Genomic DNA, 114,636 nt, shown 5'->3' with positions numbered 1-114,636 from the left:
CGTGTCGAGGAACAGTGAGGGGTGCGGGTGCGGTCTCGACCACGGGCTCTGCGGTGGCCCCACCATGGCGGTCACTGGAGGCCCCACCCGGTGATCACGTTGCCGGGCAGGGCGGCCCTGATCTGGCCCCACTGGTCGGACCAGCTCGCGATCACTGCGGGTTGGTTCGTTTCTTGCGGGTGTGAGCGAGGCGGCAAGAGTCGCTGCCGGTCTCTGCGGATCGGTGAACGTCTCCGAGTGCTGCGAGTCAGGGCTGGTCGCCCACAAGAGCGATTGCGCGCGTCTCGGGGACTCCCAGCATCAGCAAGCTGGTGATCGTCGCTGCTCGGGCGCCGAGTGTCTCGCTCGACAGGTCGCTGTCCGCGATGGCGAACACGACGCCGTAGGCAACCTGGCTCAGAATGCCGGCCGGCAGGTGCTGTGCGAACACGTCGCTGTCCTGGCCCCGTTTCACGAGGTCGGCGAGGAGGTCATCGACTGGCCCGAGCAGGCCGTGGATCGCCTCGCCGTACTCGCCACGGCGCAGCGCCAACAGCACTCGGTACCGGTGAGCCACCGGCCAGACGCGGGCGATGAACTCGACCCACGTCGCGTCCGCTTCTGCGTCAGAGGCGTTGACCTCGGTGAGCACGGCTGTCACCTCGGTGACGGCTCGTTCCGTGAGTGTCCGAACCAGGTCGAGGCGCGTCGGGAAATGGCCATAGACCGTGCGACGGACGACGCCGGCAGCGGAGGCGATGTCACCCATTCCGGCGTCAGGTTTCTCTCCCAGCACATCGAGGGCGACGTCGAGGATGCGATCGCGTGTCTCGTTCATCGAGCGCACACGGGAGGACTCGGTGGGCACGACACCATGGTTGCACACTGGTGTGCAACGAAGTAGACTGCACACCGGTGTGCAACGGTGGGTTGCACTGTGCTTCGACGCCCCGGAGAAGAGAAGACGCGATGACCGCACCGACGCCGCCGACCTCGACCCTCGTCCGCCCGTTCACCGTCTCGATCTCGGATTCGGAGATCGGCGACGTGAAGCAGCGACTGGCCAGAACTCGATGGCCGGATCCGGAAACGGTGGGCGACTGGTCGCAAGGGGTTCGCGTAGAGAACGCCAGATCCCTGGTCGACTACTGGGAGCACGACTACGACTGGCGGCGCTTCGAGTCCGAGCTCAATCGCTTCCCCCAATTCCTGACCGAGATCGATGGGCTGGACATCCACTTCATCCACGTCAGGTCCAAGAATCCCAACGCGATGCCACTGATACTCACGCACGGATGGCCGGGTTCGATCGTCGAGTTCCTGAAGCTGATCGGCCCGCTGACCGATCCGGTATCGTTCGGAGGAGATGCCGCCGACTCATTCGACGTCGTCGTCCCGTCACTCCCCGGATTTGGGTTCTCCCAGAAACCCACGGAAACCGGGTGGACTGTATCGCGCATCGCAAGCGCGTGGGTGGAACTGATGAAGCGTCTCGGCTACACGAGATGGGCCGCGCAAGGCGGCGATTGGGGTGCCGTCGTCACCACCGCCCTCGGGGCCATGCAACCTGATGGGCTTCTCGGAATTCACCTGAACACCCAGTACGCCTTTCCCGCACAGATACCCGACACCTTGTCGCCCGAACAGCGCTACGCCGTGGAGACCCTCGCCCTCTACACCGGCGATCTCGGTGGGTCGAACCACCTTCAGGGCACGAAGCCGGAGACTGTCGGATTCGCCCTGGCGGACTCTCCCGCTGGTCAGGCAGTCTGGATCTACGAGAAGTTCCAGTCCAAGACCGACAACCACGGGCTCGCCGAGGACACCCTCAGCATGGACGACATGCTCGACGCGATATCCCTCTACTGGTTCACCAACAGCGCAGCATCGTCCGGCCGCATCTACTGGGAGAACAAATCGGGCACTCTCGCCGGCCCGAAGCTGACGCTTCCGGTCGCGGTGACCGTCTTCCCGAGGGACATCCCACGCCTGCCACGAAGCTGGATCGAAGACACTTACAGCAATCTGATCCACTACGGCGAGGCCGACAAGGGCGGGCACTTCGCGGCCTTGGAACAGCCCGAGATCCTGGTCAGCGAAATCCGCACCGGCCTGCGCACCCTTCGTTCCTGACGCCAACGCGCGATCGTCGTGCAGCAGTTCAGCCTCGCGGAGCGCACTGCCGCGACGTGCTCGGCGCTTGACACGGAAAGTGGCGGTCAGCGGTAACCAACTCGGAGTGTCGAACGGGTTCGTCCGGCGGCCGGCAACCCAGGGCGATGATCAGGCCGCGGCAGACGTCATAGCGCAGCCTTGACGACCACCCGTGCGTTTCCGCGAGGCTATCGGCGACCCGTGTCGCGTGGACGATGTGTGGTTCGGTCGATCGCAGACCGCTGAAGACAGAGGCACATCTGGTGGGTCTTGGTGCCCGTCTCGACGCCGACACCCCGTGCAGGGTGTCGGCGCGAAGGATCTCGATCGTCTCGCCGTCGAGATCGACATGCCGCCACCGGAGAGCGCACACCCCGCCGCGCCGGATGCCTGTCGTCATGACGACCCACACCAGCGTTCCCCAGTCGTCGTCCATCTCGAACGCGGCATCGAGAAGGCGGGCGGTGTCGGGCGCCGACGGCGGGTCGGGCACCGGCGCCTTCAGCCTCGGGCGCCGATGACCGTGCGGGAGCCACAGCCGGCGCTAGGAACGACTCTCCCCGGGTTCTGCGCGGTGGCCGATTTCCTGGATCCGGCCCGGCAGGCTCAGCCGTCTTTGGGCCGCAGGGATCGGAGCTGCTCTAGAACCTGATCGAGCACAAACCGGTGCTCGCCGCCCGGCAGTGTGTGGTCCGGCCGGATCTTCCCGTCGCGGACGTAGCGGTACACGGTTTTCCTGGACAGCCGTAGGCGCCGCGCGACCTCAGCGGTCGTCAGGAACTCTTCGGACACCTCCGGCACGTTAGAGGGCTTCCCAGCACGAGAGCTACGTGACGACGCTGACGATCTACGCGGACTACATCGACGAGGAGGACGGCAAGGCCGTCCCGCTCGCCCGGCCGACCGCCCCCGCCCCCCGAGAGGGGGGAGAGGTCATCAACCTCGCAGAGCGGCGCCGTAGCGCTAAGTAACAAGCGCGCCGAGCCGTGCGACTGCTCAGACGAACCACCGACCCGGCGGTACCGGGCTCCGCGCCAACCGGCGCCTACCAGAGAGCGAGAGAGAACGTCATGGCTACGTTCAACCCCCGCACGAAACACCCGAGCGCGACCTTCCTCGCGAAGGCCTGGCTGTGGGATGACGGCCGGATCCACATCGTTGGCGCCGACCCGGACCTGCCGAACAACGGCATCCACATCAACGTCCGTTCGGGAACGTCTACCGACGCCAACCTGCGCCAGATGCTCCGCGATCTCGACCCATCGACGCGCCAGTTGCAGGAGAAGATCGAGACGCTCACTCCTGAGCAGAAGGCGAAGCTGCTGTCCCAGCTCGAAGAGCAGGACGACGAGTAGCGCAGCCTGATCTGCTCCGTACGCCCACGAAAGCCCCGGCCCGTCTCCTCGGACGGTCACCGGGGCTCTCGCACGTCTACGGGCGAACCTCGCGTGCCAGGTCCGGAAGCATCGCGGCGTTCCCGGTCAGCACCAGAACGAGCGCGAGCAGGAAGGTCAAGACGACGGCGACAACGCGCCAGTCGGACAGGTTCATGTGCGGTCACTCCCATGGCAAAGAAGACGGACGGGTCCCGCACGCCGTCCGAGAGCGCGCGCACTTCCGTGCCATGCCTTGGGGTGCCTAGCGAAGGGTGGAACGGCGAGGATCGGGCCAGGCGGCTCGGACCCGACTGGTGGGTGCGATCTCGACGTCTCGCTAGCCAGCAGCTAGGAACTTGCGCTGCGATGCCCACCGTACGGACCGTTGCCCGCAGGCGCGGGAACCGACACGCCGCGCCCGGCGGCTAGCTCCGCTCCGCCCGCGCATGCCGCGCCGAGTCGGCGAGCGTCCACAACGAGCACGGCCACGCCGCTCTCGGCGTCCCCCGCCCCGGCGTCGTGCACTTGACGCACAACCCGGCGGCGTTCGGGCGGTGGTCCGCCATGAGCCGCTCGATCACGTCCCGCCGCGTCGCCAGCTCCAACACGAACTCCGCCCAGCTCCCCTGTGCCACGGGCCGGACGGTACTCCGAAACGGACAACTGCTCTAATACGTCCAAGCGGTCCAGATGTACCGAACGTGCTGCCAGGGCCGTTCGTGCTGGTTGGCGCACATACCGTCAGGGAGTGGACCGCCCGGAGAAGCTGCTCACCACCGCGCAGGCGGCGGAGCACCTCGGCATCTCCCGCGGCACGCTCGCGCGCTACGCCCGGGACGGGCTCCTGCGGCCGACGCTGACGCTGCCGACGGGACACCTGCGCTGGAGCCTGGAAGACCTCCGGCGCCAGATGCGGGAGTTGCGCGAGCGCGACGAGTAATCCCGCCGCTGGAGGGGATCTGAGAGGGAAACGATCTTCCTTGATCCACTGGCGGACCGGAAAAGCGGTCCTGACCAGCGGGAATGTGTGGGGCGAGAGGGGTTCGAACCCTCGACCTGACGGATTATGAGTCCGCTGCTCTGACCAGCTGAGCTACCGCCCCCGGGGACAGGCGAGACTACCGCGCCCGACCGCCGTCGGGACCGACGCAGGAGATCGACGTCACGCTCGTCCGGGCGACTGACCAGGGACCGTGGCTCTCCCGCCGCCGGCCGTGGCGGTTGACGGTGCGTGGGCGCGATGGGCCGTTCGGGGCCGGCCGCGGCCACCGGTGACCCGATCTCGTGGCACAGCCGTCCGGCCGCCGCTCGGCCTACGCACAAGTGCGTACCTCCGAGAATTTCGGTCACCGGTATTCTCCCGCGTCGCTGTCGAATACGCACACGTCATCCCGGAGCGCCATTAAGCGCTTTCCGGTGTCGGACGGTGACAATCGGAGCCGCAGCGCCCAGCGTCGGCGCGCTCTGTTGCGCTCAACGTGAGTCGCCCGGGTGGCGGGCAGACGGCGAGACCGTTCCTGCGCGACTCTGTCCGTCGCCTCGATCGGGCGGTACCGGTTCGCGGACTCGCTGTGACCCCGGAACCGCATATCTGACTCCGCCGGCACATATCGGTGCCGGGTGTCGCACGTGCATTTCGGCGGGCCGTCGCGCCTTCGATCGGTGTCGGCCTGTCATCCGGGTTGTGGAGAGACTGGAGGACGGCATGGCGCGAGGTATTTCCATTCAGGTCGGGATCAACAACGTGGATCCGGGGGTCTACGGATCGCCGCTCACGTTGCGCGGCTGCGAGAACGATGCGCGGTCGATGCGCGGGCTGGCTGAGGCGGCCGGGTTCGACATGTCCGCCTCGACCATGCTGCTCTCCCCCGCGGCGACGGCGGGCGCGGTGGCGGGGGCGATCCGGGCGGCGGCTGCCCGCCTGCAGGGCGAGGACCTGCTCTTCCTCACCTACTCCGGGCACGGCGGGCAGGTGCCGGATCCGAGCGGGGTGGAGGTCGACGCCAAGAACGAGACGTGGGTGCTCTACGACCGGCAGTTGCTCGACGACGAGCTGAACCTGCTCTGGTCGGAGTTCGCGGCGGGCGTGCGGATCTTCGTCCTCTCCGACAGCTGCCACAGCGGCACGGTGATCAAGGACTTCGACGGCTCCCTCTACGACAGCACGCGCCGGGCCACGCTGAACGCGCTGCCCGTGCTCGCGCGCGACCTCGGCGGCCTGGACGTCCCCCAGCCGGTGACGAAGGAACTGCCGTTCCTGACGCAGGCGCAGGTCTACCTGGACAACCAGGCGTTCTACGACGGCATCCCGCGCGCCAAGGACGTCACGGCGAAGGCGTCCGTGATCCTGATCAGCGGGTGTCAGGACAACCAGGTGTCGCTGGACGGTTCGGTCAACGGGCTGTTCACCGAGAAGCTGCTGCAGGTGTGGCAAGACGGCTTCACCGGCGACCACCCGGCGTTCCGGGACGCGATCGCAGCGCTGCTGCCCCCCACCCAGTCACCGAACTTCTTCGTGGCCGGAACCGCCTCGCTGCCGTTCCAGAGGCAGCGTCCCCTCACCGTCGCGGCACCGGTCGCCGGCGCGGCGCCGCTGCCGCAGCAGGCACCGGCCCAGCCTTCCGGGAGCACCTGGATGGACCGGCTCGGACTCTCGTTCGACAACATCTGGAAGGAGAAGGGAATGCCGCAGAGCACCAACGGTGCCCAGGAGAAGTGGTTGGAGTTCATCCCCATCGTCGTCGACCTCGGACTGCAGGTCGTGGACGCACTGTCGAAGGAGGGCTACCAGATCGAGAACGCGTCCGGGCAGAAGCTCGTGGCCACCCGGGACGCGACCGGCAACGAGAAGTGGTTGCAGTTCATCCCACTCGCGATCAGCCTCGGCGCCCAGGTGTACGACGCGCTCAGCAAGGAGGGCGCGCTGCCGCCGAGCAAGCAGGTGGCGCTACCCAAGGACATCTCGGCGGAATCCACGAAGGGCTGGCTGGACCTCATCCCGATCGTCCTCAACCTCGGGAGCCAGGTGCTGAACGCGGCCACCAAGGAGGGTTTCGTCGAATCCGACAACGGGACCCGGATGCCCAGCCTCGACGACCCGGACGCCAAGGGCTGGATGGACCTCATCCCGGTGGCCCTCGAGATCGGGACGCAGATCTACAGCACGCTGACGAAGGCGCCGGCCATGGCCGCCGCCATGCCGGTGCGGTCCCTCGGTGACGCCGTTGCGGGTGGACCGCTGGCCCGGGAGGTCGTCGCGTCGTTCAGCAAGCAGGTGCTGGAAGCCGCCCGGATGTGACCGAGCGATCCGAACGGCTCCGCCGCGCTCGTCGCGGCGGAGCCGCCGCGCGGCCGTCGTGAGGAGGGGAGGTCGACGCGATGGCGCTCACCCCGGTCTACCGCCTCGGTGACTACATCCTCGTCACCCTGCTCGCCCGCGACGGCTCCGCGAGCCAGCCCGAGGTCGTGGACGGCATCCGGCAGGACACCCGGCTGGACCTCACCGTGGAGGACCTCGAGGAGACAGAGCTCGAGGAGGAGGCTGGCGCACGCCCCGAAATCTGGGTCCGCCGCCTCTACGTGGCACTGCGCCGACTGATCGCCGCGCAATGGGTCCGGGTCGACAGCCGGCGCTGGGAGCTCACCGCGGCCGGGCGGTCCGTGGCCCAGGAGGCGCAGGAGCGGATCGCCGCGCCGGGCGAGCGGGCCACCGTCACGAAGCAGCCCGAGGACCGGACGCTGGTGCGGCCCAGCGTCATGGCCGAACCGCTCCTCGACCCCGACGAACGGGCCCGCATGGGCCTGCCCGTCGACGACGCCGCGGTCATCCCGGTGCTGGTGGAGCTGAACGTGCGGTACCCGGGCGGGGTGGTGGAGGCGCTGGGCAGGCTGCGCGAGGTCGTCGGCGCTGGCCCGGGACGGGTGGACCCGCTCACCGAGGACCTGGTGGCGATGCGCCTGTCGATGAACGACGTGCGCGCGCTGCTGCAGCGGGACGCGGCGGGGGCACCGACGCTGCGCGAGCGCGCGATCCACCGGGTGTGGCCGGACTTCCCGGTGCAACCGCTGATCGACTCGTCCTGCCGCGCGGTCAAGGCGGACGCCGCCCGCCGGGCGTTCAGCGCGCTCGGGGACGGCGTGGTGTGGGCGGTGGTCGACTCCGGAATCGACCGCACCCACCCGCACTTCCAGCACGGCCTCACGGTCGACCACGAGGACGTCCGCGACATGCACCGCGACTTCACGGTCTCGCTCGAGCCCGGCCCCGAGACCGCAGGCTCGGCGCTCGTCGACGAGCGGGGGCACGGCACACACGTCGCCGGCATCATCGCCGGCACCGCGCCGCCGGTCGACAGCGCTGTGCGGGTCGAGGTGCTGCGCGACCAGTTCGCCGACGCCGAGCAGGGCGCCCCTGGCACGGTGGCGCAGCGGACGTTCGACCGCGAGCTCCTCGCCGGCATCGCGCCGCGGGCGCGCCTGGTGAGCCTCAAGGCGCTACCGCCCGAGGAGGACGCGGAGTCCAGCCGCGTGATCGCCGCGCTGCGGTACGTGCGCCGGGTCAACGCGGCGAGCGACCGCCTCATGCGCATCCACGGCGTCAACATCAGCATCGGCTACGAGTTCGACCCGAAGTGGTTCGCCTGCGGCCAGAGCCCGCTGTGCCGGGAGGTCGACCGCCTGGTGCGCACGGGCGTCGTCGTGGTCGTCGCCGCGGGCAACACCGGGTACGGGCGCCTCAGCGCGTTCGTCCGGCAGACGAACACCGGGATCGGGATGACGATCAACGACCCCGGCAACGCCGAGCGGGCGATCACGGTGGGGGCGACGCACCGGGACCGGCCGCACACGTACGGGGTGTCGTACTTCTCGTCCAAGGGACCCACCGGCGACGGCAGGGCGAAACCCGACCTGGTCGCCCCCGGCGAGCGGATCGCCTCGTGCGCCGCGGGTGCGACGGCCGCGGCGCGGATGGCCGGCGGGCGGCCCCCGCACGTGGCGCTCTACGTCGAGGAGAGCGGCACCAGCATGGCGGCCCCGCACGTGTCGGGGGCCGTCGCGGCATTCCTCTCCGTCCGCCCCGAGTTCGTCGGCCAACCGGAGCGGGTGAAGACCATCTTCTGCCGCACGGCCACCGCGCTGGGGCGGGAGCGCTACTTCGAGGGCGCGGGCCTGGTCGACCTGATGCGCGCCCTGCAGTCGGTCTAGAGAGGGGAACGAGGACATGGATCGCATCGCCGGCCTGCCGTTCCGGGAGGTCCCGTTCGACGCCCACGGCGACGTCGACCGCACCGCCGCCCACGCCGCCGTCGCCGGCCTCCTGGCCGAGGGCGTCACCGACGTCGTGGTGCTCGCGCACGGCTGGAACAACGACACCGCCACGGCCCGGCGGCTGTACGAGCGCTTCTTCGGCCTGTTCCCGCCGCTCCTCGCGGGACGCACCCGGCCGGGTCGCACGCTCGGGCTGCTCGGCGTGCGGTGGCCGTCGACGCGGTGGGAGGACGAGCCGGAGCCGGACTTCGACGCCGGCCTCCTGCCCGACCTCGACCGCGGTGGCGCGGCGGGCATCGGGAGCCCACCGCCGGCGTTCGCCCCGCCGCCCCGGCCGAGTGCCGCGACAGCTGCTGTGATCCGCGGGGCCTTCCCCGACGCCGAGCCGGCCGCCGCCGACGAGCTCGTCGAGCTGCTGCGGATCCGCCCGCTCGGCGAGGCGGGGCTGCAGCGCGCCCACGACCTCGTCTCCGGGCTGCTGCGGGGCGCGCCCGAGGCGCCGTCGGCCGACGACGGCGACGGGGCGGGCGCCGTCCCCGCCGTCGCAGGCCCCGACCGGAAGGCCCGCGAGGTCGCGCGGAGCTACCTGCAGGAGCTGGAGCAGCTCGGTGTGACCACCTCCGGTCACGGCGGGCCCGCCGGGCTCGCCGAGGACATCGGGCGGCTCTGGCACGGCACCCAGGAGCTGGCGCGCCAGGCCACCTACTGGCAGATGCGCAACCGGGCAGGCGTGGTCGGCGAGCGGGGGCTGGGCCCGTTCGTCGCCGAACTGCTCGAGGTGGGCCTGCAGGTCGACCTCGTGGGCCACAGCTTCGGGGCCAGGCTGGTGTCCTACGCGCTGCGCGGGCTCCGGCCACCGCAACAGGTGCGGTCCGTCGTCCTGCTGCAAGGGGCGTTCTCGCAGTTCGCGTTCGCCGACGCGCTGCCCCACGACCCCGGCCGGTCCGGTGCGCTGCGGGGCGCGCAGGCCCGCGTGGCAGGGCCGGTGATCGCCTGCCACTCACGCTTCGACGGCGCGCTCGGCACCTTCTACCCGCTGGCGTCGCTGCCCGCGGGGCAGGACGCGACGATGGTCGAGTCGCTGCGGGAGCGGTGGGGCGCCATCGGGTTCGACGGGCACAAGCCGCACCCGAACCGCACCGCGATGCTCGCTCCGGCGGCGCCGTACACCTTCGCCGCGGGCGCTCTCACCAGCATCGACGCCGCCCGGGTCGTGCGGCACGGCCGGCCACCGTCGGGCGCGCACTCCGACATCGTCCATCCCGAGCTCGCGTGGATCGTGCTCTGCGCCGCGGGTCTCGTCGCCGACCAGTGAGCCGTGGCCCGGCGGGCCGGCGGCCTTGATCGCCGTTCGCGTGCACTCACTGCTGTGCCACCAGCAGTAGGTGCACTCAATGGGCGATCATGGGCAGCAGCCCGTCGTCGGCGTCTGGGCGCGTCACTCGGCCGCGTCGAGCACCCCGGTCGATCCGCGGGCGAACGCCTCCCACTCGCGGCGTCGTGTCGCGAGGACGCGCTCCCCGAGCGGGGTCAGGGAGTACCGACGCTGCGCGCCGCGGTCCCCCGTGACCTGCACCAGCCGGTTGGTCGTGAGCCGGTGCAACTGGTGGGTGACGACGGGGAGCGGCAGCGTGAAGAGGCCGCCGCTCCGCTCGCGGACGCGGTCGACCAACTCGCGTCCGTTCGCCGGGCCCGTCGCCGCCGTCGCGAGCAGGAGCAGGTCGACGTGCCGGCGGTCGCGGACCTCCACCGGGCGCCGCGGCGTCCGAACGGGGCTGATCGGGGTCCGCGCCGCCGAGCGGGCCGGGGCACTTCGGCTGTGTGGCACGTGCACGTCGTCCTCCGAGATCTGCGACTTCCCATCAACGGACCCGGCGGCCCGATCGTCGGCGTCGGAAGTCGGTTCCGGGAGCCCCCGGGCATTCCTCCTGCCGCGCCGACGCGAACCGCGGTGCAGCGACGTCGCTGCTGCGGCACCGAAGACGGACGAGAGGTCAACGGTGGTGGTCCGCCGGCCGTCGCCCGAACGCCTCGAGATCATGCCGGCGCGCCGCCGGGCGCGTCGGCGCGCTCGGATTCCTCGGCCGTCTGCAACGCGGTGAGCACCTCCACGCCCAGGGCGCGGTAGTCGCCCGCGACGCTCGCGGCCGTGGCCGAGACCCGGGGCGTCCGGATGTCCAGTCGCAGCGCCTCCCACCACGCCGGTTGCGCCGCCGCCTCGACCTCGAGCTCGTGGGCGAGCTTGCCGAGACGGCGGGCGTCCTGGGCGGTGCGCTCCGCGTGCCGGATCGTCGTGTGGAAGCGCGGCGAGTCGCCCCCGAACGCCCCGTCGATCGCCGCCCGCGCCTCGCCGTGGATCGCGCGGGAGCGCGAGCCGGTCGCGAAGAGGACCACCCCGAGCAGGCCCAGCCGCGGGTTGATCTCCTGCGCCAGGGCGAACCGCTCCGCGACGAGGCCCATGCCCACCAGACCACCGACGTCCGACTTCGTGGGCATCAGCACCCAGCGGGCCGCGGCCAGCGCCAGGTCGGACAGGATCGTCGACTCCGGCGGACAGTCGATGAACACGACCTCGTAGTCGGTGGCGATCGGCGCGAGCACATCCCCGAGCACCCGGAACGCCCTGCGCCCGCGGTGCTGCAGGCGCGAGACCATCACGGGCGTCAGATCCTCGAGCCGCGCTCCCCCGCACACCACGTCCAGCTGCGGACGCACCTCCCGGGCCGGGGTGAGCGGCGTGCCGGCGAGCACGCTGCCCAGCAGCCCCGCGCCCTGGTCGTCGTCGTCCGAGCCGCGGTAGCCGAGATCGTCGGCCAGGTTCGCCTGCCGGTTGAGGTCGATCAGGAGGCACCGGTAACCGGCGCCCGCGAACTGGCCACCGAGGTTCGCGGCGATCGAGGTCTTCCCGACGCCTCCCTTGTCGTTGACGATCGCGATGACCCGACCCAACGCGAAATCGCGCTCCTGGTCCTCCGAGCGCTCGACCATCGGCACCTCCGCACCGTTGCGCGTCCGCACTCCCGCTCACGGGGGTGCAGGCGGAACTACCCGCGGGAACCGACCGCCACGCAAGGACAGCGACGGCTGCGCCGGTTCGGGGAACCGCTCCACGAATCTGCCGGTAAGCACTGCTCCGAATGCCGAATCGTTGACGGCGATCCTTTCGCAGCAGTCGCAGAACTGGAGGCGCAGTCGGGCGCCGAAATCGTGCCGTAAGCCTCGGCCCCCACAAGCACGCGCTGTATGGGCGCGGGCATGCTCGACGAACTCCACCTGCGGGGATCACACCCTCGCTGGTGGTTCCCGCCGGAAGTTCGCCGGGGGTATCGGCGGATCCAGCTCCTCGCCGGGCGTGCCGGCGGGCAGCCCTCGTACCGGGCCGCCGGTGCGTCCAGCGTGGAGCCTGGCCGCCGAGACCCTGGGCGATCTTCCGGCGGGGACCACAAGCCACGCGCGCTTCTCAGCCGCCCGAGAGACCCGCTGCAAGGATCACCACGGACGCCCCGGGCGAGAGAACGAACGTCGCCCACCTCTAGCGGCGCGGCCTCCCCTCCCCTCCCCGGCCGCTGCGCGGTAGGGGGCGGTCGCCGCTGTCCCCCCTGGCCGGTCGCCCGGCTCGCGCCTGCTCCGCGCGCGGATGCGAGGAGTCGGCCGGCCGCGCCTGGTCGTCGCGCTCCGCCGAACCGGGGGTCTGCCGGCGAGGCCGCGACCGCGGGCCGTCGACGTCCCGGCGCGGGCAGGGTCCGCCCTTCCGGTCCCCGCTCTCCGCACGCGCGGCCTCCGGGAGCCGTCGGGGCCGCGGGCGGAGCAGGTGCCGGAGATCGGCTCGTGCGATCTCCCGGTCGTCCTCGTCCTCGTCCCCATCGCCGGCGTCCTCGTCGCCTTCCCTGTCGTCGCCTTCCCCGTCGCCGCCTTCCCGCACATCCGCGTCGTCATCGACCGCGTCCCCGGCGTCGTCCCAGTCGTCCTCGTCGTCTGTCTCGTCGTCTGTCTCGTCGTCTGTCTCGTCGTCTGTCTCGTCGTCTGTCTCGTCGTCTGTCTCGTCGTCTGTCTCGTCGTCGGCCTCGTCGTCGGCCTCGTCGTCGGCCTCGTCATCGGCCTCGTCATCGGGCCCGGCGACGTCTTCGTCTTCGTCTTCGTCGCGCTCGCCGTCGGTCTCGTCACCATCCTCGTCGAGCCCGTCGTTCTCGCCGTCCTCGTCGTCGAGATCCTCCTCGTCGTCGAACTCGTCCTCGCCGATCTGGTCGTCGGCCTCACCGTCGGTGTGGTCCCGATCGCCGGGTTCGGCGTCGACGTCCTCTTGGGTGACGTCCTCGAGGGTGACGTGGATGTTCAGCTTCTTCGTGCCCAGGATGATGTAGCCGGTGATGTCGACGGCATTGATCGGTGCTGGATCGCTCACGACACGTGACTCCTTCTCAGTCGCTCCCGGGTGGTGCCTCGCGGACGACGAGGCCGCACCACGCGACCTGTGATGCCGCGGCGAGCGCGCCGCGTGATCTCGGTGGGGGATTCGTTTCCCGGGCGCCTGCCGGGCGAGGCTCGGCTACCCGATCCACGAGGGCCGACTCGGGATTCCGCTCGCATTGCTCCGTACGGCGAGGCAGCGTTGCGGCATACGAACGAGTCGAGCGCGCAGCGCGGCGGTGCACCGGCATGATCGCCATTCGAGTGCACTCATCGCTGTGCCACTGGCAATAGGTGCACTCAACCGGCGATCTTGCGCTGGAAGCAGCCGAGCGCACGGCGCGCGATGAGTTCTGCCGTCGCCGCCGGTCAACCCACCGGGAGGGGCGGTGTCCGCTGCCCCGCGACCGTAGGGAGATCCATGCCGAGCACCGTGCAGCCGATGATCATCACGGCCGACCTGCCACGCCTGCTGCGCTTCTACGCCGAGCTGCTCGACGCGAAGGAGACCGAGCGGTTCCCGCAGGACGGGCCGGCGTTCTTCGTCGGTCTCCGGATCGGCGACTCCGACCTCGCGCTCGTGAACGACACCGGGGTCGAGCCGGGCGCGGGGCAGCGGATGCTGATCAGCGTGGACGTCGCGGACGTGGACGGCCTGCTCGGGCGGGTCGAGGCGCTCGCGGGGCGGGTGGAGGGGCCGCCGACGGACATGCCGTGGGGGCAGCGGGTCGTGCACCTGAAGGACCCGGACGGCAACGCGGTCAACCTCACCCAGCAACTCTGACACCCCGGCCCGGCACCGCAGTTGCGGTGCCGGGCCGGGTGTCGTGGGGTCAGTGGCTCAGCGCGTGGGCGCGCTTGCGCGCGTCTTTGGCCAGGCCCTCGGCCTGGTGCGCCACCTCGTGGCTGACGGCGGCGGCACGGGCGGCGACGTCGTGGCCGAGCTTGCCGGCCTGGTCGCGCAGCGGCGCCGCCTTCTCCAGGCGCTTCGCGGTGTGCTTCTGCAGCTCCGCGCTGCGCTTCGCAGCCCGCGCCTGCATCTCGGCACCACGCTTCTCGGTGGCCTGCTGCAGCTTGGCCGCGCGCTTCTCGGCCTTGTGCTGGGCCTTGGCGGCGCGGCGGGACCAGTCGGCGGAGATCTCGCCCGCGCGTGACGAGAGGTCCGCGCGGCGGCGCGACGCCCGCGAGGAGGCGGCGGCGGGAGCGATCCCGGCGAGGCCCGCGGCGAGGCCGGCGGCGGCGCCCCCCGCGTCGTGCGCCGAGCCGGTGACCTTGCCCCCGACGTCGTGCACCGCGCCGGAGACCCGGCCGGTCACGTCCGAGGCCGTGCCGGAGATCGCGCCGGCCTGGGCTGCCGTGGCCGCCGCGGCCAGCTTGGCCGCCTTGCGTCCGCGCCAGCCGAGCGAGGGCTTGCCCTCGGTGTCGGCCGCGGCGATCAGCAGGCCGCCGAGCAGGCCGACGTTCTTCATGAAGTGGATCTGCTGCTCCTGCTTGCGCTGCGGGTCGGTCTCCTCCCAGAACCGGTGCCCTGCGAGCGTGGTCGGAACGAGCGTGGCGGCCAGCGCGGTGGCGGCGAGGCGGGGGTACTTCCCGAACGCCAGCAGGGTGCCGGCCGCGATCTTGACGCCCGCGTCGATCTTGATCAGCATCTCGTCGTCGGGACGCTGCCCTATCGGGGCCATCTCCACCGCGCGGTCGACGGCAGGTGCCATCGCGTCGAACACCGGCTTCGCCGCGGCAGCGTGGCCCTCGGGCGCTTTCATGGCGTTGATGCCGCCCTGGATGAACAGGGCCGCGAGCATCGGTCGGGCGACTCGTCGAAGGAGCATGTCGTGCGCATTCCCACCTCGCGGCCGACCAAACGCTGTATCGATCAATCGGGGGTGCCATCATGCCTGTGTGACGACCACCAGGCTGGCCATCGGGCTCGACATCGGCGGCACCAAGATCGCGGGCGCCGTGGTCGACGAGCGCGGCACCGTGGTGGCCGAGCTCGTCGAGCCGACACCGGAGGATTCCGACGCGGAACCGGTCACCGCGGTGCTGGTGTCCATGATCGAGCGGCTGCGTGCCGAGCACGACGTCGTCACGATCGGGGTGGGCGCCGCAGGCATCGTCGAGTGGCCGGGCGGCAAGATGCTGTGGGCGCCGAACAACTCCTACCGGGACTGGCCGGTGCGCGAGCAGCTGGAGAAGGTCACCGAGCTGCCCGTCACGGTTGACAACGACGCCAACGTGGCCGCCCTGGCCGAAGCCCGCCTCGGCGAGCCCTACCCGAACATGGTGCTGATCACCGTGGGCACCGGGATCGGCGGCGGGCTCGTGATGGACGGCAACATCTACCGCGGCCCCACCGGGCTCGCCTCCGAGCTGGGCCACATCATCCTCAACCCGGACGGCCCGCGCTGCGGCTGCGGCAACCACGGCTGCTTCGAGGCCTACGCGTCGGGCACCGCGCTGACGCGCATGGGTCGCGAAGCGGCCGACGACGACCCGGACGGGCTGATCGCCCGGCTCGGCGCCCAGGACGGTGAGGTCAGCGGGCACACGGTCGTCACGGCGGTGCAGCAGGGCGACGAGACGGCGAAGGCCGTCTTCGCGCGGCTCGGGCGCTGGCTCGGGGTCGGCATCGCCTCGCTGGCCAACATCTTCGAGGTCGACGCCGTGGTCGTCGGCGGAGGGCTCGTGGAGACCGGCGAGCTGCTGCTCGCGCCCGCCCGCGTCGCCGCCCGGGAGTACGCCTACGCACCGACCGCGCGCGGCATCCCGCCGGTGGTCCCGGCGACGTTCGGCGGCGACGCCGGCAAGATCGGCGCGGCCCTCCTCGCCCTCGACCACGCCTGACACCGGCGCCTCGGCGAGCGACACGTCCCCCGGGACCCCGACTCGCGCAGGTGCGGGGCGAGCTCCCGATTTGCTCGCGAGTCGGGCGGTCGGCGCACGTGTGTCGCGATCGCCCCTCCCCGATCCGCCGGGGCCACTCGCGCGGCGCCATCACTCACTAGGGTGGTGAGGTGTCCCTCGCTCTCGGCCCGGTCCTGCGCCACGTCGGCGAGACGACCGCCTCGGTCTGGGTCCAGACCGCGCACGCGGCCACCGTCTCGGTGCTCGGGTGCAGCGCGCGCACGTTCGAGGTGGCCGGGCACCACTACGCGCTCGTCCCGGTCACCGGTCTGGAGCCGGGCAGCCGGGTGCCCTACGAGGTGGAGATCGACGGCGAGCGGGTCTGGCCGCCGCCCTCGTACCCGTTCCCGCCCAGCGTCATCTCCACGCGCCGGCGGGCCCCCGAAGAGCGGCAGCGGATCATCTTCGGCTCCTGCCGCTACTCGAAGGTGGCCGACCCGAAGCTGACGGCGCAGCTCGGGATCGACGCGCTCGACGCGTACGCGGCGCGCATGGCCACCCTGCCGCACGACGAGTGGCCCGACGCCCTGCTGCTGCTCGGCGACCAAGTGTACGCCGACGAGCTCACGCCGCGGAACCGCCGCCGGATCGCCGGTCGGGGCGACCGGCACCCGGACTGGCCGGACGACGAGATCGTCGGCTTCGACGAGTACGTCGGGCTGTACTGCGATTCCTGGAGCGATCCGGAGATCCGCTGGCTGATGTCCACGGTGCCCACCGCGATGATCTTCGACGACCACGACGTGCGCGACGACTGGAACACCTCCGCCGCGTGGCGGCACGAGATGCAGAGCACGCCGTGGTGGCGCGAGCGGATCCGCTCGGCGCTCGCCTCGTACTGGGTGTACCAGCACATCGGGAACCTGGCGCCCGAGCACCTGGCCTCCGACGCCGACTACCGCAAGATCCTCGACCACGACGGGGACACCTGGCCGCTGCTCGTCGAGCTCGCCGACCGCGCCGACGCCGAGACCGACGGCGCGAAGGGCGTGCGGTTCAGCTACCGCTGGGACCTCGGCACCAGCCGCCTCATCATGATCGACTCGCGGAACGGGCGCATCCTCGAGGACGGCCGGCACCTCATGCTGGGCGATTCGGAGTTCTCCTGGATCGAGGAGCAGGCCACCGCGCCCGGCCCCGTCGACCACCTCCTGATCGGCACCTCGATCCCGTGGCTGCTGCCGCACGCCATCGGAGACCTCGAGACGGTCAACGAGATCGCCGCGGCGCGGCCCGGCTGGCGCGGCCGGCTCGGGGAGAGCCTCCGGCAGGCCGCTGACCTGGAGCACTGGGCGGCGTTCCGCGCGTCGTTCGACCGCCTCACCGCGATGATCGGGCGGGCCGCCGAGAGCGGGGTCGCCACCGTCAGCGTGCTCTCCGGCGACGTGCACCACAGCTACGTGGCCCGGGCCGACCTGCCCGGCGACCCACCGGCCAAGGTGCACCAGCTCACCTGCTCCCCCGTGCACAACCGGATCCACTGGTTCGTCCAGCCCGGCTTCCGGCTGGGCTGGTCGCGCATCGCCCGCCGGCTCGCCGAACGGTGGTCGCTGCGCGTGGGGGCCCCGCCCAAGCCGCTGTCCTGGGAGCGGCTGAAGGGCCCGGTGTTCGGCAACACCATCGCCACCCTCGACGTCACGGGCCGGCGTGCCGAGGTGGTGTTCGAGCAGCCGCGCTCGTCGGCGGCGCTCGTGGAGCGGGCCCGACTCGATCTCACCGGATAACACTCGGGATGACACGAGGGATGACGGCCATGACTGCCACCACCATCGAGCCACCGTTCGCGATCGCGGGCCAGACCGTCGTGCTGCGGCCCACCACATCGGCCCACGTGCCGGAGTTCCTCGAGGTCCTGCGCCACCCCCAGATCGCGCCCTGGTGGGGCGGCTACGACCTCGAACGCGTGCGCCGCGAGCTGCTCGGCCCGCACGGCTACGCCATCGAGCTGGCCGGCGAGGTCGTCGGGCTGATCATCTACCGCGAGGAGACCGACCCCGACCACCGCCACGCCGCGCTCGACCTCGCGCTGCACCCCGACGCCCAGGGGCAGGGCCTGGGCTGCGACGCGCTGCGGGCGATGGCCCGGTACCTGTTCACCGCCCGCGGCCACCACCGCGTCACCATCGACCCGGCGGCGCACAACGAGCGGGCGATCCGCAGCTGCACCCGCGCCGGGTTCGAGCCGGTCGGCATCCTGCGCCGCTACGAACGGTCGACCGACGGCGCGTGGCACGACTGCCTGCTGATGGACCTGGTGAGCGACGACCTCCGGTAGCGCGTCGACCACCTGCGCCCACCGGCTCTGATCACGGTGCAGGGTGCGAGTCGCACGTCAGAGCCCTCGCGGCCGCGCTCACGCACGTCTCGCGGACGGGCCGGCCGCGGATCACCGCCGTCGGGCACACCGCGGGATCAGAAGGGCGTGCGTTCCAGCCACGTGCGCCACACACCGTCGTCGCCGAGCACCTCGATGCGCGGGTCGTCGGCCGGGATGCGCCGCAGCACCGCCTGCAGGAGCGCCGCAGCACTCCCCCGCACCGCCGCAGCCCCCTTCCCGTGCCCGTGCTCCCAGACGACGCGGCCGGCCTCGCCGCGCACCAGCCACTCACCGGCCGCGCCGAGCCCGTCGTCGGTGGTGTGCAGGTGCACCGTGGCGCCGTCGGGGAGCGCGGCGCCGCCGTCCGGCGTCGAGCGGGCGGCCAGCAGGTCCAGCCACTCCGACAGGCCGTCAGCGGCAAGCGCGGCGTCGACCTCGTAGGGCTCGTCCAGCGCGATCGCGGCGTCGGCCCGGTGCACCACCGCCTCGTGCAGCCGCCGCCGCACCCACCAGGACGCGGGCTTCGGACCGGTGAACGTCCAGACGGGGACGTCGGGCCCGGTGGTGGCGACCGTCTCGAGCAGCAGCGCCGCGCCATCGGTGAGCCACGTCACAGCAGCGTCGATCTCCGCAGGCGGCTTCCCGTCGGGAACCGACCGCACGTCGACCCGGGCGTCCGCCCGCTCCCGGACGATCATCGCCGCCCACCGGTCCTCGCGCCCCACGTGGGTGAGGAGCTTCCGCAGGGTCCATCCGGGGCAGGTCGGGACGGGGGTCGCGGGATCCGCCGCCCGCAGGACCTCACCCAGCTGGTGGTTCTGCTCGACGAGCGCGTCGAAGACGTCCATAGCGTGACGCTAGCCCCTTCGGGTGATCGGGGGTGGCCGCATGGCCGTAGATCGGACCGGGTAGAAAACGCATATGGCGCCTGACAAACGGGAATGGTCCGTCCCGGCCCCGGTCCGCGCCCTCCTGTGGTGGCCCGGGGTGGCATTCGTGCTGGTCATGGTCGCTCCGGACGCCGCGGCAGTGGGCATCGCGGCCTCCGGCGTGATGCTCGTGACACTCGGATTCGTCCTCCCCGTGGTGACGCGCAGGCTGCGCCGCCCCCGTCCCGGTCCTCCCAGGGCGTTCGACGACCACCCGACGGTGGAGATGCCCACGGTGGAGATGCCCCCGGTCGGACGCGCCGCCTGAACCTCCTCGGGTCCGGCCGGACGGCCGACGTCTACGCGCTCGACGGACGCCGGGTGCTGCGGCGCTACCGCGACGGCGGGGACGTCACCCGGGAAGCGGCGACGATGGCGTACGTCCACGCCCTCGGCTTCCCCGCACCCGCGGTCCACAGCGCGACCGGCCCCGACCTCGTGATGGAGCGGCTGGACGGGCCGATCCTGCGCGAGGCCGTGTCCGCGCACGGGCACGACGCCGCCGAGGCGGGCCGCGTGCTCGCCGACCTGCACACCCGCCTGCACGCGCTCCCCGCGCGCTCGGGGCACCCGGACGAGCGGGTGCTGCACCTCGACCTGCACCCCGAGAACGTCGTGCTCACCGACCGCGGGCCGGTGCTGATCGACTGGACCAACGCGGCCGACGGGCCGGCCGACCTCGATGTGGCGCTCTCCGCGGTGATCCTCGCCCAGGTCGCCGTCAATCCTGCGCACGCGTTCGCCACCGTGGCGGAGGCGATGCTCGCGGCGTTCCTCCCGGCCGCGGGCGGGCGGCCGCTGCGGATGCTGGAGCGGGCCGTCGCCCGGCGCGGGGCCGACCCCACGATGACCCCCGCGGAGCTGGGGCTGCTCGACGCCGCCGCGGCCCGCGTCACCGCGCTCCCGTCCTGATCACGCTCCGTGTGCAGTCGCACGCGTCACGCGCCGTTGTACTTGCACGTCCGATACTCGGAAGCCAAACTAAATTGGGTACCCGGGCGAGAGGACGACGTCATGGCAGAGCTGCACGTACCGGAGCACCCGGTGCGCTTCGTGACCGCCGCCAGCCTGTTCGACGGCCACGACGCGGCCATCAACATCATGCGGCGCATCCTGCAGCGCCAGGGGGCCGAGGTCGTACACCTGGGCCACAACCGCTCGGTGGACGAGGTGGTGGCCGCCGCGATCCAGGAGGACGCGCAGGGCGTCGCGATCAGCTCCTACCAGGGCGGGCACGTCGAGTACTTCTCCTACCTCGTGGAGCTGCTGCGCGAGCGCGGCGCCGGGCACATCAAGGTCTACGGCGGGGGCGGCGGTGTGATCGTGCCGCGGGAGATCGAGCTGCTGCACTCCCGCGGCGTCTCCCGGATCTTCTCCCCGCACGACGGGCAGCAGCTCGGCCTGCCCGGGATGATCAACACGATGATCCGCGAGTGCGACGTCGACCTCGCCGCGACGCCGCCCTCCTCGTTCGACGCCCTGCTCACCGGCGAACCGGCCACCCTGGCCCGCACGCTCACCCTCGCCGAGGCGGGCCGGTTGCCGGCGGGCCTCGACCTCACGCCGGAGCGGACGGTCCCGGTGCTGGGCATCACGGGCACCGGCGGGTCCGGCAAGTCGAGCCTCACCGACGAACTCGTCCGACGCTTCCGCCTCGACCAGGAGGACAAGCTCCGCATCGCCGTGCTGGCCGTCGACCCGACCCGCCGCCGCGGTGGCGGGGCGCTGCTCGGCGACCGGATCCGGATGAACTCGCTGTCGGGCGACCAGGTCTTCTTCCGCTCGATGGCCACGCGCGACGCCGACACCGGGCTGCCGCAGCACCTGGGCGACGTCATCGGCGTGCTCAAGGCCGCCGGGTTCGACCTCGTGATCGTCGAGACGCCGGGCATCGGGCAGGGCGACGCCGGGATCGTGCCGTTCGCCGACCGCTCGCTCTACGTCATGACGCCCGAGTTCGGCGCCGCGTCGCAGCTCGAGAAGATCGACATGCTCGACTTCGCCGACGCCGTGGCGATCAACAAGTTCGAGCGCCGCGGCGCCGAGGACGCCCGCCGCGACGTCGGTCGGCAGCTGGTGCGCAACCGCGAGGAGTTCGGCGCGTCCTGGGAGGACATGCCGGTCTTCGGCACCAGCGCGGCCACCTTCAACGACGACGGCGTCACGGCGCTCTACCACCACGTGCGCGACCTGCTGGCCGACAACGGGCTGGCGGTCGGCGAGGGCCGGCTGCGCCGCCCGGAGCGCAAGACCTCCACCGAGCACGCGGCGGTCATCCCGCCGCAGCGGGTGCGCTACCTGTCCGAGATCGCCGAGACGCTGCGCGGCTACCACGCCGACACCGCCGTCCACGTCGACGCGGCGCGGCGGCGCCAGCACCTGCGCACGGCGCGCGAGCTCGTCGGCGACGCCGTGGACGAGGCCATGTCGCGCGCGGAGCGGGAGCTGCCGGCGGGCTCCGCGGCCCTGCTGGACGAGTGGCCCGAGGTGGTCGAGGCGTACTCGGGTGACGAGATGGTGGTGAAGGTCCGCGACAAGGAGCTGCGCACGCAGCTCACCCGCGAGACGCTGTCGGGCAACAAGGTGCCGCGCGTGGCGCTGCCGCGGTTCACCGAGGACGCCGAGCTGCTGCGGTTCCTGCGCGCCGAGAACCTGCCCGGCAAGTTCCCGTTCACGGCAGGCGTGTTCGCGTTCAAGCGCGAGGGCGAGGACCCGGGCCGGATGTTCGCCGGCGAGGGCGACGCGTTCCGCACGAACCGCCGCTTCAAGCTCCTGTCCGAGCACGCGCCGGCCAAGCGGCTGTCGACGGCGTTCGACTCCGTGACGCTCTACGGGCACGACCCCGACACCCGCCCCGACGTCTACGGCAAGGTCGGCACGTCGGGCGTCTCCATCGCGACGCTGGACGACATGGAGGTGCTCTACTCCGGGTTCGACCTGACCTCGCCCACCACGTCGGTGTCGATGACGATCAACGGGCCCGCACCGACGATCCTGGCGTTCTACCTGAACACGGCGATCGACCAGCAGGTCGCGAGGTTCCGCTCCGACGAGGGCCGCGAGCCCGACGCGGCCGAACTCGAGGAGCTCACGGCGTTCGCCCTGCACAACGTGCGCGGCACGGTGCAGGCCGACATCCTCAAGGAGGACCAGGGCCAGAACACCTGCATCTTCTCCACCGAGTTCTCCTTGCGGATGATGGCCGACATCCAGGAGTGGTTCATCGAGAAGCAGGTGCGCAACTTCTACTCGGTCTCGATCTCCGGCTACCACATCGCCGAGGCCGGGGCGAACCCGATCAGCCAGCTCGCGTTCACCCTCGCCAACGGGTTCACCTTCGTGGAGAGCTACCTGGCGCGCGGGATGGACATCGACGACTTCGCGCCCAACCTGTCGTTCTTCTTCTCCAACGGCATGGACGCCGAGTACTCCGTGATCGGGCGGGTCGCGCGGCGGATCTGGGCGGTCGCGATGCGCGAGAAGTACGGCGCGAACGAGCGCTCGCAGAAGCTGAAGTACCACGTGCAGACCTCGGGCCGCTCGCTGCACGCGCAGGAGATGGACTTCAACGACATCAGGACGACGCTGCAGGCGCTGTGCGCGCTCTACGACAACGCGAACTCCCTGCACACCAACGCGTTCGACGAGGCCGTCACGACACCCACCGAGGCGTCCGTGCGCCGGGCCATGGCGATCCAGCTGATCATCGGCAAGGAGTGGGGCCTGTCGATGAACGAGAACCCGCTGCAGGGCTCGTTCGTCGTCGAGGAGCTCACCGACCTCGTCGAGGAGGCGGTGCTCGCCGAGTTCGACCGGATCTCCGAGCGCGGCGGCGTGCTGGGCGCGATGGAGACCGGCTACCAGCGCGGGCGGATCCAGGACGAGTCGATGCTCTACGAGCACCGCAAGCACGACGGGTCGCTGCCGATCGTCGGCGTCAACACGTTCGTCCGCGACACGTCCACGGCCGCGCCCGAGGAGATCGAGCTCGCCCGCGCCACCGAGGAGGAGAAGCAGAGCCAGCTCGACCGGCTCGCCGACTTCCAGCGCCGCCACACCGGTGACGCGCAGGCGGCGATCCGGCGGCTGCAGGACGTCGCGACGGGCGAGGGCAACGTCTTCGACGAGCTGATGCGCGCGGCGCGGGTCTGCTCGTTGGGCCAACTGACGGAGGCGTTCTTCGAGGTGGGCGGGGCGTACCGCCGCAACATGTGAGACGAGAAGGCCCGCGCCGGGCCCAGGAGGTTCAGGAAAGCCACATTCATGAACCTGCAGGACATGAATGTGGCTTTCCTGAACCTACGGAGCGGGCGCCGGGACTCGGCGGAGCAGCAGCGCGAGGGCCAGGGCGAACGCCAGTAGCGTCGTCACGTAGGCCACCACCGCGGGCCAGCCCGCCGCGTCGTAGGCGATCCCGCCGGCGGCGCCGCCCACGCTGCTGCCCAGGTAGTAGGCGAACAGGTAGATCGAGGCCGCGATGCCCGGTGACCCGTCGGGCAGCATCGAGGCCCGGCGGCCCACCCAGCTGCTGGCGAGCGAGTGCGCCGCGAAGAACCCGATGGTGACGACCAGCAGCCCGCCGAGGACGGCGAGCAGGGCGTCGGGCACCGTGATCCAGGCCCCGACGACGGTGAGCAGGACAGCGGCCCAGAGCACGTGGCGCCGGCCCCAGCGGTCGCCGAGCCGGCCCGCCCCGGTGGAGGCCCACGTGCCCGCGAGGTAGCCGAGGAACACCAGCCCGACCACGGCGGTGGGCAGGCCGAACGGCGGCGCGAGGAGCCGGAAGCCCAGGTAGTTGTAGATCGTGACGAACGCGCCCATCAGCAGGAACGAGATGCCGAACAGGCAGCGCAGGCCGGGGTCGCGCAGCTGGGCGCGCAGCGGGCGCCCGAGCTCGCGCAGCCGCACCCGGGCCGCGGGCGGGGCGAGCGCGGGCGGCAGCAGAAGCCGGAATGCCACGGTGCACAGCAGCGACAACCCGCCGATGACGGCGAGCGCGACCCGCCAGCCCGCCATGTCGGCCACGGCACCGGCCACGAGACGACCGGACAGGCCACCGATCGTGTTGCCCGCGATGAGCAGCCCGACGGCGCCGCCGAGCCAGCGCGGCGCGACCTCCCGCGTGACGTGCGCCATCGCGAGCGCGGGCAGCGCCGCCAGCGCGACGCCCTGCAGCGCCCGGATGCCGATGAGCGTGCCGAACGTGGGCGCGAGCGGCGCCAGCACGCCCAGCACCGCGGACGCCCCCAGCGCGATCGTCATCACGCGGGTGCGACCCCACGACTCGGCCACCGCCGACATCGGGATGATCGCCAGCGCCAGCGTGCCGGTCGTGGCCGAGAGCGCCAGGCTCGCCGCGGACGACGAGACGTCGAACTCGGCCGCCAGCGTGGGCAGCAGCGCTTGCACGCAGTAGACCAGCACGAACGTCGCCAGGCCTGCGCACCACATCGCCGCGCCGAGCCGCCGGTAGGCCGGGGTGCCGCGCTCGTGACCGGTCGGGGCCGGGGCGGTCGCTGTCATCGGTCACCACGGTAGGAGGGGCGGTCCGATGCGTCCAATGCATCTTGTTTGCATCTAGAATGCAGAAGTGGATGAGTCGGATCTCCTCATGACGCTCGCGCCGCGGCTCCGGCAGTTCACCGCCGTCGCCCGCACCGAGCACATGACGCACGCGGCCGACGCGATCGGCGTGCCGCAGTCCACGTTGAGCCGCGGCATCGCCCGCCTCGAACACGATCTCGGCGTGCCCCTGTTCCTGCGGGCGGGCCGGAGCGTGCGGCTCACCCGTGCCGGCCGCACGCTGCTGCGCCACGCCGAGCGGGCGGTGGCCGAGCTGGACGCGGCGGCTCGCGAGATCGTCACCGACGCCGACGCCGTACGCGGCCGGGTGGCGCTGGGCTTTCTCCACACGTTCGGCGCGGAGGCGGTGCCGCGGCTGCTGCGCGAGTTCCGCCGGACCCACCCCGACGTCCGGTTCGACCTGGCACAGGGCGGCAACGACGCGATCCTCGAGCGGCTGCGGGCCGGCGAGGTCGACCTCTGCGTGACCTCGCCGCTCCCGCCCGACCCCGGGCTCGTCACCGCGCCGATGTACGAGCAGGAGCTGCGCCTCGTCGTCCCGGCCGAGCACCCGCTGGCCGCGCACCGCGACGGGCTGCCGCTCGCCGCCGCGGCGGGCGCCCAGTTCGTCGGCTACCGCCCCGGGTTCGGGCTGCGCAGCCTCACCGAGGCCTGGTGCCGGGAGGCGGGCTTCGTGCCGCGGATGGCGTTCGAGGGCGAGGACGGCGAGACGCTGCGCGGGCTGATCGGGGCCGGGCTCGGCGTCGCGCTGCTCGCCCCCAGCGCGCACCCCGCCGCGGGTGTCGTCGAGCTGCGCGTCACCGCGCCCCGCACCGCCCGGACGGTCGGCCTGGTCTGGGTGGCCGACCGCCCTGTCGGCCCGGCCGTGCACGTGTTCCGCGACTTCCTGCGCCGGTCCGGGCCGGCGCTGCTCGCCGCGGGGCGGCGCTGACAACCGTCATGCCCGCGCCCTGCACACCGCCACCGCGGGCGGTGACGGCGGGCACTTCCGGGGCCCACCACGTCGGTGTGACCGTGGTCGCATGGCTGACACCACCGGCACGTCCATCCACCGTCGCCTCCGCAAGCCGGCCGCGGCAGCGGTCCTCGCACTGACCGCGGTGGCGATCCCGGTCGCCACCGCCGCGCCTGCCGCCGCCGACGAGCTGCACTGCGTCGACTACCTGCGACGCGAGCACGTCCTCATCGGCCCGAAGGTCGTGGACGCCTGCAACAAGGGCGCCAGCGACTCGTTCGTGGTGCAGCAGGTGTGCTTCCCGCTGCTGGTGAACGCCGGGCTGAGCGCGCCGAAGGCCGACCGCGCCTGCTACTTCGCGCGCGAGTACTGAACGCCTCCGCGGGGCCGCAGTACGGTTGAGCGGTGCGCGTTCCCGCCCGCGACGACCTCGGTCGCGACGTCCCCCTCCCCCCGCGGGTGAGCCGGGTCGTCTCGATCGTCCCGTCGCTCACGGAGGCCGTGGCCGCCACGGCGCCGGGACTGCTCGTCGGGGCCACCGACTGGTGCACGCACCCGGCGGACCTGGACGTCACGCGGGTGCGCGGCACGAAGAACCCGGACGTCGAGGCCATCGTGGCGCTGGCGCCCGACCTCGTCGTGGCCAACCAGGAGGAGAACCGCGCCGTCGATCTCGACGCGCTGCGCGCCGCCGGGCTCGCCGTCTGGGTCACCGACATCCGCACCGTCGAGGGCGCGTTCGGCTCGCTGGCCCGGATGCTCGCGGCGTGCGGCCACGAGCGCCCACCGTGGCTGGCCGAGGCCGAGGCGGCGTGGCAGGCCCTCCCGGAGCCGTCCGCGCGACGCCGGGCGGTCGTGCCCATCTGGCGCAGGCCGTGGATGGCGGTGGGGCGCGACACGTTCACCGGAGCCGTGCTGCACCGGCTCGGGGTCGACAACGTCCTCGCCGACGCCGACGAGCGCTACCCCCGCATCGACCCGGCGGAACTGCCGCCGCACGACCTCGTGGTGCTACCCGACGAGCCCTACCTCTTCACCGCCGAGGACGGCCCGGAGGCGTTCCCGGACGCGCCCGCGTCACTGGTCAGCGGCCGCCTGCTGACCTGGTACGGCCCGAGCCTCACGGAGGCAGCCCGCACCCTCCCCGCCGCGCTGACCCCGTAGGCGCCAGCCACACACCGACTCCTGCACCCACACACCGACTGCAGTCGGTGCGCCGGCACCGCGATCGGTGTGTGACCGGCGAGGGCCGCCGCGACGGCCCTTGCACACCGATTGCCGCCTCCCACACCGACTCCAGCACCTACACACCGACTTCTGCGCTCGTACACCGACTGCAGTCGGTGTGGCAGCACAGGAGTCGGTGTGTGAGTGCGGCGGGTCGGCGGACGTACGGTCAATCGCGCGCTACGTTCGATCAACACCTGGGCGGCACACCCGGCGATGCTCGTACGGTGACGATCGAACAAGACACCCGGTCCGGGACGGCCTCCCGGGAATGGACCCCCGTCATCGCGCTCACGACCGGGATCGCCCTGCTCGTGGCGAGCGAGTTCCTCCCCGCGAGCGTCCTGCCCGCGATGGCGGCCGATCTCGGCGTCAGCGAGGGCACGGCCGGCCTCGCCGTCGCGGCGACGGCCATCGCCGGCGCGCTCACGGCGCCGAGCATCGCGGTCCTGCTGCCCCGGGCCGACCGGCGCCTGGTGCTCGTCGCCCTGCTCGCGGCCGGGACCGTCGCGAACCTCGCGGTGGCGATCGCACCGCACTTCGCGCTGTTGCTCGCGGGCCGGCTCGTGCTCGGGGTCGCGATCGCCGGCTACTGGTCGTTCGCGTTCGGCGTGGGCACCCACGCGGTGCCCGGCCGCAACCGGCTCGTCTCGACGGCCCTCGCCTTCGGCGTCAGCGTCGCGACGGTCGTCGCGCTCCCGATCGCCTCGCTGGTCAGCGACGCGCTCGGCTGGCGAGCCGCGTTCGTGGGTGCCGCCGCCCTCGGCGCGCTCAGTGCCGTCGCCGTCGCCGCGACCGTGCCCCCGGTTCCCGCCCACCCGGCTGCCGGCCTCGCGATGCTGCGTCGGGCGGTCCGCAACCGGCGCCTCGTGGCGGGCGTCGCCTGCATCGTCCTCGTCGCGTTCGGCAACTTCGCCGCGTACCCCTACATCCGGCTCGCGATCGAGCGCGTCGACCCGGGGAGCACGGCCTGGCTGCTGCTGGCGTGGGGCATCGGCGGCATGGCGGGCACCATCGCCGCCGGCGCGCTCGCGCGCTGGCTCCGGCCGGCGGCGGCGCTCGCCCCCGTGTTGATCGCCGTGGGCCTGTTCCTCACCGCGACGGCGACGACGCTCCCGGCGCTGGCGGTGGGCGTCGTGCTGTGGGGGTTCGGGTTCAACATGGTGCCGGTGGCCACGCAGCTGTGGGTGACCCGCGTGGAGCCCGAGCGTGCGGAGTCGGCGATGTCGCTGCAGGTCACAGCGTTCCAGGTGGCGATCACCCTCGGCGCGAGCATGGGTGGCGTGATCGTCGACGCGCGCGGTGTCGGTCCGGCGCTGATCGTCGGAGCGAGCGTCGCGGCCGTCGCGGCGCTCGGGTTCGGGCTACTGCGGGTCCCGCGCGAGTGACGACGTCCGCCACTCCTGCGGGGCGACACCCTGGTGCGCCGAGAACGCCCGGCTGAAGGCGGCGGTCGAGCCGTAGCCCACGGCGAACGCGATCTGGGTGACGGTGCGGCCGCGGTCGCGCAGCAACTTGCGGGCCACCTGCATCCGCACGTCGCGCAGCACCTCGCTCGGGCTGCGGCCCAGCGCGCGCCGGAAGCGCTCGGTGAGCGCCGACCGCGACAGGTGCGCCAGCCCGGCCATCTCCTCGATCGTCCAGGCCTCGCCGGGACGGCGCATCACCTCCGCCATGACCTCGGCGACGACGGGGTCCGCCCCGGCGGGCGGCCCGTCGGGCCGCCCGGTGTCCTCCAGCCAGGAGGCGACCACCGCCGCGCCGACGAGTCCGCCGTAGCTCGCAGCGAACGTCGACGGCGTGCACGCGTCCCGCAGCGGACACATGTCGATCAATGCGGCCACGCCGGGGTGCCGGGCGCTGAAGCCCGGGACGACGAGCGGGCTGGGCAGCAGCCGCGTCGGGAGGGAGAGGCGGAGGTCGGCAACGGCGATCTCGGACTCGTCGATCGCGGTCAATCGGCGGGCGGTGGCCCCGTCGACGACGACGGCGTCACCGCCCCGCAGTGCACGGGTGCCGTCCAGCGTCTCGAGCGCGACCGCGCCGCGGAGCACCAGGAGCCAGAGCGAGGCGGGAACGCCCGCGACGTCGTCGCCCACCGCGAGCGTGACGTGCCACAGCCTCGACATCTCCCACTGCGGCTGTGGTGCCTCGATCGCAGGCGCGTCCGGCAGGACCGTCGTCATGAGTCGTGCAGCGCCGGTGCGCAGTGCGGCATTCCCCGAGCGCCCCGCCCGACGGGTGAGCGCCCTCCCGCCGCACCTGCTCGCCCTGTCCTGACCCCGGCCCGTACCGGTCGGCACGGAGTGAACAGGCCGCGACACGCGCACTGCGAGACCTCGACTCGCGGCGGCGGGGCCCGCGTCACGACGGCAGCCGCAGCCGCTCCGTCGGCTGCCCCGTGACCCCGGCGATCAGTTCGAAATCCTTGTCGACGTGCAGGACGATCAACCCGGCGAGCTCGGCCGACGCGGCGATCACCAGATCGGGGACCGACGGCGCGCGATGCATACCGCGGTCGGCCAGCATCAGCTGGACCTCGACCGCCCGGTCCTCAACCGCGGGCGTCAGGTACTCGACGGGCATCACAGCCAGCGGCGCCCGCTCCTGTGCCTGCCGCAGGTCCGGTCCTGATCGCGCGGAGAACCCGACCTCGAGCCGGGTGACGGTCGCGATCCGCACGAGCCCACGATCGATCCGCTCACGCCAGGACGGTGAATCCGGACTGTCGCGCATCCGGACCAGCGCCGACTTGTCGACCAACCACGCACTCACTCCCAGGCCTTGCCCATGAGACCGGGATCATCGAGGTCGGCGAACGTGTCGCCGAACCACTCCAGGTCCTCCTGTGCCACCGGCTCCGCAGAGCGCGCCGCCTGGGCGAGCTGACGCTTGAGGTACTCGGCGCGGGAGAGGCCCAGGCGTCGCGCGATCGCGTCGAGCGCGGCGACGACGTCGGGCGACACGTCCCGGATCAGGATGTCGGTCATCCGGCATCACCTCCCGACGTGAGGATAGCTCCTGATATCGCCGCCCACCAGGAGAAGCGGTCACGTAGTCTTCAGGGCTCCGGGTTCTCCTTCACCCGGGCGACCAGCTGCGTCGGGTTGACGTAGCGCAGGGCGATCACGAGCAGCACGAGCATCGTGGACGTGTAGATCACGGCCATCGCGTCGACCGACTGCTGGGCGCGGATCCCGGCCGCCGACATCGAGTAGTACAGCGCCACCACGAGCGTCTGCGAGTCCGGGCCTGCGGTGAGGAACGTCAGCTCGAACATGCCGACCGTGCGCACCAGCACCAGGATCGACGCGGCGAGGATGCCGGGCACCAGAAGCGGGCCGAGCACCCGCAGGAACAGCGACCGCATCCCGGCCCCGCACATCCGCGCCGCCGACTCGATGCTCGGGTTGATCTGCTCGATGAACGGGGTCATGGTCAGGATGACGAACGGCACCGACGGCACCAGGTTCGCCAGCACGACGCCGGACATGTTGCCCGCGAAGCCGTACTTGTAGAGCACGGTGGCCAGCGGGATGCCGTAGGTGATCGGCGGCATCAGGATCGGCAGCAGGAACATGAAGTAGACGAGGTTCTTACCGGGGAACGTGCGCCGCGCGAGCACGTAGGAGGCCGGCACCCCGATCAGCACCGAGATGACGACGACCAGCAGCGAGATCTGCAGCGTGACGCTGACGACGTCGAACAGCTGGAAGTCCTGCCACGCCGTGGCGTACCAGCTCGTGGTGAAACCCTCGGGCAGCCAGGTGCCGAACCACTGCGTGCCGAAGGAACTGACCAGCACCGACCCGACCACGCCGGCCAGGTTGACCAGGAAGAACGCGACCGCGCCCCAGATGATCCACGCGCTGGGGCTGGCGACGATCCGGCGCTTGCCCGGTTGCAGGACGGCCATCAGCCCTTACCCCCCGTGGATCCGGTGTAGAGCCGCGAGCGCCACAGCAGCACCACGGCGATGACGAGCAGCTCCACCACGCCCATCACCATCGCGATCGCCGAGGCGAGCGAGTAGTCGTACTGCTCGTAGGCGGCCTGGTACGCCGCGAGCGCGAGCACGCGCGTGTCCCCCGCCGGGTTGCCGACGAGCACCGCGGACGGGAACACGCTGAACGCCAGCACGAAGGCCAGGCAGAACGTGGTGGCCAGGCCCGGTGCGAGCAGCGGCAGCGTGATGTGGCGGAACCGCTGCTTCCAGTCGGCACCGAGCGTGGCCGCGGCCCGCTCGAGCGTGGGGTCGATGCCGGAGAGGTAGGACAGGATCAGCAGGAACGCGAACGGGAACCCGGTGATCACCAGCGAGAAGAACACGCCCCAGTAGTTGCCGGTGAGCTGCACCGGCTCGGCCACCCCGAAGCTCATCAGGATCTTGTTGAACCAGCCGGCCGGGCCGAGGAAGTTCAGCAGGCCCTGCGCGGTGAGCACGGTGCCGAGGGTGATCGGTACGACGAGCACGATCGTCAGCAGCCGCTTGCCGCGGAAGTTGCCGCGCATCCGGTAGGCGATCGGCACCGACGCCAGCACGTTGAGCAGGGCCGCCGGCAGCGAGAGCCCGAGGGTGATCCAGATCGTGTTCCGCTGGTACGGGTCGCTGAAGAACGCCGCGTAGCTGGCCAGCGGCCCGCCCTCCTCGGGCGCGAACGACAGCTGCAGCCCGTAGAAGAAGGGGTAGAGGAACAGCAGCGCCACGAACAGCAGCCCCGGGGCGAGCAGCAGCAGCTGCCGGTCCATCCCGCGCTCGGCCAGCCGGTGGCGCAGCGCGGGCGCCTGGCGGGCCGGACGCTCCAGGGTGGTGGTCACGACGCCACCGCCTCGGCCGCGGCCAGCGGCCCGGGCACCTGCTCGCCAGGGGCGAGCGGGTAGACCAGCAGGCGGTGCGGCTCGACGGTCAGGGTCACCGCGTCGCCGGGGGCCAGCCGCCGGTCGGTGCGCAGGTGCAGCGCGCGTCCGGTGTCCGTGCGGACCTCGACCGCGAGCTCGCGACCCTGGTACTCGACCACCTCGACGGTGGCCGCGATGAGGTTCGCGCCCTCGCCCGCCGCCACGCGCACGTCCTCCGGGCGGACGGCCGCGACCGCTTCCGCACCCGCGGACAGCGGGCTGACCGCGGTACCGGTGAGCCGCAGACCCTCACCCTCCACGACGACGTCGTCGCCGGAGGCCTGCACGGCCGTCATCGGGAGCATGTTGCGGAAGCCCATGAAGTCGGCCACGTGCCAGTTGGCCGGCCGGGCGTGCAGGTCCTCGGGGGTGCCGATCTGCTGCACCCGCCCGTCGCGCAGCACGACGAGCCGGTCGGCCAGCGAGAGCGCCTCCTCCTGGTCGTGCGTGACGTAGACGGTGGTGAGCCCGAGCGACTGGTGCAGCCTGCGGATCTCGGTGCGCATCTCCAGGCGCAGCTTCGCGTCGAGGTTGGACAGCGGCTCGTCCATCAGCACGAGCGAGGGCTCCAGCACCACGGCGCGGGCGATCGCCACGCGCTGCTGCTGCCCGCCCGAGAGCTGGCCGGGCAGCTTGTCCGCGTGCGCCTCGAGCTGGACGAGACGGATCGCCTCGGCCGTGCGCCGGGCGACGTCGGCCTTGGGCAGGCGCTGCATCTGCAGCCCGAAGGAGATGTTGCGGCGCACCGACATGTGCGGGAAGAGCGCGTAGCTCTGGAACACCATCCCGAACCCGCGCTTCTCCGGGGGCAGGACGTCGACCCGCGTCTCGTCCTGCCAGATGGAACCGGAGGTCAGCGGAAGGAGGCCGGCCAGGCAGTTCAGCGCCGTCGACTTCCCGCACCCCGACGGCCCGAGCAGGGCGATGAACTCGCCCGCCCGGATCGTCAGGTCCAGGTCGGCCAAGGCGTCCTTGCCGGAGAACCGGCGCCCGACGCCGTCGAGGCGCAGCTCGGAGAAGCCGCTCATCAGGAGTTGCCCCCACCGATCTCGCGGTCCCAGCGGTCGAACGCCGCGACCATGTCCTTCGTCTCCAGCGGGGTGGCCTTCGGGTTGTCGGCGATGAGCGACTCGTACTCGGGCCGGCCGAACTGCTGGATCACCTGCTGCGACTCCGCCGGGGCCATGTCGACCGTGACACCCTCGACGGCGGGGCCGGGGTAGAAGTAGCCCGAGTCGTAGGCCTTGGCCTGCTGCTCCGGGGTGAGCATGAACTGGATCAGCGCGAGCAGGGCCGCCTGCTTGTCGGCGGAGACGCCCTTGGGGACCGCCGCGTAGTGGGCGTCGGTGACCCAGGTGAAGCCCTCGAGCGTGCCGACCTGGAACTCGGCGGGCACGGTGCCCAGCGCCCGCGGGTTGATGTCCCAGCCGGTGGTCGTGACGACGATGTCGTAGGTGCCGTTGGCCAGGTTCTTCATCGTGTCCGTGGTGCCCGACGGGTAGGACGTGACGGTCTTGTCCAACTCGGCGAGGTAGGCCCAGGTCTTCTCCCAGCCGTTCACCGGGTCCTTCGGGTCGCTGTCACCGAGGATGTAGGGCAGGCCCATCAGGAAGGTGCGCCCCGGCCCGGAGTTGGACGGGCGCGCGTACCCGACCTTGCCCGGGTTGGCCTGCGCGTAGGCGAGCAGCTCCTGCGCGGTCTTCGGCGGGTTCGGCACCCGGTCGGGCGCGTACTCGATGAGCGGGCCCGACGGGTAGTAGGTGACGACCACACCCTGGTCGGCGGCCAGCTCCTGCATCGCCGCGGCCGGCTCCTGGTAGTTCTCCATGTTCGACAGGCGCTCGCCGAACTGCGGCAGCAGCGGCGTGAACAGGCCCTGCTCGGTGCCGGCGGACAGCCCGTCGGTGCCGGTGAGCACCATGTCGATGCCGAGGCGCCCGGCGTCCTGCTGCGCCTTGATCTTGCCGGCCATCTCGGGCGCGGCCGCCTTCTCGGTGGTCACCCGCGAGACGATGTCGGGGTTCTGCGCCACGAACTCGTCGATCATCCCCTGGGTCAGCTGCAGGTTGCCCGCGACGTCCAGGATGTTGAGCGAGACGGCCTCCGCGGGCCGGTCGGGCACCTCACCCGCCGGCACCTCGGCGCTGCCCGGTCCCTCCGGGGCGCCGCAGGCGGTCAGCAGCAGGAGCGCGCTGATCCCGCCTGCCGTCACAGCGGTGCGCCATTGCATCCTCATCGGGAAGGTCCCTTCGTCGGGGCGGGTGCGACGGCAGTGCTGCCGCGCACGATGAGCTGGGTGGGCAGTTCACGGTGGACCGGTCCGAGCTCGCCGTCGGAGCCGAGCATCGAGAGCAGCAGGCCGACGGTGGCGCGGCCCGCGGAGCGCTTGGGCACCGACACCGTGGTCAGCGCGGGTTGGCTCATGCCGGACATGTCGATGTCGTCGCAGCCGACCACGCTGAGCCCGTGCGGCACGGTCACGCCGCGCGCGCCGAGCCGGTTGAGCAGCCCGAGGGCGACCACGTCGTTGTAGGCGATCACCGCGGTGGCCCCCGAGGCCAGCACGAGGTCCGCCGCGGCGACCCCGCCCTCGAACTGCGGCGGGAAGTGCCCGACGTGCGCCAGCTCCGTGCCGCCCGCCTCGGCCGCCTGCCGCAGGCCGCGCTCGCGCTGGTCGTTCGACCACGACGTGCGCGGACCGGCCGCGTAGGCCACGCGCCGGTGCCCGAGGGCGGCGAGGTGGTCGACGGCCTGCCGCATGCCGTCGGCGTTGTCGACGATGACGCTGGGGCGCTCCCCCACGCGGCGGTTCATCAGCACGACCGTGGAGTCCGCGCCCACGGCGGCGAGCTCGGCGTCGGGTGCGCGGGGGGAACACAGGATCAGCCCGTCGACCTGCTTGGCCAGCGCGCGCATCAGGTCGACCTCGGCGTCGGCCACCTCGTCGGTGTCGGCGATGAACACCGAGTAGTCCGCGGCGCGGGCCGCGGCCTGCACGCCCTTCACCACGGAGGCGAAGAAGGGGTTGGACAGGTCCGGGACGATCAGCCCGAGGTTGCCGGTGCGCCCGGTGATCAGGCCGCGGGCCGCCCGGTTGGGGCGGTAGCCCAGGCGCCGTGCCGCCGACTCCACCCGCGCGCGCGTGGCGGGGCGGACCAGTTCCGGCATCGAGAGCGCCCGCGACACGGTGGCCTGCGAGACGCCAGCCGCGCTGGCGACGTCACGGATGGTGGCTGCCACGCGCTCTCCCGTCGTCTGCCCCGTTGCGTTGCCCGCAGATTCTGAAACCGTTTACGGAGTACGTCAACCTTTTCTTGCAGGGAACTTCCGCGCGCCCGCAGCCAGCTGATGTACCGCTTGCAATCCTTTGCAGGCAGGAGCGCTTACCGGCCCGGTCGGCCCGGGCTACAGCCAGCCGGCGTCCCGGGCGATCCGGATGGCGTCGATCCGGTTGCGGCCACCGACCTTGCCGATCGCGTTGGACAGGTAGTTGCGCACCGTGGCGGGCGAGAGGGCCAGCCGGGCGCCGATCTCCTCGGTGGTCCCACCGCTGCCGGCTTCGCGCAGGACGTCGGTCTCGCGCGGCGTCAGCGGGCTCACGCCCGTGGCCAGCGCCGCGGCGATCAGGTCGGGATCGATCACCCGCGCCCCCGACGCCACCTTCCGCACCCCGTCGGCGAGGGCGTCGGCCGGGGCGTCCTTGACGATGAAGCCGCGCACGTGCACCTTGAGCGCCCGCAGCAGGTACCCGGGCTGGGACAGCCCGGTGAGCACCAGCGTGCGGCAGTCGGGCAGGTGCTGGGCCAGCAGCTCGGCGGCGCCGAGCCCGTCCAGGCCCGGCAGGTCGATGTCGAGCACGGCCACGTCGGGTCGGGTGCGCAGGGCGGCGTCCAGGATCTGGTCACCGCGCTCGAGCTGCGCCACCACCTCCATGTCCTCCTCGAGGGTCAGCAGCGCCACCAGCGCGCCCCGGATCAGGTGCATGTCCTCGGCGATCAGTACCCGGATCACTCGCGCTCCTCGCCGCCGTGCGGGACCTCGACCACCAGCCGGAAGCGGCCGCCCGGCAGCCGCCCCGCGGTTGCCGAGCCCCCCACCGCCGTCGCCCGCTCGGCGATTCCGGCCAGGCCGCTCCCGCGCCCGTCGCCGCGGCCGGCGCCGTCGTTGACCAGCTCCAGCCGCATCCTGCCGTGCGCGGGGGTCACGGAGAGCGTGGCGCTGCGGGCGTCGCTGTGCCGGATCAGGTTGGTGACACCTTCGCGCACTCCCCAGGCCAGTACCTGCTGCGCGGCGGGCGGCCGGTCGGGCAGCCGCACGTCGGAACGGACCGCCACACCGGCCGCGCCGAGCAGGACGACCGCACCGTCGAGCTCGGTGGCCAGCGAGACCGGGCAGTCGTCACGGGTGATCGCCGACATCCCGTGCAGGGCGTCACGGGCGAGCGTGGTGATCCCCTCGATCTCGACGCGCGCGGCGGGCGGGTCGCGGGTCAGCAGGCGCAGCGCCAGATCGCCCTTGAGCGACACCGCCGACAGGCTCTGCCCCAGCAGGTCGTGCACGTCCCGGGCGACCCGCAGCCGTTCGCGCCCGACCGCTGCCTCCGCCAGCTCGACGCGGGTGGCGCGCAGCTCGTCGAGCATCCGGGTCAGCACGACCGCGCCGTACAGCACGGCCGGCGGCACGACGCCTGCCAGCGAGTACAGGGCCCACAGGGCGATCACCCCCGGTGGGAGGCCGTCACCGGTGGCGAGCACGATCGTGGCGCCGGTGATGAAGGCGCCGCTCGCGGCGAGGCAGCCGATCCCCGCCCCGCGGGGGAGCACCATGAGCGCGACCGCCGCGAACGCCCACACCCCGGAGGCGTACCAGTTCTCCCAGCCCCACAGCGGGCCGGGGACCGCTCCGAGCACCGCCAGCGCGGCGAGCGTCCAGGCCCAGCCCGCGGGCCGGCGCCCGGCCGCCGCGGCGAGGCAGTGGCGCACCAGCAGCGTCCCCACCAGCAGCCCGAGCCCGACCGGCAGCGCCCAGTCCTGTTCGTACGGCTCCCCCGCCACCGGGTAGGCGGTGTAGACCACCGGGACCGCGACCTCGACCACGGCCAGGGTGAGCAGCGACCAGTGCGTGCGGAGCGTCGACAGGGTCACGTCGGTGTCACCTCCCGGATCACCGGGCCGGCGCCGTCCGCCTCGATGCGCAGCCCCGTCCGGCCTCCCCTCGAGGTCACCGTGAAGACGCAGCGCCGCAGCGTCGGGTCGCGCAGCAGCCGGGCGACCTCGGCGCGCAGTGCAGCCAGGAGCGCCTCCCCCGCCTCGGGCACCGTCCCGGGTCGGGCGGGCGCCAGTGCGGCGTCGACTCCCGCCGCCCGCAGCAACGACACCGCCGTCGCCAGCTCCCCCGCCAGCGAGGGCTCCCGGTAGTGGCGCACGGTCCGGCGCGCCGCGGCGAGGGCGTCGCGCGACGTCCGGACGAGCGTGCGCAACCCGTCACCGGCAGCGTCCGGGGAGACCGCGGCGCGCTCGCCCGCCCGCTCGCCGAGGGCGACGATCTCCTCCAGCGAGCGTCCCACCGCGTCGCGCAGCTCGCCGTCGATGCGCAGCCGCTCCCGCAGGACCGCCTCCTCGGCGAGCCGGGCACGCGCGGTCTGCACGGCGCGAGCGGTCCCGATCAACCACGCCGGCACCGCGAGCACGGCCGCGTACAGCAGGGTGGCCAGCGCGAAGTAGACCCCCCAGTCCGGCCCGCCGGTGATCGCGGCGGTCCCGGCCAGTGCCGCCACGGTCAGGTACGACCACGGCCCGCGCAGCACGCACAGCGCCGAGGCCGCGAGCGGGTGCAGGGCACCGAGCCACGGCACGCCCAGCACGGGCAGCACGCCCAGGACCACGGCGGCCATCGCCGCCAGGCTCCAGCGGTCGCCCGCGGGCACCCGCCCCGCCATCGCGTGCGTGAGGTGCCGAAGGTGCAGCGGCAGGTACGCCACCGTCGCCAGCGCCGCCAGGGGCAGGGCGGCCGGAGCGGACCAGGTGAGCCTGCTCAGCCCGGAGCCCACGATCAGGACCGTGCCGACGAGGATCCCGGTGGCGGCGAGCCGCAGCCGGCGGTCGCCCGTCCCGCTGCCCGGCACGGACTCCTCGGGGAACGCCCACCGGACGGCCGTCGGCCGGCGCCACCGCGGCGCGGCGTCGACGGCTGCGGTCACGGGCCCGATCGTGTCGCAGCGGTCGGGGCGGTCGCCAGATGGCGATGTCATGCCGCACCGATGATGTTCATCATCGTTTTCCCCCCACCGCCCGACCTCGCCGCGGCGCTGATGTTCGTCATCGGGCGCCGGTGACATCGGCTTCTACCGCACACCGTCTCGCGACAGCAGCCTTTTGGCCATGACGACGACATTCGACATCCGCCCGTTCCGCGTCGCGATCCCCCAGGCCGACCTGGACGACCTGCAGCAACGACTCGCCCGCACCCGGTTCGCCGACGAGCTGCCGCTCGCGGTGCGCAGCAGCGGGAAGCCCGGACCCGTGCCGCCGGGCTGGGAGTACGGCGTACCGGTCGACCACCTCCGCGAGCTCGTCGAGTACTGGCGCGACGGCTACGACTGGCGCGCCTGGGAAGCGACGCTGAACGCCCACCCGCAGTTCACCACCGAGATCGACGGGCAGAACGTCCACTTCCTGCACGTGCGGTCACCCCGGCCGGATGCGACCCCGCTGATACTCACCCACGGCTGGCCGGGATCCGTGGTCGAGTACCTGGACCTGATCGGCCCGCTCACCGACCCGGGCGCCCACGGCGGCGACCCGGCCGACGCGTTCCACGTGGTGATCCCCTCGGTTCCCGGCTTCGGCTTCTCCGGACCCACCCACGACACGGGCTGGAGCCGGTACCGCGTGGCCGCCGCCTGGGCCGAGCTGATGCGCAGGCTGGGCTACGACCGCTACGGCGTGCACGGCAACGACGGCGGCTCGCTGATCTCACCCGAGGTGGGGCGGATCGACCCCGACCACGTGACGGGCGTGCACGTCACGCAGGTCTTCTCCTTCGCGAGCGGCGACCCGGACGAGATCGCGGCGCTCTCGCAGGAGGACGCGGCGAAGTACGCGTTCGGGCAGTGGTTCGTGCAGAACCGGGGCGCCTACGACAAGCTCCAGTCCACCGAGCCGCAGAACATCGCGCACGCGCTCGCCGACTCCCCCGCGGGCCAGCTGGGCTGGAGCCTCCAGCTGTTCGGCGCCGGCCTGCCGCGCGACTTCGTCCTCACCAACGTGATGATCTACTGGCTGACCGGCACCGCCGCGTCGTCGGCGCGCTTCTACTTCGAGGACGCCGAGGCCGCGCCCCCGCACCAGAAGTCGAACGGCCGCGGCACCGCGGGCCCGAGCGAGCCCACCACCGTGCCGCTGGGGCTGGCCAACTTCGCGTTCGACTACCCGTCGGTGCGCGCGTTCGCCGACCGCGACCACAAGAACATCGTGTCCTGGAACGTCTACGACCGGGGCGGCCACTTCGCCACGCAGGACGCACCCGACCTGCTGGTCGACGACCTGCGCCGGTTCTTCCGCGCGCTGGGCTGAGACGCGGCGTCAGCGCACCCGGATCGCCGGGGCCTCGGTCCGGCCGTACTCCTCGCGCAGCGCGGGCAACAGCTCGCGCTCGGCGAACCGGAGGTACGCGTGCTGCGTGTCCCCACCCACCTGGACCAGCGCGACGTGGGTGAACCCGGCATCGACGAACGGGCGCACCGCCTCGACGTGGGCCGCCACGTCCGGCCCGCAGGGAAAGGCGGCCGCGACGTCGTCCGGGGTGACGAACCGGGTGGCGGCGGCGAAGGCGGCCGTGCCGGGCAGCTCGGCGTTCACCTTCCAGCCGCCGGCGAACCAGCGGAACTGCGCGTGCGCCCGGTCGATCGCGGCGTCGCGGTCCGGGTCCCAGCTGATCGGCAGCTGGCCGATCTTGGGCAGCGACGTGCCCGCGGTGGCGTCGAAGCCCCGCACCAGGTCGGCCCGCGGCTCCACGGCGACCATGGCGTCGGCCACCGGCGCGAAGGCCCGCACGGACTGCGCCCCCGACACGGCCACCGCGATCGGCACGCCGGCCTCGGGGTGGTCCCAGAGCTTCGCCGAGTCGACGCGGTAGTGCGTGCCGCGGCGGTTGACGTACCCACCGGCGAACAGCTCGCCGATGATCTCGACGGCCTCGCCGAGCATCTCGTGCCGCACGTTCACCGGCGGCCAGCCCGCCCCGACCACGTGCTCGTTGAGGTTCTCCCCGGAGCCGAGGCCGAGGCAGAAGCGCCCGTCCCCGGCGAGCAGCGCCACCGTCGCCGCCTTCTGCGCCACGACCACCGGGTGGTAGCGCATGGTCGGGCACGTCACGTAGGTCATCAGCGGCATGCGCTCGGTGGCCGCGGCCACCGCCCCGAGCACCGGCCAGGCGTTCGGCGAATGGCCCTGGCCGTCCAGCCACGGGGAGTAGTGATCGCTGATCACCGCGAAGTCGAAGCCCGCGTCCTCGGCCCCGACCGCGTCGGACACCAGCTCGCGCGGTCCGCGCTGCTCGCAGAGCAGGGAGTAGCCCAAGGCCACCATCAGCCCGTCCTCTCGGTCGCCGCCTCGCAGGTGGCGGTACCCCCTGGCCCACGGAGCTACGCCGCCGTGCGTCAGGGGCCACCGGGACGGGTAGGCCCCACGCATGGCCGATGTCGACGACGAGCTGTGGAACGAGTTCCACCGCGTGGTGAACATGACCTCGCGCGAGCTGGGCGACTGGCTGCGCACCCGCGACGCGGGCGAGGACTCCGAGGCGCTGCCCGACCAGGCCGGCACCCCGACGGGCCAGGAGGTGCTCGGCATCCTCGGCAAGCGCCGCGGTGACCTGACCGACGTGGACGCGCACGTGATGCGCCGCGTCGTCGAGCGGGTACACGCCCAGCGCCGCGACGACCTGGAGCCGGCAGCCGGGCAGGCCGGCTGGCGGCACCGGCTGATGTCGCTGGGACACGACCCGCTGAAACCGGTCGGCTGATCACGAGTATCGGTTGTCCATTGCTGTGATCACAGCAATGGACAACCGATACCGCGGATCTTCGAGCTACGCCCGCCCCGTGACGACCTCGTACAGGCTCGTCCAGTTGTCGCCGCCGTGGCCCGCCGCGATCGCCCGGTCGTAGAGGGACTTGACCGCCTCCGGCAGGATCGTGTCGAGCCCGGCGTCCCGGCTCGCCGTGACGATGTGGTCGGCCGTCGCGCCCATCATCGTGGCGGTGCTGAGGTCCCCGGGGTACGTGCGCTCGTCGACGTGCTTCGCCGTCTCGCCCACGAACGCCGCGGCCAGCTCGAGCGTGTCCTTCACGTAGGGCATCAGCTCCTCGGCCCGCACCCCCGCCGCCGTCACCAGCGCGGCCGCCTGCAGCTCCGCCGCGAGCGCGGTGAGGAAGACGGTCAGGACCGCCTGGTAGAACAGCTGCGCCAGCGCCGGGTCCGCACCCCGGTAGTCGGGACGGCCGATCACGCCCAGCGTGGCCTCGTGCGCCTCGAACACCGACCGCGGGCCGCTGTAGAAGACGTAGGACCCCTCGGTGCCCACGATCGGAGCCGGCACCATCACCCCGCCGGCGAGCAGCTCCGCCCCGCGCTCGGCGAGCCAGGCGGCCGCCTCGCGCGTCCGCTCGGGGGTGTCCGAGCTGAGGTTGACGACCACCCGTCCGCGCAGCTCCTCCCCGACGTCGCCGAGGACGTCGTACATCGCCGCGTAGTCGGTGAGGCTCAGGATCACCAGCGGGCTCGCCGCCACGGCGTCGGCCGGCGTCCCCGCGCGAGCCGCGCCCGCCGTGACCACGGCGTCGGCCCGGGACGCGGTGCGGTTCCACACCGTCACCGGGTGACCCGCGGCCAGCAGCGCGCGGACCATCGCCTGGCCCATCGGACCCAGGCCCATGATCGTGACCGGAGCGTTCATGCCGTCGTCCTCCTCGTGTTCAGCAGCTCGACCAGGCCGGTGAGGTCCTCCGCCCCACCGCCCTCGACCAGCCGTCGCTGCATCAGCGGGTACAGCGGCGCGATCAGCTCGGGGCTCACGCCCTGCTCGTGCGCCGCGTCGTAGAAGTTGTGGAAGGCGGCGGCCTGCATCGCGAGGTTCGAGACGACACCGGTGGTGTAGTCGCGCGCCTCCATCTGCGCGGCCATCCGCTCCTGGAACCCGCTCATCGCGTCCGTCCAGCGGCGCAGCAGCGGCGCGAACGCCGTGGTGGAGAGGCCGGCCGAACGGACCATCGCGAACGCGTGCAGCTCGCCCATCGTCACGCCGTACATGGCGCTCAACAGCGCCAGGTCGTGCAGCGCGGCCAGGCCGGGGTCGGCGCCGACCCACATGGTCTCGCCGAGGGCGTCCAACGCGTCCCGGTGGGCGTCGAACACCTCCTGCGCGCCGCTGTAGAGCACGAACGCGCCGGGCCCGCCGATCATCGGGGGCACCGCCATGATGCCGCCGTCGAGGAACGCCGCGCCGTGCCGCCGCGCCCACCCGGCCAGCTCGCGCCCCTGGCCCGGAGTGCCGTTGGTCAGGTTCACCACCGTGCGCCCGGCCAGCGCGCCGGCGACCGGATCCAGCGCCTGTTGCACGGACCGGTGGTCCCAGAGGCAGACCACCACGAGCCGGCTCGCCCGCGCGGCCTCGTCGATCGTCGCGGCTTCCACCGCCCCGCCGGCCACCAGCGCGCCCGCCTTGCCCGGCGTGCGGTTCCACACCGTCGTCGGCCGGCCGGCGGCGAGGAACGCCCCGGCCAGCGCGGTGCCCATGGCGCCCAGGCCGAGCACCGTCACCGCCTTCTCGTCTTCTGTCATGCGACCAGCCTGAGCGGGCGCCCGCACGATCCACTGACGATCCGCGCACGACCGCCGAGCCGCACCCCACCCGCGAATCGCGCCCCACCACCCGCAAGTCGCGCCCCACCGGGGAGCCGCGGCCCCCTCACCCGCGACTCGCACCCACCACCCGCGAGCCGCGCCCCACCACCCGCGAATCGGGCCCAACCTCCCGGCCCCGGGTCTCGGGGTGTGCTCGGCGGGTTCCTGGTCGCCGTCGGGTGCAATGAGGGCCGCACGGTGCCGGTGCTGCGCCGAACCGGCGATCACAGCTGCCGGCCAGGCCGCCATAGGCCATGATCACCGAACGGGTGCAGGGACGGCGACACGCTGCCGCCAGTGCACCGAATCGGCGATCATGGGTGGGTGTGGCCGGACCGGGGCTTCGCACTCACCGGCTCGCACCGAGCGGGCGATCCCGGGTCCGCGCGTGCCCGACCGAGCCGTTGATCGTTCCCAGATCCAGCTCATCGCCCCGAGAAGGGCGATCGCCTCGACCTCGGACCGATCAACGACCGATGATCGTTCCCAGATCGAGCTGTTCGCCCTCGTCGGGGCGATGAGCTCGACCTCGGAACGATCACGGGCGTTGGCGCGGAGCGAAACCGTGCGCGAGTAGGCGGCCCGGCGGGGGCGGAGGAGCGCCCCGCGAGTCGCGGCTCCGTTGCGGGCGAGTCGCGTCCGCCTGAACGCGAGTCGCTGCCCCAGTGACGCGAGTCGCTGCCCCAGTGACGTGGGTCGCGGCCACGACGACGCGCCGCGTCACGACCGTGCACGAGTTCCCCGACCGAGCGCGCGAGTCGCTCCCGAGTGCGCGCGAGACGCGGTCCGGGTGCGCGCTGCTCGCCGCCAGGGCGCGCCGCTCACCGCCTGGGCGCTGCTCGCGACCTGGAAGCGCGATTCGAGGCGCGCCCTGCACGCGAGTCGGGCGGATGGTGCCGGGGAGGTCGGTGGCGGGTGTGCACGCGCCGCGGTCCTGTCGGTGCCGCTCGTTACCGTGGTGACGTGCGCTTCGGAGTGCTCGGCCCGGTGGCCGTCTGGACGGCCGACGGCCGCCCGGTGCGGGTGCCCGAGCGGAAGGTGCGTGTTCTGCTGGCCGATCTCCTGGTCAACGAGGGGCGTCCGGTTGCCGTCGAGCGGCTCGTCGAACACCTGTGGGGTGCGCAGGAGCCCGGCAACCCGCTCAACACGCTGCAGACCAAGGTCTCGCAGCTGCGCCGGACCCTGGAGCGGGCCGAGCCCGGCGGTCGCCGGCTCGTGGTCCGCCAGCCGCCCGGCTACCTGCTGCGCCTCGAGGAGGGTGCGCTCGACGTCCACCGCCTCCGCACGCTCACGGCGCAGGCCCGCGCCGCCGCTGATCCCGCGGTCCGCGCGGCCCTGCTCGCCGATGCGCTGGCGCTGTGGCGCGGGCCCGCCCTCGCCGACGTGGACGCCGAGCCGTTCGCCGTGGTCGCCGCCCGCCGGCTTGAGGAGGAGCGGCTGGCCGCGGAGGAGGATCGCGCCGAGGCCCGGCTCCGGCTCGGTCGCGCGGAGCTCGGCCCGCTCGTCGCCGAGCTCGGCGACCTCGTCGCACGCCATCCCCTGCGCGAAAGGCTGCGCGCCACGCAGATGCGCGCCCTCTACCGCGCAGGACGGCAGGGCGAGGCCCTCGCGGCGTTCGCGGAGCTGCGGGGCGGGCTCGTCGCCGAGCTCGGGCTCGAACCCGGTCCGGAGATCACCGCGCTGCAACGGGCGGTCCTCGCGCAGGATCCGGCGCTGTCGGAGCCGCCGCAGCAGGGCCCGGGACGGGCGGGTCCGGCGCCGGCAGCGCAGGCCCGGGCTGCCCACGTCGGGGCACCGCACGTTCCGGGGCCGCAGGCGGCGGCACGGACAGGTCCGGCAACGCCCGATACGAGGCCACCTGGCTCGACTCCACCTGGCGCGACACCACCCGACTCGACACCACCGGATCCGGCGCCCGGCCAGGGCACTGCCGCGCTCCGTGGCGTCCCGGTTCCGCTCACCGAGTTGGTGGGCCGCGACACCGCGGTCCGGCAGGTGCAGGAACGGCTGGCCGCCGCGCGGCTGGTCACGCTGACCGGGCCGGGCGGGGTCGGGAAGACCCGGCTCGCGGCCGCGGTCGCGCGCGCGTCTCCGGAGGCCGACGACGTGTGCCTCGTGGAGCTCGCGGGGCTCGACCGGCAGGTCTGCCCGGAGGCCCACTGCCCGGCGGGCGACCGGGTCGTCGAGGTGGTGGCCGCCGCGCTCGGCGTGCGCGCGGCCGCGGCGGCGGGTCCGGCCGATCTCGTCGCCCGGATCGGTGAGGCCGTGGCCGGGAGCGGGTTGTTGCTGCTGCTCGACAACTGCGAGCAGGTCGTCGAGCCGGTCGCCGCGCTGGCCGAGCGCCTGCTGCAGGCCGCTCCCGACCTGCGCATCCTCGCCACCAGCCGGGAGCCGCTCGGCGTACCGGGCGAGGTGCTGTGGGAGGTCCCGCCCCTGGCGCTGCCGGCGGCCACGGACCTCGCGGCCGCGCGGGCGTCGAGCGCGGTGCAGCTGTTCGCCGAGCGGGCCGCGGCGTCCGCGCCCGGGTTCGTCCTCGACGACGCCACCGCTCCGGCCGTCGCCACGATCTGCCGGCGTCTCGACGGGCTCCCGCTCGCGCTGGAGCTGGCCGCGAGCCGGGTGCGCGCGCTCGGCGTGCACGAGGTGCTGGTCCGCCTCGACAACCGGTTCGCCCTGCTCACGAACGGCCCGCGAGGCGCGCCCGACCGTCAGCGCACGCTGCGCGCGGTGATCGACTGGAGTTGGGAGCTGCTCACCGACGCCGAGCGGATCGTGCTGCGCCGCCTCGCCGTCCACCCCGAGGGGTGCGATCTGGCGGGCGCCGAGGCGGTGTGCGCCGGCGGCGGAGTCGGCGCCGACGAGGTCCTCGACCTGCTGGCCCGCCTCGTCGACCGCTCGCTCGTGGTCGCCCAGTCCGGCGCCCAGCCCGGTTCCGGCGCCGGGCCGCGGTTCCGGCTGCTGGAGACGGTCGCCGCCTACGGCCTCGAGCGCATGGCCGAAGCGGGGGAGCTCGAGCTCGTCCGACAGCGCCACAGCCACCACCACCTCGCCCTCGTCGAGCATGCGGAGCCGGAGCTGCGGGGCCCCGACCAGCAGCGGTGGCTGGAGCAGCTCGACGCGGAGGCGGCGAACCTGCGCACCGCGGTCGACCACCTGGCCCAACAGGCCGACGGCGCCGCGCCTGCGTTGCGACTGGTGCAGGCGCTGTGCTGGTACTGGTTCCTGCGCGGGCGCACCGCCGAGGCCACCCGGTCCCTGCGCGCCGCGTTGGCCGTTCCCGGTGCCGCGCCCGCCGCCGCGCGCACCCAGGCCGCGGCATGGCTCGCCGCGCTCCGCGTCCTCGACGGCGAGCCACCCGACGAGGCGGCGCTCGACCTGTCCGAGCTCACCGACCCGCCGGCCCGCGCCCGCACGCAGTGGTTCCTGGGCCACGCGCTCACCACCGTGGCCGACCCGCGGGCGGTGCCACTCACCTCCGCCGCGCTCGCCACCGCCGAGGCCGTCGGCGACCGGTGGGGCATCGCGGCGGCGCTCGCCGACCGGGTCAGCCAGGTCACCGCGCAGGGCCACCTCCCCGACGCCCGGGCGCAGGCCGAGCGGGCGGCCGCCCTGTTCCGCGAGGTGGGCGACCGCTGGGGGCAGGTGCAGGCCACGTTCGCGCTCGGCGCGCTCGCCGAGTACGTCGGCGAGTACGCGCGTACCGCCGCGCAGCACCAGGCCGGCCTGCGCATGGCCGAGGAGCTCGGGCTGTGGGCGGAGGTCTCCTACCAGCTGTCGTGGCTGGGCCGTGCGGCCCTGCTCCAACGGCGGTTCGCCGAGGCGGAGACGCTGCACCGGCGGGCCGTCGCGATGGCGGTCGCGCACGGGTTCGCGCCCGGCCGCATCTACGCGCTCACCGGCCTCGCCCTCGGCGCCCGCCGCACCGGCGACCTCGACACCGCCGAGGAGCACCTGCGCACGGTCCTCGCGTGGCACCGCGGCACCGCTGCCGAGCCCGGCACCACCCTGATCCGGGCGGAGCTGGGGTTCGTCGCCGAGTTGCGCGGCGACGCCCACACGGCCGTCCGGCTGCAGCTCGAGGGCCATGCGGTCGCGCGCCGCACCGGTGATCCGCGGGCACTGGCGCTCGCCCTGGAGGGTCTCGCCGGTGCGGTCGCGCTCGCCGGAGCGCCACGCCACGCCGCGCGGCTGCTCGGGGCAGCGGCGGCGGCCCGCCAGGGTGTCGGCGCGCCCCTCCCACCCGCGGAGCGCGGCGACGTCGACCGCATCACCACCGCGGCCACACGCGCACTGGGCGAGCCGGAGTTCACCGACGAGTTCGCGAAAGGCGCGGAAGAAGCGCCGGACGAGCTGGTGAACGCGGCGGCGACCGCCGTACGCGCACCTCCCCACGCAACGAGCGGCACTCTCGTCGGCTAGGTGTCGACGAGAGTGCCGTTCGTTGCTCAGGGGGCCGCGCGCAGCAGGTCGCTCGCCTTCTCCCCGATCATCATGCAGGTGATGTTCGGGTTGATCGCGGGCAGGAACGGCAGGATCGACGCGTCAGCCACCCGCAGGCCCTCGACGCCGCGTACGCGCAGCTGCGGGTCCACGACGGCGGCCGGATCCGTGGCCGGGCCCATCTTCGCCGTGCCGGCCGGGTGGTAGACGGTGTTGTGGGTCTTCGCGACGTAGTCGGCGAGCTCGTCGTCGGTGACCGCCTCCGGGCCGGGTGTGAGCTCCCGCGCCACCCATCCCTTCAGCTGCTCCTGCTCGGCGATGCGGCGGGCCAGCCGCACCCCGGTGAGCATGACGCGCATGTCGTGCCCGTCCGGGTCGGTGAAGTAGCGCGGGTCGACGCGGGGGCGGTCACGGAAGTCGCGGGTGCGCAGCCGCACCGTGCCCCGGGACCGTCCGCGGGTGACGTTCGGGGTGAGGCAGAACCCGTTGTCGGTGGTCGGGTAGCCCCAACGCACCGTGTTCAGGTCGAACGGCACCGATCCGTAGTGCATCATCAGGTCCGGGCGGTCCAGGTCCTCGCGGGTGCGGGTGAACAGCCCGATCTCCCACCACTGCGTGGAGCGGGTGACCATGGGCTGCGCGGCCTCCCACATCACGAGGCCCTCGACGTGGTCGTCCAGGTTCGCGCCGACGCCCGGTGCGTCCACCCGCACGTCGATCCCGAACTCGCGCAGGTGCTCGGCGGGCCCGATGCCCGAGAGCATGAGCAGCTTCGGGGTGTCGATCGCGCCTGTGCTGAGCACGACCTCCCTGCGGGCCGTCACCGTGCGCCGGCCCGGGCCGATGTCCTGCTGGTACTCCACGCCCGTGGCGCGGGCCCCGTCGAAGAGCACCCGCGACGCCCACGCCCCCGTCCGCACCTCCAGGTTCGGACGCGTGCCCAGGATCGGGTGCAGGTAGGAGCGGGAGGACGACGCGCGCGTGCCGTCGGGCTCGCGGTTGATCTGGAAGAACCCCGCGCCTTCGCAGACGGTGGCGCCCTCGTTGAACCGGACGGTGGGCAGCCCGACGGCTGCGGCCGCCTCCAGCAGCGCCACCCCACACGGGTCGTCCGGCGCGACCTGCATGATCGTGACGGGGCCGTTGCGGCCATGCCCGTCCCAGGGGCCGTCGTTGTTCTCCAGCCGCGCGATGAGCGGCCAGCACTCGTCGGCGCTCCAGCCCTCGCAACCGGCCGCGGCCCACTCGTCGAGGTCCTCGCGGGGCGTCCAGAACGCGATGCAGGAGTTGTGCGACGAGCAGCCGCCGAGCACCTTCGCACGTGCGTGGCGCAGGAAGCTGTTGCCGCGTTCCTGCGGCTCGACCAGGTAGTCCCAGTCGTAGCCGGAGTCGAGCAGCGCCATCCAGTCGGTGAGCTTGAGGATCACCGGGTTGTCCACGTCGGACGGGCCGGCCTCCAGCAGGCACACGGTGGTGTCCGGGTCCTCGGACAGGCGGGCGGCGAGCGCGCACCCCGACGACCCACCCCCGACGACGACGTAGTCGAACGCGTCGGTCATCACACGCCCCCTGTGAACCAGCCCGCCGGACCTGGCTGGGTGTTGTGCCAGATGTGCTTGTGCTCCTGGTACTCGGCCAGGCCGGTGGGGCCGAGCTCGCGCCCGTTGCCGGACCGCTTGAAGCCGCCCCACTCCGCACCCGGGAAGTACGGCCCGAAGTCGTTGATCCACACCGTGCCGTGCCGCAGGGCGCGGGCGACGCGTTCGGCGCGGCCCGCGTCGCCGGTCCAGACGGCGCCGGACAGCCCGTACTCGGTGTCGTTGCCCAGCGCGATCGCCTCCTCCTCGCTCGTGAACCGCTCGACGGTGAGGATCGGGCCGAAGGTCTCCTCGCGGATCACCCGCATGTCGCGGCGCACGTCGGCGATGACCGTGGGCCGGTAGAAGAACCCGTTGCGCAACCCGGGCTCCTCCGGCCGGTGCCCGCCCGCCACCACCCGGGCGCCCTCGGCCCGCGCCGACGCCACGAAGTCCTCGATCTTCGCCAGCTGCGCGGCCGAGACCAGCGGGCCCGACTCCGTGTCCTTGTCCAACCCGTTGCCCAGCCGGATGCGGTCGGCGCGCCGCGCGAGCTCCGCGACGAGGTCGTCGTGCAGCGCGTCCTCGACGATCAGCCGGGTGCCGGCCGAGCACACCTGGCCCGCGTGCAGGAAGACCGCGGTGAGGGCGTTGTCGACGACGGTCTCGAAATCGGTGTCCGCGAAGACGATGTTCGGGTTCTTGCCGCCGAGCTCCACCGCGACCCGTTTCACGGTCGTCGCGGCGGCCCGCATGATCGCCTGCCCGGTGGCGAGGCCGCCGGTGAAGCTGACCATGTCCACGTCCGGGTGCTCGGACAGCGGGGCACCAACGGTCCGGCCCTCGCCGAGCAGGATGTTGACCACACCGCGCGGCGCGCCCGCCTCCTCCAGCAGCCGCACGAGCAGCACCGACGTCAGCGGGGTGACCTCGCTCGGCTTGATGACCACGGTGTTGCCGGCCGCGAGCGCGGGCGCGACCTTCCACGACAGCTGCAGCAGCGGGTAGTTCCACGGTGTGATCAGCACGCAGACCCCGACCGGTTCGTGCACCACCCGGCTCACGACGGCCGGGTTGCCGGTGTCGACGAGGCGTCCGGTGTCCTTGCCCGCGAGGCCGGCGTAGTAGCGGAACACGGCGGTGACGTCGTCCACGTCGATGCGGCTCTCGACCAGGGTCTTGCCTGTGTCGAGGGTCTCGACCCGCGCGATCTCCTCCTTGTCGCGCTGGAGCAGGTCGGCCACCCGGTGCAGCAACGCGCCGCGTTCGCCGACCGGGGTGCCGGGCCACGGGCCGGTGTCGAACGCCGCCCGCGCCGCGGCCACCGCGCGCTCGACGTCGTCGGGTCCGGCCTGGTCGACCGTCTCGAACACGGAGGCGTCGAACGGGTTGACGACCTCGGCGCTGCCGCCGGAGCCGGACGTCCACTGACCGTCGATGAAGAGGCTGGGCACCCGCTGATCGTCCTCGAGAACTCGCGGACGTCAAGCGGGAGCGCCGGGGATCGCGGGCCGGGCGCGTCAGTCCACGGGGCGAGCCGGGGCAAGCGGCCGGGTCGCCCCGGCCGCCAGCAGGCCCAGCAGCAGCGCGCCGAGCACGACGAACAGCGCTCGCAGGATGCCGGTGCTCTCGGCGAGCAGGCCGATCAGCGGCGGGCCCGCGATGAAGGCCGTGTAGCCGATCGAGCTGACCACCGAGACGCGCGCCGCGGCACGGGCCGGGTCGTCCGCGGCGGCGCTCATGCCCACCGGGAAGCCCAGCGAGGCCCCGACCCCCCAGAGCAGGGCGCCGGCGAGCGCGACGGGCGTCGAGCCGCCGAGCAGCACCAGCAGCAGGCCGGCCAGCGCGATCACGGCGGTGGCCCGCAGCACCGGGACGCGGCCGTAGCGCTCCAGCGCCGTGCCGCCGAACATGCGCCCGACGGTCATCGCCGCGACGAAGAACCCGAACGTGATGGCCCCGAGGGTCTCGCTCTCCCCGTAGCCGTCGACCATCGCGATGGCGGCCCAGTCGTTCGCCGAGCCCTCGGTGAACGCGAACGCGAGTACGAGCAGCCCGACGGCAAGGGTGCGCGGCTCGCGCCAGGCGGCGAGCACGCCCGAGCCCGACGAGGTCTCTCCGGGCTCGGCTTCGGGCGCCGGCAGGAAGCGGCGCACCGCCAGCGTGACGACGATGGGGAGCGCCACCACGACACCGACCAGCTGCACCGGCAGCGAGACGCCGAGGGCGGCGCACACCGCGGCGATGGCGGCGCCGGCCACCGTGCCGAGGCTGAAGCCCGCGTGCAGCCGGGGCATGAGGGAGCGGCCGAGCCTGCGCTCCACGTCGGCGCCCTCGACGTTCATGGCGACGTCCCAGACCCCGGTGCCGAGGCCGGTGAAGACCAGGCCGAGCGCCGCGATCAGGACCTGCCCCATCGACATGCCCACGGCGAGCAGCGCGAGCCCGGACGTCAGCGACAGCGCGCCGGCGAGCACCGTGCGGGCCGGCCCGAGCCGGTGCACGAGCGGCCCGGACAGCGGCAGCCCGGCCACCGACCCACCCGAGGCGCACAGCAGCAGCAGGCCGAGCTGCGCGGTGGACAGCCCGAGCGCGTCGCGCAGCGCGGGCGTGCGCGCGATGAACGACGAGAACGCCAGGCCCGCCGCGATGAAGGCGACGGCCACGGCCGTGCGCGCCCTCAACGCCTCGGCGGAGGGCAGCGCCTTGGTGGTCACATCGGCTCCCGTCGAATGTGTCGAATCGATTCGATCGTTCACGGTACGCGGCGCGTGCGGCGGGCTCAACGCAGATGTGGCCCATCCCGCTACCGTTCCCGGATGTCCTCCCGTCCGACGCTCGCCGCCGTCGCGGCGCACGCGGGCGTGTCCCCGTCCACGGCGTCCCTCGCCTTCGCCGACAGCCCGCGCGTCGCCCCGGCCACCCGCGACCGGGTGCTCGCCGCCGCCGCCGAGCTCGGCTACGCGGGCCCGGACCCCCTCGCTGCGTCGCTGCGACGCGGCCGCAGCGGCGTCATCGGTGCGTTCATCGGCGAGCGGCTGCTCTACGCGTTCCGCGACCCGGTGGCCCTGCAGCTGCTCGACGGGATCAGCGAGGTGCTCGGCTCGCACGACGTGGGGCTCCTGCTGCTCGCGGGGGACTCCGGGCGCCCGTCCACCACCCAGATCGCGCGCATCCCGCTGGACGCGGCCATCTTCGCCACCTGCGGGCTCGAGGACGACCCGGCGCTCGACCAGCTGCGCGCCCGCGGCGTGCCCGTCGTCGCCGTCGAGGGTCCGGTCGTCGACGGGGTCGTGCTCGTCGACATCGACGACCGTCGCGGCACCCGCGACGTCGCCCGCCACCTCTACGACCTCGGGCACCGGCGGGTGCATCTCGTCGCGATGCCACTGCGCCTGGACGGCACCCGCGGCCCGGTCTCGGCGGAGCGGCGCGCACGGGCGCACTACCGCGACGTGCGGCACCGCATCGAGGGCGTGGAGGACGTGTTCGGTCCGGTTCCGGTGTACGAGACGCCGAGCAACGCCGTGGACGAGGGCTGCGCCGCCGGGCGGATCCTGCTCGACGTCGCCGCGGACCGGCGCCCCACCGCGATCGTGGCCCAGAGCGACATCCTGGCGGCCGGGGTGCTGCAGGCCGCCGGCGAGCTCGGTCTGCAGGTGCCGCACGACCTGTCCGTGGTCGGGTTCGACGGCGCGGACCTGCCGTGGCTGGCGCCCGACCGGCTCACCACCGTGGTGCAGCCGAGTGCCGAGAAGGGGCGCGCCGCGGCGCAGGCGGCGATGGATCTGGTGGCCGGCGCCGCACCGGAGGACCTGATGCTCCCGGTGACGCTGCGCGTCGGCACCACGAGCGGGCCCGTGCCGTCGTCCGATCGGTCGGTCCGGCGGTAGACCTCGCGCAGCGGGGAACCCCCTGGAACATGGTGGTCCGTGTCGTGGTCGTCGATCGGCAGCCCCTGTTCCGGCGGCAGCTCGAGCAGTCGCTGCCCGCGGCAACCGAGGGGGGCGTGCGGGTGGTCGCCGGCACGGACCTCGCCGCGAACGCCGGGCTCCTGGTGCGGCGCCACCTGCCCGACGTGGCGCTCCTGGACCTCGAGCTGGCCGCACCCGGCGTCCTGGCCGCCCTCGCCGCGATGCGCCGCGTCCAGCCGCGGTTGCCCGTGCTGGTGCTCACCGGCTGCCGCGGCGAGCACCGGCGCCTCGTCGACGTGCTCGCGGCGGGCGCCAGCGGGGTGCTGCTCAAGACCCGGACGCCGGCCGATCTGGTCCCGTCCCTGCTGGCGGCGACCGGAACCCTCACACCGCCGGACCGGCCGGCCGGTCCGAGGTTGACGGAGGCCGAACAGCGCCTGTGGATGCTCATCGGGGGCGGGGGGAGCACCTCGGAGATCGCGCGGGCCATGCACGTCTCCGAGCGCACGGTCAAGCGGCTCACCGCGCGCCTGCTGCGCACCCTCGGGGTCGCCAACCGCACCGAGGCCGCGGCGCTCGCCGGACGCGCGGGCCTGCTCGACGGCAGCCCGCACCCCGAGGCGGCGATCCCGATGCCGCGCCCGGCCGCCGAGCCGTCGTTCCCGCATCCACCGACGGGAAAGGGTCACCGCTGAAAGGGGTCAGCGCTGACCGGGAGCGGCTACCCTGCGCCATGCCCACCTCGGCGCCGCGCGACCGCCGCGAGGAGCGCACCGCCACCAGCCGCGCCCGGATCCTCGACGCCGCGGTGGCCTGCCTCGTCGAGAGCGGCTACGCCGGCGCCACGACGTTGCGCATCCAGGCGCGGGCCGGGGTGTCGCGCGGCCGGTTGCTGCACCACTTCCCCTCCCGCGACCAGCTGCTCGTGGCCGCCTCCCGGCACCTGGCCGTCGAGCGGCTGCGACGCACCGCCGCCCGCGCCGACGAGCTGGAGCGCCTCTGCGGGACCGAGCGGCTCGACCGGGCGATCGAGCTGATGTGGGAGACCTTCTCCGAGCCGCACTTCTGGGCGGCCGTCGAGCTCTGGACCGCCGCCCGCACCCGTGACGAGCTGCGCGGCGCGCTGCTGCCCGAGGAGCGCGAGATCGGCACGGCCATCCGCGCCGGCATGGACCGCTTCTACGGCCCGGACCTCGTGGCGCACCCGGGGTATCCGCAGGTGCGGGACCTGCTGTTCACGAGCATGCGCGGCGTCGGCCTCGCCTACGCCCTTGAGCACCGCGACCCGCGCAGCGACCCCCACCTCCCCCTCTGGAAGCAGCTGGCCCGCACCCTCCTCGACGCCCCCTGACCGCGAAACCCCCACCTCGCGAGTCGCGGTCTCCAGGTGCCTGTGTCGCGCCGTCAGCTCGCCCGATGTCCCGACGACGGGACTGATCGCGTGATGGTGCGTCGAGGGTCACAGTGGTCTTAACTCGGCGGAAACCTTGCTGCCTGCGGCCACTTTGTATACATCTGATGCCTCGCCCCCGTTCCGAAGGACCGCCACGTGCCCCTCACCCTCCCGCACGCCGTGCGCCGCCGGGGCGCGATCGCGGCCGCCGGCGGAGTGCTCGCGATCGTCCTCGCCGGCTGCATCCCGGTGCAGCCCGTCGAACCCGCACCACCACGCGCGGACGTCCCGAGCGTCGAGTTCGACGGCCGCCCGGTCCGGGAGGGCGGTGACCTCGTCATGGCGCTGTCGTCCGAGCCCGACCGGCTCGACCCCACGACGTCGTCGTCGCTCTACACCCGCTACGTGATGAACACGATGTGCGAGAAGCTCTACGACATCGACGCCGCGGGCGAGCTCGTCCCGCAGCTGGCCACGGCCCTGCCGACGGTCTCCGCGGACGGCCTGACCGTGACGATCCCGGTCCGCACGGGCATCTCCTTCGCCGACGGCACGCCGTTCGACGCGGCCGCGGTGGCCACCACCCTCGAGCGCAACCTCACGATGGAGGGCTCCAAGCGCAAGGGGGAGCTGGGGCCGGTCAGCGGCATCGAGGTGGCGGACCCGACCACCGTGGTGGTGCGCTACGAGCAGCCGTTCGCCCCGCTGACAGCATCGCTGGCCGATCGCGCCGGCATGATCATGTCGCCTGCGGCCCTCGCCGAGCTGGGGGACGACTTCAGCAGCGCGCCGGTCTGCGTCGGGCCGTTCCGGTTCGCCGAGCGCGTGCCGCAGACGTCGATCAGCGTGGTGCGCGACCCGAACTACTACGACGCCGACCAGGTCCACCTCGACTCGATCACCTACCGGATCATGACGGACGCGAATATCCGGGCCGCCAACCTGCGCTCCGGCGACGTCCAGGTGGCCGACACGATCTCCCCGCAGGACGTCGACTCGCTACAGCTGGAGCGCGGGATCGGCGTCCTGCAGATCGGCTCGTTGGGCTACCAGGCCATCACGTTCAACCTCGGCAACGTCGCAGGCGTCGGCGAGCCGCCGCAGCCGATCGACACGCCGCTCGCGTCCGACCCCCGCGTGCGGCAGGCGTTCGCGCTCTCGGTGGACCGCACCACGCTGGTCAACGCGGTGTTCAACAACTGGCACGAGCCCGCGTGCTCGCCGATCTCGCCGGCCAGCCCGTTCTCGACCCCCGCGAGCGAGGCCTGCCCGCCCTACGACCCGGCGCGGGCGCGCGCGCTGCTCGCCGAGGCGGGGGTGCCGACGCCCTACCCGGTCACGATGCTGGTGAGCAACCAGCAGGATCAACTCCGGCTGGTCCAGGCGCTGCAGGCCAGCGTGCGGGCCGGCGGCTTCGAGATCACGATCCAGCCGATGGAGTACTCCACGCTGCTCGACACGCAGGACCGCGGCGACTTCGAGGTGCTGCAACTGGGCTGGTCGGGGCGCATCGACCCGCACGGCAACATGGCGAACTTCCTGTCCACCGGCTCGGCCGACAACGTCGCCGGTTACAGCAACCCCGACGTGGACCGGCTGCTGCGCGAGGCGACGCAGATCAACGACCAGCCCGCCCGCGCCGCGATCTACGGCCAGGTGGTGGAGGTCATCCAGCGCGAGCTGCCGATCCTCTACCTCTACCGGCAGCGCAACCTCACCGCGTACACCACAGACGTCGCGGGCATCGCGACCTACGCCGACGGCGTCGTGCGGCTCGGCAAGGCCGGCTTCCTCGCCGAGGAGACCGAGTGACCCGCTACCTGCTGACCCGCCTCGGCCAGGGCCTGATCACCCTCGTGCTGGCCTCGATCGTCGTGTTCCTCGGCGTGCGCGCCCTGCCCGGCGACCCGGCCCGCGCGCTCGCAGGCGAGGACGCCAGCCCGGAGGCGGTGGCCGCCCTGCGCGCGCAGCTGGGTCTCGACGAGCCGGTCGTCGTGCAGTACGCCCGGTTCCTGGGCAACGCGCTGTCCGGCGACCTGGGCGAGTCGGTGCGCACCGGCACCCCGGTCACCGAGCTGATCGCCACGACGCTGCCGGTCACGGCGTGGCTGTCGCTCTACGCGATCGTCATCGCCGTCGTCGCCGGGATGGCCGCCGGCGCGCTGGCCGCCGTCAACCAGGTCCGCTGGCCGGACCTCGCCGTGGGCGGGGTGTCGCTGCTGTCGCTGTCGGTGCCCAACTTCTGGCTCGGGCTGCTCGCGATCCTCTACCTCGCCGTCGGGTTCGGCTGGTTCCCCGCGTCGGGCTACGTGGCCGTCACCGAGGAGCCGCTGCGCGCGCTGTGGCACCTCACGCTGCCGGCGCTGATCCTCGGGACGGGCCTGGCCGCGATCGTGATGCGGCAGACGCGGGCATCCATGATCGACGCGCTGTCCGCCGACTACGTCCGCACGGCGCGCGCGAAGGGCTCCTCGCGCGGCACCGTGGTGATCCGCTACGCCATGCGCAACAGCCTGATCGTCGTGGTGACGATCGTCGGGCTGCAGCTGGGCGGGCTGATCTCCGGCGCCGTCGTCACGGAGCGGATCTTCGGCCTGCCCGGCTTCGGGAAGCTCACCCTCGACAGCGTCTTCAGCCGCGACTACCCGGTGATCCAGGGTGTCGTGCTGGTGGTGACGCTGGCCTACATCCTGATCAACCTCGCCGTCGACGTCCTGTACTCGGTGATCGATCCGCGGATCCGGGTCGGAGGGGGGAACACCTGATGGGTCTCTCGACGCCGGAAGTGGGCATCGACGACGAGCTGGGCAGCCGTCGCGGCCGGGTGCTGTCCGGCCTGCTGCACCACCGGCTCGGCGTGGTCGGCGGCGCGCTGCTGCTGATCGTGGTGCTCGCCGCGCTGCTCGCGCCGTGGATCGCGCCCTACCCGGCCGACGAGGTGCACTTCGAGACGCCGTTCCAGCTGCCGCGCACCGTCGGGTTCGCCCTGGGCACCGACGACCTCGGCCGCGACATCCTCTCCCGCATCCTCTACGGCACGCGGGCGTCGCTGCAGGTGGGCGTGCTGGCCGTGGCGCTGGCGATCGTGGTGGGCGCACCGCTGGGGCTGCTCGCGGGCTACTGGCGGTGGCTGGACGCGCTGGTCTCGCGGCTGACCGACCTGCTGCTCGCGTTCCCGTTCCTGATCGTCGCGGTCGGGCTCGCCGCCATCAACGGCGCCAGCCTGGCCAACGCCGCGATCGCGCTCGGCCTCGCGCAGGTGCCCACGATGATCCGCGTCGTGCGGGCGGAGACCCTGCGGCTCAAGGGCCACGAGTTCGTCCTCGCCGCGCGCACCATGGACGCGAGCGGCGTGCGCATCCTCGCCACGCACGTGCTGCCCAACGCGATGTCGTCGATCATCGTGCAGGCCACCGTGATCATGCCGGTCGCGGTGATCGGCGAGGCCCTGCTGTCGTTCCTCGGGCTCGGCATCCAGCCGCCGAGCCCCAGCCTGGGCATCATGCTGTCCGATGCCCAGCAGTACATCGTCCGCGCGCCGTACGCGGCGTTCTTCCCCGGCCTCGCGATCGTGATCATCTGCCTGGCCTTCAACCTGTTCGGCGACGCCCTGCGGGACGTGCTGAGCCCCGGCTCCCGCCGCAAGTGAAAGGACCCACGTGACCTTCGTCCCGCCCGCCGAGTTCACCACGCGCCCCACTCTGCAAGGCACGTTCGGCATGTCGGCCACCACGCACTGGCTGGCCACCGCCACCGCCCAGGCCGTGCTGGAGCGCGGCGGCAACGCCTTCGACGCCGCCACCGCGGCCGGGTTCGTCCTGCACGTCGTGGAGCCGCACCTCAACGGTCCGGGCGGGGACCTGACGGGGGTCTTCGCCACGTCGAGCGACCCGACCCCGCAGGTGCTCATGGGCCAGGGCCCGGCGCCCGCGGCCGCCACCATCGCGCACTACCGGGGCGAGGGCCTCGACCGCGTGCCGGGCGCAGGCGGGCTGGCCGCCGCGATCCCCGGCTCGTTCGACGCCTGGCTGCTCCTGCTCGACGAGCACGGGACGTGGGAGCTCGCCGACGTCCTCGACTTCGCCATCGGCTACGCCCGCGACGGGCACCCGCTCGTCGGCCGCGTCGGGACGACGATCGAGACGGTCGCGCAGCTGTTCACCGAGCACTGGCCGACGTCGGCCGCGCTGTGGATGCCGCAGGGCCGGGCGCCGCGCGAGGGCGAGGTCGTCCGCAACGCCGCGTACGCGCGCACGCTCGAGCGGCTGCTCGCGGCCGGTGCCGAGGCGAGCGACCGGAGCGGGCGGATCGCAGCGGCGCGGCGCGAGTGGAAGGAGGGCTTCGTCGCGCGGGAGGCCGCGGCCTTCCTGCGCACCCCGCACCGGCACTCCTCGGGCACCGACCACGCCGCCGTCATCACCGAGGCCGACTTCGCGGGCTTCTCCGCCTCGTTCGAGCCCGCCGTCACGCTCGAGTTCCGCGGCACGACGGTTGCCAAGACCGGCGCGTGGGGCCAGGGCCCGATGCTGCTGCAGACCCTCGCGATCCTCGACGGGCTGCCCGACGAGGCCATGGACCCGTCCACCGCCGAGGGCGCGCACCACGTCATCGAGGCGCTCAAGCTCGCCCTCGCCGACCGGGACGCCCACTACGGCGAGGACATCGCCGACGGAGTGCTGGACGAGCTGCTCTCCGCCGGGTACGCGGCGCAGCGCCGCGCGCTGATCGGCACCGAGGCCTCGCACGAGTTCCGGCCCGGGCGCGCGGGTGGGCGCGAGCCGTTCGTGCCGCCGCTCGACACCGACCCGGATGAGGCGACCGCGGCCGGGGTCGGCGAGCCGACCGTCGTGCTGTCCGGGGAGACCCGCGGCGACACCTGCCACGTCGACGTCGTGGACCGGTGGGGCAACGTCGTCGCCATCACGCCCTCGGGCGGCTGGCTGCAGTCCTCCCCGGCCATCCCGGAGCTCGGGTTCTGCCTCGGCTCGCGGCTGCAGATGACCTGGCTGACCGAGGGCACGCCCTCGTCGCTGAGGCCCGGTGTCCGGCCGCGCACGACGCTCACGCCGACGCTGCTGCTGCGCGACGGCCAGCCCGTCGCCGCGCTCGGCTCCCCGGGTGGCGACCAGCAGGACCAGTGGCAGCTGCTCTACCTGCTGCGCACGCTCGTGGGCGGCTACTCGCCCCAGCAGGCCATCGACGCCCCGGCCCTGCACACCACGTCGATGCCCGGCTCGTTCTGGCCACGCACCTGGACGCCCGGCGGCGCCGTGGTCGAGGACCGGCTGGGCGAGGACGTCATCGCCGAGCTGGAGCGGCGAGGGCACCGGATCACCCGCGGCGGGGACTGGAGCCTCGGACGCCTGTCCAGCGTCGGGCGCGACCCGGCCACCGGCGTGCTGAGCGCCGCGGCGAACCCGCGCGGCGCCCAGGGCTACGCGGCCGGCCGCTGAGACCTTCCTCGAGGAGATCCCGATGAGCACCACTCCATTGCTGCGGATCCGCGATCTGGAGGTCGCCTACGCCGGCAGCGGCGGGCTGCGGCCCGTCGTCCACGGCGTGGACCTCACCGTCCGGCGCGGGCACCGGGTCGCGGTCGTGGGCGAGTCGGGGTCCGGGAAGTCGACGAGCGCCGCCGCCGCGATCGGCCTGCTGCCCGGCACCGGGCGCGTCACCGGCGGGTCGATCGAGTTCGACGGCGAGGACGTCACGCACGCGGGCGAGCGGCGGTTGCGCCGGCTGCGCGGGCGCGAGATCGGGCTCGTCCCGCAGGACCCGATGTCCAACCTCAACCCGGTGGCCCGCGTCGGGCGCCAGATCGCCGAGACGCTCGTGACGCACCGGCTGGCGCGCGGGCGGGCGGCGCGGGAGCGGGCCGTCGAGCTCATGACCGAGGCCGGGATCCCGGACGCCGCGCGCCGCGCCCGCCAGTACCCGCACGAGTTCTCCGGCGGGATGCGCCAGCGCGTGCTCATCGCGATCGCGCTGGCCTGCGAGCCGCAGCTGCTCATCGCCGACGAGCCGACCTCGGCGCTGGACGTCACCGTGCAGCGGCAGATCCTCGACCACCTGGAGCGGCTCACCACCGCCCGCGGCACGTCGTTGCTGCTGATCACGCACGACCTCGGGCTCGCCGCCGAGCGCGCCGACGACGTGGTCGTGATGTGGCAGGGGCGGGTGGTCGAGACCGGCCCGGCCGCGCAGATCCTGCGCGACCCGCAGCACGAGTACACGAAGCGGCTCGTCGCGGCCGCCCCCTCGGTGGCCACCGGCCGCAGCCGGGCCGTCCCGGTGGCGCCGGTGGCCGACGCAGCACCCGCGCTCGAGGTCATCGACCTGGTCAAGACCTACAAGATCCGGGGGCAGCGGGAGCCGCTGCGGGCCGTCGGCGGCGTCTCGTTCACCGTGGCGGAGGGGACCACCACCGCGATCGTCGGCGAGTCCGGCTCCGGCAAGACCACCACGGCGCGGATGGTGCTGGGGCTGGAGCAGCCGACCGGGGGCAGCATCGCGATCGGCGGGCGGACCTTCGCCCGGGCCGACCGGAGCGGGCGCCGCGCCATCCGCCGCGACATGCAGCCCGTGTTCCAGGACCCCTACGGCTCGCTCGACCCGGTGCTGCCGGTCGAGCGGCTGATCGACGAGCCGCTGCGCGTGTTCGGGATCGGCGACGGCGGCTCCCGGCGCAAGCGGGTGGCCGAGCTGCTCGACCACGTCGCGCTCCCCCGCGCCGCCGCCCAGCGCCACCCCGTGGAGCTCTCCGGCGGGCAGCGCCAGCGCGTGGCGATCGCCCGGGCACTGGCGCTCGCACCGAAGCTGGTGATCTGCGACGAGGCGGTGTCCGCGCTCGACGTGCTGGTCCAGGACCAGATCCTGGAGCTGCTCACCCGGCTGCAGCGCGACCTCGGGCTGTCCTACCTGTTCATCGCGCACGACCTCGCGGTGGTGCGCCTGATCGCGCACGACGTGCTGGTGATGCAGGGCGGCCGGATCGTGGAGCACGGCGCCACGTCCGACGTCTTCGACCACCCGCAGGACGAGTACACCCGCGCGCTGCTCGACGCGATCCCCGGCGCCGCGATGACGGCGTGAGCGGGGCCGCGGGGCGGGTGCTGCGCGAGCTGCGCGGGGACATCCTGCGCGGCGCGCTGGCGCAGGGCACCCGGCTCACCGAGTCGAGCCTGTGCGGGCGCTACGACGTGTCCCGGGTACCGGTGCGGGAGGCCCTGCGCACGCTCGCCGCCGAGGGGTTCGTCGACATGCGGCCGGGTTCCGGGGCCACCGTCGCCACGATCTCCACCGACGACGCCGCCGACCTGTACGCGGTCCGCCGCACCATCGAGGAGATCACCGCGCGCCGCTGCGCCGCCCGGGTGCGCGCCGGCGAGGCGGACGACCTGGTCGCGCGCCTGGACGAGATCGTCACGGCCGGCCTCGCCGCCGTGCGCGCCGGCGAGCCCGCGGACCTGCCCGCCCTGAACACCCGCTTCCACCTGACGATGGCCCGCGAGAGCGGCAGCGCCAGCCTGCTCTCGCTGTTCCGGCAGGTCGCCGACCGCATCCAGTGGATCTATGCGGCGAACGTGGACGTGCAGGGCGAGCGGTCGTGGGCCGAACACCAGGGCATCCTGGAGGCCATCAGGTCGGGCGACGAGCCGACGGCGGCGGCACGCGCAGCGGCCCACATAGCGAACTCCCGCAGCGGGTTCCTCGAAACCCGACCCACCTGACGCACTCCGCACATCCAGCCTCCACCTCACACAAGGCGGGCGGTGTGCCAAGTGGCTGCTGGGTGTGCGAAGTGACGCTGGTCCATCATGGGCACCATGAGCGACCCGACCGATTCCGCGGCCGTCCCCAGCGGCACCGGCTGCCTCGAGTGCGACGCGGCCGGTGGCTGGTGGGTGCACCTGCGGCGGTGCGTCCGGTGCGGCCACGTCGGCTGCTGCGACAGCTCGCCCGCGCAGCACGCCACCGCCCACTTCCGCTCCACCGGCCACCCGGTCGTGCGCAGCTTCGAGCCCGGGGAGGGTTGGTTCTGGGACTACGGCACGGAGACCGCAGCCGAGGGTGTCGACCTCCCCGACCCCCAACACCGCCCGCTGGACCAACCGGTCCCCGGCCCGGCCGGCAGAGTCCCGAAGGACTGGCAAGCCCACATCCACTGAGCCAACCGCACATTGGAGGTGCACCGGAGGCGGGGGAAGATCTCCTCGTGGAACCTCTTCGCATTGGTGTTCTCGGTGCTGCCCGCATCTCCGTCGCCGCCATCGTCGGCGCCGCCCAGCTGACCGGCGCCCGGCTCGTCGCAGTCGCCGCCCGCGATCAGGCCCGCGCAGCGGCCTTCGCCGCCGAGCACGGTGTCGAGCGGGTGCACGCCTCCTACGCCGACGTCCTCGCCGACCCCGAGGTGGAGGCCGTCTACAACCCGCTCGCCAACGGGCTGCACGGCCCGTGGAACCTCGCGGCGCTGGCGGCCGGTAAGCACGTGCTCAGCGAGAAGCCGTCCGCGAGCAACGCCGGCGAGGCCCGCGAGGTGCGCGACGCCGCCGCGCGGTCGGGCCTGGTGTTCATGGAGGCCTTCCACTACCTCTACCACCCGGTCGCGCAGCGGATCCTGGACGTGGTCGGCTCGGGTGAGATCGGGGAGCTGCGCCACGTCGAGGTGCACATGGAGATCCCGCCGCCGCCGGACAGCGACCTGCGCTGGTCGTTCCCGCTCGCCGGCGGCGGGCTGATGGACGTGGGCTGCTACGGGCTGCACCTGCACCGGGCGTTGGGCCGCGTCGCCGGCGGCGAGCCGCGCGTCACCGGGGCCGCCGGACGCGAGAACCCGCGTCACCCCGGCGTGGACGAGTGGGTGCGGGCCGAGCTCGCGTTCCCCGGCGGCGCCACCGGCGTGGTGCACAGCTCGATGGCCGCGGACGAGGTCCGGATGACGGCGCGCCTCGTCGGCAGCCTCGGCGAGGTGAGCGCGGCGAACTTCGCCGTGCCGGGCCGTGACGACCGCATCCGGATCACGGTGGGCGGCTCCGAGCGCGAGGAGCGCCCGGGCCTGCGCCCGTCCTACGCCTACCAGCTCGAGGCGTTCACGGCCGCCATCCGCGACGGCGCCCCCGTCCCCACCGACGCCGACGACGCCGTGGCCACCGCGGAGCTGATCGACGGGTGCTACCGGGCCGCCGGCTTCGACCCGCGCCCACGATCCGCCCCGATCAGCTGAGGATGATCGCCGCGAGCCGCACACCAGAGCTGCCCACGCAGCAGTGGTGTGGGGCTCGCTCGACATGATCGCGCCGAGCCGCACACCACCGCGGCCAGCACGACGCTGACGTACTCCTCACACCGATCACCCGCGCTGATCACTCCCACCCGCACACCATCGCGCCCACGTCGACGATGGTGTGCGGCTCGGGCCGCCTGGCAGCCCCCTCGACCGGGTCTGCGACGGCGGGAGGAGGATCGGGTCGTGGTTTCCCGCACCGACCCGCTCGCCCAGCCCATCGCCGACGCCGTCACCGCCGCCGCCACCCGGCTCGACGGGATCGCCCTGCCCACACCGCTGCAGCGCAGCGAGCGGCTCTCGACCGCCGCCGGCGCTCAGGTGTGGCTGAAGCGCGAGGACCTGCAGGTCGGTCGCTCCTACAAGCTGCGCGGCGCCTACAACCTGCTCGCCCAGCTCGACGACGTCGAGCGGGCCGCGGGTGCGGTGTGCGCCAGCGCCGGCAACCACGGCCAGGGTGTGGCCTACGCCTGCCAACGGCTGGGCATCCGGGGCCGCGTGCACGTGCCGAGCACCACGCCGCGCCAGAAGCGGGAGCGGATCACCGCGCTCGGTGGTGACGCCGTGGAGCTGGTGGTGGGCGGCGACACCTACGACGAGGCCGCCGCCGCGGCAGCCGAGCACGCCGACCGGACCGGCGCCACCGTGGTCCCCGCGTTCGACGACGTGCGCACGATCGCGGGCCAGGGCACGGTCGCCGCGGAGATCGTGGCGCAGCTGGGCCGGGTGCCCGACGTCGTGGTGGTGCCGGTCGGCGGCGGTGGCCTGCTCGCCGGTGTGGGCGGTTACCTCGCCGCACGGCACCCGCAGGTCCGGCTCGTGGGCGTGGAACCGGCCGGCGCGGCGAGCATGACGGCGGCACTGTCCGCGGGCGGGCCGGTGGCCCTGCCCGAGCTCGACACGTTCGTCGACGGCGCCGCCGTCCGCCGCGTCGGCGATGTGAGCTTCCCGCTGGTGCGCGCCAGCGGCGCCGAGCTGACCACGGTGGCCGAGGGTCGCGTCTGCACCGAGATGCTGGACCTCTACCAGATCGACGGGATCATCGCCGAACCCGCGGGCGCGCTGGCCGCGGCGGCGCTCGACGAGCTGGATCTCGACCCGGGCGCCACGGTCGTCTGCCTGCTCTCGGGCGGCAACAACGACGTGAGCCGCTACGCCGAGGTGGTCGAGCGCTCGCTCGTGCACCGCGGGCTCAAGCACTACTTCCTCGTGGAGTTCCCGCAGGAGCCGGGCGCCCTGCGCCGCTTCCTCGACGAGGTCCTCGGCCCGGACGACGACATCGTGCTGTTCGAGTACATCAAGCGCGACAACCGCGAGACCGGCGCCGCGCTCGTCGGCCTCGAGCTGTCCGAGCGCGACGGCTACGAGTCGCTGTGGAAGCGGATGGAGGCGAGCCCGCTGAAGATCCAGCACGTCGCCCCCGGGACAACGGCCTACCGCTTCCTGGTGTGACGCGGCTCTACCCGGGCGAGCCCGCCGCGGGTCCGTGGCGCGCGGTTCCGGTCGAGGACGTGCTCGACCTGCTCGGCCGACCGCGCGTGCTCGCCGTCGACGGCCGCTCCGGCGGCGGCAAGACCACCGTTTCGCACCGCGTGGCGGCCGCGGTGCCCGGCGCGACCGTCCTGCACACCGACGACGTCGCCTGGTACGAGTCCTTCATCCACTGGGCCGAGTGGCAGGCGGCCGAGGACCCGTTCCAGACCGCGCAGCTCCCCCGGGAACGTGCCGGACTCGTCGTCTCCGGCGCGCCGCAGCTCCCGCACGACCCGCACCGCGAGCTGGTGGTCGCGCGGCCCTCGGCATGATGGAGGCGTGGCCCTCCCCTCGCGATCGCGTCGCCGCGCCCTGTTCGCCGTCCTCGTCGTCGCACTGATCGCGCTCGCGTGGGTGGTCAAGGAGGTCGTCGAGGGGCTGCTCGCCGACGGCGGCGCCGTCGACCTCGGGCTGCTGCAGCTGCGGCTCACCTACAACTCCGGCGTGGCGTTCAGCCTCGGCGCGGGGCTGCCGACCGGGGTGGTCGTCGCGGTCACGGGGGCGATCACCCTCGCGATCGCGGGCTACGCGTGGTTCACCGTCCCGACGGTGGCGACCGTCGGCGTGCTCGGACTCGCCGCGGTGGTGGCGGGTGCGGTGACGAACCTGGTCAACCGCGCGGTCGACGGGGCGGTCACGGACTACTTCCACACCGGCTGGTTCCCCACGTTCAACCTCCCGGACGCATTGCTCACGGTCGGAGTGGTGCTCGTACTGGCCGCCACGCTGCTGCCCGACGCCCGCACGGCGGATGCGCCGTCCACGCGGTGATCGCCCGGCGGGGCGGTGAGCCCGTGCAGGAGCAGTTCGGCGAGGCGCTCGTAGGCCACCGCGTCGTCCAGACCCGTTGACGCCGCGACCTGCCTCTGCTGGATGCGCACCATCGTCGCCGTGACGACGTCCGCGACGAAGCCGGTGTGCACGTCCCGGAACGCGCCCGCCGCGACCCCGTCGGCCACCAGCTGCTGGACGCGGGCCGCCGCGGCGCGGGTGTTGCGCTCGTAGACCTCAGCGGCCGGCGGGAAGCCCGCGACGTCGTCGAAGAACCGTGCGGACGCGGGGGCGAGCTCGGTGGCGACGGCCCGCAGGTAGGCGCCGACCCGTGCCGCGGGGTCGGTGCACGCGACGACCGCGGCCTCGACGCGTTCGGTCGCCCCGCGGAAGAAGTGCACCACGGCCGCGCGCACCAACTGCTCCTTGCTGCCCGCGAGCGCGTACAGCGTGCGCTTCGAGCAGTGCAGGCGGGCGGTGACGTCGTCGAGGGTGAGGTGGGCGAAGCCTTCGGCGAGCAGCAGCCGCACGAGTGCGTCGGAGAGCTGCTCTCTGCGGACCGCGCCACGCCGGACGGGGGTGGACACGCCAGCTACTCTAAACGGTACTGACGTTTCCGTACCAGTACCGATAGGACGTGCCATGCCCGTCGACCGGCTGCTGCCCACCACCGAGGCCGAGGATCTGCTCGCGCTCACCCGCGAGCTCGCCGACAAGGAACTCGCCCCGCGCGTGGAGGAGCACGAGCGGGCCGAGACCTACCCGGAAGGTCTGTTCGCCACGCTCGGCGCGGCCGGCCTGCTCGGCCTGCCCTACCCGGAGGAGCACGGCGGCGGCGCGCAGCCCTACGAGGTCTACCTGCAGGTCCTCGAGGAGCTGGCCGCGCGGTGGGCCGCCGTGGCCGTCGCGGTGAGCGTGCACGGGCTGTCCTGCTTCCCGGTCGCCACGTACGGCACGCCCGCGCAGCAGCAGCGCTGGCTGCCTCGCATGCTCGCGGGCGAGCTGGTGGGGGGCTACAGCCTGTCCGAGCCACAGGCGGGATCGGACGCGAGCGCGCTCACCTGCAAGGCCGAGCGCGTGGCGCAGGGCTACCGCATCACGGGCACCAAGGCCTGGATCACCCACGGCGGGCGCGCCGGCTTCTACGCCCTGTTCGCCCGGACGGCGCCGGGCGCCGGTGGCGTCTCCTGCTTCCTCGCGCCCGGCCATGCCGAGGGCCTGTCGTTCGGCAGGCCGGAGGAGAAGATGGGGCTGCACGCCGTCCCCACCACCACCGCGCACTGGGACGGCGCCGTGCTGGAGCCCGACCGGCTGATCGGCGCGGAGGGCCAGGGCCTGGCGATCGCGTTCTCCGCGCTCGACTCCGGGCGCCTCGGTATCGCGGCCGTCGCCACCGGCATCGCCCAGGCCGCCCTCGACACCGCCACGGCCTACGCGAACGAGCGCACCGCGTTCGGCCGCAGGATCATCGACCACCAGGGCCTGGGCTTCCTGCTCGCGGACATGGCCGCCGCGGTCGGCTCCGCCCGGGCCACCTACCTCGACGCCGCCCGCCGCCGCGACGCCGGTCGCGACTACGGGCGGGCGGCGAGCGTGGCGAAGCTGGTGGCCACGGACGCGGCGATGCAGGTGACCACCGACGCGGTGCAGGTGCTCGGCGGCTACGGCTACACGCGCGACTTCCCGGTGGAGCGCTACATGCGCGAAGCCAAGATCACGCAGATCTTCGAGGGCACCAACCAGATCCAGCGCCTGGTGATCGCCCGCTCACTGGTGTCCCGCTGACGCGGCCGCCGGTACCGCGACCGCCCGCAGCGCCGCGGCCACGTCCTGACCCGACGGCGCCTGCTCGGCGTCGACGAGCCACTGCAGCACGAGGCCGTTGACCAGAGCGAGGCCGAGCGAACCGACCGTGCGGGCCGACTCCTCGTCGACCTCGTCCTCCTCCACCTGCAGCAGCATGGCCGCGAACTCCCGCCTGCCGCGGGCATAGGTCTCGGCGAGCTGCCCGCGGACCAGGTCGGAGAACTCGATCTGGGCGACCCACTGCAGGCTCGCCGCCGCCAGGGGCCGACCCGAGCGCACGTTCTCGATGACGACGTCGAGGAACGCCGCCAGCCGGTCGACCGGCGAGCCGTCGCGGTGCTCGCCCAGCGCGTCCTCGATGTCGCCGTCCCAGTCGTCGAACGAGTCGAGGATCGCCGCGTCGAGCAGCGCGTTCTTCGAGCCGAAGTGGTAGCCGATGGACGCCAGGTTGGTGCCGGAGGCCGCCACGATGTCGCGCGCGGTCGTGTGCGCGTAGCCCTTCTCGAGGATGCAGCGCTTGGCCCCGGCGAGGAGCGCCTCACGATTGCCCATCGCCGCACCTTAGCGTACGGATGTCTTAAACATTGTCCTAGACGATCGTCCTTGACGCTCGTACCATTCCCGCTCGTGACCCGCACTGATTCCCGAGCCGGCCGCCGCGAGTGGACCGGCCTGGCCGTGCTCGCGCTCCCGGCCCTGCTGGCCTCCATGGACCTCTCCGTGCTGTTCATGGCTGCCCCCTGGCTCGCCGCCGACCTCGCGCCGACCGGCCCGCAACTGCTGTGGATCATGGATGCGTACGGCTTCCTGATGGCCGGCCTGCTGCTGACGATGGGCGCGCTCGGCGACCGCATCGGGCGGCGCAGGCTGCTCCTCATCGGGGCCGCGGCCTTCGGCGCCGCGTCCGTGCTCGCCGCCTACGCCCCCAGCGCCGAGATGCTCGTGCTCGCCCGGGCGCTGCTGGGGATCGGCGGTGCCACGCTGGCCCCGTCCACGCTGGCCCTGCTGCGCGGCATGTTCGCCGACGACGCGCAGCGCCGTGCCGCGATCGGCATCTGGACGGCGGCCTTCACCAGCGGCTTCGCCCTCGGTCCGATCGTCGGCGGGCTGCTGCTGGAGCGCTTCTGGTGGGGAGCACTCTTCCTGATCAACGTGCCGGTGATGGTGCTGCTGCTGGTGCTGGGCCCGCTCCTGCTGCCCGAGTCCCGCAACCCGCAGCCGGCCCGCTTCGATCCGGTCAGCGCGCTGCTGTCGATGGCCGCCGTGCTGCCGGTGGTCTACGGGGTGAAGGAGCTGGTGCACGCCGGCGCGGTGTCGTGGTCCGGGCTGCTCGCCCTCGTGTCCGGGCTGGCGTTCGGCGCGGTGTTCGTGCTCCGGCAGGCCCGGATGGCCGACCCGCTCATCGACGTCACCCTGTTCCGGAACAGCGCGTTCGGCGCGGCGTTCGGCGGCTACGTCGTCATGGTCGTGGGTAGCTCGGGGATGGGCTTCCTCGCGGTGCAGTACCTGCAGGTCGTACTCGGTATCCGCCCGTTCACGGCGGCGCTGTGGCAGCTACCCGCGATCGCCGGGACCGTGCTCGGGATCGGGCTGGTCACCGCGCTCGCCCGCTCCGTGCGGCCCGCCCTGCTCGCCGGCGCGGGCCTGCTCGCCGCCGCGATCGGCTTCCTGCTGGTGAGCCAGGTCGGCGTGGACAGCGCGCCGGCCGCGGTGATGGCCGGATACACGGTGGTCACGCTCGGCACCGGGATGGTCGCGCCGCTGGCGATCGACCTGATCGTGGGCACGGCGCCGCCGCACCGGGCGGGCTCGGTGGCCGGGCTGGGCGAGGCGGGCGCGGAGTTCGGCGGCGCGCTCGGGATCACCGTCCTGGGCAGCATCGCCGCGGCCGTCTACACCGGCCAGACCCGTGCCGCGCTCCCGGTGGGCCTCCCGCCCGCCGCCGCGGACGCCGCGGCCGAGACCCTCGGAGGCGCCGTCGCGGTGGCGGAGCAGCTGCCGGACACGCCGGCCGCCGCCCTCCTCGCCGTGGCCGAACGCGCCTTCACGGCCGGCTTCACCACCGCCGCCGCGGCCGGGGCGGCGCTGCTGGCGGTGGCCGCGGCGGTCGTGACCGCGCGGCTCTGGGACGTGCGCCCCGTCCCCGCTGCTCCCGCCCCGTGAGTGCGCGTCAGCGCAGGGGGCCCGTCACCGCCTCGGCGGCGGCGAGCAGCTCGCCCGAGGCCACCAGCTGCACGGCCTGTTCGATCTCGGGAGCGAGGTAGCGGTCCGGGCCGGGCCCGGCGACCGCGGCGCGCAGCCGGTCGCGGGCCGCGCCGGTGGCCGGGGCGGGGGCGAGCGGGGCGCGCAGGTCGATGGCGCGGGCGGCGGTGAGCAGCTCGATCGCCACCACGCGTGCCAGCCCGTCGACGGCGCGGCGCAGCTTGCGGGCCGCCGTCCACCCCATCGCGACGTGGTCCTCCTGCATCGCGCTGGACGGGATGGAGTCGACCGACGCGGGCACGGCGAGGCGCTTGAGCTCCGACACGATCCCCGCCTGCGTGTACTGGGCGATCATGTGACCGGAGTCGACGCCGGGATCGTCGGCCAGGAACGGCGGGAGGCCGTGGTTGCGGGCCACGTCGAGGAACCGGTCGGTGCGCCGTTCGCTGATCGAGGCCAGGTCCGCCACGGCGATCGCGAGGAAGTCCAGCACGTAGCCGATGGGGGCGCCGTGGAAGCTGCCGTTGCTCTCCACCCGCCCGTCGACGGTCACCACCGGGTTGTCGACGGCCGCGGCCAGCTCCCGGCCCGCCACCGTCTCGGCGTGGGCGAGGGTGTCACGGGCGGCCCCGTGCACCTGCGGTGCGCACCGCAGCGAGTACGCGTCCTGCACCCGTGTGCAGGCAGGCGTGCGGTGGCTGGCCATGATCCCCGAGTCGACGAGCAGCGCGCGCAGGTTGGCGGCGCTGTCGGCGAGCCCGGGGTGCGGGCGCAGCGCCTGCAGGTCCGGGGCGAACACCGCGTCCGTGCCCAGCAAGGCCTCCACGCTCATCGCGGCGGCGAGGTCGGCCGTGCGCAGCAACCGGCGCAGGTCCGCACACGCCAGCAGGAGCATGCCGAGCATCCCGCAGGTGCCGTTGATCAGCGCCAGCCCTTCCTTCTCCGCCAGCACGACCGGCGCGATACCCGCGGCCGCGAGCGCCTCCGCGGCCGGGCGCAGCACGCCGTCCGCATCGCGCACCTCGCCCTCCCCCATCGCCGCGAGCGCGCAGTGGGCCAGCGGTGCGAGGTCGCCCGAGCAACCCAGCGATCCGTACTCGCGCACGACCGGCGTGATGCCCGTCGACAGCATCTCGGCGTAGACGACGGCCGTCTCGGCCCGCACGCCCGTGCGGCCGGTGGCCAGCGTCGCCAGGCGCAGGACCATCAGGGCCCGGACGACCTCCCGCTCGACCTCGGGGCCGGAACCCGCCGCGTGCGAACGCACCAGGCTGCGTTGCAGCTGCGCGCGCCGCTCGAGCGGGATGTGGCGGGTGGCCAGTGCGCCGAAGCCGGTGGATACGCCGTAGTGCGGCTCGACGTCGTCGGCCAGCGCCTCCACGATCTTGCGACTCGCGGCGATCTCCGCCAGCGCCTCCGCCGACAAGGCGACGGGCGCGCCCTCCCGGGCGACGGCGACCACCTCCTGCGCGGAGAGCGGGCGGGTACCGACGACGACGGGAGCGAGTCCAGGCATCCGGCAATCTGACACCCTCAGTCCGGCCCGTCGCCAGCGTCCACCCGTGCAGAAGCCGCGGTCACGCTCCGCCACTTCGGACGAACGGCGCTCGACGGACGGTCCGGTACCTCCTCCGAGAGGCCGATGCGCGCGTGCAGACGCCGCAGGGGCGCAGGGGCCCACCAGTTGGCACGCCCCGCGAGCGCCATCACCGCCGGGACGAGCACGCCGCGGATCACCGTGGCGTCGACGAGCACGGCGAGCGCCATGCCGACGCCGAGCATCTGCAGGATCGTGACGCCGCTGGTCGCGTACACGGCGAACGACGCGGCGAGGATCAGGGCCGCGGCGCTGACCAGCGGTGCCGACCGCGCGATCCCCCGGGGCACGGAGCCGATGACGTCGCCCGTGCGGTCGTAGTCGGCCTTGATGCGGGCGAGCAGGAAGACCTCGTAGTCCATCGAGAGCCCGTAGCCGATGCAGAACATGAGGATCGGGATGCTCGGCTCGGTCAGGCCGGTGGGGGTGAAGCCGAGCAGCCCGGCCAGGCCGCCCTCCTGGAAGCCCCACACCAGCACGCCGAACATCACCGTGAGCGAGAGCAGGTTGAGCACCGATGCCTTCAGCGGCGCCACCACCGAACCCGTCATCAGGAACAGGACGACGAACGTGACCACCACGATCAGCCCGCCGACCAGCGGCAGTCGCTCCACGACGCCGTCGCGGTAGTCGGCGACGTCGGCCGGGTAGCCGCCGACGAGCACCGGCACCGGCGCAGGCAGGGCCCGCACCTGCGCGACCAGCCCCGGCGCGTCGGTGGCCAACCGCTCGCCGGTCGGCACCACCGACAGCCACGTCCCGCCGTCGGGGGCGAGGAACCGGCTCGACCCGGTGACACCGGTCCGGACGCCGTCGGTGAACGCACCGGCCGCGGAGTCGACCCGCAGCACACCGTCGATCCTCGACAGCGCGGACGCGTACTCCCCCACGTCCGCGGCGTGCGAAGCGACCACCTGGATCGCGTCGGCCTCCTCGGTGGCGAACTCCGCCCGGATCGTGTCGTACATCCCGCGCACCGGCTGCGAGGAGGGCAGCAGCCGGTCGTCGGGCGAGCCGAAGTCCACCGCGAGCGCCGGCGCGCCGAGCAGCAGCAGGACGAGCAGCCCCGCACCGCCGGCCGCCACCGGACGGCGCATCACACCCCGCGCGAGGCGGAACCAGAAGCCCTGCTCCCCCGGCGCAGGTTCGCGCCTGCGCAGCACACGGTGCCCGAGCAGGCGCAGCGCGGCGGGCAGGAGCACGAGCGCGGCGAACACCGCCGTGGCCACGACCGCCACGCCCGCATAGGCGAACGAGGCCAGGAACGGGAACGGGAACGCCAGCAACACGGCGAGCGACGCGGCCACGGTGACGCCGCTGAACACCACCGTGCGCCCCGCGTGCCGCACCGTGGCGCGCACGGCCGCGTCGACGGCGCGGCCCGCGACCAGCTCCTCCCGGAACCGGTAGATCACGAACAGGCCGTAGTCGACGCCGAGCCCGATGCCCATCACGAGCGCGACGTTCGCCGCGAACGTCGAGACCTCGGTGAACAGCGCGACGACGCGCAGGATCCCGAGCGCGGCCACCGCGGCGAACAGGCCCGCCACGAGCGTGACGAGCGCCGGCGCGATCCGGCGGTAGACGAGCCACAGCAGCAGCCCCACCAGCGGGATCACCACGATCTCCGCCCGGACGAAATCGGCGCGCGACTGCTGCGCGACCACCCGGAACACCTCGTCGGCGCCGCCGAGCTGCAGCGCCACCGCGTCCGTCGCCAGCGGGTCGATCACGTCGGCGGCGATCGCCGGTAGCAGTTCGGCGCGCACCCGGTCTGCGTCGCCGGGCACCCACGCGAGCACCAGCGCGTGGGTTCGGTCCTCGGAGGCCAGCGTGGCGGGCGCGTCCGGGCTCCAGTACGACCATGCGTCGCCCACGCCCGGGGAGGCGCCGAGCTGCCGGGTGAGGGCGGCGCCGACCGCGGCGACCTGCGGATCGTCGACGGTGCCGGCCCGCGGCGTGACCAGCACCACGACGTTGGCGCTGCCGGTGCCGAACCGCTCGGCGAGCTCGGCCCGGGCGGCGACGGACTCCGACCCGCTCGCCTCGTAGCGGTTGAGCGACAGCGCCTCGATCGCCCCGGCGGCGAGCACCGCGAACACGACGAAGGCGAGCCCGGACGCGGCGAGGACCCGCCGGGGAGCGCTGGTGACCAGACGGCCGAGCATGAACAGCCCTTCGCGACGAACACGAGCTAGCTCTCGTGTTCGTCCGAGATTACGAGCGCTTGCTCGTGTTGTCGAGCGTGTGCGTCAGCGGGTTCCGGGTACTGACAGGCATGGCACGGGCGATCTGGACGGGTGCGATCAGCTTCGGGCTGGTCTCCATCCCGGTCGGGCTGTTCAGCGCGACCGAGGACCACACCATCCACTTCCACCAGTTCGAGCGCGGCACCTCCGACCGCATCCGCTACCAGCGGGTGAACGAGCGCACAGGCAAGGAGGTGGAGTACTCCGACATCGTGAAGGGGAAGGACGTCGGCGGCGGCGAGCACGTGATCGTCGAACCCGACGAGCTCGCCGACATCGCACCCGGCCGCTCGCGCACCATCGACATCACCACGTTCGTCGACCTCGACGAGATCGACCCGATCTTCTACCAGAAGACCTACTGGCTCGCGCCCACCGACGAGCAGTACGCCCGCCCCTACGGCCTGCTGCGCGAGGCGATGACCCGCACCAACCGGGCCGGCGTCGCCACCTTCGTGATGCGCGGCAAGGAGTACCTCACCGTGCTGCGGGCCGACGGCGAGGCCCTCGCGCTGGAGACGCTGTTCTTCGCCGACGAGATCCGCGACCGCTCCGCGCTCGACCTCCCCGGGGAGAAGAAGCCCCGGGGGAAGGAGATGGACATGGCGACGGGGCTGATCGAGGCGATGAGCGGGCCGTGGAAACCCGGCGACTTCCGCGACACCTACACCGAGCGCGTCGAGAAGCTGGTCGAGGACAAGCGCCGCGGCCGCGAGATCGTCACCGAGGCCGCCCCGCCCGAACCGACCGCCATGACGGACCTGATCTCGGCGCTGGAGCGCAGCGTCGCCGACGCCCGCGGCGGCGGCGGGAAGAAGAAGCAGAAGTCCGACGGCAAGGCCGACCTGTCCGGGCTCAGCAAGGCCGACCTGACGTCGATGGCACGCGAGCTCGACGTCAAGGGCCGCTCCTCGATGAACCGGGACCAGCTGCAGGAGGCCGTGGCCGCCGCCTCCGGGTCGACGCGGGAACGGAAGAAGGCCTCGTGAGCTGCTCCGACTGCACCCGCGACGTCGAGCACTGCCACGGGACGCTCGTCGTGCTCGCCGGGTCCGCCGTGGAGTGCACCGACCCCGGCTGCCGGGACATCGCGCGCGAACGGCACGACCTGGTGGTCGTCGCCGTGCCGGACCGCTGAGGGCGGCGGACCGCCCCTACCGCGGCGGACCGTGCGGGTGCTCGCGGCTGTCGTCGAGGTGCGCGGGGTCGAACGGGACGCGACCGACGAACAGGAAGTTGACCAGCCACAGCACCGCGCCGACCGCCAGCAGGATCCCGGCGATCACGAACTGCTCGACCGGGCGCCCGGACAGCGGCGTCGCGAGGAAACCGCACAGGACGATTCCGAGCACCGGCGCCCAGGTCGGTGCCCGGAAGTGCGTGTGCTCGGCCTTGTCCTTGCGCAGCACCAGCACGGCGATGTTCACGATCGTGAAGACCGCGAGCAGCAGCAGGGCGGTGGTGCCGCCCAGCACGCTCAGGTCGACGCTGACCACCAGCACGTAGGCGATGACGCTGCTGAACAGGATCGACACCCAGGGCGTCCGCCGGTTCGGGTGCACCGTCGCGAACACCCGCGGCAGCACGCGCTCGTTCGCCATCCCGTACAGCAGCCTGCTGGCCATGAGCATGTTGATCAGCGCTGAGTTGACGACCGCGAGCAGCCCGATCGCGGCGAACAGCTGCAGCGGGAAGCCGGGGGCGCCGACCTCGAGGACGGCGAGCAGGGCACCGCTGCCTGCCGCGGCGAGCTCGTCGGAGGGCAGGAGCATCGAGGAGATGACGGCGACGACGACGTAGATCGCGCCCGCCACCGCCATGCCGATCAGCATCGCCCGCGGGAAGATCCGCACCGGGTCCTGCGTCTCCTCGGCCATGTTGACGGAGTCCTCGAAGCCGACCATCGCGAAGAACGCCAGCGAGACCGCACCGGTGACCGCGAGCAGCGGCCCGCTGTCGTCCGTGTTGATCTCGACCAGCCGGCTCGCATCCCCCTGCCCGCCACCGATCGCCCACACCCCGACGATGATGATGATCATCAGACCGCTGACCTCGATGCACGTGAGCAGGACGTTCGCCTTGACCGACTCCCCCACCCCGCGGTAGTTGATGACCGCGAGCCCCGCGACGAACGCCAGCGCCACGATCCACAGCGGCAGGACGGCGAACTCCTTCAGGTACGTGTCACCGAACGCCTTCGCCGCCGACGCCGCGGAGGTCACACCCGAGCTCATCACCGTGAAGGTGACCATGAACGTCAGGAACTGCACCCCGAACGCCCGGTGTGTGTAGAGCGCGGCACCGCCGGCCCCCGGGTACTTCCCGACGAGTTCCAGGTAGCTGAACGCGGTGAGGAACGCGACCACGAACGCACCCAGGAACGGCAGCCAGAGCGCGCCGCCGATCACGCCGGCCACCGAACCCGTGAGGGCGTAGATGCCCGTGCCGAGGATGTCGCCGACCACGAAGAAGAGGAGGAGCTTCGGCCCGATCGCCCGCTTCAGCTCGGGCTGTGCCTGGGGTGGCGCGGAGTCCGTCATATCGAGGAAGTGTGACGTGGCGCACCCGCCACGTCGACCCTGTTGATCCTGATTCGAGGAGCGCGCTACGGCGCACGCCGGCAGCCGTTCGACCGCACGACGAGCGCGTCGGCCCGGTGCGCCTGCAGTCGCCCGCACGGGCAGCGACTCCAGACGAGCACGCCCTCGGACGTCGCATGGCGGGAGAGGACCTGGTAGGGCTCGGTGACGAGCCAGCCGCAGCCGGGGCAGTTCCGGGGAGTCGCGTCCACACGGCGAGCCTGACGCAGCGGACCCGTCAGGTCCATTTCACGTTCTTGCAAAAGAATGTACGATTCTGCTTCATGATCGACCTGCGGCGCCTGCACGTCCTGCGCGTGGTGCACCAGCTCGGCACGGTCACCGCGGCCGCGCAGGCGCTGCACCTGACCCCCTCGGCGGTGTCGCAGCAGCTGCGCCAACTCGCCCGCGAGCTCGAGGTGCCACTGCTCGAGCCCGACGGCCGCCGGGTGCGGCTCACGGCCGCCGCCCACACCCTGCTCGGCCACGCCGACGACCTCGCCGCCCGCTGGGAGCAGGCCCGCGGGGAGCTGCACGCCGGCGCCGGTGGCACCGCGGCCAACCTGCGCTTGGCCGGCTTCACCTCCAGCCTGCGCACCCTGGTCGTGCCCGCCGTCGAGCACCTGCGCACGCACGGCCCGGACATCACCGTCCGGGTGATGGAGATCGAGACCGCGCAGGCGTACGGGCGCGTCCTCACCGGCGACATCGACATCGCCGTCACGCTGCCCCACCCGGACGGACCCCCGCTCGACGATCCGCGCTTCGAGCAACAGCCCCTCCTCGACGAGCCGCAGGACCTCCTCCTCCCCCGCCACCACCGGCTCGCGGAGCGGGCCTCCGTCGCCCTCGAGGAGGCCGCGCAGGAGCCGTGGGTGCTGCCCGCGCCCGGCACCTGCGACCACCACGACATCAGCACCGCCGCGTGCGCGGCCGCCGGGTTCACCCCGAAGGCGGCGCACGAGGCCATGGACTGGTCGGCCGTGGCCGCGCTCGTCGCCGCCGGGCTCGGCGTCTGCCTCAAGCCGCGGTTCGTGCGGGTCCCCGACGAGCTCGCGGTGGTGGCGGTTCCGCTCGCGGGCGTCGCCGCACCGCACCGCCGCATCCTCACGTGCACCCGCCGCGGCAGCAGGAACCAGCCGCACATCGTCCGCGGGCTCGACGCGCTCCGGTCCGCGGCCGCCCACGCCACGGAACCGGTCGAACGCCTCCGACCGGTCGGCTGACACCGCTGCGCCCGCGCTCGGGCAGCGAGGGCGAGGCGGTCACACACGTCCACCGCGTCAGACCCACGACCACACCGCCCACGCCCGCACGCCATCCGTCGACGGGGTGTGCGGCGCGAATCCGGCGGCGCAACCGCCAACACCCCTCGACCCGGCGCACCGCGGCCTGCGCGCCGTTCCGCCCCCCGAGGACCCTGCCTCGTAGCCCGGGTTGCAGCGGGCGCGCCGTTCCCGGCTCGACGCCTCCTGCCCCACCCGCACCTGGGCACTCACGCGCAGTGGGCCCGGTGCCGCGCACGCCCTCCGCGCCGAAGGTGGCTGGGTCGGGCACAAGCCACGAATATCGTGGTCGGCCGGCCGGCCGACTGCGCGGAAGGCCGGGGAGGGTGTGGGGCAGTGGTCGCGAGCCGGGAACGGCGCGCCCACGGGAGGTTTCCATGGTCACATAGACCTGAGGGCTGTCGGAGCTCGCGGTGACAGCCCTGACGTCGATCAGATCATGAAACGGCGGGTTCCGGAATGCGGGGCGGCCATGATCAGCGAAAGTGGTGTCAGAGCGACAGATCTGGCGCCCTCACACCACTCCTGGCGATCATGGCAGCGAGTCGGAGTGCGAGACGTACGTCAGCGCGGTCGCGAGGGCCCTGGTGTGCGGCTCACACCCCGCGGGGTCACGTGATCAGAGCTGGCGACCGCGCGTGGTCAAGCCACTAGCGCCGGCTCCCGCCGCCGTCACCGCCGTCCGAACCACCGTTGTCGGAACCGCCACCGTCCGAACCGCCACCGTCCGAACCGCCGTCGCCCGAACCGCCGTCATCCGGCGGACTGGAGGGGTCGTCGCCGTCGTCGTCACCGGGCGGGTCGGTCGGCTCAGGAGTCGGCTCCGGCTCAGGCGTGGGGTCCGGCTCGGGAGTCGGATCGGGCTCCGGCGTGGGGTCCGGTTCAGGGGTCGGGTCGGGCTCAGGCGTGGGGTCCGGTTCGGGTGTGGGATCGGGCGACGGGCTCGGCTGAGGGTCGTCGCTGTGGTCATCGCCGTGGTCGTCGCCGTGGTCGTCGTTGTGACCGTCGCCGTGGTCGTGGTCCGGGCGGTCCGGGCGCGACGAGGGCGCGTCCGACCGGTCGTCCGAGGTCTGCTGCGCGGTGTGGCTGCGGGTGGGATCGTCCGGAGCCGTCGAGGTCACGGGCGGCGCGGGCACTGTGGTCGGGAGGGCTGTGACCGGCCCGGGCGGGGTCGCGGGAGCGGCGGGCGCCGCCGCGGACGGGAGCCACTGCGGGAGCGCGACCGAGGCCAGCACCGTCGGGGCGGCGAGGCGAGCGAGCGCAGCGACCCGGGCCGGGTCCACGAGCTGCGGCCCGCCATCGGTTCCCGTGGGCGACGACTCGGCCGTGAACAGGCGGCCGGAGGCGTCCACGCTGCTGTGCCCGGCGGCCCGGACGTCGCCGCTGACGAGGCCGGTGGCACCCGGCGCGTCGGACAGCACGACGACCGAGGACACGCTCGCGGCGGCGACGCCTGCGACGGCCGTGGCGGCGAACAGCGGGGCCGGCGCCACACCGCGGCGCGGGGCCCGGCGGTGCGCACCACCTTCGCGGCCACGCGCCGTGGCGGCTTCCCGGTGGACGAGTGCGTCGACGCTGACCCCCGCTCGATGCGCGCGAGGCGACCCGCCGACGCGAGACGTCGCCGAGTTGTTACGGTCCGTATTCACCGTGCGCACTCCCGGGGAGCGAAGACGCCTGATCGGACGACGATCAGGGCCCGAACGGGCTATTCGTGCGCGCAGAATCTAACTCATCGTGTCAAGGAGGCACGCGGGGCGTCCGGGATCACCCACGTGGCGGCGTCAGGTCTGCGGGGCACCGGGTGCCGGCCACGGCGGCCGGGCGGCCCGCGAGCCGGTGACCGGCGGCCGTTGCGGCGCAGGGTCGTCCGTCTCCTGCTGGACGCCGCGGGCACGCTGCAACGCGGCCTCGGCGTCGTGCAGCTCCTGCGTCGCCCGCACCAGATCGGCCACCGACGGGCGGTGCCGCCGGGCCTTCGGGGCCGGTGGGTGCCGCCGTCGAAGGACGATGAACCCGGCGACCATGCCGGCGATGGTGGGCAGGACGAGCATGGCGACGGGCCCGACGTAGGCGGCCGCGAGCAGCCAGATGACGAGCAGCCCGCTGAGCAGGCCGCCGCCGATGATCAGCAGCAGCAGCTGCTGCCAGGTGGGCATCGGCCCGCGCGGGGCGCCGCCGTCGGCGACCGTGGGCGAGGCAGCGCCTGCACCGGCCGCGGCTCGCAGCTCCCGGTAGTGGGCTGCGGCCGCCTGCGCCGAACGCTCGGCGGCATGCAACATCCGCGCCGAACGCTCCTCGGCGCGGGCCCGACGCGCACGCTTCCACATCATGCCGACGGACTCGCCGCGGCTCGACAGTTCCCGGCTCGACCGGCGCCGACTCGACAGGTCCATGGGCACCCTCGCTCACCTCCGCCCCTCGCTCCTCTGGAATACCCGATCTTCGGAGCGGGGTCGCCGCTCGATCCGGTGACGTGCCTGCTCATCGCTCGGGCGCTGCGCCCATGGCGCGCTCGCCGACGCTCGCTCGTCCGCTGTAGATCCCGATGCCGTTGGGCACCAGTCGGGGTGAAGAGCCCGACGGGTCGTTGACGACCGTGACCTCGCCGGCGCCGGACGAGCGGAACGCGAGCGTCGACGAACCACCCCCGTCGAGGTTCACGGCGTCGTCCACGTCCATCTCGCGCAGCAGCGTGGCGAGCTCGCGCAGCGTGGCGCCGACGCTGTCGGACTGCCGCCCGTCGAGCGTGAGCAGCCACAGGTGGCGGCCGTCGGCGCTCGTACCCGCAGCGCTGCGGGGCGCGCGTTCCCGGTCGTCGAGATCGGCGACGGGCGTGCCGTCGTACATGATCGGACTACCTCCGACGGCGAACTCGGGGGCTTCGCCGCTCTCCGGTACCAGTTCGTAGGAGACCTCGACGTGATCGCCGACCTCCAGCGTGCGCACGGTCGCGGCGCCCTCGTCGCGACCCGTCAGGACGAGCTCGCCGTCCGGGATCCGTCCGGCGCCGGGGGCTCCGGCGCGCACGACGGTCGAGTCGCGCACCTGCACCTCCGCCTGCTCGGCCGCGCAGGGAGCGTTCCGGTCGGCGTCGGTGCCGCACAGCGTGCGGCCGCGCTCGACCTCGCCCCATTCGGGCGTGAAGATCCCGATCCCGTCGACGGGCACCGCGTACTGGTTCAGCGCCACCACCGGGAACGTCCCGGCCGGCGCCTCCACCTGTGCCTCCAGCCGCAACCGGTCGATCCGGGCGACGCGGTCGGTCCCGACCGTGAACACGTGCTCGGTCACGGCGCCGGGGACGGCGGGGCCCATCCGGCGGCCCTGCGGCACCGCGGCCTTCAGCGCGCGGCCGTCCATCACCGCAGGCCCGGTGGGAGCGCTGGTGGCGCCGATGTCGAAGAAGTCGCCGTTGACCGCTGCCATCGCGTCCGTGGCGTTCGCCATCTCCGCGATCGGCCCGGTCGCGGCGACGGCCCCGGGGGTGAGCAGGTCCGCGTGCACCGACGGGTCGGTGAGATCGACCTCGACGACGTCGCCGAGCACCTGGCCCGCGGCCGCGGTCGTGCGGAGCTCGCGGTGCGTGACGCCGGGCGCGAGGGCGCGGGCGGGGTGCAGCTCGGCGAGGGCGCGCTCGTCCTCGGGGGTGGGCGACGGCGGCGGATCGCCGGCCGGAACGGCGAGCGCGAGCGCTGCCGCCAGGACCACCGCGAGCACTGCCACCCCCGACCCCTGTGATCATCTCCGATGAGGCGGATGGGATCACGCGCGAGCGGGCAGGATGGGCGTCTGCGCGCGTCGTTCACCCTCAGGAGCCCCAACGGCGCCCGATCCGGTGATCCGGACCGCCCGCGCCCCGGCCCTCGCGCGTTTCGAGGAGCAGGACTGCGGGGTAGAAGTGATCATGAATCCGTTGCGGACGGTGGCCGTGTGCGGCGCCGCCGTGCTCCTCACGGGATGTGCCGGGATGCAGCGTCCGGACGTGGAACGCGTCGCGGCCGACTTTGCCACCGGCGACCCCGCTGCCCGCTGTGCCCTGCTCGCCCCGGCCGCACTCGCGTCCCTGGAACACGACGACTCGCAGACCTGCGCCGAGGCGGTCGCCGACGTGGCGCCCTCGGGCGGGCAGGTGCAGCAGACGCAGATCTGGGGCGACGAGGCGCAGGTCCACCTCGCCGACGACACGCTCTTCCTCACCCGTACCGGCTCCGGGTGGAAGGTCATCGCCGCCGGCTGCACCGCGAACGGCGACGCCCCCTACAACTGCCGGGTGGAGGGGCCATGAGAGCGGTGCGCGCGCTGTTCGTCGTCTACCTGGCCGTCATCGCGGTCGGGCTCGTGTACTTCACGCTGCTCGGGCTGCTGGGGAGGTAGCGCCGTGGGGAAGACCCTGCGCAACAACGGTCTCGGACTCGCGTTCGGCGGCCTGTTCCTGCTCATGCTGGTCGGGCAGGCCGTCTCCGGACAGGCGCAGTACAACGACCAGCAGATCTCCGAGGGCGCCGAGGCGGTCTCGCTCCTGCAGTACGTCACGTCCTCGACGTTCGCGGTGGACGTCGTGGAGAACTGGCAGTCGGAGTACCTGCAGTTCTTCCTCTACATCTTCGCCACGGTGTACCTGGTGCAGAAGGGCTCGCCCGAGTCGAAGGACGTGGAGAAGGCCGGCCCCGAGTCGGACGAGGAGCAGCTCGTCCGGTCGCACGCCCGGCACGACTCGCCGCGCGGGGCTCGGCTCGACGACTGGCGCGGCACGCTGTTCTCCCGCTCCCTCGGCATCGTGATGGGCGGCATCTTCCTGCTGTCCTGGCTCGCCCAGTCGATCGCGGGCCGGGCGGCGTTCAACTCCGAGCAGCTCGGCAACCGGCAGGACCCCGTCACCTGGCTCGGCTACCTCGCCGAGCCCGACTTCTGGAACCGGACCCTGCAGAACTGGCAGTCCGAGATGCTGGCCGTCGGTTCCATGGCCGTGCTCGGGGTCTACCTGCGCCAGCGCGGCTCGCCGGAGTCGAAGCCGGTGGGCACCGCGCACGCCGACACCGGCGAGTCGGGCTGATCCCCGGGCCGGTCAGCCCACCGGCGCCGGCTGCCGGTCGAGGCGCAACGCCTCGACGAGGCCGCGGTAGAGCTCGTCGGTGGCCAGCAGCTCCTCGTGCCGACCGCGGGCCCGCACGCGCCCGCCCTCCATCACCACGATGGTGTCGGCGTCGATCACGGTGGAGAGCCGGTGGGCCACCGTGACGACCGCGCCCTGGCGGGCCTGCTCGCGGATCGCGTCGTGCACGGCGGCCTCGGTGAGCCCGTCGACCTGGGCCGTCGCCTCGTCCAGGAGCAGCACGTCGGGCGTGCGCACCAGCGCGCGAGCCAGGGCGATCCGCTGGCGCTGACCGCCGGACAGCGACGAGGACGACAACGGCGCGTCGAGCCCGCCGTCGAGCGCCGAGACGACGTCGCGCAACCGCACCCGCTCCAGCGCCGCCCACAGCTCGTCCTCGCCCGCGTCGGGGTGGGTGAAGCGCAGGTTGTCGCGGACCGTGCCGGGCACCACGGGCGTCTCCTGCTCGACGTAGGCGAGCCGGGCCCGCACCTCGCCCGGCGTCTGCTCGCCGTAGGGCCGCCCACCGAGCAGGATCTCGCCGCGCTGCGGCTCGAGGAAGCGCAGCAACAGGGCGAGCACCGTACTCTTGCCCGCACCCGACGGCCCGACGATCGCGGTGTGCCCGCGCGCCGGCACCGCCAGGTCGATGCCGTCGACGGCCGGTTCGCGGTCCGGACCGTAGGCAGCCACGACGTCCCGCAGCTCCAGGACCGGCCCCGCGGCGTCCTGCGAGGCCGAGGCGGCGGGCTGCGCGGAACCGGTCTCCTCCTGCTCGAGCTGCTCGACCTGGGCGATGCGGCGGGCCGCGGCGATTCCGGCCTGCAGCGCGGTGAGGTTCTGGCTCAGCTCCATGATCGGTTCCATCAGGCCGAACGCGTAGAGCAGGAACGCGATCAGGGTCGAGATCTCCAGCAGCCCGGCGCCGACCCGCCAGGCCCCGAGGCCCAGGATCAGGATGATCGCGGCCTGGATCCCGGCCCAGGAGATCGTCCACGCCACCGCCTCCCGCCGCACGGCCCGGACGCTGTGGTGCATCGACTCGTCGGCGTGGACGAGGATCCGCGCAGCCTGACGCTCCTCCGCGCGGCTCGCCTTCACCGTGCGGATGGCGCGCAGCGCGGTCTCCAGCACGCCCCCGAGCCGGCCCAGGTGCTCCTGGGCCCGCTCCTGTGCCGTGGCGATGGCGGGCATCAGCACGGCGAACAGGACGATGACCACGATCACCGCGGCGACGGTGGTGGCCAGCAGCACCAGGTCGAGCACCGCCATCAGCACGAGCGTGCCGACGAGCATCACCACGCCGTTGGCGAGGCCGACCAGGCTGGACGCCACGGCCTCGCGCAGCAGGACCGTGTCGGACGTGACACGGGCGACGAGCTCGCCCGGCGGTCGACGGGTGATTCCCGGGACGGTGGCGCGCAGGAACCGGCGGACCATCGACTCGCGGGCCGACCGCACGACCCGCTCCCCCAGCGTCCCGAGCAGGATCCACTCGCAGATCCAGATGACGGCACCGACCACGAGCAGGACGGCCAGCGCGCCGATCGGCCCGGCGAGCGACGCCGACGCGCCGAGCGAGTCGAGGATCCACTTCGTGACCAGCGGTGTGGCCAGACTTGTGGCGGAACCGGCGAGCGCGAGCACCAGCCCGAGCAGCAGCGTGCGCAGGTGCGGGCGGGCGATCGCCCGGATGAGGTGGAGCCCGGACACCTGCGCGGGGGTGCTCATGCTCAGCAGTGGAACACGAATGTTCCGTTCTCGTCAAACCTGTTCTATTACAGTGCACTGAGGTACCGTCTCGAGCGTGGTCAACGAGCTCGGTGCCGCGGAGAGCAGCACGCGTGCGCGCACGCGCCGCGCCATCCTCGACGCGGGAGTGACCGTCCTGTCCCAGCACTCCGGCGCATCCCTCGCCGAGGTGGCGAACGCGGCCGGGGTGGGGCGCACGACGATGCACCGCTACTTCCCGGAACGCGCCGATCTCATCACCGGCATCACCGCCGACCTGACCGAGCAGATCGCGGCGGCCACCGAGCGCGCGCGGCCGCAGGACGGTCCGCCCCTCCCCGCCCTGGAGCGGGTCTGCCAGGCCTACTTCGCACTCGGCGACGGCCCGATGTTGATGCTGAACGAGCCGCAGCTGTTCGGTCCGGCCTGGGACCACATGAACGAGGCCGACCGGGCCGTACTCGAGCTCGTCGAACGCGGGCACGCCGAGGGCGCGATGGACGTCGCCCTCACCCCCGAATGGGTCCTGTCCGTGCTCTGGTCGCTGCTCTACTCCACCTGGCTGCACACGCGGGAGGACGACGTACCCGAGCACGACGCGCTCGCCCTGTGCCTGCGGACCCTGCGCAAAGCCGTCGCCGCGTAGGAGCCCTTCACCCCAGCGCCGCCGACGACGTACACGACCGACCGCACCACGTCCTCGGGACGCGCACCGGCGGCCTCGAGCGCCCGCTGCGTGTGCTCGATCGTCACGTCGACCTGGCGTTCGAGGTCGCCCACACCTACGACCCGCTCCCCCGTCGCGTCCATCGGCATCTGGCCGGCCAGGAACGCGAGCCGGCCGGGGCTCGCGATGGTGACGTGGTGGTAGCCGGAGGTGGGATGCAGGTGGTCGGTGCGAAGTCTTTCGATCACGGACCCACCCTGCCGGCGGCCGCCGCGCCGGGCACCCGGGTTCAGCGGGGCAGCGCCGCCTTGCGCAGCCTGCCGTGCTGGACCACGCCGTAGCTCAGGGCCCGGGCGTGCGCGAGCGCGAGCGCGCCGTGCGTGGCCAGCAGCAGCGCGACGTCCCGGTCCGCGGCGACGGGGCCGTGGGGTCGGCGGAAGTACAGGTTCAACGCGCCGAGCGCCATCGCAGGCCCGGGATCGGGCGCGAGGGCTGCGCACAGCACCGACCCGTAGCCGCGCCGCGCCGCGGCTCGGGCGAACACCGGCCAATCCCCGGCCTCGTCGACGTCGACGCTCACGAGGCCCGGCCCCGTCATCCGGGCGGCGGCCAGGCAGGGCCCGGCATCGGCGTCGTACTGGACCTGGTCGAGCTCCGCCGCCGCCGGGTGCAGGCTGACCGGCGTGCGGAAACCGCCACCGGAGTGCACCGTGACGCTGACGCCGTCGACGACGGCCAGCAGCCGGTGCGCGGCGAGCGCCACGTGGGTGAGCACCTCGGTCACGGTGCCGGCCGCGAGCAGCTGCGCGGCGAGGAGGGCGAACTGCCGGGCCGGCACACCGGAACCGACCGCGCCGGGCTCCCGTGCCGAAGGACCGGCGCTCGCCGGCATCGCGCCCATATCAGTTGCCGACGGCCCGAACGGGCGCGGCACCGCCGCGACCCCGCGACACCCTCATGACGCCCCCGTTCTGCTGGGCGCCGACACTGCACCCGTGACGGGTCGGCGTCAACCGCCGTGAGGGGCCCGCGCGCACGGTCACTCCGCGCTGAGTACGTCAGGGGTCGGCGCGGAGCTGGGCTGGTCGATCCCGTCGTCGACCACGACCTCGACCGACGAGGTGAGCGGCGGCATCTCCCCGGCGGCCCCCGCCGCCTGGATCACGCCGACACCGGCCGTGAAGGCGACGACGACGAGGAACCACAGAAGGCCCCACGCAACGGTGTGCGGGCGCACGATCCCGAGGATCACGGCAGCGGCAGGCCCCCCAGCCTGCCCTTGCGCGCGCGACACTGTGGACACCGGTGGAACCGCAGCAGCATGACTTCCCCCATCCTGCGCCCGCCGCGATCGTTGCGGCCGGCCCCGAGAAGCGGTTCACGAGCCCCACTCGCGAACCGCCTACTAGAGGCATCGCCCGGACGGGTAGCGCCATTACGAACCGCAGCGAAGCGGCGCCCGTGTTCACCCGCTCGGCGGCGCCTCCGCCACCCGTCCGAGCGGCACCCCCCGAGGATCAGCGCGGAGCGCGGCTCATCCCGGAACGCGGTCCAGGAAGCCGTGGACCGCCGTGATCCGGCCGTCGGAGGCCACCGTCGCGACGTCGAAGCCGATCACCAGGGGCTCGGCACCCTCCGGGCCCAGACCCCACCGGAACCGGCAGACGTCGTGGTGCGCGTCGACCTCGCCGACGCCGGAGAACCGCATCCCCGGGAACTGCGCCTGGACCCCGGCCACGAGGGCGTCCAGCGCGTCGGTGCCGCTCACGTCCGCGAGCGGGTCGACGTACCGGACGTCCGCGGCGAACACGCGCTCGATCAGCGCGCGCCGCGCCTGCGGCTCGGTGGCGTTCCAGGCCTGCAGGTAGTCCGCCACGAGGGCGGCGGTCGGCGTCTCGGTCCGGTCGGTGTCGGGCGTGGTGGTCATCGGGGTTCCTCCCGGTCGTCGTGTACTGACAGGACCGAGCTTCGGCGTTCGGCGGACGCCGGTCGATCACCTCGGAGGTAATCGCGCGGCGGAATACTCCGCGGGACGGGGACGCCTGAAACGAAGCAACGTCATCCCGAGCTTTCTGGAGGCCAGCTGTGCACGCCGTCGACACGATGTTCCTGTTCCTGAACCCCGAGGTCGACGCCGCCGGCCGGCGCGTCGAGCGCTCCACGTCAGCGGGGCCGACCGCGTTCGTCTGGGTGCCGGACGCGGACGCGGCGGCGCGGATCGCCGGCTCGCAGGCCGCGGCCGGGGTGCGTCTCGTGGAGCTCTACGGCGGCTTCGCCCTCGAGCAGGCCGGCCAGGTCGTGGAGGCGATCGCCGGTCGCGCCCCCGTCGGACTCGCCGTCGGTCCTGCGAACCGGATTCCCGGCGACTCGGTCATGATCTTCGGTGACGACTCGGGCGCAGGCGCCCTGGTCGTCGAGCACGGGGTCACGCGCACGACGGTGGTCGGCGTGCCCGACGAGGACGCCGCCGTCCGTGCAGCCGTCGACGCCGTCGAGGCGGGAACCGACACCGTGGAGATCTGCGGCGGCACACCACTGACCACTGCCGCCCGCGTGGCGTCCACCGTCGGCGACCGGGCGTCGGTCACCCTGGTGAGCTGGCCGTTCGAGTCGCTCGAGGGTGCCGCCGCCTACAAGGCGGCGTTCGAGGCGACGCACTGAGAGAACGACGCCGGACCGGATCGTCATCATCAGATCCGCGATCACGATCCTGCGCTGCCGCTTACAGTGACGAACATGAGCCGGTGGTTGCGGGACCTGCGCGGCGACGACCCGAACGGCCGCGCGCCTCTGGTCTTCGCGGACGCGATCGCCGCGCTGGGCCGGGACGGCGACATGATCGTTTATCCGGACGACGTGCGCACCGACCGGATCGTCGGCACCGTGGCCCGCGCCGGGGACTTCGATGCGCGGTTCCGGTTGGTGAACCGGGCGCTGCGGGAGCGTCACCGGTCGGTTGCGGATGCCGTGGCCGCCGGGATCGTGCTGCCTCGGGTGGAGCTGATCCAGCTCGGCGAGATGTACTTCGTGGTCGACGGGCACCACCGGGTGTCGGTGGCCCGGGCGCGAGAGCAGCACAGCGTGCCGGCGATCGTCCGTCGCATCTGCACCACCGCCTACGCGATGTGCTGCCTGCGGCTCTCGCACCTGGCCAGCAAGGCGGCCGAGCGGGAGTTCCTGCTGCGGGTGCCGCTGCCCCACGACACCCGACCCGAGCTGTGGCTGGACCGTCCCGCCGACTGGGCGCGGCTGGCCGACGCCGCCGAGGCCTGGGGCTTTCGCCGGGGCCTGGTCGGGATCGGCCCGCGCGAGCTGGCGCAGCGCTGGTGGACCGACGAGGTGGTGCCGCTGGTCGGCCGGCTCCGGGCGAGCGGGCGGGGCGTCGGCCTGCGAGACATCGAACTGTACGCGGCCGACCTCGCCGACCGGGACAGCCGCGCCGGCCTCATGCCGAGCTGACCCGATCGCCGAAACCTCGGATCGGGGGCGAACTACGGGTTCCGGCGGGGTTTCTGTTCCGGGTCGATCCATTTCGGCGGGATGAACTCCGGTAACCCGTCACGGATCCGCACCACCCACCCGGAATCGTGGATCAAGCGGTGGTGGACTTTGCACAGACTCACCAGGTTGTTCAGTTCGGTGGGGCCGCCGTGCTCCCACTCCCAGATATGGTGGATTTCGCACCACGACGGCGTCCGGTCGCAGCCCGGGTGCGCGCATCCACGGTCGCGGGCGGTGACCGCCCGGCGTAGTCCGTCGGGGATCACCCGGGTGGAACGGCCGACGTCCAGGGGTTGCCCGGCGCCGTTCATGACGATGGGTACGACGGCGGCGTCGCAGGCCAGCATCCGTAGCGAGGTGGGGCTCATGCGGCCACCGAAGTCGAGCATCGCCGAACGGGCGCGGGTTTCGAGGTCCTCGAGCCGGATCAACACGTTCAGGTGCGGCCGCCGCCCACCGGTGTCGGGGAGGGTGGCGTGATCGGCATGGGCGAGGACGAACCCACACGCATCCGCGAGGGCCTCGGCCTGACGCTGCCCCGTCGATCGTTGATCATCCCGGCCGAGGGGCTTCGCCTTGGCGTCGATCACAGTGGCGATCGCATCGAACATCGCCGCATCGTCGAACTGCCCGCTGATCGTGCCGCCCGACCCGTCGCGACGCTTACGGACCTGCAGCCGGTTGACCGGCTCCGGCGGATTGTCATCAGGCTCGGGACCGTCCCCGTCCAGCACCTCCAGTAACTGGGTGCCCAGCTTGCGCAGCTGCCCGGGCGAGTACTCGCCGGCCATACCGGCCAACTGCTCTTCCAACCCCGCCCGCTGCCAGTCGGTGATCCGCCCGGCCTCGGGGGTGCCCAGCAGGGCGGCGATGACCTCGACATGACGCAGCCCGGCCTGCCCGGCCGCGAACGCCTTCCCCGTCGCCGGGAGCCGGGCGGGCAGCACGGTGCCGTCGAACCCGACCTGCTCACACGCCTGCTCCGCGGCGACCACGCGGCGGCGGGCTTCGTAGGAGTCGCAGCCCAGAAGGTCGGTCAGTGCGCCTTCGGGTTTGCGGTAGCCGCGTTCGGCGAACGTGCCGCGCCGTTGCAGGGCGGCGGTGGTGGAGACGGTGAGGTGGTCGTGCTGTCGGGACATGCCTTCACCGATGGTGAGCACCGACAGCAGTTCCGCGTCTGAGGTCAGGGGGTTTTCCGCGGCCTGCCGGAATGCGTCGAACGCCTCTTGGAGGTGTTCGTATGCGGCGGCGACTGCGGACATGCTCCAAGTTTAGTCGAACAGGTGTTCGATGGCATGGGTCTGTTCGGGTGATCCCACCGTGTGCAATAGTGAACGATGCCTGCCGAGATGATCGGCTTGACAGAACAACGAGTGAGGGCCGCCCCTTGCCGCGAACGTCGTCTGTCGGTGTGTCAGCGGCGATCCTGCTCTGCCTCGTAGTCCGGGTTGCAGTGGGCGCGCCGTTCCCGACTCGAGACTTCCTGCGCCACCCCATTTCCAGGTCTCACGCGCAGTCGGTTCGGCGCCGAGGTCGACCTCCGCGCCGAAGGTGGCCGAGTGGGGCACAAGCAACGAATACCGTGGTCGACCGGGTAGTCGTCCCCGACGCGGGCCCAGGCCTGTTCTGGACGAGCCCGTGGCGGCCGGGTGGGTGCCCACCTGGCTGTGGTGCCGTTCTCGAACCCCTTCTAGACGGCCTTGACCAGCGAGACAGGGACCTGAGCCGCACCACTTCGTTGCACGTCCTGCTCCCGCCGGTCACCGGAGGCGGGCACGCCGTCGACCTGACCGATGATCATCGATAAGGGGTGTGGAACGGGACCACCGCAAAGTGGGCAAGCACCCGACAGGGACGGGCTCGTCGCGAACGGGCCTGGGCCCGCGCCGGGAACGGCCGCCCACCCAGCCCGGATATTCGGTAGTTCCACCAACCCGACCACCCCGCCAACGGAAAGGAGCAGCGGAACGCAGCCGACCACGCCGAAGACCAGGGGCGAGCGTGAGGCAGTGGTGGCGAGCCGGGGACGGCGCGCCCACAGGTGTTTTCATGACCATATAGACGTGAGAGGTGTTGAATCTTCCCCGAATCCCTCTCAGGTCTATCTGATCATGAAAACTGCGTTCCGCGGAACGTGGAGGGCGCCTTGATCAGCGAAAGTGGCACCAGAACAGCAGATCTGCGGCCCTGGAACCACTCCTGGCGATCATGACGGCGAGTCCACCGTGTGCAATAGTGAACGTGCTTGCGAACACTCCCGGGTCGAGATCAGGCGAGCACGTCCGGGAAGCCGAACATCTCGACCAGCGCCGGATCATCGTGGAACGCGATCACATGGGAGACACCGGTGGCGGTCGGGGCCAACACCACGATGCCGTTCGCCCGGAACGCGCCATCCGCGTCCCGGTGGTATGCGACGGCGGCGGGCTGGCCGTTGGCTGCAGTAGCCATCATCTTCCAGTCTCCCGGCGCTCCCAGCACGTACGTGTCGAGCATGCGGATACACTTCTGCCGCCCGGCCTGCCATTCCCGGAACGGCGTCGCCTCCAGCGTGGCGTCCATGCGCAGCACCTGTGCCATCAGGCCGGCGTCGGAGCGTTCGAAGGCTGCAATGTAGCCGTCCAGCAGCGCACGTGCCCGCTGGTCGGTCGGCTCGAGCAGTTCCTCGGGCTCGGGCTCCAGTTCGTGCAGCCGAGCGCGGGCGCGCTGCAGACCGCTCTTCACCGCCGCGGTAGTGGTGCCGAGAATCTCCGCGGTCTCGACCGCGGAGAACGCCAGCACCTCTCGGAGGACGAGGATCGCGCGCTGGCGGGCGGGCAGGTGCTGCAAGCTCGCGATGAGCGCCAGCCGTAGCGACTCGCGCGCGACCACCGCCGCGGCCGGATCGTCGGCGGCGGGGGCGGTCCATCGGTCCGGCAACGGTTCCAGCCACGCGACCTCGCCCGGCGGAACGTGACCGGGCGGACGATCGGGTCCGTCGTCAGGACCTGTCAGGCCCGAGGGCAGCACCCGGATCCGGCGCGGCCCCAACGCCGTCAGGCACACGTTGGTGGCGATCTTGTAGAGCCAGGACCGGATCGACGCACGGCCCTCGAAGCCGGCGTAGGAACGCCATGCCCGGAGATACGTTTCCTGCACGAGGTCCTCGGCGTCATGGGCCGAGCCGACCATGCGGTAACAGTGCGCCAACAACTCCCGGCGGAACCGCTCGGTCTCGGCAGCGAACCGGTCCTGGTTCGCTGCCTCCCGCAAGCGCGCCGTCATGCCGCGAACTCGAGCCGCGCCCGGTCGGCCGGAGGCGCGATCCGATCCCACCACCGCCGGCGCAGCTCCACACCCGCCGCGGACCTCCTGCGTTCCATACGCTGCTCCTTGCCCGGACCGGTCCCGCCGATCGGGACCGTCACCCACTACGACCAGGATGGCGTGGCGAAGGAATCGGCACGCAGGTCAGCCGGCATCCGGAGCTGCCCGGATCGTCAGGGACGCAGGGCCAACTTGCCGACCGTCGCCCGGGCTTCCAGCTGCGCGAGGGCCTTCGGGCCGTCGGCCAGGTCGTAAGTGGTGGGGGCAGCGGGAGCCAGGACGCCGGCGGCGATGAGGGCGGACAGCTCGCTGATGAGCTCGCCGAAGATCTCGGGTGCTGCCTGGATCAGCACGCCGATGTTGAGGCCGATGATGTGGACCTGGTGCTTGTACACCAGGTCCCAGTTGGTGATCGCAGCTGCGCCGCCTGCCACGCCGTAGACGACGACCCGGCCGGTGACCGGCTTCGCCGCGGCCAGGCTGGCATTGAAGGTGGCACCACCCGCCGACTCCAGCACCACATCGGCACCGCCACCGCCGGTCAGCCGCAGCACTTCGGCGGAGAGGTCGCCGTCGAGGGAGTCCAGGACGTGGTCGGCGCCCAACGCCAGTACTGCCTCGTGCTTGCTCGGCGCGGCGGTGGCGATGACCGTCGCGCCGTAGTGTTTGGCCATGGTCACCGCGGCCTGGCCGGTCGCGCCCGCCGCAGCGTGGACCAGCACGGTCTCCCCGGCGGCCATGCGCCCCAAGGGCTTGAGCGCGGCGAGTGCGGTGGGCCAGTTCACGACCAGGCCCAGCGCCTGCTCGCCCGTCCAGCCGGCCGGCACCGGCATCGCGGCAGCCGCCGTCAGGACCATGTACTCGGCGAAGGCTCCATGTCCGACGCCGATGACGTGAGTCCCCGGTCGTGGGCCGGTCACCGCCGCACCCACCGCAACGACCTCGCCGGCAGCCTCGAAACCCGCCAGGTACGGCGGCTGCGGGCCGCCCCGGAACGTGCCGTGGGCCTTCGAGATGTCGGCGAAGTTGACACCGGCGGCAGCGACCCGGATCAGGACCTCGCCCCGATCAGGGCTCGGTACCGGCGCGTCGGTGATCGAACGCATGTCCTGCGGACCCCTCGTCGAGGTCTGCTGCAGGGCACGCATGGTGGCAGGAATGCTCACGGCGACCGCCTCTCTTCCCCGGCTCGCCTCATCGCGGCCGGCCTCTTCGGTGCGGCTGCACCGTCGACCATGTAGACCTCGGCCACCGCGCGAAGGAATCGGCTCGGGCACCGCGCGCTCACCGCGCCCAGGCGTCGCCGAACCGGCGCAGGCAGTCCCGGATCTCCTGCTCAGACGACGTCGGTCAGCTCCTCGGCGAGGTAGCCGGCCAGGTCGGGGCCGGCAGGGCGGGTGAGGACGTGCGCGAGCCACGCGCGCCGCTCGAAGTCGGTGACGGCCAACTCCCACACGCAGCCGATGGCGACGCCGTCGTGCGGGGCGAGGCTCTCGGACCGCCCGGCCGGGGCCGAGAACATCCGCTGGTGGATCTCGTTCTCGCCGGACCACCAGCAGACCAGCACGTAGCTGCGGGCAGGGGCCGCGTGGACGACGACGAAACCCACGCCGTACCGCTGGGGGGTCGTGGCGGGCGCCGGAAGCGCCGCCGCACCGACGCGCAGCGCGTGCTCGACCAGCTCCGGCCCCACCGCGCACTCCGGAGCCGAGATCGCGTAGAGCTTCAGGGTCCAGTCGTCGACGTCGGCGCGGCGCAGGAACTCCACACGGCGGGCCCGGTAGGGCTGCAGTGCCGGGAAGGCAGCGGTGCTCATGCTGATACCCTTTGCGGCAACAACCTTGCTTGTCAAGGCATATAGGATTGAGAACTTTGAAAAGTGAGGCCCCGTGAGTCGACCCCTCGACGACGTCAACCGAACACTGCTCCGCGAGCTGACCCACGACGGCAGGCGGACCGTGCGCGCGCTGGCGGCCGGTGTGGGCATGTCGGAACCGGCCGTGCGCGACCGGCTGGCCAACCTCGAGCGCGACGGTGTGGTCTCCGGATACCGGGTGACCCTCGACCCGGCCGCGGTGGGCGCCGGCACGGCGGCGTTCGTCGCGTTGCGCTTCGCCCCCGACGCCAAGGCGGCCGTCAACGAAGCGCTGGGACAGGAACCCTGCGTGCTCGAGGTGCACGAGGTCGCGGGCGAGGACTGCTACCTCGCGAAGGTCCGGGTGGGCTCCACCGCCGAGCTCGCCGACGCCCTCGACCGGCTCCGGTCCATCACCGGCATGGTCGGCACCCGCTCGACGGTGGTCCTGCGGACCGTCTTCGAGCGTCCCCTGGACGTCGGTGGCCCCTGATCAGCCCGTCGCACGACGCAGCCAGTCGACGACGCCGTTGATGTGCACGGTGACGTGCGCGGCCACGAGCGCGGCGTCGCCGCCCGCGAGCGCGTCGACGATCACGCGGTGCTCGGTGAGGGTCCGCTCGACCGAGCCCTCCTGGGTCAGGCCGCGCCAGATCCGCGCCCGCAGCGTGCTGCTCGACAGCGTCTCCAGCAGGCCGGCCAGGTAGGCGTTGCCGGCCAGGTCGGCGATGTAGCGGTGGAACACCTCGTCGTGGGCCACCAGCTCGTCCACCGACGTGGTGTCGTGGACGGCGACGAGCAGGCCGTGCAGGTGCGCGACGTCGTCGGGCGTGGCGCGCGGGGTGGCGAGCGCGGCCGCCGCCGGTTCCAGGATGCGCCGCACCTCGAACAGCTCCAGCACCGACGCGTCCTGGTGCAGGTCCACCACGAACGACATCGCGTCGAGCAGGACCTCGGGGGTCAGGCTGGTGACGTAGGTGCCGTCGCCGCGCCGCACGTCGAGCACGCGGATGATCGCGAGCGCCTTCACCGCCTCCCGCAGCGAGCTGCGGGACAGCCCGAGGGCCTCCGACAGCTCCTTCTCCGGTGGGAGCCGGTCGCCGGGACGCAGTTCGCCGGACCGGATCATCGCCTTGATCTCGAGGATCGCCTCGTCGGTGACGGCCACGGCCGCGGTCCTCAGGCCGGGGTGAACGCGACCGCCACCGGGGTCCCGGCGGCCGGGAGCTCCACCGCGACGCCGCCGGCGTCCGGGCGCGCCACGACCGGCGTGCCGTCGGCGAGCGCGGCGGAGGCGAGGTCGAGCCGGTCGGCCCGGGCGGGCAGGACGAGCGGGCCGCCCGCCGGCTCCACCAGCGCCCAGATCCGGGCGCCGGTGCGGGTCCAGCGCACCCACGGCGCGTCGCAGGGATGGGCGAGGGCCGGGTCCACCGGGCGCGAGCCGTGCACCGCGGCGGAGTGCACGCCCATCCAGTCCGCGAGGGCCTCCAGCGTCCGGCGCTGTCCCGCCGGGATCGCCCCGCTCGCGGTGGGACCGACGTTGAGCAGCAGGTTCCCGCCGCGGGAGACGACGTCGACGAGGTGGCGCACCAGCTGCGGCCCGCTCAGCAGGTGCCGGGAGTCCTCCACCTGGTTGACGCCGAACGAGAGCCCGATGCCCCGGTTGTTCTCCCAGGCGGGGGCGCTCTCGGCCTCGAGGCCGTGCTGGTACTCGCTGGTGCGGTAGTCCCAGTGCGTGTCGCCCCACCGGTCGTTGACGACGCCGCCCGGCACGGTGGCGTAGAAGTGCCGGAAGAGCTCGAACAGGCCGAGCCGGCCGTCGTGCTTGCCGGCATCGGGCCACTCGATGTCGTTCCAGAGCACGTCCGGGCGGTACCGGTCGACCAGGTCGCGGACGTGGAGGTACGCGTACGCGGCGTAGGCCGGGTCGTTCGGGCGCAGGTCGCGCACGTTCGCGAACGTGTCGATCACGGGCAGGTGCGGGGTGACGTGCCAGTCGAGGCCGCCGGAGTAGTACACGCCGAACCGCATGCCGGCGCCCCGGACGGCCGTGGCCAGATCGCCGATGAGGTCACGACGCGGGCCACGGTGCACGGTGTTGCGCGCCGCGGTGCCGGGGGCGTCCCACAGGGCGATGCCGTCGTGGTGCTTGGTAGTGGGCACGACGTAGCGCGCGCCGGCCCGGGCGAAGAGATCGCACCAGGCGGCGGGGTCGAACTCCTCGGCCGTCCAGGCGTCGAGGAAGTCGTCATAGGGCGCGTCACCGTGCACCAGGCGGTGGTGCTCGCGCGCGGGGCTGTCATCGAACCTGATCGTGTTCCGGTACCACTCCGCGTAGGAGTTGTGGCGGAACCAGACCCCCTCGTCGACGGCGCCCAGCTCCCCGGTCGGCTCCGCCCACGCGGGCACCGAGTAGGCGCCCCAGTGGACGAAGATGCCGAGCTTGGCGTCGGCGTACCAGTCCGGCAGCGGGCGCTGCAGCAGGCTCCAGTCGGTCACGTGCTCCTCCGGGAGGGTCACCGGCCACCGAGGCCGGACAGGGCGATGCCGCGAACGAGGTGGCGCTGCAGCAGCACGACCATGGCGACCGTCGGCACCATGGAGATCGCCGACGCGGCCATCAGCAGGTGCCACTGGTTGCCGTTCTGGGACAGGAACAGGTTGAGCCCCAGCGGCACCGTCGACATGTCGCGGCTGTTCACGACGATCAGCGGCCACAGGAAGCTGTTCCAGTAGTTGATGAAGGTGAACGCGGCCAGCACCGCGACGGCGGGCTTGGCGATCGGCACGATCACCTGCAGCAGGACCCGCACCCGGCCGGCGCCGTCGATCGTCGCTGCCTCCTCCAGCTCCCGCGGGATGCCGAGGAAGAACTGGCGCAGCAGGAACGTGCCGAACGCGGTGAACGCCCAGGGCAGGATCAGCGCGGCGTAGCCGTCCACCCAGCCGAACTGCTGCATGAGGATGAACATCGGGACGACCGTGACCTCCTGCGGCACCATCAGCGTGCCGAGGTAGAGCAGGAAGAGCCGGTCGCGGAACCGGAAGCGCAACCGCGCGAACGCGTACGCCGAGAGCACCGACGTCACGCACACCACGACGGTGCCCGTCACGGCCACGAACAGACCGTTGATCATGAATCGGCCGAACGGCAGGTAGCTCCATGCCTCGGCGAAGTTGGACCAGCGGATCTCCGAGCCGATCAGCCCGGTGCCGCCGAACACCTCGGCGGGCGGCTTGAGCGCGCTCGCGACCATCCAGACGAACGGCATCAGGAACAGCACGAGCACCGCGGTGAGCAGCACCTGCGACACCACGGCGCGCGCGCCGACGCGTCGACGTGGCGGGCGCGCGGCGGGCGGAGCCGGGGCCTCCTGCGGGGCCGGGAGCGTCGTCTCAAGCGTCATAGTGCACCCACCTCTTCTGCCCGAGGAACTGCAGCGCGGTGACCAGCATGATGATCATGAAGAGGAACCAGCCGATGGTCGACGCGGAGCCGAGGTCGAACTGCTGGAACCCCTGCCGGTAGAGGTTGAGCACCATCGTCTCGGTGGCCACGCCGGGCCCGCCCTGCGTGAGGACGTAGGGCTGGACGAACACCTGGAACGAGGTGATCAGCGTCATGATCATCGCGAAGAACATCGACGGGGAGAGCATCGGCAGCGTCACGCTGAAGAACCGGCGCACCGGCCCCGCCCCGTCGATCGCGGCCGCCTCGTGCAGGCTCTGCGGGACGGCGTCGAGCCCCGCCGAGAAGACGAGCATGTTGTAGCCGAACCCCTGCCAGACCGACATCACGATCACCGCGGCCATGGCCCAGCGGGTGTCGCCCAGGAAGTTCGGCGCCGGCATGCCGAACACGGTCCGGACGGCCTGGTCGAACACGCCGTCCGGCTCGTACAGCAGCCGCCAGACGAGCGCGTTCGCCACCATGGGCGTGACCGTCGGGAGGAAGAACAGCAACCGGTAGAGGCCGCGCCCGCGGATGCGCGAGGAGATCCACAGCGCCAGCCCGAGCGACACGACGATGTTCAGCGGCACGTAGACCGCCACGAACACCAGCGTGTTCAGCATGACCCGGGCGAAGATCGGGTCGGCGAGCAGGTCGGCGAAGTTCTCCAGGCCGACGAACCGCCGCTCGCCCAGCATCGGCCAGGCGAAGAAGCTGATCGCCAGCGATCCCAGCAGCGGGATCAGGGTGAACAGCAGGAACCCGCTCGTGCTCGGGGCGAGGAACCCGAGCGCCGCGCGTCCGTCGCCGCGCCGCGCCGGTGCCGGCGGGGCGGTCCGGGTCGTCGTCGGTCCCGTCACGGCGCTCACCCCGCCTGCCGCTGGAGGGTGGCGAGGAAGTCCGGAACGGTCTGCTGGCCGTTCACCGCCTGCACGCCGTACTGCGTGAACAGCTGCGAGACCTGCGTGTAGTTCTCGGTGGCCGCCGACGTCACGCCGTTCGCCACCGCCGTGCGCAGGCCCTCCTCGGCACCCGCGAGTTCGGGGCGGAACCACGCCTGTTGCTGGGCCGTCCGGCCCGGGTAGGCCCGTCCTTGCTCGGCGAGGTAGCGGGCGGCCTCCGGGCCGGTGAGCACGGCCAGCGCCCGCAGGGCCTTCTCCGGTTCCGGGCAGGTCCGCGAGATGCCGAACCCCGATCCCGCCACCTGGCTGTGCGAACCCCCCTCCCCCGCCGGGATCGGCAGCACACCGACCTCGAAGTCGGCCTGCTGCTGCAGGTTCACCAGCTGCCAGGGACCGTCGACGACCATCGCCGCGTCCCCGGCCATGAACGCGCTCAGCGCCGGTGTCGGATCGCTGCTCGCCGCCACCGGGGCCGCGACCCCGAGCCGGTCGACCAGGTCGGTGTACCACTGGACGGCGGCGACGAAGCCCTCCTGGGTGAGGTCGAGGCTCCCGTCGGGGGTGACCGGGTGGACCCCCTGCAGCGACAGCGACCACGGGATGACGCTGTCGATCGTCGGGTAGAGCGCGAACCCGTACCTCCCGTCGCCGGTGAGCGACTGCGCCGCGGCGAGGAAGTCCTGCACCGTCCAGTCGAGGGACGGGACCGGCACGCCGGCCTCGCGGAAGCGGTCGGCGTTGTAGAAGACGACCTGCGGCCCGAAGTCGTAGGGGACGCCGTACTGCCGGCCGTCCACCTGCAGGCCCTCCCAGATCGACGGCTCGAAGTCGGCGGCGTCGATGCCGGCGCCGGCGAGCACGTCGTCGAGCGGCATGAGCACCGGCGCGAACGTCCGCACCCGAAGCGACTGCACGCCCAGGATGCAGGCGGTGTCGCCGCCGCTGGCCTGCGCGGCGAGCTTCGTCCAGTAGTCGTTGAAGCTGGTGGTCTGGAACTCCAGCTCCAGGTCCGGGTGGGCCGCGGTCACCATGTCCCCGAGGTGGTTCCAGGCCTCGACCTCGGAGTTCGACCCGCTCCACATGTTCCACACGAGGCGCGTCCGGCCGTCCTCGGTGGTGGTGGCCCCGGCCGCACCGCCGCCGCACCCGGCCGCCACGAGGACGAGCCCGGTGGCGGCCAATGCGGCGGCGAGTCGCCTCCCTGCGGCGCGAACGGTCATGACGCTCCTCGACGTTGAGTGGAGACATCTGATGTTCGTCGACCTTTTCGCGAACTTCGTCCCAAGTCAAGGGCTCACGGCCGTTGATACATCCGATGTATCAGCGGAGCTTCTCGAAGAAGAACTCGTGCTTGAGGAACGAGACGTCGTACTCGTGCCCCGGCTGCGGCGGCAACAGTTGCGCGGCCTGGAACAGCCGCCAGCCGTCCTTCAACGCGTCCAGCCCGCTCTCGTACGGCGGCGTGTCGCTGTCGCCGGTGGTCGGCGCGCTCTCCCCGGTGCCGTCGTAGACCGACCAGCCGACGACGGGCGAGTCCAGCGCCGACGAGGCGAGGTAGAGCACCAGCACCTGCTGGCGGAGCGTCTGCTGCTGCGTGCTCGTCATGCGCTCTCCTGCGTCGGTGCGGGGGCGAAGGGGTTGAGGCTGCGCGGCGCCACCACCCGCGTCGGGCGGTTGGTCACGCGGGTGACCCAGTAGTCCGGGTCGTAGGTCTCGTCGCCGATGAGCGCCTGCCACAACCGGACCCGGTTGTAGATCTCCAACCGCCCGGTGGCGTGCTCGTACCAGGGGAAGAGCCGGCCCAGCTCGGCGGCGACGCCCGTGTCGTCGAGGTCGTCGGTGTTCCACAGCTTGAGCTGTCGGACCGTCGGGTTGAAGCGGATCTTGAACATGTAGCGGTCGATGTCGCTGTCGTTGCGCCGGCCGCCGTGCCAGATGCCGTGGTGCAGGAACACGACCGAGCCTGCGGGGCAGGTGAGCCGGGTCTGCCCCCGCAGGTTCTGGTAGCGGCCGGTGTCGGACTCGTTGGTGCGGCGCAGGTGGCTGCCCGGGACGGACAGCGTGCCGCCCATCTCGAGCGTCACCTCCTGCGGGTAGTACATGAGCTGCACGTCGAACGCGTCGGGCCGCACGTCGATGATCGCGTCACCGTGCAGGTTCTGGGCCGACCCCTCGTGGGCGCGGCGGATGTGCACGGCGTGGTGGTCGACGGTCGGGTCCGGCCCGACGAAGCTGCGGATCGCGCCGGCGACCTCGGGCAGCTGCACGAGCCGCTGCGCGAACGATCCGTCCCCGAAGGACTCCGACAGCGGGGTGCCGTAGGGCACCGCCGGGATGCCCGCGCGCAGGACGTCGATCGCCTCGACGTTCATCTCGGCGGGCACCACCGCATCGATGCGGTGGGCCCCGTGCGCGACGAACCGGGCCATCTGCACGGACGTGAGCAGGTGTTTGCGATGGGGATGGGCCACGTCTCTCCCTCACTGGGCGACTGGTCGGTGTTCGCCGAGCGTAGGAAGGAATGGCCGTGCAGCGCGTGGGTCTGGTTCGCCACTACTGGTAATTTCTCACCATGCGTGTAGCGCTGCACCTCGCGGAGCCGCCCGTCGTGGTGAACGCGGGCGTCGGCGTGCACGGCGTCCGCAGCCCGTACGACGTCTTCCGGCTGCCCGACCTGTGGCAGGTGCACGTCTACGGCTACGCGGCCACGCTCACGGTCGCCGGGCGGCCCCACGCCGTCACGCCCGGGTCGGTCAGCCTGGTGCCGGCGGGCGTGCAGGTCCGCTTCGACTACGCCGGGCGCTCGGAGCACCTCTTCGCCCACTTCCGCACCTCACCGGCCGGCGAGCCGGCGTCGGTGCCGGTCGTGCAGGACGCCGGGCCGGCCGCCGCCGGGCTCTCGGGCCTGATGCGCGCCGCGATCGAGGCCTTCCCCGGCGGCTCACCGCGGGTGGCCGCCGAGGTCTGGACGGCGCTGTGGCGGATCGCCCAGCTCCCCGAGCCCGACACCGGGCACGCCCGCCACGGCGCGGTCGCCGCCGCGATCGCCCACATCGAGGCCAACCTGGCCCGCCCGCTGACCGTGCCGGACGTGGCCCGCGTCGCCGGGATGTCGCACAACCACCTCACCCGGCTCTTCCGCGCCGAGACCGGCCTCCCGGTCGTCGGCTGGATCCGGCGACGACGGATGGCACGCGCCCGCCACCTGCTGACGGCCACGACGATGTCGATCCCGGCGATCGCGGCGACGGTGGGCATAGACGACCTGCAGGCGTTCAACAAGACGTGCAGACGCGAACTGGGTGCGAGCCCGCGAGCGGTCCGCGCCACCCCCTCCCCCGCGCCTTGGAGCCATAGCGCTGTCTGAGCGGCTGAAAGAGCAGTACGGCTCCAAGGTGCTTCAGGAGAGCGGTACTACCTGCGGATCTTGGGTCGCCTCCAGCCAGCCCAGGTCCACGCTGATCGCTCGGGCGCATGCCGCTACCTCGGGCATCAGCTCCTCCACCCGCTTCCTGGGCAGGCGGGCGGTCGGGGCGGTGAGCGAGAGCACCGCGGCCAGCTCACCCTGCGGGCCGCGCACCGGGACCGACATCGTGTTGACGCCGGGCAGCGTCTCCTCGAACGCGCACGCGTAACCCGCCGCCCGCACCGCCTGGACGTCCTGGACGAGGGCCTCCGGATCGGGCGGGTTGACCGGTGTGAGGTCGGTGCCGGCGCGCTCGGACACGACGCGGCGGATGTCCTCGTCGTCGCGCACCGCCAGGAACAGCCGGGCCGGCGCGCCGCTCCACAGCGGCAGCGGGCGTCCGATGTCGAAGCGGGCGTGCAGCGGGGACGCGCTCTCCACCTGGTCCACGTGCAGCAGTTGATCCGCCAGGCTGACCGAGATGCCGACGGTCTCGCCGGTGGCGTCGCGCAGCTGCGCCATGCGGGGCAGCGCGACGCGGCGGACGTCGATGCGACGCTGGTAGGCCATGCCCAGCGCCAGCGTCCGCGGTCCGAGGCGGTAGCGCCTGGTGACGGGCTCCTGCGTGGCCAGATCCGTGGCCACCAGGTCGGCCAGGATCCGCTGCACCGCGCTCTTGGACAGCTCCGCCCGCTCCGCGAGCGCACGGATCGAGAGCGGCTGCTCGGCGGCCGCCAACACGGTGAGGATGTGGGCCGCCCGGTGGATCAGGCTGCCACTCGCCCGGTCCTGCATGCACGCCCCTCCCTTGACACGCGCCGCGGCCGTGCCGACCATGGTGTCCCATGTGCCGTATCAGTGTCCCATAAATCGGGACAGAACTCAACGCAGAGGAGCTGACTGATGGACCGGAAGGACGCGGTCGAGACACCGATTCGGAAGGTCGCCGCCGCGAGCCTGCTGGGCTCGGTCGTCGAGTGGTACGACTTCTTCCTCTACGGGACGATGGCCGCACTGGTGTTCAACAGCCAGTTCTTCCCCCAGTTCGACCCGCTGGTCGGCACGATGATCGCGTTCGGCACGTTCGCCGCCGGCTTCGTGACGCGACCGCTGGGTGGCTTCATCTTCGGCCACTTCGGCGACCGGCTCGGCCGCAAGCGGATGCTCGTGATCACCATGCTGATCATGGGCTTGTCCACCTTCGCGATGGGCCTGCTGCCCAACTACGCCGCCATCGGCGTCGCGGCGCCCATCGTCCTGATGCTGCTGCGGATGCTGCAGGGCATCGGGCTGGGCGGGGAGTGGGGCGGCGCCGTCCTGCTGTGCGTGGAGCACGCCCCGCGGACCAAGCGCGGCTGGTACTCCTCCTGGCCGCAGCTCGGCGTGCCGATCGGGTTGCTGTCCTCGACCCTGGCGGTCACCGCCGTCACGGCGCTGCCCGAGGCCGCGTTCCAGTCGTGGGGCTGGCGGGTGCCGTTCCTGCTGAGCATCGTGCTGGTCGTCGTCGGCCTGGTGATCCGGCTCAAGATCGACGAGCCGCCCGCGTTCCGGTCGCTGGAGAACGCCGAGGAGAAGGCCGCGCTGCCGCTGGTCGAGGTGTTCACCCGCCACCCCAAGGTCACGTTCCTGGCGATGGGGGCCCGGGTCAGCGAGTCGGTGACGTTCAACATCTACAACGCGTTCCTGGTCACCTACACGGTCACGGTGCTGAGCCTGGACCAGTCGATCGTCCTCAACAGCCTGCTCGTCGCCTCCGTCGTCGGGTTCTTCGTCATCCTCGCCGCCGGTCGCGCATCGGACCGCATCGGCCGCCGCCCGGTCTTCGGCGCCGGCGCCGCGATCGCACTGGTGACGGCGTTCCCGATCTTCTGGCTGATCAACACCGGGAACCCGTACCTGATCTGCCTCGGCGTGGTGATCGGCTGGGGCGTCGCCGCGTGCATGATGTTCGGCCCCGAGGGCGCCCTGTTCGCCGAGGTGTTCCCGACCCGCGTGCGCTACTCGGGCATGTCGGCGGTCTACCAGATCGGCGTCATCCCCACGGGCGCGATCGCGCCGCTCGTCGCCACGTCGCTGGTCTCGTACTACGCGGGGTCGGTGTGGCCGGTCGCGGTGTACGTGATCGCGATGGCGGCGATCACGCTGGTGTCGCTCGCGTTCCTGCCCGAGACCCACCTGCGCGACATCGACGACGCGCGGGCCGCGCAGCCCGCGGCACAGTGAGAAGGAGCGAAGAGGCGATGACGAACGCAGATCAGCGCGCCCGGCCGGATGTCCTGCTGATCCTGGCCGACGACATGGGGTTCTCCGACATCGGCTGCTACGGCGGCGAGGTGCGCACCCCGGCGCTGGACCGGCTGGCGGAGGGCGGGGTCCGGATGACCCAGTTCTACAACACGGCCCGGTGCAGCCCGTCCCGCGCGTCGCTGCTGACCGGCCTGCACCCGCACCAGGTGGGCATCGGCATCCTCAACTTCGACGACTCCCCCGACGGCTACCCCGGCAACCTCGCCGAGGACTGCGCCACCGTCGCCGAGGTGCTGGGGGACGCCGGCTACGCCACCTACCTCTCGGGCAAGTGGCACCTGGCCGTCGACATGGACAACCCGAACAGCGCCTGGCCCACGCGCCGCGGGTTCGACCGGTTCTTCGGGACGCTGGAAGGCGCGGGGAGCTTCTACCAGCCCCGCACCCTGGTCCGCGGCGAGGAGAACATCGAGCACGAGGCCACAGCCGAGGGGTGGTTCTACACCGACGCGATCTCCGACTCGGCGGTGGAGTTCCTGCGCGAGCACGAGAGCGAGCGACCCGACGACCCGTTCTTCATGTTCCTCTCCTACACGGCGCCGCACTGGCCGCTGCACGCCGCCGAGCAGGACATCGCGACGTACGCGAACCGGTTCGACGAGGGCTGGGACAGCCTGCGCGAGCAGCGTATGAAGCGGCTGGTCGAGAGCGGCGTGATCAGCCCCGAGTGGGACCTGTCCGACCGCGACGAGCGCGTTCCGGCCTGGGCGGACGCCCCGCACAAGGAGTGGGAGGCCTCCCGGATGGAGGTCTACGCCGCCCAGATCGACCGCATGGACCAGGGCATCGCCAAGGTGCTCCAGCAGCTCGAGGACGCCGGGCGGCTGGAGAACACCCTGGTCGTGTTCCTCTCCGACAACGGGGGATGCGCGGAGGAGATGCCGCCCGAGTCGGTGAAGGAGTTCGTCGGCGCCTTCGTGCCCCTCAAGGAGACCTCGCGCACGGGAGGGCAGGTCGTCCCCGGCAACGTCCCCGGTCTGCGGCCGGGCCCGGAGGAGACCTACCAGAGCTACGGCCGCGCGTGGGCCAACCTGTCGAACACCCCGTTCCGCGAGTACAAGCACTGGGTGCACGAGGGCGGCATCTCCACCCCCTTCATCGTGCACTGGCCCGCCGGCCTGCAGGCCCCCGCCGGAGGGCTGTGCACGACCCCGAGCCAGCTCGTGGACGTCCTGCCGACCATCGCCGACGTCGCCGGCGCCGCCTACCCGGCGCAGCGCGGCGGACAGCCGATCCCCGCGCCGGAGGGCCGCAGCCTGCTGCCGGCCCTGCGGGGCGAGGCCGACGCCGACCGCGACCTGTTCTGGGAGCACGAGGGCAACTGCGCCGTGCGTCGCGGCCGCTGGAAGCTGGTGCGCAAGTACCGGCACCCGTGGGAGCTCTACGACATCGACGCCGACCGCACGGAGCTGCACGACCGGGCGAGCGAGCACCCCGACCTGGTGGCCGAGCTGGAGTCGGCCTACGAGAGGTGGGCGCGGCGCTGCGGCGTGATCCCTCGCGACAAGGTCCTGCAGATCTACGCGGAGAGAGGCCACGGCCTCCCGGAGGAGTGATCCTCTCCGACGAACGGCACTCTCGTCGGTTAGGTACCGACGAGAGTGCCGTTCGTCAGGTGGAGGCGGGGATCAGAGCTCGTCGAAGACCTGGCCCATGTCCGCCCACACCTCTCGGCGGCGCTTTCGCGTCCATGCCGCTACCGCGCCGCCTGCGGCGGCGACCGCCAGGCACACCCAGGGGACCATCGCCGTCTGCAGGGGGATCGGCACTCCGGGGGCGGCGGGCGCGAACGAGTAGTACAGCCCGCCGAACACCGCGAGCGCGCCGACGAGCGCCGCCAGCGCGCCCACCACCTGGAAGCCGGTGCGGCCGGTGCGGCGGCCCTGCGCGACGCCGGCCACGCCGAGCATCAGGTAGACCGCCATCACCAGCGGCGTGCCGATGCCGGCGAGGAAGGTGAAGACGAACACCCCGCCGGTCAGGCCGTCGTCGAGCCCGCCGGCCAGCGCCACCTGGCTCTCGCGGCTGGTGAGCAGCACCGCGCCCGCGGCGAGCAGCACCCACACCACGAGGTCGAGGCCGATCGCCCGCCACGGCGTGCCCCAGCGCGGGTGCAGCACCCCGAGCCAGGCGGGCAGCACCCGCTCGCGGCCCATCGCGAACAGCACCCGCGACACCGCGATGTGCACCCCGAGCGCACAGAACAGGCTCGCGAGCGCCGCGCACGCCAGCACGACGGCGGCGACGGCGTCGCTGGGCGCCACCGCGGCCAGCCCGGCCACCGACGCCGGCCAGTCCGTCGCGGCCTGCCGCACCCCGAACCCGACGGCGGTGGCGTAGGTGATGACCAGGTAGAACAGCCCGGCCACGACGATCGAGCCGACGACGGCGCGGGGCACCGCACGGCGGGGGTCCCGGGTCTCCTCCGACAGCACGGCGCTGGCCTCTGCGCCGGTGAACGACAGCATCGCGAACGACAGCCCGAAGAGCACGCCCGTCCACGGCACGCCGGCTGCCGAGGGCCAGAACGCGCCCGGGTCGAACCGGGTGCCCGCGCCGTCGACCGGTGTCGTCCCGTCGATCACGCTGACCGCCGGCGAGCCCACCGCGATCACCACGACCGCGACGACGAGCAGCGCCACCATCGTGACCAGCAGGATCGCCAGCTGCGTGCGCGTGGAGGCGCGGATGTCGTACAGGCTCATCAGCGCGATCACCACGAGGCCCGCCAGGGAGAACCAGTACCAGTCGGGGTCGGCGCCGGTGAGCAGCGCGACGAGGTTCGCGGTGAAGAACCCGAAACCGCACAGCACCGCGCCGCCCAGGACGAGGAACGCCGCCGCGTAGCACCAGCCGCCCAGGAAGCCGAGACCGCGGTTCGCGCCGCGCGTGATGTAGGTGTACATCGACCCCGCCGAGGACAGCGAGCGGGCGAACAGCGCGACGGTGCCGCCGACCGCGAGCATCGCCAGCGTCCCCAGCAGGTACGCGAGCGGCGTCGCGCCGCCCGCCTTCGTCGAGGCGAGGTAGGTCAGGAACGCCCCCGACATCGCCGGGGCGATCACCGAGAGGCTCTGCGCCACGACGTCGCGCAGGCCGAGCGTGCGGTGGAAACCGCCCCCGACGGCCGGGGCGCCCGCGTCAGTCACCATCGCCGCCGCGCTCCTTCCCCGGGCCCGTGACCTCGCCGCCCGCCGTGCAGTGCCCACCCGTCGCGGGCACGTCGAGCGCCGGGTTGCGGTCGAAGAAGCCGACGGGCTTGAGGGTGAAGCCGGTGTAGTCGACGGGCATGACCGGCCAGTCCTCGGGGCGCGGGAAGTGCGTGGTGCCGAACGTGTGCCAGACGACGATGTCCTCGCCGTCGATCTCCCGGTCGGCCTGCACCCACGCCGGCAGCCCGGCACCGCCGGGGTTCTGGTTGACGAAGTCACCGGCCGGGTAGCGCTGCGCGGCGTCGTAGCGGGTGACCCACAGGTGGTTCGTCGCGAACGTCGCCCGCGCGTGGATGGAGGACGCCTCGTCGGCGAGCAGCGTCGCCTTGCCCTCCGGGACCAGCGCGTACCCGACGTCCTGGCCGAGCGCGTTCTGCTTCTCCGGGTTGACGATGTGCCAGGTCCGCACTACCGAGCCGTCGGCCTGGCGCTGCGCCTGCGACTCGCGCGCCAGCCGCGTCCGGCGCTTGCGGAACGCGTTGCCGTAGGGGTTGCCCTCCCCCATCGGCACCCGCTCGGCCTGCACCTCGTCCACGGCGTTGCGCACCCCGTCGACGGTCATGTCCAGGCGCGCGGAGAACAGGTGCTGGTGGAACGGCGCACCCAGGCCCGGCGCGACCTCGGCGGCGTACTCACCGGGCGAGCCGGACGTGAACACGATGCCGGTGGCCTTGACCTCGAGCTGGATCGTCCCGTCCAGGTAGAGGTACCAGTAGAAGCCGTAGTCGTAGTTGCCGATCGGGGTGAAGAACGAGAAGACCATCCGGCGCTGGCGGCGGGTCTCGCGGCTGCCGGTGAACATGTCGGAGTGCTTCCAGAGGACGCCGTAGTCCTCCTCGTGCATGCAGATCGCGTTGGTGATGGTCTTCGGGGCGCCGAGGTCGTCGGCGATCACGGCGTCCAGGTAGTGGATCTCGCCGAGGCAGTCGCAGCCCAGCTGCAGCGAGTCGGCGTAGCGGGCGAACATGTACTCGCCGCAGTCGAAGTAGTTCTGCCAGAACCGCACCGGCGCCGGGTCGGCGTAGGGGACCACCATCTCGGCCACCGACGCGCGGTAGACGATCGGCCGCCCGTCGTAGCTGATCTGGTGCAGGGTGAGGCCCTCGCGCTCGTTGAACCCGACGCGCAGGTCCCAGCCCTCCCAGCGCACCCGGTTGCCCTCCACCGTGAACGACGGTCCCTCGGGCTGGGTGATCTCGATCGGCTTCAGCGTGGTGCGCGCCGGTCCGGTGACGGCGGGGTCGTCGAAGTTGCCCGAGGTCGCGGGCACCGGCACCTCGGCGGCGTCGATCACGCGGGTGACGCGGCGGGCCGTCAGGTCCACGTAGGCGACGAGGCCGTCGACCGGGTGCGCCCACGGGTGGTCGCGCTCGTGGTCCTGCCGGAACCCGAACGCGCGCACCATGCGGTGCCCGACCTCGTCGGGGTAGTCGTAGACGCCGGCGGACAGCGGCACCGCACGCACCGACGCGGGGTCGATCCCGCGCTTCGCGAGCGCCTGCGTCCACTCCTCGGAGGCGTTGAGGACGTCCTCGATCATCTCGAACTCGGCGTCGATGATCGGCGGCTGGCCGTCGCGGGGCGGGTCGACCTCCCGGCGCGACACGACCTCGCCGCTCGTCGCGGACACGACGGTGTCCCAGGACCGGCCGGTGGCCAGGTCCAGCAGCACGGCGCGGAACCGCCGGTCGACGGCCTCGCCGTCGGCGTGCGCGAGCACGTCGGGCTTCGGGGGCTCCTCCGGCGCGAAGAAGGCGAAGCGGACGGTCTCGCCGAGCAGGCCGACGGCGTCGAGGGCCGCGCGGGCCCGGTCGACCTCCCCGGCGCTCGTCATGTCGAGCGGGTGCGCCACCGCGGTTCCGGGGCGGGCTTCGAGGGTCGTCATACGATGTTCCTCCCTGCCGATTCGAGGCGTGCCGCGACGGTGGGCGCCGTCACACCCGGCGGTCAAAGGCCGCTCCCGGCGGGCGCGAAAGTCGCGAAGGCGCTCTCCCGTGGCGTGAGAACCGACGCGCGGCGATTCTCATTCGACCCGTCGGGGGCTGTCCGCGGCGTACGGGGACCGTTTAGCGTCCGCTCACCCGGCACGAGGAGGCGGACGGCATGCGCGACGCGGGTGGTCTCCTGCGGTTGCGGCGCCGCTCGCCGGTGCACGGGCTCGACCGGCGCAACCTCGGCCCGCTCGAGGTGCTCGTGCAGTCGGTGTCGAGCGCGGCCCCCGCGGCCGCGATGGCGACGGTGCCGGCGATCGTGGCCGCCACCGCCGGGTCGGCAACCGTGTGGTCGTTCGTGCTCGCCACCGTGCTGGCGCTGCTCGTCGCCGTCTGCATCGGGCAGTTCACGCGCCGGATGGCGGCAGCCGGGTCGCTGTACAGCCTCACCGCGAAGGGTCTGGGCCCCGGCGCGGCGTTCGCCTCCTGCGCGGCGCTGCTCGTCGGCTACGCGGTGCTCGTGATGGCGGCGCTGACCGGTGCCGCGATCTACCTCGACGCGCTCCTGGAACGGCTCGGCTGGCGGGCGCCACCGGTCGTCGGGGGCGCCGTCGTCGTCGTGATCGCCGTGCTGTCCGGGGCGCTCGTGCTGCGCGGGGTCCGCCTCTCGGCCCGCACCGTGCTCGCCGTCGAAGCGCTCTCGATCGCGCTGATGATCGGCATCTTCGCCGTGCTGCTCGGCGGCGGGCCCGCTCCGTCCCCCGCGCCGACGGCCGGGGCCGGGCTGGGCGGCGTGGCCGCGGGCGTGCTGCCCGCCCTCGGCGCGTTCATCGGGTTCGAGGCGGCCACCACGCTCGGGGTGGAGGCCCGCCGCCCGTTCGTCGCCGTGCCGCGCGCCGTGTTCGGGACGGCCGCGGTCGTCGGGCTGCTGTCGATCTTCGCGGCGCACACCCAGGTGTCGCGGTTCGGCGAGGCGCTCGGCGGCTCGCCGGAGCCGGTGCTCGCCCTGGCCACCGCGGGCGGCGCGCCGTGGCTCGCGATCGTGCTCGACCTGGGCATCGCGACCTCGTTCCTCGCCTGCACGGTCGCGACCACGAACGCGCTGATCCGCGTGCTGTTCTCGATGGGTCGCGACGGGATCGCACCCCGGCTGCTGGGGCGGACCCACCCCCGCTACCGCACACCGCACGTCGCGATCGCCGCCGCGTTGCCCGTGGTCGGCGCGGTACCGGCCGTGCTGCTCGCCGCCGGCGTGCCCGGCCCGGCCGCCCTGACCGGGCTGCTCGCCGTGGCCACGGCCGGCTACCTCGTGGGGTACCTGCTCGTCTGCCTCGCGGCCCCGCTGTTCCTGCGCCGCATCGGCGAGCTCACCGCGGCTCCGGTCGTCGTCACGGCGCTGACGGTGCCCGCGCTCGCGCTGGTCTGCGGCGCGTTCGTGGTGTCGGCACTCGGCGGCGCGGTGCCCGTGGCGCTCACCGCCCTGCTGGCCGCGGCGCTGGCCTGGTACGGCTGGCTGCGCCTCCGGCGCCCGGACCAGCTCGCCGGGATCGGCGTCTACGACGAGACCTCGGCCGCCGACGTGCACGGCCTCCTGCGGTGACCGGCATCGACCCACTCCCGCTGTCCGGGCGCCAGCCGCGGGCGGTGCGCAGCGCGCTCGCCGTCCTGGAGGAGGTGGTCGCGGCCGGGCCCGGCGTCACGGCGAAGGAGATCTCCGCGGCGCTGAAGCTGCCGCAGGCCACCACCTACCGGATGCTGAACCTGCTCGTGGCCGAGGAGTACCTGGTGCGGCTGCCCGACCTGCGCGGCTTCGCGCTCGGCCGCCGCGCCGCCCGGCTGGCGGTCCCGACCGCCGCCCCGCCCCCGACCGCGGCGCGGGCCGTCGTCGAGCACCTGCGCGGCCTCGTGCGCTGGGGCGTGCACCTCGCCTCGTTCACCACGGGGCAGGTCGTGCTGGTCGACCCGGACCCGGACCACCCGCCCAGCGACGGCGTCCTGCTCGCGCGCTACCCGCACGCGTCCGCCGTCGGGAAGCTGCTGCTCGCCGAGCAGCCGGACTGGCGCGCCCTCGCCCGGGACCTGCGCCCGCTCACCGAGCACACGGTGACCGATGCCCCCGAGCTGGACCGCCAGCTGGCCGCCGTGGCCCGCGCGTCGCTCGCCCGACAGTGCGGCGAGCTGCGGCCCGACCGCGGCTGCCTCGCCGTGCCGGTCCGCGGTCCGGGGAGCGGCGACCTCGTCGCCGGCCTCGCGCTCTGCGGCCCCGCCCACCGCGTCGCCGAGCCGAACGAGGACCTCGTGGAACTGCTGCGCGAGCACGCCGAGCGGCTGGCCCCGCTGCTGGCGTGACCGCTGCAGCACTCGGCCGGAGAACCGGCTCAGCTCGCGTCGTAGACGAGCAGACCGTCCGCCCGCAGCCGCACGCCCTGCGTCGGGCGGTGCTCGGTGCGGCGCCCGTCGGGCATGAGGTGCTCGACGGGGACCCCGCACGCGAGCACGGCGAAGTCGGCGATCATCCGGCGGTGGCAGCGCCACCACACCGACTCCGAGCACATCACCGCCGTGCACGCGGTGTCCCCGAGCACCTCCTCGACGGCGGCGCGGAACTCGGGCGTGCGCATGTGCGCGGCGTAGCCGCCGAAGGACCGGTTGCGCAGGGCCGTGTCCGGCGAGTCCGGCGGGTCGCGCCGCCACCCGCCGAGCCGGCCTTCCCAGCGGTAGTCGACCCCCTGCTCGGGCAGCCACCGCGCCATCGCCTCGCGCACCATCTCGGGGTTGTGCCTGCTGCCCGGTGCGGTGCGCACGTCCACCACCTGCTGCACACCGGCCTCGCGCAGCAGCTCGGTCAGCCGCTGCGCGCTCGCGGTGCCGTGCCCGATCGTCCGCAGCGTCATGGTGCGGGCTACCCGCCTCGCGACGCCTGATCCGGGCGGTTCAGCTCCGCGGTGCGGCGGGCGCTCTCCGCGTTGAGCCCGCGGACGAATCCGCCGAGCAGCTCCAGCGTCGCGTCGTCGTAGCCGTCGAGATATTCGAGCGTCCAGCGGTGCAGGCCGTCGAAGACCCCGGCGACGGGCCCGCCGTCGTCCGACGTCGGCACGACCACGACCTTGCGCCGGTCGGTCGGGTCGCGCCGGCGTTCGACGAGCCCTCGCCGCTCGAGCCGGTCCAGCACCGACGTGGTCGCCGACGTGGTGAGCCCGGTGATCTTCGCCAGCTTGCCCGCCGTCAACGACTCCTCCGACCGCGCCAGGTCGAGCGCCTTCATGTCGGTGGGGCCGAGCCCGGCCCGGTCCGCGATCGCCTGGTGGAACATCAGCGCCCGGCTCGCCTGCTCACGCAGCGCCAGGACCACTTCCTCGACGAGCTCGGGTCGGGGCTTGCGCGGCACGGCCACCTCCTGATTATCTCGATGCATCGAACTATCCGAGCGATTGAGATGTACGGTACATCGAGGGGGAACGGTGGAACAGAGGCGCGTGGTGATCGTCGGGGCCGGGTTGGCCGGACTGTCGACGGCGGTGTTCCTCGGGCTGCACGGAGTGGCGAGCACCGTGCTGGAGCGCCACCCCGGCACGTCGGTGCAGCCGAAGGCACGTGGCCAGTCACCGGTGGTGATGGAGGCGTTCGCGACGGCCGGCATGACAACCTCGATCCGGAAGGCCGAGCCCGCAGGGCAGCCCGGTCTGACGATCAAGATCTCGCGCAGCGTGGCGGGCCCCGTGCTGCACGACTTCGCCCCCGAGGCGCACGGGATGGAGGCGTTCTCCCCCGCGGAGGGCGGCAGTGCCAGCCAGGCCCGCGCCGAGCGAGCGCTGGCCGAGCGGGCTTGCGAACTCGGTGCCGTGCTCCGCTTCCGGACCCGCTGCGAGGAACTGACCCAGGACAGCGACGGTGTGACGCTGAGCGTGCGCGACCTGGAGTCCGGCGCAGTCGAGCAGATCCGCGCGGCGTACGTCGTCGCCGCGGACGGCCACCGCGGCGGCCTGCGCGAGGCCGTCGGGATCGGGAGCCACGGGCGCGGCACGTTCGACGTCTCCGACAGCGTCCGGTTCGCCGCCGACCTCTCCGCGGTCGCCCGCACCGACGCCGTCGTACTGCACTACGTGCAGAACCCCGAGCTGCCCGGCGGCGCAGGCGTACTGGTGTCGACCGACGAGCCGGACGAGTGGGTGGCCGCGATGGCGGCCGACCCGGAGCGCGACGACGCGGCCACCGAGGCCCTGATCCGCACCATCGTCGGGGTCCCCGACCTCCCCCTGCAGATCCTGGGCCGCGACACCTGGGAGAGCGCCCACCGGGTCGCCGACCGGTTCCGCGAGGGCCGCGTGCTCCTGGTCGGCGACGCCGCCCACGTGTGCCCGCCGACCGGGGGGCAGGGCGGGAACACGGCGATGCTCGACGGCTACCACCTGGGCTGGCGGCTGGCCGCGGTCGTCCGCGAGGAGGCCGGTCCGGGCCTCCTCGACAGCCACGACGCCGAGCGTCGCCCCTACGCCGAGGCGGTCTGCGACTGGCAGGTGGCCAACCTGGTGGTGCGCCAGCGACCCGATCTGGCCGACCCGTCGATCGGCGCGCCCATGGACGGCATGACGCTGCTGTTCGGCTACGTCTGCGGCGGCGCGGTCGTGGCCGAGCCCGGGGCTCCGGACGAGCTGTTCGAGGACCCGCGCACGCCGTCCGGACGGCCCGGCTCCCGCGTCCCGCACGTCGCGCTGCGCGGCCCGGACGGCCCGGTGTCGCCCCGCGAGCTGATCGGGCCGCACTGGCTCGTGCTCACCGGATCGGCCGAGGGAGTGCAGGCGGCGCAGGTGGCAGCCGGCGAACTCGGGGTCGCGGTGCGCGCGTACCGGGTCGGGGAGGACCTCCACGACACCGACGGCGCATGGGACCGCGTCAGCGGGACAGGCCCGCAAGGCACAGTCCTGGTCCGGCCGGACGGTGTCGTGGCCTGGCGCGGCGCTGACGCCGCCGGGCTGACCACGGCCCTGCGCACCGTCCTGCACCGCTGACCTCGTCCGGCGGCGGGATCACTGCAACCGACCGCCCTGGTACACCGCCTGCACCCCTGCACGTCGAGCGGGGAACCTGCCACGACCACGAGGTCGGCGGCCTTGCCCGGCATGATCGTGCCGACCTCGTCTGCGATTCCCAACAGCTGCGCGGCCGAGCCGGTGCCTGACCTGCACCGGCAACAGCCCGTGCTCCAGGAGGAGCGCGAGCTCGGTCGGGTTCTCGCTGTGCGGGAGCAGCGGCGTCGTGCCGTCTGCTGGAACTGCCGGCTATGTGGGCACTTGGGCATCCGCCGTCAGCGGCGCAGACCCAGGGCTGTGCTCGACCGCTGATCAGGCCGCCCCTCGCGTTCCGCGGAACGCCGTTTTCATGATCAGATAGACCTGAGAGGGATTCGGGGAAGATTCAACACCTCTCACGTCTATCTGGTCATGAAAACACCTGTGGGCGCGCCGTCCCCGGCTCGCGGCCGCTGCCCCACGCCCCGCCCCTGGTCTTCGGCGTGGTCGGCCGCGTTCCGCTGCCCCTTTCCGTTGGCGGGGTGGTCGGGTTGGTGGAACTGCCGAATATCCGGGCTGGGTGGGCGGCCGTTCCCGGCGCGGGCCCAGGCCCGTTCGCGACGAGTAACTAGTCAGGTCGGCGGGGCCGCTTGATCGACATGTGAGATGATCTTGGTGTGCCGGTCGAGGGTGAGCGTCCGTCCTACGACGAGCTCGCCGCGCTGGTCGCG

General features: G+C 72.9%; 106 protein-coding genes, 1 tRNA gene and 1 pseudogene. 51 read left to right on the top strand and 57 right to left on the bottom strand.

Features of this window, described 5'->3' with window-relative positions:
• Nucleotides 1-247: 247 nt before the first annotated feature.
• Nucleotides 248-847, bottom strand: coding sequence for a TetR/AcrR family transcriptional regulator (locus CFP66_RS34235; RefSeq protein ID WP_094929476.1), 600 nt, complete (start codon nt 845-847; stop codon nt 248-250).
• Nucleotides 848-948: 101 nt separating this feature from the next.
• Between CFP66_RS34235 and CFP66_RS34230 the strand changes: the two genes are divergently transcribed.
• Nucleotides 949-2,112 carry an epoxide hydrolase family protein gene (locus CFP66_RS34230; RefSeq protein ID WP_094929475.1) on the top strand — a complete coding sequence of 388 codons (1,164 nt, stop codon included), beginning with the start codon at nt 949-951 and terminating at the stop codon, nt 2,110-2,112.
• A gap of 627 nt (nt 2,113-2,739) precedes the next feature.
• Here the strand turns inward: CFP66_RS34230 and CFP66_RS34220 are convergent.
• Complete coding sequence (locus CFP66_RS34220) at nt 2,740-2,925, bottom strand: helix-turn-helix domain-containing protein (RefSeq protein WP_233159948.1); 186 nt, start codon at nt 2,923-2,925, stop codon at nt 2,740-2,742.
• Between the two features lie 278 nt (nt 2,926-3,203).
• On the opposite strand from CFP66_RS34220, the gene CFP66_RS34215 reads away from it, so the two are divergent.
• Nucleotides 3,204-3,488 (top strand): hypothetical protein, encoded by a 285-nt coding sequence (locus tag CFP66_RS34215; RefSeq protein ID WP_094929472.1) that lies wholly within the window; start codon nt 3,204-3,206, stop codon nt 3,486-3,488.
• Between the two features lie 446 nt (nt 3,489-3,934).
• Here the strand turns inward: CFP66_RS34215 and CFP66_RS48145 are convergent, their stop codons facing one another.
• Nucleotides 3,935-4,144: a hypothetical protein gene (locus CFP66_RS48145; RefSeq protein ID WP_094929471.1), complete on the bottom strand. Its 210-nt coding sequence runs from the start codon at nt 4,142-4,144 to the stop codon at nt 3,935-3,937.
• A 113-nt stretch (nt 4,145-4,257) separates the two neighbouring features.
• On the opposite strand from CFP66_RS48145, the gene CFP66_RS34205 reads away from it, so the two are divergent.
• Nucleotides 4,258-4,449: a helix-turn-helix domain-containing protein gene (locus CFP66_RS34205; protein ID WP_094929470.1), complete on the top strand. Its 192-nt coding sequence runs from the start codon at nt 4,258-4,260 to the stop codon at nt 4,447-4,449.
• A gap of 88 nt (nt 4,450-4,537) precedes the next feature.
• Here CFP66_RS34205 and CFP66_RS34200 read toward each other — a convergent pair.
• A tRNA-Ile gene (locus CFP66_RS34200) sits at nt 4,538-4,612 on the bottom strand.
• 581 nt (nt 4,613-5,193) lie between these two features.
• On the opposite strand from CFP66_RS34200, the gene CFP66_RS34195 reads away from it, so the two are divergent.
• The 3 genes from CFP66_RS34195 (at nt 5,194) to CFP66_RS34185 (ending at nt 10,092) form a co-directional block, all read left to right on the top strand.
• Entirely contained in the window at nt 5,194-6,807 is a 1,614-nt protein-coding gene (locus tag CFP66_RS34195) for a caspase family protein (protein ID WP_198961847.1), read from the top strand.
• Nucleotides 6,808-6,887: 80 nt separating this feature from the next.
• Entirely contained in the window at nt 6,888-8,714 is a 1,827-nt protein-coding gene (locus CFP66_RS34190) for a S8 family peptidase (protein ID WP_094929468.1), read from the top strand.
• 16 nt (nt 8,715-8,730) lie between these two features.
• On the top strand, nt 8,731-10,092 hold the full coding sequence (locus CFP66_RS34185) for a hypothetical protein (RefSeq protein WP_198961846.1): 1,362 nt from the start codon (nt 8,731-8,733) through the stop codon (nt 10,090-10,092).
• 123 nt (nt 10,093-10,215) lie between these two features.
• Here the strand turns inward: CFP66_RS34185 and CFP66_RS48140 are convergent, their stop codons facing one another.
• From CFP66_RS48140 to CFP66_RS34170, 3 genes are all read right to left on the bottom strand, one after another.
• Nucleotides 10,216-10,605 carry a PadR family transcriptional regulator gene (locus CFP66_RS48140; RefSeq protein WP_158228317.1) on the bottom strand — a complete coding sequence of 130 codons (390 nt, stop codon included), beginning with the start codon at nt 10,603-10,605 and terminating at the stop codon, nt 10,216-10,218.
• 209 nt (nt 10,606-10,814) lie between these two features.
• Nucleotides 10,815-11,765, bottom strand: a complete 951-nt coding sequence (locus CFP66_RS34175) for a ParA family protein (protein ID WP_094929529.1) — start codon at nt 11,763-11,765, stop codon at nt 10,815-10,817.
• 544 nt (nt 11,766-12,309) lie between these two features.
• On the bottom strand, nt 12,310-13,179 hold the full coding sequence (locus CFP66_RS34170; protein WP_094929466.1) for a hypothetical protein: 870 nt from the start codon (nt 13,177-13,179) through the stop codon (nt 12,310-12,312).
• A 426-nt stretch (nt 13,180-13,605) separates the two neighbouring features.
• Here CFP66_RS34170 and CFP66_RS34165 point away from each other — a divergent pair, with 426 nt between their 5' ends.
• The gene (locus tag CFP66_RS34165; protein WP_198961845.1) at nt 13,606-13,968 is read left to right on the top strand and encodes a VOC family protein; all 363 of its coding nucleotides are present in this window, start codon (nt 13,606-13,608) and stop codon (nt 13,966-13,968) included.
• Nucleotides 13,969-14,017: 49 nt separating this feature from the next.
• Here CFP66_RS34165 and CFP66_RS48135 read toward each other — a convergent pair whose 3' ends face one another.
• Nucleotides 14,018-15,013, bottom strand: coding sequence for a DoxX family protein (locus CFP66_RS48135; protein WP_094929465.1), 996 nt, complete (start codon nt 15,011-15,013; stop codon nt 14,018-14,020).
• A 70-nt stretch (nt 15,014-15,083) separates the two neighbouring features.
• Between CFP66_RS48135 and CFP66_RS34155 the strand changes: the two genes are divergently transcribed.
• From CFP66_RS34155 to CFP66_RS34145, 3 genes are all read left to right on the top strand, one after another.
• A complete protein-coding gene (locus tag CFP66_RS34155; RefSeq protein WP_233159946.1) occupies nt 15,084-16,028 on the top strand; it encodes an ROK family protein in 945 nt (314 codons plus the stop codon).
• 170 nt (nt 16,029-16,198) lie between these two features.
• The gene (locus CFP66_RS34150; protein ID WP_094929463.1) at nt 16,199-17,812 is read left to right on the top strand and encodes an alkaline phosphatase D family protein; all 1,614 of its coding nucleotides are present in this window, start codon (nt 16,199-16,201) and stop codon (nt 17,810-17,812) included.
• A gap of 29 nt (nt 17,813-17,841) precedes the next feature.
• Nucleotides 17,842-18,363 carry a GNAT family N-acetyltransferase gene (locus CFP66_RS34145; protein ID WP_094929527.1) on the top strand — a complete coding sequence of 174 codons (522 nt, stop codon included), beginning with the start codon at nt 17,842-17,844 and terminating at the stop codon, nt 18,361-18,363.
• 137 nt (nt 18,364-18,500) lie between these two features.
• Here CFP66_RS34145 and CFP66_RS34140 read toward each other — a convergent pair whose 3' ends face one another.
• Entirely contained in the window at nt 18,501-19,253 is a 753-nt protein-coding gene (locus tag CFP66_RS34140; RefSeq protein WP_094929462.1) for a maleylpyruvate isomerase family mycothiol-dependent enzyme, read from the bottom strand.
• A 139-nt stretch (nt 19,254-19,392) separates the two neighbouring features.
• Here CFP66_RS34140 and CFP66_RS48685 point away from each other — a divergent pair, with 139 nt between their 5' ends.
• The 3 genes from CFP66_RS48685 to icmF all read left to right on the top strand — a co-directional run bounded on the left by CFP66_RS48685 (nt 19,393) and on the right by icmF (nt 23,549).
• Nucleotides 19,393-19,602: a hypothetical protein gene (locus CFP66_RS48685; RefSeq protein ID WP_198961859.1), complete on the top strand. Its 210-nt coding sequence runs from the start codon at nt 19,393-19,395 to the stop codon at nt 19,600-19,602.
• On the top strand, nt 19,599-20,246 hold the full coding sequence (locus CFP66_RS34135; protein WP_198961854.1) for a phosphotransferase: 648 nt from the start codon (nt 19,599-19,601) through the stop codon (nt 20,244-20,246). Before CFP66_RS48685 ends, CFP66_RS34135 begins: the two co-directional genes overlap by 4 nt.
• Before the next feature lie 102 nt (nt 20,247-20,348).
• The gene (gene icmF, locus CFP66_RS34130) at nt 20,349-23,549 is read left to right on the top strand and encodes a fused isobutyryl-CoA mutase/GTPase IcmF (RefSeq protein WP_094929460.1); all 3,201 of its coding nucleotides are present in this window, start codon (nt 20,349-20,351) and stop codon (nt 23,547-23,549) included.
• Nucleotides 23,550-23,633: 84 nt separating this feature from the next.
• Here icmF and CFP66_RS34125 read toward each other — a convergent pair whose 3' ends face one another.
• Nucleotides 23,634-24,857, bottom strand: coding sequence for an MFS transporter (locus tag CFP66_RS34125; RefSeq protein WP_233159944.1), 1,224 nt, complete (start codon nt 24,855-24,857; stop codon nt 23,634-23,636).
• A 67-nt stretch (nt 24,858-24,924) separates the two neighbouring features.
• Here CFP66_RS34125 and CFP66_RS34120 point away from each other — a divergent pair, with 67 nt between their 5' ends.
• From CFP66_RS34120 to CFP66_RS34105, 4 genes are all read left to right on the top strand, one after another.
• Nucleotides 24,925-25,848 (top strand): LysR substrate-binding domain-containing protein, encoded by a 924-nt coding sequence (locus tag CFP66_RS34120; protein WP_233159943.1) that lies wholly within the window; start codon nt 24,925-24,927, stop codon nt 25,846-25,848.
• 91 nt (nt 25,849-25,939) lie between these two features.
• On the top strand, nt 25,940-26,245 hold the full coding sequence (locus tag CFP66_RS34115) for a hypothetical protein (RefSeq protein WP_094929458.1): 306 nt from the start codon (nt 25,940-25,942) through the stop codon (nt 26,243-26,245).
• Nucleotides 26,246-26,277: 32 nt separating this feature from the next.
• Entirely contained in the window at nt 26,278-27,036 is a 759-nt protein-coding gene (locus CFP66_RS34110; RefSeq protein WP_094929457.1) for a helical backbone metal receptor, read from the top strand.
• Nucleotides 27,037-27,326: 290 nt separating this feature from the next.
• A complete protein-coding gene (locus tag CFP66_RS34105) occupies nt 27,327-28,487 on the top strand; it encodes an MFS transporter (RefSeq protein ID WP_094929456.1) in 1,161 nt (386 codons plus the stop codon).
• On the opposite strand, the gene CFP66_RS34100 is transcribed toward CFP66_RS34105, so the two are convergent.
• The 11 genes from CFP66_RS34100 to CFP66_RS34050 all read right to left on the bottom strand — a co-directional run bounded on the left by CFP66_RS34100 (nt 28,464) and on the right by CFP66_RS34050 (nt 38,197).
• Nucleotides 28,464-29,285, bottom strand: coding sequence for a helix-turn-helix transcriptional regulator (locus tag CFP66_RS34100; protein WP_094929455.1), 822 nt, complete (start codon nt 29,283-29,285; stop codon nt 28,464-28,466). The two genes, CFP66_RS34105 and CFP66_RS34100, sit on opposite strands and share 24 nt — an antisense overlap.
• 178 nt (nt 29,286-29,463) lie before the next feature.
• The gene (locus CFP66_RS34095; RefSeq protein ID WP_255413912.1) at nt 29,464-29,874 is read right to left on the bottom strand and encodes a PIN domain nuclease; all 411 of its coding nucleotides are present in this window, start codon (nt 29,872-29,874) and stop codon (nt 29,464-29,466) included.
• Entirely contained in the window at nt 29,871-30,089 is a 219-nt protein-coding gene (locus tag CFP66_RS50175; RefSeq protein WP_094929453.1) for an antitoxin, read from the bottom strand. The genes CFP66_RS34095 and CFP66_RS50175 overlap by 4 nt, the downstream gene beginning before the upstream one ends.
• A gap of 71 nt (nt 30,090-30,160) precedes the next feature.
• Nucleotides 30,161-31,015, bottom strand: a complete 855-nt coding sequence (locus tag CFP66_RS34085) for an ABC transporter permease (protein ID WP_094929452.1) — start codon at nt 31,013-31,015, stop codon at nt 30,161-30,163.
• Nucleotides 31,015-31,848, bottom strand: a complete 834-nt coding sequence (locus tag CFP66_RS34080) for an ABC transporter permease (RefSeq protein ID WP_094929525.1) — start codon at nt 31,846-31,848, stop codon at nt 31,015-31,017. The genes CFP66_RS34085 and CFP66_RS34080 overlap by 1 nt, the downstream gene beginning before the upstream one ends.
• Before the next feature lie 65 nt (nt 31,849-31,913).
• Complete coding sequence (locus CFP66_RS34075) at nt 31,914-33,026, bottom strand: ABC transporter ATP-binding protein (protein WP_094929451.1); 1,113 nt, start codon at nt 33,024-33,026, stop codon at nt 31,914-31,916.
• Nucleotides 33,026-34,234 (bottom strand): extracellular solute-binding protein, encoded by a 1,209-nt coding sequence (locus CFP66_RS34070; protein ID WP_094929450.1) that lies wholly within the window; start codon nt 34,232-34,234, stop codon nt 33,026-33,028. The genes CFP66_RS34075 and CFP66_RS34070 overlap by 1 nt, the downstream gene beginning before the upstream one ends.
• Entirely contained in the window at nt 34,231-35,238 is a 1,008-nt protein-coding gene (locus CFP66_RS34065; protein WP_094929449.1) for a LacI family DNA-binding transcriptional regulator, read from the bottom strand. Before CFP66_RS34065 ends, CFP66_RS34070 begins: the two co-directional genes overlap by 4 nt.
• A gap of 165 nt (nt 35,239-35,403) precedes the next feature.
• Nucleotides 35,404-36,009 carry a DNA-binding response regulator gene (locus CFP66_RS34060; RefSeq protein WP_094929448.1) on the bottom strand — a complete coding sequence of 202 codons (606 nt, stop codon included), beginning with the start codon at nt 36,007-36,009 and terminating at the stop codon, nt 35,404-35,406.
• Entirely contained in the window at nt 36,006-37,142 is a 1,137-nt protein-coding gene (locus CFP66_RS34055) for a sensor histidine kinase (protein WP_094929447.1), read from the bottom strand. The genes CFP66_RS34060 and CFP66_RS34055 overlap by 4 nt, the downstream gene beginning before the upstream one ends.
• Complete coding sequence (locus CFP66_RS34050; protein ID WP_094929446.1) at nt 37,139-38,197, bottom strand: histidine kinase; 1,059 nt, start codon at nt 38,195-38,197, stop codon at nt 37,139-37,141. The genes CFP66_RS34055 and CFP66_RS34050 overlap by 4 nt, the downstream gene beginning before the upstream one ends.
• 181 nt (nt 38,198-38,378) lie before the next feature.
• Between CFP66_RS34050 and CFP66_RS34045 the strand changes: the two genes are divergently transcribed.
• Nucleotides 38,379-39,572, top strand: a complete 1,194-nt coding sequence (locus CFP66_RS34045) for an epoxide hydrolase family protein (protein WP_094929445.1) — start codon at nt 38,379-38,381, stop codon at nt 39,570-39,572.
• A gap of 9 nt (nt 39,573-39,581) precedes the next feature.
• Here the strand turns inward: CFP66_RS34045 and CFP66_RS34040 are convergent, their stop codons facing one another.
• A complete protein-coding gene (locus tag CFP66_RS34040) occupies nt 39,582-40,583 on the bottom strand; it encodes a TIGR03557 family F420-dependent LLM class oxidoreductase (RefSeq protein ID WP_094929524.1) in 1,002 nt (333 codons plus the stop codon).
• A 106-nt stretch (nt 40,584-40,689) separates the two neighbouring features.
• Between CFP66_RS34040 and CFP66_RS34035 the strand changes: the two genes are divergently transcribed.
• Nucleotides 40,690-41,022 (top strand): DUF3140 domain-containing protein, encoded by a 333-nt coding sequence (locus CFP66_RS34035; RefSeq protein ID WP_094929444.1) that lies wholly within the window; start codon nt 40,690-40,692, stop codon nt 41,020-41,022.
• Between the two features lie 66 nt (nt 41,023-41,088).
• On the opposite strand, the gene CFP66_RS34030 is transcribed toward CFP66_RS34035, so the two are convergent.
• Complete coding sequence (locus tag CFP66_RS34030; protein ID WP_094929443.1) at nt 41,089-41,955, bottom strand: NAD(P)-dependent oxidoreductase; 867 nt, start codon at nt 41,953-41,955, stop codon at nt 41,089-41,091.
• Nucleotides 41,952-43,151: an NAD(P)-dependent oxidoreductase gene (locus CFP66_RS34025; RefSeq protein WP_369805234.1), complete on the bottom strand. Its 1,200-nt coding sequence runs from the start codon at nt 43,149-43,151 to the stop codon at nt 41,952-41,954. Before CFP66_RS34025 ends, CFP66_RS34030 begins: the two co-directional genes overlap by 4 nt.
• Nucleotides 43,152-43,865: 714 nt before the next feature.
• Between CFP66_RS34025 and CFP66_RS34015 the strand changes: the two genes are divergently transcribed.
• Complete coding sequence (locus tag CFP66_RS34015) at nt 43,866-47,321, top strand: BTAD domain-containing putative transcriptional regulator (RefSeq protein WP_094929440.1); 3,456 nt, start codon at nt 43,866-43,868, stop codon at nt 47,319-47,321.
• A 26-nt stretch (nt 47,322-47,347) separates the two neighbouring features.
• On the opposite strand, the gene CFP66_RS34010 is transcribed toward CFP66_RS34015, so the two are convergent.
• The 3 genes from CFP66_RS34010 to CFP66_RS34000 all read right to left on the bottom strand — a co-directional run bounded on the left by CFP66_RS34010 (nt 47,348) and on the right by CFP66_RS34000 (nt 51,636).
• Nucleotides 47,348-48,901 carry a GMC family oxidoreductase gene (locus tag CFP66_RS34010; RefSeq protein ID WP_094929439.1) on the bottom strand — a complete coding sequence of 518 codons (1,554 nt, stop codon included), beginning with the start codon at nt 48,899-48,901 and terminating at the stop codon, nt 47,348-47,350.
• Nucleotides 48,901-50,373 (bottom strand): aldehyde dehydrogenase family protein, encoded by a 1,473-nt coding sequence (locus CFP66_RS34005; protein WP_094929438.1) that lies wholly within the window; start codon nt 50,371-50,373, stop codon nt 48,901-48,903. Before CFP66_RS34005 ends, CFP66_RS34010 begins: the two co-directional genes overlap by 1 nt.
• Nucleotides 50,374-50,439: 66 nt before the next feature.
• A complete protein-coding gene (locus CFP66_RS34000) occupies nt 50,440-51,636 on the bottom strand; it encodes an MFS transporter (protein ID WP_094929437.1) in 1,197 nt (398 codons plus the stop codon).
• A gap of 102 nt (nt 51,637-51,738) precedes the next feature.
• On the opposite strand from CFP66_RS34000, the gene CFP66_RS33995 reads away from it, so the two are divergent.
• The 14 genes from CFP66_RS33995 (at nt 51,739) to CFP66_RS49445 (ending at nt 65,813) form a co-directional block, all read left to right on the top strand.
• A complete protein-coding gene (locus CFP66_RS33995; protein ID WP_094929436.1) occupies nt 51,739-52,812 on the top strand; it encodes a LacI family DNA-binding transcriptional regulator in 1,074 nt (357 codons plus the stop codon).
• Between the two features lie 29 nt (nt 52,813-52,841).
• Nucleotides 52,842-53,528 (top strand): response regulator transcription factor, encoded by a 687-nt coding sequence (locus tag CFP66_RS33990; protein WP_094929435.1) that lies wholly within the window; start codon nt 52,842-52,844, stop codon nt 53,526-53,528.
• A gap of 38 nt (nt 53,529-53,566) precedes the next feature.
• Complete coding sequence (locus tag CFP66_RS33985) at nt 53,567-54,184, top strand: TetR/AcrR family transcriptional regulator (RefSeq protein WP_094929434.1); 618 nt, start codon at nt 53,567-53,569, stop codon at nt 54,182-54,184.
• Between the two features lie 198 nt (nt 54,185-54,382).
• Nucleotides 54,383-56,038 carry an ABC transporter substrate-binding protein gene (locus tag CFP66_RS33980; protein ID WP_233159942.1) on the top strand — a complete coding sequence of 552 codons (1,656 nt, stop codon included), beginning with the start codon at nt 54,383-54,385 and terminating at the stop codon, nt 56,036-56,038.
• Entirely contained in the window at nt 56,035-56,991 is a 957-nt protein-coding gene (locus CFP66_RS33975; protein ID WP_094929433.1) for an ABC transporter permease, read from the top strand. Before CFP66_RS33980 ends, CFP66_RS33975 begins: the two co-directional genes overlap by 4 nt.
• Nucleotides 56,991-57,875, top strand: coding sequence for an ABC transporter permease (locus CFP66_RS33970; RefSeq protein ID WP_094929432.1), 885 nt, complete (start codon nt 56,991-56,993; stop codon nt 57,873-57,875). Before CFP66_RS33975 ends, CFP66_RS33970 begins: the two co-directional genes overlap by 1 nt.
• 70 nt (nt 57,876-57,945) lie before the next feature.
• Nucleotides 57,946-59,679, top strand: a complete 1,734-nt coding sequence (locus CFP66_RS33965; protein WP_198961851.1) for a gamma-glutamyltransferase family protein — start codon at nt 57,946-57,948, stop codon at nt 59,677-59,679.
• 22 nt (nt 59,680-59,701) lie between these two features.
• Nucleotides 59,702-61,318 (top strand): ABC transporter ATP-binding protein, encoded by a 1,617-nt coding sequence (locus CFP66_RS33960; RefSeq protein WP_094929430.1) that lies wholly within the window; start codon nt 59,702-59,704, stop codon nt 61,316-61,318.
• Complete coding sequence (locus tag CFP66_RS33955) at nt 61,315-61,956, top strand: GntR family transcriptional regulator (protein ID WP_094929429.1); 642 nt, start codon at nt 61,315-61,317, stop codon at nt 61,954-61,956. Before CFP66_RS33960 ends, CFP66_RS33955 begins: the two co-directional genes overlap by 4 nt.
• 96 nt (nt 61,957-62,052) lie before the next feature.
• Complete coding sequence (locus CFP66_RS33950; protein WP_198961843.1) at nt 62,053-62,394, top strand: UBP-type zinc finger domain-containing protein; 342 nt, start codon at nt 62,053-62,055, stop codon at nt 62,392-62,394.
• Between the two features lie 47 nt (nt 62,395-62,441).
• A complete protein-coding gene (locus CFP66_RS33945) occupies nt 62,442-63,449 on the top strand; it encodes a Gfo/Idh/MocA family protein (RefSeq protein ID WP_094929427.1) in 1,008 nt (335 codons plus the stop codon).
• Between the two features lie 246 nt (nt 63,450-63,695).
• On the top strand, nt 63,696-64,961 hold the full coding sequence (gene ilvA, locus CFP66_RS33940; protein ID WP_094929426.1) for a threonine ammonia-lyase IlvA: 1,266 nt from the start codon (nt 63,696-63,698) through the stop codon (nt 64,959-64,961).
• Nucleotides 64,958-65,314, top strand: coding sequence for a hypothetical protein (locus tag CFP66_RS48130; protein ID WP_094929425.1), 357 nt, complete (start codon nt 64,958-64,960; stop codon nt 65,312-65,314). The genes ilvA and CFP66_RS48130 overlap by 4 nt, the downstream gene beginning before the upstream one ends.
• Nucleotides 65,315-65,321: 7 nt before the next feature.
• Nucleotides 65,322-65,813, top strand: coding sequence for a signal peptidase II (locus tag CFP66_RS49445; protein WP_094929424.1), 492 nt, complete (start codon nt 65,322-65,324; stop codon nt 65,811-65,813).
• Between the two features lie 416 nt (nt 65,814-66,229).
• Here CFP66_RS49445 and CFP66_RS50475 read toward each other — a convergent pair.
• A pseudogene (locus CFP66_RS50475) lies at nt 66,230-66,457 on the bottom strand (TetR/AcrR family transcriptional regulator); the annotation flags it as partial.
• On the opposite strand from CFP66_RS50475, the gene CFP66_RS33920 reads away from it, so the two are divergent.
• A complete protein-coding gene (locus CFP66_RS33920) occupies nt 66,456-67,598 on the top strand; it encodes an acyl-CoA dehydrogenase family protein (RefSeq protein WP_094929422.1) in 1,143 nt (380 codons plus the stop codon). The pseudogene CFP66_RS50475 and the gene CFP66_RS33920 overlap by 2 nt on opposite strands.
• On the opposite strand, the gene CFP66_RS33915 is transcribed toward CFP66_RS33920, so the two are convergent.
• Nucleotides 67,581-68,171, bottom strand: coding sequence for a TetR/AcrR family transcriptional regulator (locus CFP66_RS33915; protein WP_094929421.1), 591 nt, complete (start codon nt 68,169-68,171; stop codon nt 67,581-67,583). The genes CFP66_RS33920 and CFP66_RS33915 overlap by 18 nt on opposite strands.
• A gap of 75 nt (nt 68,172-68,246) precedes the next feature.
• Here CFP66_RS33915 and CFP66_RS33910 point away from each other — a divergent pair, with 75 nt between their 5' ends.
• Nucleotides 68,247-69,782: an MFS transporter gene (locus CFP66_RS33910; protein ID WP_094929420.1), complete on the top strand. Its 1,536-nt coding sequence runs from the start codon at nt 68,247-68,249 to the stop codon at nt 69,780-69,782.
• A gap of 7 nt (nt 69,783-69,789) precedes the next feature.
• Here CFP66_RS33910 and hutH read toward each other — a convergent pair whose 3' ends face one another.
• Nucleotides 69,790-71,337, bottom strand: a complete 1,548-nt coding sequence (hutH, locus tag CFP66_RS33905; RefSeq protein WP_094929419.1) for a histidine ammonia-lyase — start codon at nt 71,335-71,337, stop codon at nt 69,790-69,792.
• A 17-nt stretch (nt 71,338-71,354) separates the two neighbouring features.
• Entirely contained in the window at nt 71,355-73,586 is a 2,232-nt protein-coding gene (locus tag CFP66_RS33900; RefSeq protein ID WP_094929418.1) for an MMPL family transporter, read from the bottom strand.
• Nucleotides 73,587-73,696: 110 nt separating this feature from the next.
• Here CFP66_RS33900 and CFP66_RS33895 point away from each other — a divergent pair, with 110 nt between their 5' ends.
• Together CFP66_RS33895 and CFP66_RS48125 are read left to right on the top strand one after the other, a co-directional pair.
• Nucleotides 73,697-74,656, top strand: a complete 960-nt coding sequence (locus tag CFP66_RS33895) for a Ku protein (protein WP_094929522.1) — start codon at nt 73,697-73,699, stop codon at nt 74,654-74,656.
• Complete coding sequence (locus CFP66_RS48125; protein WP_158228316.1) at nt 74,653-74,805, top strand: hypothetical protein; 153 nt, start codon at nt 74,653-74,655, stop codon at nt 74,803-74,805. The genes CFP66_RS33895 and CFP66_RS48125 overlap by 4 nt, the downstream gene beginning before the upstream one ends.
• A 16-nt stretch (nt 74,806-74,821) precedes the next feature.
• Here the strand turns inward: CFP66_RS48125 and CFP66_RS33890 are convergent, their stop codons facing one another.
• Complete coding sequence (locus CFP66_RS33890) at nt 74,822-76,207, bottom strand: APC family permease (RefSeq protein WP_094929417.1); 1,386 nt, start codon at nt 76,205-76,207, stop codon at nt 74,822-74,824.
• A gap of 65 nt (nt 76,208-76,272) precedes the next feature.
• Complete coding sequence (locus tag CFP66_RS33885) at nt 76,273-76,458, bottom strand: hypothetical protein (RefSeq protein WP_143517453.1); 186 nt, start codon at nt 76,456-76,458, stop codon at nt 76,273-76,275.
• A 72-nt stretch (nt 76,459-76,530) separates the two neighbouring features.
• Between CFP66_RS33885 and CFP66_RS33880 the strand changes: the two genes are divergently transcribed.
• On the top strand, nt 76,531-77,472 hold the full coding sequence (locus CFP66_RS33880; RefSeq protein ID WP_094929415.1) for a LysR family transcriptional regulator: 942 nt from the start codon (nt 76,531-76,533) through the stop codon (nt 77,470-77,472).
• 710 nt (nt 77,473-78,182) lie between these two features.
• Here CFP66_RS33880 and CFP66_RS48680 read toward each other — a convergent pair.
• From CFP66_RS48680 to CFP66_RS33865, 3 genes are all read right to left on the bottom strand, one after another.
• On the bottom strand, nt 78,183-79,025 hold the full coding sequence (locus CFP66_RS48680) for a hypothetical protein (protein ID WP_198961842.1): 843 nt from the start codon (nt 79,023-79,025) through the stop codon (nt 78,183-78,185).
• Between the two features lie 291 nt (nt 79,026-79,316).
• The gene (locus CFP66_RS33870) at nt 79,317-79,928 is read right to left on the bottom strand and encodes a hypothetical protein (RefSeq protein ID WP_094929414.1); all 612 of its coding nucleotides are present in this window, start codon (nt 79,926-79,928) and stop codon (nt 79,317-79,319) included.
• A gap of 88 nt (nt 79,929-80,016) precedes the next feature.
• Nucleotides 80,017-81,258 (bottom strand): phosphodiester glycosidase family protein, encoded by a 1,242-nt coding sequence (locus tag CFP66_RS33865; RefSeq protein WP_198961841.1) that lies wholly within the window; start codon nt 81,256-81,258, stop codon nt 80,017-80,019.
• Between the two features lie 181 nt (nt 81,259-81,439).
• Between CFP66_RS33865 and CFP66_RS33860 the strand changes: the two genes are divergently transcribed.
• Nucleotides 81,440-81,820, top strand: a complete 381-nt coding sequence (locus CFP66_RS33860; RefSeq protein WP_143517452.1) for a hypothetical protein — start codon at nt 81,440-81,442, stop codon at nt 81,818-81,820.
• 93 nt (nt 81,821-81,913) lie between these two features.
• On the top strand, nt 81,914-82,588 hold the full coding sequence (locus CFP66_RS33855; RefSeq protein ID WP_094929411.1) for a DUF6766 family protein: 675 nt from the start codon (nt 81,914-81,916) through the stop codon (nt 82,586-82,588).
• Nucleotides 82,589-82,600: 12 nt separating this feature from the next.
• On the opposite strand, the gene CFP66_RS33850 is transcribed toward CFP66_RS33855, so the two are convergent.
• A complete protein-coding gene (locus tag CFP66_RS33850; protein ID WP_094929410.1) occupies nt 82,601-84,358 on the bottom strand; it encodes an ABC transporter ATP-binding protein in 1,758 nt (585 codons plus the stop codon).
• A gap of 76 nt (nt 84,359-84,434) precedes the next feature.
• On the opposite strand from CFP66_RS33850, the gene CFP66_RS33845 reads away from it, so the two are divergent.
• Nucleotides 84,435-85,004, top strand: coding sequence for a TetR/AcrR family transcriptional regulator (locus tag CFP66_RS33845; protein ID WP_094929409.1), 570 nt, complete (start codon nt 84,435-84,437; stop codon nt 85,002-85,004).
• Here CFP66_RS33845 and CFP66_RS50470 read toward each other — a convergent pair.
• From CFP66_RS50470 to CFP66_RS33825, 4 genes are all read right to left on the bottom strand, one after another.
• Nucleotides 84,908-85,273 carry a RidA family protein gene (locus CFP66_RS50470; RefSeq protein ID WP_094929408.1) on the bottom strand — a complete coding sequence of 122 codons (366 nt, stop codon included), beginning with the start codon at nt 85,271-85,273 and terminating at the stop codon, nt 84,908-84,910. The two genes, CFP66_RS33845 and CFP66_RS50470, sit on opposite strands and share 97 nt — an antisense overlap.
• Nucleotides 85,274-85,314: 41 nt before the next feature.
• Nucleotides 85,315-85,917, bottom strand: coding sequence for a hypothetical protein (locus CFP66_RS33835; protein ID WP_143517451.1), 603 nt, complete (start codon nt 85,915-85,917; stop codon nt 85,315-85,317).
• Between the two features lie 147 nt (nt 85,918-86,064).
• Nucleotides 86,065-86,262 (bottom strand): hypothetical protein, encoded by a 198-nt coding sequence (locus tag CFP66_RS33830; RefSeq protein ID WP_143517450.1) that lies wholly within the window; start codon nt 86,260-86,262, stop codon nt 86,065-86,067.
• A gap of 297 nt (nt 86,263-86,559) precedes the next feature.
• On the bottom strand, nt 86,560-86,952 hold the full coding sequence (locus CFP66_RS33825; protein WP_094929405.1) for a nuclear transport factor 2 family protein: 393 nt from the start codon (nt 86,950-86,952) through the stop codon (nt 86,560-86,562).
• Nucleotides 86,953-87,110: 158 nt separating this feature from the next.
• On the opposite strand from CFP66_RS33825, the gene CFP66_RS33820 reads away from it, so the two are divergent.
• Together CFP66_RS33820 and CFP66_RS33815 are read left to right on the top strand one after the other, a co-directional pair.
• Nucleotides 87,111-87,686, top strand: coding sequence for a DUF6506 family protein (locus tag CFP66_RS33820; RefSeq protein ID WP_094929404.1), 576 nt, complete (start codon nt 87,111-87,113; stop codon nt 87,684-87,686).
• Between the two features lie 75 nt (nt 87,687-87,761).
• Nucleotides 87,762-88,484, top strand: a complete 723-nt coding sequence (locus CFP66_RS33815; RefSeq protein ID WP_094929403.1) for a hypothetical protein — start codon at nt 87,762-87,764, stop codon at nt 88,482-88,484.
• A 32-nt stretch (nt 88,485-88,516) separates the two neighbouring features.
• Here the strand turns inward: CFP66_RS33815 and CFP66_RS33810 are convergent, their stop codons facing one another.
• The 4 genes from CFP66_RS33810 to CFP66_RS33795 all read right to left on the bottom strand — a co-directional run bounded on the left by CFP66_RS33810 (nt 88,517) and on the right by CFP66_RS33795 (nt 93,648).
• Complete coding sequence (locus CFP66_RS33810; protein ID WP_094929402.1) at nt 88,517-89,788, bottom strand: HNH endonuclease signature motif containing protein; 1,272 nt, start codon at nt 89,786-89,788, stop codon at nt 88,517-88,519.
• Nucleotides 89,789-90,794: 1,006 nt separating this feature from the next.
• On the bottom strand, nt 90,795-91,790 hold the full coding sequence (locus tag CFP66_RS33805) for an RNA polymerase subunit sigma-70 (protein WP_094929401.1): 996 nt from the start codon (nt 91,788-91,790) through the stop codon (nt 90,795-90,797).
• 215 nt (nt 91,791-92,005) lie between these two features.
• Complete coding sequence (locus CFP66_RS33800; protein WP_094929400.1) at nt 92,006-92,998, bottom strand: NADPH:quinone oxidoreductase family protein; 993 nt, start codon at nt 92,996-92,998, stop codon at nt 92,006-92,008.
• Between the two features lie 170 nt (nt 92,999-93,168).
• Nucleotides 93,169-93,648 carry a hypothetical protein gene (locus CFP66_RS33795; protein ID WP_094929399.1) on the bottom strand — a complete coding sequence of 160 codons (480 nt, stop codon included), beginning with the start codon at nt 93,646-93,648 and terminating at the stop codon, nt 93,169-93,171.
• A gap of 73 nt (nt 93,649-93,721) precedes the next feature.
• Between CFP66_RS33795 and CFP66_RS33790 the strand changes: the two genes are divergently transcribed.
• A complete protein-coding gene (locus CFP66_RS33790) occupies nt 93,722-94,180 on the top strand; it encodes an Lrp/AsnC family transcriptional regulator (protein ID WP_094929398.1) in 459 nt (152 codons plus the stop codon).
• Here the strand turns inward: CFP66_RS33790 and CFP66_RS33785 are convergent, their stop codons facing one another.
• The 7 genes from CFP66_RS33785 to CFP66_RS33755 form a co-directional block, all read right to left on the bottom strand.
• A complete protein-coding gene (locus CFP66_RS33785; RefSeq protein WP_094929397.1) occupies nt 94,181-94,855 on the bottom strand; it encodes a FadR/GntR family transcriptional regulator in 675 nt (224 codons plus the stop codon).
• An 11-nt stretch (nt 94,856-94,866) separates the two neighbouring features.
• Nucleotides 94,867-96,186, bottom strand: a complete 1,320-nt coding sequence (locus tag CFP66_RS33780; protein WP_198961840.1) for an alpha-L-fucosidase — start codon at nt 96,184-96,186, stop codon at nt 94,867-94,869.
• 17 nt (nt 96,187-96,203) lie between these two features.
• Complete coding sequence (locus CFP66_RS33775; protein ID WP_094929395.1) at nt 96,204-97,094, bottom strand: carbohydrate ABC transporter permease; 891 nt, start codon at nt 97,092-97,094, stop codon at nt 96,204-96,206.
• Nucleotides 97,084-97,998, bottom strand: coding sequence for a carbohydrate ABC transporter permease (locus CFP66_RS33770; protein ID WP_094929521.1), 915 nt, complete (start codon nt 97,996-97,998; stop codon nt 97,084-97,086). The genes CFP66_RS33775 and CFP66_RS33770 overlap by 11 nt, the downstream gene beginning before the upstream one ends.
• A 5-nt stretch (nt 97,999-98,003) precedes the next feature.
• Nucleotides 98,004-99,260, bottom strand: a complete 1,257-nt coding sequence (locus CFP66_RS33765) for a sugar ABC transporter substrate-binding protein (protein WP_094929394.1) — start codon at nt 99,258-99,260, stop codon at nt 98,004-98,006.
• 100 nt (nt 99,261-99,360) lie between these two features.
• The gene (locus CFP66_RS33760; protein WP_094929393.1) at nt 99,361-99,645 is read right to left on the bottom strand and encodes a hypothetical protein; all 285 of its coding nucleotides are present in this window, start codon (nt 99,643-99,645) and stop codon (nt 99,361-99,363) included.
• Nucleotides 99,642-100,511 carry a phytanoyl-CoA dioxygenase family protein gene (locus CFP66_RS33755; RefSeq protein WP_198961839.1) on the bottom strand — a complete coding sequence of 290 codons (870 nt, stop codon included), beginning with the start codon at nt 100,509-100,511 and terminating at the stop codon, nt 99,642-99,644. The genes CFP66_RS33760 and CFP66_RS33755 overlap by 4 nt, the downstream gene beginning before the upstream one ends.
• A gap of 101 nt (nt 100,512-100,612) precedes the next feature.
• Here CFP66_RS33755 and CFP66_RS33750 point away from each other — a divergent pair, with 101 nt between their 5' ends.
• Nucleotides 100,613-101,407: an AraC family transcriptional regulator gene (locus CFP66_RS33750; RefSeq protein ID WP_094929392.1), complete on the top strand. Its 795-nt coding sequence runs from the start codon at nt 100,613-100,615 to the stop codon at nt 101,405-101,407.
• Nucleotides 101,408-101,440: 33 nt separating this feature from the next.
• On the opposite strand, the gene CFP66_RS33745 is transcribed toward CFP66_RS33750, so the two are convergent.
• On the bottom strand, nt 101,441-102,241 hold the full coding sequence (locus CFP66_RS33745) for an IclR family transcriptional regulator (RefSeq protein ID WP_158228315.1): 801 nt from the start codon (nt 102,239-102,241) through the stop codon (nt 101,441-101,443).
• A gap of 108 nt (nt 102,242-102,349) precedes the next feature.
• On the opposite strand from CFP66_RS33745, the gene CFP66_RS33740 reads away from it, so the two are divergent.
• Together CFP66_RS33740 and CFP66_RS33735 are read left to right on the top strand one after the other, a co-directional pair.
• Nucleotides 102,350-103,669 (top strand): MFS transporter, encoded by a 1,320-nt coding sequence (locus CFP66_RS33740; RefSeq protein ID WP_094929390.1) that lies wholly within the window; start codon nt 102,350-102,352, stop codon nt 103,667-103,669.
• 17 nt (nt 103,670-103,686) lie between these two features.
• The gene (locus tag CFP66_RS33735) at nt 103,687-105,309 is read left to right on the top strand and encodes an arylsulfatase (RefSeq protein ID WP_094929389.1); all 1,623 of its coding nucleotides are present in this window, start codon (nt 103,687-103,689) and stop codon (nt 105,307-105,309) included.
• A 72-nt stretch (nt 105,310-105,381) separates the two neighbouring features.
• Here the strand turns inward: CFP66_RS33735 and CFP66_RS33730 are convergent, their stop codons facing one another.
• Together CFP66_RS33730 and CFP66_RS33725 are read right to left on the bottom strand one after the other, a co-directional pair.
• Nucleotides 105,382-106,905, bottom strand: a complete 1,524-nt coding sequence (locus tag CFP66_RS33730; RefSeq protein WP_143517449.1) for an APC family permease — start codon at nt 106,903-106,905, stop codon at nt 105,382-105,384.
• Complete coding sequence (locus tag CFP66_RS33725; protein WP_094929387.1) at nt 106,895-108,850, bottom strand: primary-amine oxidase; 1,956 nt, start codon at nt 108,848-108,850, stop codon at nt 106,895-106,897. Before CFP66_RS33725 ends, CFP66_RS33730 begins: the two co-directional genes overlap by 11 nt.
• A gap of 218 nt (nt 108,851-109,068) precedes the next feature.
• Between CFP66_RS33725 and CFP66_RS33720 the strand changes: the two genes are divergently transcribed.
• A complete protein-coding gene (locus CFP66_RS33720; protein WP_094929386.1) occupies nt 109,069-110,496 on the top strand; it encodes an APC family permease in 1,428 nt (475 codons plus the stop codon).
• Nucleotides 110,493-111,245, top strand: coding sequence for an IclR family transcriptional regulator (locus CFP66_RS33715; RefSeq protein WP_233159941.1), 753 nt, complete (start codon nt 110,493-110,495; stop codon nt 111,243-111,245). Before CFP66_RS33720 ends, CFP66_RS33715 begins: the two co-directional genes overlap by 4 nt.
• Before the next feature lie 29 nt (nt 111,246-111,274).
• Here the strand turns inward: CFP66_RS33715 and CFP66_RS33710 are convergent, their stop codons facing one another.
• Both CFP66_RS33710 and CFP66_RS33705 read right to left on the bottom strand, forming a co-directional pair.
• A complete protein-coding gene (locus CFP66_RS33710; protein ID WP_094929385.1) occupies nt 111,275-111,790 on the bottom strand; it encodes a DUF488 family protein in 516 nt (171 codons plus the stop codon).
• 8 nt (nt 111,791-111,798) lie between these two features.
• On the bottom strand, nt 111,799-112,284 hold the full coding sequence (locus tag CFP66_RS33705) for a MarR family winged helix-turn-helix transcriptional regulator (RefSeq protein WP_158228314.1): 486 nt from the start codon (nt 112,282-112,284) through the stop codon (nt 111,799-111,801).
• 73 nt (nt 112,285-112,357) lie between these two features.
• Between CFP66_RS33705 and CFP66_RS33700 the strand changes: the two genes are divergently transcribed.
• Nucleotides 112,358-113,905 carry an FAD-dependent monooxygenase gene (locus CFP66_RS33700; RefSeq protein WP_233159940.1) on the top strand — a complete coding sequence of 516 codons (1,548 nt, stop codon included), beginning with the start codon at nt 112,358-112,360 and terminating at the stop codon, nt 113,903-113,905.
• Nucleotides 113,906-114,636: the final 731 nt, after the last annotated feature.

Source organism: Pseudonocardia sp. MH-G8, from assembly GCF_002262885.1.
GTDB lineage: Bacteria > Actinomycetota > Actinomycetes > Mycobacteriales > Pseudonocardiaceae > Pseudonocardia.
Note: the sequence above shows the minus strand (reverse complement) of the source record. Positions and strands in the feature narration are given on the sequence as shown.

Coding starts and splice junctions, on each gene's coding strand:
- CFP66_RS34230 (WP_094929475.1), top strand. CDS start 949: ATGACCGCACCGACGCCGCCGACCTCGACCCTCGTCCGCCCGTTCACC.
- CFP66_RS34215 (WP_094929472.1), top strand. CDS start 3,204: ATGGCTACGTTCAACCCCCGCACGAAACACCCGAGCGCGACCTTCCTC.
- CFP66_RS34190 (WP_094929468.1), top strand. CDS start 6,888: ATGGCGCTCACCCCGGTCTACCGCCTCGGTGACTACATCCTCGTCACC.
- CFP66_RS34185 (WP_198961846.1), top strand. CDS start 8,731: ATGGATCGCATCGCCGGCCTGCCGTTCCGGGAGGTCCCGTTCGACGCC.
- CFP66_RS34175 (WP_094929529.1), bottom strand. CDS start 11,765: ATGGTCGAGCGCTCGGAGGACCAGGAGCGCGATTTCGCGTTGGGTCGG.
- CFP66_RS34165 (WP_198961845.1), top strand. CDS start 13,606: ATGCCGAGCACCGTGCAGCCGATGATCATCACGGCCGACCTGCCACGC.
- CFP66_RS48135 (WP_094929465.1), bottom strand. CDS start 15,013: ATGCTCCTTCGACGAGTCGCCCGACCGATGCTCGCGGCCCTGTTCATC.
- CFP66_RS34145 (WP_094929527.1), top strand. CDS start 17,842: ATGACTGCCACCACCATCGAGCCACCGTTCGCGATCGCGGGCCAGACC.
- CFP66_RS34140 (WP_094929462.1), bottom strand. CDS start 19,253: ATGGACGTCTTCGACGCGCTCGTCGAGCAGAACCACCAGCTGGGTGAG.
- icmF (WP_094929460.1), top strand. CDS start 20,349: ATGGCAGAGCTGCACGTACCGGAGCACCCGGTGCGCTTCGTGACCGCC.
- CFP66_RS34125 (WP_233159944.1), bottom strand. CDS start 24,857: ATGACAGCGACCGCCCCGGCCCCGACCGGTCACGAGCGCGGCACCCCG.
- CFP66_RS34115 (WP_094929458.1), top strand. CDS start 25,940: ATGGCTGACACCACCGGCACGTCCATCCACCGTCGCCTCCGCAAGCCG.
- CFP66_RS34100 (WP_094929455.1), bottom strand. CDS start 29,285: ATGACGACGGTCCTGCCGGACGCGCCTGCGATCGAGGCACCACAGCCG.
- CFP66_RS50175 (WP_094929453.1), bottom strand. CDS start 30,089: ATGACCGACATCCTGATCCGGGACGTGTCGCCCGACGTCGTCGCCGCG.
- CFP66_RS34085 (WP_094929452.1), bottom strand. CDS start 31,015: ATGGCCGTCCTGCAACCGGGCAAGCGCCGGATCGTCGCCAGCCCCAGC.
- CFP66_RS34080 (WP_094929525.1), bottom strand. CDS start 31,848: ATGGACCGGCAGCTGCTGCTGCTCGCCCCGGGGCTGCTGTTCGTGGCG.
- CFP66_RS34075 (WP_094929451.1), bottom strand. CDS start 33,026: ATGAGCGGCTTCTCCGAGCTGCGCCTCGACGGCGTCGGGCGCCGGTTC.
- CFP66_RS34070 (WP_094929450.1), bottom strand. CDS start 34,234: ATGAGGATGCAATGGCGCACCGCTGTGACGGCAGGCGGGATCAGCGCG.
- CFP66_RS34045 (WP_094929445.1), top strand. CDS start 38,379: ATGACGACGACATTCGACATCCGCCCGTTCCGCGTCGCGATCCCCCAG.
- CFP66_RS34035 (WP_094929444.1), top strand. CDS start 40,690: ATGGCCGATGTCGACGACGAGCTGTGGAACGAGTTCCACCGCGTGGTG.
- CFP66_RS34030 (WP_094929443.1), bottom strand. CDS start 41,955: ATGAACGCTCCGGTCACGATCATGGGCCTGGGTCCGATGGGCCAGGCG.
- CFP66_RS34025 (WP_369805234.1), bottom strand. CDS start 43,151: ATGGCGGCCTGGCCGGCAGCTGTGATCGCCGGTTCGGCGCAGCACCGG.
- CFP66_RS34010 (WP_094929439.1), bottom strand. CDS start 48,901: ATGACCGACGCGTTCGACTACGTCGTCGTCGGGGGTGGGTCGTCGGGG.
- CFP66_RS33995 (WP_094929436.1), top strand. CDS start 51,739: ATGTCCTCCCGTCCGACGCTCGCCGCCGTCGCGGCGCACGCGGGCGTG.
- CFP66_RS33990 (WP_094929435.1), top strand. CDS start 52,842: ATGGTGGTCCGTGTCGTGGTCGTCGATCGGCAGCCCCTGTTCCGGCGG.
- CFP66_RS33985 (WP_094929434.1), top strand. CDS start 53,567: ATGCCCACCTCGGCGCCGCGCGACCGCCGCGAGGAGCGCACCGCCACC.
- CFP66_RS33970 (WP_094929432.1), top strand. CDS start 56,991: ATGGGTCTCTCGACGCCGGAAGTGGGCATCGACGACGAGCTGGGCAGC.
- CFP66_RS33965 (WP_198961851.1), top strand. CDS start 57,946: ATGTCGGCCACCACGCACTGGCTGGCCACCGCCACCGCCCAGGCCGTG.
- CFP66_RS33960 (WP_094929430.1), top strand. CDS start 59,702: ATGAGCACCACTCCATTGCTGCGGATCCGCGATCTGGAGGTCGCCTAC.
- CFP66_RS33950 (WP_198961843.1), top strand. CDS start 62,053: ATGAGCGACCCGACCGATTCCGCGGCCGTCCCCAGCGGCACCGGCTGC.
- CFP66_RS33920 (WP_094929422.1), top strand. CDS start 66,456: ATGCCCGTCGACCGGCTGCTGCCCACCACCGAGGCCGAGGATCTGCTC.
- CFP66_RS33915 (WP_094929421.1), bottom strand. CDS start 68,171: ATGGGCAATCGTGAGGCGCTCCTCGCCGGGGCCAAGCGCTGCATCCTC.
- hutH (WP_094929419.1), bottom strand. CDS start 71,337: ATGCCTGGACTCGCTCCCGTCGTCGTCGGTACCCGCCCGCTCTCCGCG.
- CFP66_RS33900 (WP_094929418.1), bottom strand. CDS start 73,586: ATGCTCGGCCGTCTGGTCACCAGCGCTCCCCGGCGGGTCCTCGCCGCG.
- CFP66_RS33895 (WP_094929522.1), top strand. CDS start 73,697: ATGGCACGGGCGATCTGGACGGGTGCGATCAGCTTCGGGCTGGTCTCC.
- CFP66_RS33890 (WP_094929417.1), bottom strand. CDS start 76,207: ATGACGGACTCCGCGCCACCCCAGGCACAGCCCGAGCTGAAGCGGGCG.
- CFP66_RS33880 (WP_094929415.1), top strand. CDS start 76,531: ATGATCGACCTGCGGCGCCTGCACGTCCTGCGCGTGGTGCACCAGCTC.
- CFP66_RS33870 (WP_094929414.1), bottom strand. CDS start 79,928: ATGGACCTGTCGAGTCGGCGCCGGTCGAGCCGGGAACTGTCGAGCCGC.
- CFP66_RS33860 (WP_143517452.1), top strand. CDS start 81,440: ATGAATCCGTTGCGGACGGTGGCCGTGTGCGGCGCCGCCGTGCTCCTC.
- CFP66_RS33850 (WP_094929410.1), bottom strand. CDS start 84,358: ATGAGCACCCCCGCGCAGGTGTCCGGGCTCCACCTCATCCGGGCGATC.
- CFP66_RS33835 (WP_143517451.1), bottom strand. CDS start 85,917: ATGCCGGCGAGCGCCGGTCCTTCGGCACGGGAGCCCGGCGCGGTCGGT.
- CFP66_RS33825 (WP_094929405.1), bottom strand. CDS start 86,952: ATGACCACCACGCCCGACACCGACCGGACCGAGACGCCGACCGCCGCC.
- CFP66_RS33815 (WP_094929403.1), top strand. CDS start 87,762: ATGAGCCGGTGGTTGCGGGACCTGCGCGGCGACGACCCGAACGGCCGC.
- CFP66_RS33810 (WP_094929402.1), bottom strand. CDS start 89,788: ATGTCCGCAGTCGCCGCCGCATACGAACACCTCCAAGAGGCGTTCGAC.
- CFP66_RS33805 (WP_094929401.1), bottom strand. CDS start 91,790: ATGACGGCGCGCTTGCGGGAGGCAGCGAACCAGGACCGGTTCGCTGCC.
- CFP66_RS33795 (WP_094929399.1), bottom strand. CDS start 93,648: ATGAGCACCGCTGCCTTCCCGGCACTGCAGCCCTACCGGGCCCGCCGT.
- CFP66_RS33775 (WP_094929395.1), bottom strand. CDS start 97,094: ATGACGCTTGAGACGACGCTCCCGGCCCCGCAGGAGGCCCCGGCTCCG.
- CFP66_RS33765 (WP_094929394.1), bottom strand. CDS start 99,260: ATGACCGTTCGCGCCGCAGGGAGGCGACTCGCCGCCGCATTGGCCGCC.
- CFP66_RS33760 (WP_094929393.1), bottom strand. CDS start 99,645: ATGACGAGCACGCAGCAGCAGACGCTCCGCCAGCAGGTGCTGGTGCTC.
- CFP66_RS33750 (WP_094929392.1), top strand. CDS start 100,613: ATGCGTGTAGCGCTGCACCTCGCGGAGCCGCCCGTCGTGGTGAACGCG.
- CFP66_RS33745 (WP_158228315.1), bottom strand. CDS start 102,241: ATGCAGGACCGGGCGAGTGGCAGCCTGATCCACCGGGCGGCCCACATC.
- CFP66_RS33740 (WP_094929390.1), top strand. CDS start 102,350: ATGGACCGGAAGGACGCGGTCGAGACACCGATTCGGAAGGTCGCCGCC.
- CFP66_RS33735 (WP_094929389.1), top strand. CDS start 103,687: ATGACGAACGCAGATCAGCGCGCCCGGCCGGATGTCCTGCTGATCCTG.
- CFP66_RS33730 (WP_143517449.1), bottom strand. CDS start 106,905: ATGGTGACTGACGCGGGCGCCCCGGCCGTCGGGGGCGGTTTCCACCGC.
- CFP66_RS33725 (WP_094929387.1), bottom strand. CDS start 108,850: ATGACGACCCTCGAAGCCCGCCCCGGAACCGCGGTGGCGCACCCGCTC.
- CFP66_RS33720 (WP_094929386.1), top strand. CDS start 109,069: ATGCGCGACGCGGGTGGTCTCCTGCGGTTGCGGCGCCGCTCGCCGGTG.
- CFP66_RS33710 (WP_094929385.1), bottom strand. CDS start 111,790: ATGACGCTGCGGACGATCGGGCACGGCACCGCGAGCGCGCAGCGGCTG.